The sequence below is a fragment of the Prevotella jejuni genome (assembly GCF_900187995.1).
In the GTDB taxonomy this organism is placed as follows: Bacteria; Bacteroidota; Bacteroidia; order Bacteroidales; family Bacteroidaceae; genus Prevotella; species Prevotella jejuni.
This window is the reverse complement of sequence record NZ_FZNZ01000002.1, coordinates 1-115,343: the sequence shown is the minus strand read 5'-3', so window position 1 is coordinate 115,343 and position 115,343 is coordinate 1. Positions and strand designations below refer to the sequence as shown.

The following is a 115,343-nucleotide window of genomic DNA, read 5'->3' as shown; positions in this document are numbered from 1 at the left end:
AGATCCTCAGAAGAATGCGTTCTATTATAATCAGGACTTTGTTATCCCACGTGGTAATAAAGATTATGACGCCCGTCAGAGCATCTACATCCCGGCTAATGCGCAACCAGGAGATTATCATTTTGTAATTAGAGCAACGAACTCGCAGGGTGGACAAGGGATACGTGCTATGGCGATAAAAATAAAGTAAAACTTGCACGATAAGAACAAATAAAGGTTAAAACATTCTTGTTTTTAATTGTAAATACAATATCTTTGCAGCTCGAGAGTTAAATTAGAGTTTACATATAAAACTAAAATGATTATGAAAAAGATTATGTTTATGGTAGCTGCATGCGCAGCTATGGTAGCTTGTAACAATGGCAAGACTACTGCAAACAATGGGGGTGCAGACTCATCAGCACAGGACTCAACTGCTGCTGCTGGCGACTCTGCTGTTTACGAAGGCCTGACACCTGCTGCTGATGTTGCTGGTATCAAGTATCGTGTGGCTTTGGCTAAGGATTCTTCAAACGGTTTCAGCGTATCTGAGGCTTATATGAAATCTGCTTCTGAGGCTGATACTGTTTATAACTATAACGGTAAGTATCAGGTTATTGAGAAGGATGTTAAGGGCAAGAAGAATACTTACTACCAGTTTGAATTGGGTAAGGGTAACAAGACAAACTTCCTTGTTGTGAACGATTCTACACTCCGTCTTGTTAATGACGAGTTCGAGGAGCCTGCAACAAATACCAAGGATATGAACTACGACTTGAAGTTGAAGTAAGGATCTGTAAGCAAAACATTAATATAAAGGGGCTTGCCAAGGGAGTTATACCTTGTGCAAGCCCTTTTTTAGTAGGGTGGAGTGGAGGTGTCTATATTATATGGTGGATTCTTACTGGGGGGTATATGCCTCTTCTCTAAGGTCATACTATATATATAATAAGGTGTGGGGGAAATAGAATTAATCCTCAATACAATGAGTGGTAAGGCTTAACAGGAAATATGTTCGGCGTTCAGACCGTTTGTGTGGGGCAATGGCATGATTGTAGGCGATGGTGAGGTAGGTTGGGTGGTGTCGTTATTGTCTACTGAGAAGACTTATATCTAATATGTAGGGGTTTGTGGTTTTTAACTTGATTCGTTAATTTTATTGACATAGCAAAGGCTGTTCTTAACTCCTGTTTTGAGTTAGTTGGTATTCGATTTACCAATGACACGACACAACGTCATCACCTCTTCCTCAAAAGTCTCTTTGTTTACAGCTTTCCCTTTAAGTACTGAACGGTAGTTATAGATGGTCTGTGGAGAATAGAAAAGGAGGTCGGCTATCTCAGAGCTCTCCTTTACGCCCAATCTGATTAAGGCCATAATGCGTTGCTCGGTGGTAAGTCCATCGTTGCTTTTGTTCTGAATTTTGCCATCAGGTAAGAGTAAGTTATTAAGTTCTTCAGTAAAGTCTGGATAGAGATCAAGGAACGCTTTGTCGAAACGAGACAGGAATGTAGCAGCGTCTTCTTCTGATAGTCGCTCAGAGGAGAGCTGACTAAGCAATTCTGTAGTTTGGTTGGCTTTTATCTTCCTCTTGACCAATGTCTGTTGTTTCTTTAGTCTTGCAATATATTTAGCACAAAGGTCAATATACAACTTCGCCAATCTTTCGCGCTTTCGATTGGTGTCTACAAGCAAAGCATTAAGGTCGTTTAGTTGTGTATTCAGCTGTTTTTGCTGTGTGTTGAGATTGGATAGTTGATTATTATTCAGTTGTAACTTTTGCTGTTGAAGACTAAGTCGTTTGGTTTGTTTTACGATATATACGACCGCAAAAAGTAGGAAGAGAAGTAATAGTGAAATAACAATGATGGCCGTCATCTGCACTTTATTCCGCTGGTTAAGCGTCTGTTGATAACTGCTAACAATGGCAGGTAACTTACTTGAAATCTCTATTATACGAAGTCTGTTATTATAGAAACGAGCATCCTCAAGGGCAGTCTGTATGTATTGTTGCGCTCGGTCGAGTTCGTCCTTATTATGTTCAAAGATATACATGGCAAGGTTTTGCAGTGCAAAGTTCTCCATTGTGCAGTTCTCCATATCCCCAATACTCGACAATAAGAGGTATTCCTCCTGTTTCTCAGTATCCCCTTCACTACCGTAGTTACCCGAGAGTGCAAAGCAAGCCATCGCATAGTAACGTGAAGACGACGGTAGTTGCTTTATTGCTTTAAGGTAATGAGCACGTGCCTCCATGTGATTGTTTAGGACAAAAACAGCGTATTCACCGCAGTAATACTCATAACTTTTAGCGGTTTCATCGCAGTAAGGCATGGCTTTCGTAAGGTAGTTCTTTGCCCTTTCTCGGTATGTTGGCGTATATGTCTTATCGTTGCAGAAGTCTGCCCAATAGGTGTAGATACGGAAGAGAGAGAAGTAGTATTCAAAGCGTTGAGGCCTATCAAGAAGCGTAGTATCTACTTGTTCAATTTCGTTAACAGCCTCACTATAAAGACCACCAATAGATAATAACTCAGCCTTTCGTATAACATTAGTATTATAGTAGTAGCTGTTTTTTATTTGTTGAGACAGTTGAATACCCTTATCAAGATAGGTCATTGCAGAGTCAAACTGGAACACATAATACTCTTCATAGAGTTGTTCGTAGGTTTGAAGATGGTTAATAGCATTACCATTAGTCGTGAGATACCTCTTTAAACGTTTGATGTCTTTGTTCTTAGCATTGATAAGTGAATTTCTATGGGCCAATAGCTTGTCTAATTTCTGGCGTAGTTGTTCAGTGTCACTACCTGCGAATGTTGTCGTAGGGAGCAACAGCAAGAGTACATATAATAATAGTTTTCTCATGACTAAAACGCTATTTAATGCAAAGATAATACTTTCATTGGAATTAAAAGCTATCTACTTAAATAAATTACAGCAACTTATTAAATAATTGATAATAAGTTCTTTATCTAGTATATGCCGTTTCTTAAATCTACTTAAACACTACTATTGCATTTTCTTTTAGGCTTTTTTGCTAACTTTGCATCTATCAGTAAGCTAAAAACTTACAATCCTTAATCAAAGAAATAATAACCAACATACTTAAACAAAACAATGAAGAAAACCAATATTGCCCTTATTGGGCTTTTAATGGGGTGGGCAAGCATTGCGAATGCGCAGACAGTTAAGTCTCCAAATGGTAATGTTGCTGTGACGTTCTCACTAACGGGAAATGGCGTGCCAACCTATGAGATGACTTATAAGGGTAAGGCTGTTGTTAAGCCTTCACACTTAGGTTTAGAATTGGCAAAGGACAAGCATGCCAGTAAAGGAATGGATGAAACCAGCTTAATGGACGGTTTTGAGAAGACAGGAACCAAGACTACTACCTTTGATGAGACTTGGAAACCTGTTTGGGGAGAAACTGCTACTATTCGCAACCATTATAATGAGTTGGAAGTAGACCTCAATCAGCCAAGCAGTAAACGTAACATAGTAATCCGTTTCCGGGTCTATGACGATGGAATGGGCCTTCGTTACGAGTTCCCACAACAGCCAGAACTGAACTACTTCGTTATCAAAGAGGAACATACACAGTTCGCTATGGCAGGCGACCATACGGCATGGTGGCTTCCAGGAGACTATGACACGCAGGAGCAGGAGACGCAGGAATCAAAGCTATCCGAAATCCGCAAGCGTTTCCATGACGCTGTTAACTGGAGCAACTCATCTGTTGCAGTCTTCTCAGAAACAGGTGTTCAGACCTCTTTACAGATGAAGTCTGCTGACGGACTCTACATTAACATTCATGAAGCAGCATGTGCTAACTACGCTACAATGCACCTGAATTTAGACGACAAAACCATGACCTTTGAGTCATGGCTTACTCCTGACGCTACAGGACGAAAGGGTTTCATGCAGACTCCATGCGAGACTCCATGGCGTACGGTGATGGTCAGCGATGATGCACGTGATATGCTTGCAAATAATCTCATCCTTAATCTTAACGAACCTTGTAAGATTGAAGACACGTCATGGATACATCCTACAAAGTACTGTGGCGTTTGGTGGGAGATGATAGCTGGTGGTAAGTCTTGGGCTTATACTGATGAATTTAGTTCAGTGAAGCTTGGTCAGACTGATTATGCCCATGCTAAGCCTAACGGACATCACCCTGCTAACACCGAGAACGTGAAGAAATACATCGACTTTGCAGCTGCTAACGGCTTAGACCAAGTATTGGTTGAGGGTTGGAATATCGGTTGGGAAGACTGGTTCGGCCACTGGAAGGACTATGTGTTCGACTTTGTTACTCCTTATCCAGACTTTGATATCAAGGGCTTGAATGAGTATGCTCACTCTAAGGGCGTAAAGTTGATGATGCATCACGAGACTTCTTCAAGTACTCAGAACTATGAGCGTCACATGGAGGAAGCCTTCAATTTGATGAATAAGTATGGCTACGATGCTGTGAAGACTGGCTATGTAGGCGATATTATCCCACGTGGCGACCATCACTATTCACAGTCAATGAACAACCACTACCTACATGTTATTAAGGAAGCAGCTAAGCATCATATTATGGTGAATGGGCATGAAGCAACACGTCCAACGGGTCTCTGCCGTACATGGCCAAACCTTGTCGGTAACGAGTCAGCACGTGGAACAGAATACGAAGCATTTGGAGGAAGCGATCCTAACCATACTGTCATTCTTCCATTCACCCGTCTTCAGGGTGGACCAATGGACTATACGCCTGGTATCCTTGAGACTCAACTCTCTACATGGTGCAATAATAAGAGCTATGTTCACACAACTCTCGTAGGTCAGCTTGCGCTTTATCTAACAATGTATAGTCCACTTCAGATGGCTGCCGACCTCCCAGAGAACTATCAGAAGTATAATGATGCCTTCCAGTTCATTAAGGATGTAGCCGTTGACTGGGATGACAGCCGTTATCTTGAGGCCGAGCCTGCACGCTACGTTACCGTTGCTCGTAAGGCGAAAGGTACTAACAACTGGTTCGTAGGAGGTAAGACTGGTATCGCACCCCACCTTAGTATCCTCAAACTCGACTTCCTTGATAAGGGCAGAAAGTACGAGGCTACCATCTATGCTGACGCTAAGGACGCTGATTACGAGAAGAATCCAAAGGCCTATACCATCACCAAACGCACTGTTAAGAAGGGTGATGTTCTCAAGCTTCAAGAGGTGCGTGGAGGCGGTTTCGCCATCAGCTTGAAAGCACTTTAGGACAAATTTAATTATCGGTTACTACCGATACAGATGGAACAATAAATGATAAAGCCACAGAGAAACGTAAGTATTCATGTCATCAGAGTGTTATCTACTCCGATAGATGCTTAACGTCTCTCTGTGGCTTATTATGCCTCTTATACTAAGCACCAACTTACTTGCACTATTACATACTAAAAGTCTTTATAAAGACGTTATTATATACAATGACATTATATCCCAAATGATAATGAAACGAATGAGAATAATCGTAAGCATCTGTATCATGTTATGTACGTCTTTACTGACGAAGGCACAGAACCAAATACTCACTCTTGACGATCTCGACCATGAGATAGCCATGTCCCCTCGCTATGATAAGAAGTTTGAAGACTATATCCGTAGCGTGAAGAAGCAACTTCATGATGCTCGAACCAATCAGGCTCGTTACGAACTCTCTGATAAGCTGTTCAATCTTTATACCTCTTATTCAGTCGACTCTGCCATTGTCTATGCGCTTAATAAGCAGAAAATCGCTAAGCAGATGGGGGATAAACATAAAATCAACGACGCCAAACTTAACCTTGCCTACCTCTTTATCCGAGGTGGTCAGCTCTTGGAAGCTAACGACATTGTTAACTCTATTCCTCGAAAAGAAATCGGTAATGAGTTGTCATTCTATTACTTTTCCACCCGCAAAACCCTCTACCGTACGCTTGCTGACGCTTCATTGACTTCATGGCAGAAGCGACAATATAAGAGAATGGAGAAGCTTTGCAACGACTCGGTCGTTGACAACAATGCTTCGCCCGATATCTGGTCACGTGCTGAGCAACTTGTCAATCGCCAACAGTACGAGCAAGCTAAGAAAATCCTCCTCGATGCCTATCGCCAACATTCTCTGAGCGATCGCCAGACGGCTTTTATTGCCATATCGCTTGCCGATATCTACGGTAAAGAAAAGAATCTTGAGGCTGAGAAGCAGTATCTTATCGCTGCGTCTATCTCTGATATTCGCAACTCGGTAAAGGAGTATCTTGCACTCCAGCAGTTGGCTGTCATCCTCTTTGAAGAGGGCGATACCAAACGTGCATACGCCTATATGGATAAGGCTATGAACGATGCTGTCTTCTGTAATGCACGCCAACGTACGATAGCAATGTCAGACATCTGGCCTGTTATTGTTAAGTCGCATGAACGTGAGGCAAAGAGCCGCACACTTCGTCTTACTGTCTCTCTTGTGTTGATTAGTCTGTTGTCTATCTTCCTTCTCATGATGATTATCTATATTCGTCGACGTATCATAGAGCTTCGTGCCATCCGTGCTCGACTCTCAAACACTAATGAGATGTTGAAGGAGTCAAATCATATTAAAGACGAATATATCACACGCTTCCTTACTCAATGTTCTGATTATATCGACAAGTTAGACAGTTATCGCAAACAGATCTACCGCCTTGTTACTGGAAACAAGCGTACCGAACTACTCAACACATTAAAGTCACAAGAGGTGATCGACCGTGAGTTGGATTCTTTCTACGCCAGTTTCGATGAGACCTTCCTTGGTCTTTTCCCTAACTTCGTGTCCGACTTCAACGCATTACTCAAGCCAGAGGAACAGATAGTCCCTAAACAGCCTGGTCATCTGTCTACTGATCTTCGCATCTTTGCGCTTATCCGACTTGGAGTAAACGAAAATGAGCTAATCTGTTCTTTCCTTCGTTGCTCGAAGGCAACGGTTTATGCTTATCGTTCACGTGTCCGTCTGAAGTCAATCAACCCCGATAGTTTCGATGAAATGGTACTAAAACTATAGTTGAAGAAGCTTTCCTCTTTTATTTATAAGATAAAATATGAGCCTCGTGCGACAGCCCAATGTTTTGTGCATTGGGCTGTCGCACGTTTCTTTTTGTCCCTTTTGTCGAGTTGCAAAGGGATAATTTATTCCTTTAATCCTACAGTTATTCCCGTACATGACAAGTTTCAATAGTTTGGGCAAAAGGCACTAATACATTGAGTAAACATGGTAAGAACGGTAGATTAATGGCATTGTAATTTATGTTGTCTGGCATTCAGTTCTCTCTACTTTATAAGCAAAACGATTTCTGAACACCACTAATCTCTATTTCTTTTCACGAACAAAATAATTTCTTTTCATGAAGAAAAATATTTTTTTACGTGAGTGGAAATATTTTTTTTCATGAAAATAATTCGGAGAAGAGTCTTTTCTTTTTCGGTTGTAAGGGTTAATACTACACTAAGAAATTCTTGTTTTGAGTCTTAACTGGTATCTTTTTGTTATAAAAATACTGATTTCATCGGTAAAAATAAGTCTTATTAAAAAGTGTGATAATTAGTAGATAGAAGTTTAATGTCTGGTTGACAATTTTTTACTAAAGTGTTATTATCGTTATACAATGTTTGTATTATAGGTTGTGATAGAACTTTATAACTGACTGTCATAATGCTCAATACGCTTTTTAATAACTTGTATTTGTTGTTCCAAAGGTTTTATTAATTGTTTATTTTCTTACCTTTGTGCCAGTCTTTCTGTTTGGTGTTTGAAACTAAAAATAACTTTTATTTCGTATAGAGAATGGAAGACGGCATTATATATAAGGATGTAGACGAGACGACATCAGAGAGGATAGCCACTTGTTTCAAAGTCTTCAGTCGTGTAGTTTACTATCAACAATACGGACCAAATTAATTATTAAATAAAAAAAATGAAACGAAAATTACTACTGTTATTGTTTGCATTCATCTCGTTAGGATGCTTTGCTGACTCTCAACCAACGGATGTTGAGCGAAGAGCCAAACTGTTTGTGTACAATGGTATGCTGTTTAGTATCCAGCATTTCGAGAGTCTCACGTCACAGAATAACGCTGTTGAGTTCTGTGGTTGGACAACTTTGACTGATTTGAGCACTGATGCGAAGAAGGACGAAGCTTTGGCTGATGCGCAGTATAATGCCATTCGTAAGGTAGGAGCAGTTACTATTCCTGAGACAGTAACAGCTGAGGTTACTTACGGAGGGGTACTTCAAGGTAATGCTACTTATAAGGTTACCATGCTTCGTGCTAATCTTTTCCGTGCTGCAGATACTAATGTAACAAGCCAGATTACTAAGATTACAATCCCAAAGACAGTTGAGCACATCGAATCACGTTGTTTTGATGAGTGTGTAAACATGACTGAGTTTGTAATTGAAGGTGCTACTGATGGTACTTCTCAGTTGAAGGAGATTGACTCACATGCATTCTTAAACTGTAAGAAGTTGGCGTCTATCACGCTTCCAAATTCGGTTACTTACTTAGGCGATGATGCTGCTAATTCTATAGAAGGTGGTGGTGTGTTTGAAGGTTGTGAATCATTTACCTCTTTTAAATTCCCAAGTAGTTATGCTTCAAACAACTTGCCAAGTTTTACCTTCAAGAACTGTAAGAACTTAGCAACTATCAATTGGAATGGTTATAATCCAAAGCGTTTAAACAGCTGCGCATTCCAGGATTGCGATAAAATCACATGGTCTCAAGTTCCTCAATCTGTAGAGGAGTTAGGCGATAACTGCTTCTATCTCTGTGATGCTTTGACGTCTGTTGACCTCTCAAAAATCAAGAAGATGGACACAGGTGTGTTCTGGGCGACACCTTTAACATCTGTTGAATGGCCTGCAGCTGTAACTGAAATTCCTGCAAATACATTCTGGGCTTGTGGCAAACTAACAACTATCAAGGGTATTCCTGGGCAGCCAGGTGCATGGGATAACATCACTAAGATTGGTGCAAATGCATTCAATATGTGTACTGCTTTGACTACTATTAAGTTGCCAGCAGAGCTTAAGACAATTGATGCGCAGGCTTTCCGAAGCTGTGATCATTTAGCTACAGTAGACTATGGTACTAAGGTTGAAACTATTGGTGACGGTGCTTTCTGGTCTACTGGTGCATTGAAGAAGTTCTTCTTCAAGGGTTCTGTTAAGACACTTGGTGCTGATGCTTTCCGAGAGAGTGGACTTACTTGTGTTCACCTCAAGGGGGATATGACTATCGGTAAAGAGGCTTTCATGGACTGTAAAAGCTTGAAGTACGTAGAGTTCCCTGCTACATCTTCAGCTACTCAGCCATTGACTTATGTGGCAGAAAGCATGTTTGCTGGTTGTACAAGTCTGCCTTTCATCACTCTTCCATCTACTGTAACAGAGATAAAGGCTAACGCTTTCAATGGTTGTTCACACTTGAATTATGTAAACATCTTGGCTGAAACGCCTGCAACATTGGCTACTAACGCATTCGATAACACACCAAAGAATGTCTATGTAAAGGCAAGTAAGTTGTCTGCTTATCAGTCAAATGCTGATTGGAACACACTCAACTTGAAGGATACTTACGAACAGACATTGAGTACAAAGTATGCTACTTTCACCCACGACTTCCCTGTAGACTTCGTTGCTGCTAATGGTCGTGATGCTATGGAGGCTTATGTAGGTAAGAGTACATATAAGGTTACGCAGCCTACAAAGGTTCAGAAGATATTGAAGATGACAAAGTCTACTTCAATCGCAGCCAATGAAGGTGTTATCCTTGCTGGTACACCTGGTACTACTTACACCTACCGTATCGCAGAGTCAGCTGTTGCTAAGCTCGCTGATAACAAGGTAATGCCAGTTCGCGAAGATACTCTTCTTTATCAGACAGAGACAGACGGTAAGAGTAACTGGACACTACAGGCTGATTATAAGTTGCACTTAACGCAGGACGCAAAGACCATCTATTGTGGTAGAGCTTATGTTCATGAAACCAACGAGACAGGTGTTCAAGGCGCAAAGCCAGTAGTCTTCGGCTTAAGTCTTGACGATGAAGATGGTAATACGTCTAATGATACAACGGGTATCGGCAGCGTTGAGAACAAGAAGGCAGATGAGGAGAATGTTTATTATACGCTTTCTGGTGTAAAGGTAATCAACCCTACGGAGAAAGGTGTATATATTAAGAACGGTAAAAAAGTTATTATACGATGAAATGTAACTATATAGCTCCTACAACAGAGCAAATCACAGTGAAGATAGAGCAGCATTTATTGGACTTATCTTTTGATGATACACCTGCTGATCCAGGGTCTGCATTGTCAAAGAAGAACACATTTGATTCTGATGAGGATGAGACTGATGATGCGTTGAGAGTTACCTCTAATGGTGATATCAGTATTGGTAAGCACTCTCTTTGGGATGAATAATTATTAATATCGTTTATAATGAAGGCATTGCCAAGGCTTGGCTTGAAAGTAGTCAGACTGTGGTGATGCCTTTCTACTTTACCATCAAGCATGAAAGGAGCCGTATAGGCCCATTTAGAAAACCAATAAGAATTAAAACCATGAGATTAAAACGATTGCTTATTCTGTGTGTCGCATTGTCGGCATCTGTGTTCTCTTTTGCAGACGACTTCGTGTATGACAATCTTAAATACACTACAAGCTCGGACAAATCAGTGACTTTAGTAGATGGAAAGAGAGCGAGTGGAGAGGTCATTATCCCTTCTGTAGTTCGCAATAACAAAAAGGTTTATTCCGTTACAGCCATTGCGCATAATGCTTTTGAGCGTAACAATGCTATTACAGCTGTGACAATACCAAGTTCGGTAAGCACTATTGGCTACAGTGCCTTTAATAGTTGTAAAGGTTTACAACGTGTGATGGATGCCTCACGTGTCGTCGAGATGCAAGGCTTTGAGTACACTGATTGTACGAGTCTGACTTCTGTAACATTATCGGGGACACTACAAAAGATTGGTCATCGCTCTTTTGCAGGTACTGCCTTGACACGTCTTGTATTACCTGAAAGCGTGAAGGAGATTGGTGGAGAGGCTTTTCAAGATTGCCACCAACTGACCAGTGTACAGTTTGACAAAGGTCTTCTGTATATAAAGGACCATGCTTTTAAGAATAGTGGATTGGCATCTTTAGAACTTCCTGAGGGCATAAAGGAGATTGGGGAATGGTCTTTTGAGGGTTGTAAGAGCCTAAAAACGATACAAATTCCTCAGTCTGTAACAACATTAGGGATGGGTGCTTTCTATACGTGTTCAGCCCTTGAGTCGGTTGTTCTACCATTCTCTCTTACGAACATCGGTGACAGAACCTTCAATGGATGCCGTCATTTGTCTGCTGTATATTACTTAGGTAGTAGTTGTCCAAGCCTTGGTCAGAACACTTTTGTCGATGTTTCCAATGATTTTGGGGTCTATGTAAAACCATCAGCATTGCCTGTCTTGCAAGGAATAGCCTATGTTTCAGACAAGGTAAAGGGTAGTTTCCCTTATCAGCAGAACAGTAAGTATGCTACCTTCTCACGCCCTTTTGATGTTGATTTCAGTGCAGCTACGGGGCTAAAAGCATATATTGCAAAGGGAAATAGTGGGCAGAGTTCGGTAGCTTTGATGCCTGTTACGACAGCAAGTGCTGGTACGGGACTTGTCATTGAGGCTACACCTAATACAGTCTATCAGCTTCGATTGGCTGATAATGCCCCTCAATATGTTGACAATGCACTACGTGTATCAACAGGGACTACCGTTGAGGCGATTGCTTCAAAGGTGAGAGAGGATATGACTTTGCGCTATAATCCAGTGGAACTAACTACTGACAAGGTGCGTTATGAGCCTGAAACTACAGTTATATTTACATCAAAGTATGTTCTTCCAGCTAATGCGAAGGTACGTTATCTACATGGTAATACTGTCGTAGAAACCGATGAAATCGGTGAAAAACAGCGTTGGATTTGGAAAGTGCCAGCACAGAATTTCACAGGATACATGGCTGAGATTTATGTTGATAATGGTACTTCAGAGCAGACACTTGCGACAATAGGAATAGATGTGTCTACCGAATGGGGACGTTTCCCACGTTATGGGTTCGTCTCTCACTATGGTTCTGATAAGACACCTGAGCAGGTTAAGAAGGAAGTAGATATGCTTAATCGCTATCACATGACGGGTATTCAGTTTTATGACTGGCAGTGGAAGCATCATATACCATTCCCTCAAGACTCTACAAAGTGGAGAGATATTGGTTTACGTAATGTCTATAAGTCGTCAATAGAGAACTACATTAATCAGTTGCATGGCGTAGGAAGTAAATGTATGTTCTATGACTTAGTATATGGTGTGACTGGTAGAATGATCGATGGAAAGCCTGAAACAGTAGATAACTTTGATGGTCATGATGGTATTAGTAGTGATTGGGGTTGGATAGACTTGCATGAAAAGAAAGGAGGCGGCTATGACCTTCGTCAAGTACAGTATCCTCTTGGCAATTGGCCCAGCATATATGTGATGAATCCAGGTAATCCGCAATGGGTAAACTATCTATCAGGTTCTATCAATAAGGTCTATCAGAACCTTCGCTTTGATGGGTATCATATCGATCAATTGGGCCACCAGCGTGAAGCCTACTATCTCAACTTGAAGAGTAAGAAAGTGAACGAAAAGAAGGTTTATACTGACGGTGACCGCCGTGACACACATGACTTTGAAGACTACTTCGCTAATTTCATCAATCGTATGAAGGCTGATAATCATAATAAGTATCTTGTGATGAATGCGGTCTCAACCTTCGGTGGCGCAAAGATTGTTGGTACTGGTAACGTTGAATTCGGCTATAATGAGATGTGGGGTGACGATGATTATCTGTGGAACTACCGTAAGATAATACAGGACAACCGCCATAATAATGGCAAGAACACCTTTAATACTGTTTTTGCTGCTTATCTGCACTGTCGCAATGGCAATGGTGGTCAGTTCCATACGAGCAGTGCTTTGTTTGGTAATGCTACTATCTTCGCACTCGGAGGTTCACGTATAGAGTTGAGTGGTGACCACATGTTGTTCACAGAATACTTCCCTGATAATGCCCGAAAAATGTCGGAAAAACTGCAGAAGTCTATCATTCACTATTATGACTTCCTTGTTGCTTACGAGAACTACTTACGAGATGGGAACGTTGAAACCTCTGTTAATATGACAATGGACGGCGTTAACGTGGCTGCATGGGACCTGTCTAATCCTAATCCAAGTGTTGCTGAAGCTGCTAATCAGACGATAGGACCAAAGTCGTACAGTGTGAATACGTACAGTACAACAAAGGGTGACGTGACGATGATACAGTTACTTAATTACAGTAACGTGTCAAGAGACAACTTTAATATACGTGATTTGAAAGAGACGATGCCTGAGCCTAATGTCTTGAAGAACAAGAAGATTGTTCTTGACGATGCTACTTCGGTGTCACGTATATGGGTGGCAAGTCCTGACTACTTAGGTGGTGCACCACAAGAGGTTGTCTTCTCTCAACGTGAGGGTAAGGTTTCTTTCATATTACCTTCACTTGCGTATTGGACAATGGTAGTTGTTGAGCATGGAAATAAGGCTGATAGTAGTGAGACAGAGGTAAAGAACTATGTTCTTCAAGGTGAGTCTTTCGTTGAGGCAAAGGATGAGGCTGTCCCAGTGGGTGAGGCTTACTTGTCTTTTCCTGCTACTGTTGCAAAGACTTTACAAGCATCGTTGCCATTAGTCCCTGTTACTGATGGGATTACTAATGTAACTGATAACGTACGTACAGGTTACTATACTGTGTCTGGTATCAAGGTAGATAAGCCCGTGAAAGGGGTTTATATCCATAACGGAAAGAAGATAATGGGTAAGTAGAAGAGTCTTGATGAAGAGCTTTCAAATGGGTGCTTTACTAACTAAAAATGCCGTTCTGTTATCGTATCGATGTCCTACACGATTGGTCTTTAGGCTTGATAGTATGTGTACAAGGCCTTCGCACGATATAAAACGAAGGTAAGACTCCTTGGTAATCTACCTAAATACGAAAAAAGAGGATTGTTTCAATCGTGTCGATTGAGGCAATCCTCTTCTGTTAGATGGATATGTCAGTAACTTTTGTTACCAAGTATGACTACTGAAACTTTGGCATATCTTTGTGGCAGTAAAGCGTCTACTTTTGTAAAACCCTTGGCTACTTGTGAATATTCTATTTGATTAGAACCTTCTTACCATCAATGATATAGATACCAGGACTCAGTTTGCTATTGTCGTTAGCATCCCTTACTTTGAAGCCATTGATAGTGTAGACAGCACCTTTGGGCCGTTGATTTATCGCTATCTTATCCACAGATGTGTTGATATTACTCGCACTCTTTCCAACGACATTGACGCTACGTAAGTAGTAGCCCTGTCCTGTTATGGCTAAACCATACTGCTTCAACTCTTTGATAGTACTTGGTTCAAGCTCAACGATATAAGTCTTCTCGTCCTTTCCCTCTGTCAGGTTTACAATATGTCCATATTGCTCTGAGAACGAGAGCTTAGGCCTGTTGGATTGACCTTCAACCTTTGTGTTCTGTCGTAAGTAAACCTTTGCGTTCGGTTTAACATCTCTCACCACAATTTCAAGCTTTTGCCCTTCTCCTATACCTGCAAATTGTTCGGCAGGAATGAGCGTCTCGCCCCATTGAATCTCCTTAAAACCATTCCATAACGTGGCGTCCTTAGAAGAACGACAAACGGTGTACAAGCGGATATTCTCACCTGTTAAGATACACCCTTCACCCTTTAGTTGCTTGCTAAGTGCCTCTGATACAACGAAAGTCATCTGTGCATCGTTCTTTGAGAGTTCAGGTTTTAGCGTAGTGATAGGTTCACCTCTTCTATTATAGAGGTCGAGACTCGCTTTCTGTGTAGGGTCACAAATCTCAAGGTCCATTACCAATTGGTCGCCTGTATTAAGTTTTTTGAACTTGTCCTTAGCAATGTCTACACTGATCTTCTGGTTCTCTCTATGTACCGGAACAGTACCAATCCAAAGCAGTTCATTAGCTCGCTTGAACACACGAAGCCAATCGATTTCTGTCACAAACGCCTTTGGTACCTTGTTAATATCACCTCCGTACTGAGGATTGAGTTCGGGGTAGAGCGTACCAGAAAAGCCTTTGTAAGGATACATGTTAGGTGTTATCGTAGTCCCAGCCTTATAGGCCTTTCCTCCGACTTGGCCTGTTATAGCAACATCCCAGACACGGTCTTCCCCATACTTAGATAGGTTCTGCGCTAAAAGGGCATTGTACTGGTAGGGATAGCGAGGGTCTTTTCTCTTGTATCTATCGTCCTTTGTGCGAAATACCGAGCGTACCCTGCCATCTAAGAGGAAGGTCACAGCTAAGTTCAGAGGGTCGCCTGGCTCTGGATCTATTTGTGCTCCATATACATGGAAATCCTCACCTGGGTCGAAATCAATCTCTCTTACACGGTCTCCATAGTCGTTGTGGTTATAAGTAGACTTAGGCATCCCATTGTTCCAACCAGCATTATAGTCCATGCCATGCGTTGTCTGATGCAGATAGAAGCCTTTCTCCTTCATTGCATCTTTTCGGTCTTCATTGACAAAGAACTCCTGTAAGTCTATTTCAAAGGTACTTGCACCATTACAATGACGAAGCCATAGCGCCATCCATGTGCCGAAGACGTATGGAATCTTAGCTTTTATCTCTATACGAGAGTACAGAGGATAATAGGTACCTTTGTCTAATCCGACCCCTGACTTTAGGTCTGCTCCGTTGGCATTACGGCTGGAGAGTGCTCCTGACCACCAACCATATTTCCCAAACTCATGCTTGGGTTTGAAGGGAGGTTGTGTCTTTACGCTATAATCGGTACCTGCTGGGTCGTGCTTATAGTCGCGACGTCGACCAGTGGTGATAGGTTCTCGTGAGGCTGTGATATATACGATACCGTCTTTCACCTTAACCATTTGGTCACGATAATACTGTACGCTTGCTTGTTCGTAAGTATTACCATAATCGTCAAACTTATAGTTATACTTCGAGTCACCGTATATTCCCCATCGAGACTCATCTATCTTATTACCATTAAACTCGTCTCCTCCGTAGTAATTCCAGCCTGCCAATGGTGGAATGGCATGCTGTGTCACTTGTGCAGAAAGCTTGGAAAGACTTAAGCACAGTCCGCAAAGTATTAATCCTGTTGTTTTCATGTTGTCTGAATTAGGAGTAGTTGTATCCTACTCAATGTTGAGAAAATAGTTTAGAGGTGGTCCTGTCGGATAGATACATCGGAACTTACGAATAAAAGTAAGGTGTCATGACATTTGTATCTATGGTAGACTAACCTCGTGTGCAAATTTACATCATTTTTTTTATAGGGACTTCTTATATAGTGTTTGAGCTGTGTAAAATATTTATAAGGTATTGTAAACCTACTCATTTTATGTTGAATAATATGAAATCAATACGTCTATTGTTTATTTATGTTTCGTCTAATGGCTTGAAAGACACTATTGTCTTTACGTAAGCAGCTTGTAGATTAAAAAGAGAATAACGAAGATTAGAGAGGGTAACTCTTGTTATCTTAAGCGGTAAAAACGATATATAATAAGGTGTTAGATATGCTTTTCCTCCTAAGGATATAAGATGCTTATATACGATAGACGATTTTTATAGATTAGGTTTACTACTAATCCTGCCCTTCACGATGACTGATTAACGGATTGATAATATGCTGTTTATGTAGAGGATATGTACTAACTGCAGCTACGATGATAAGTAGGCTTGTAATAAAGATAAAGTTCTTCCTCTAATTAGAGCACTGCTTGTCAGGCTAAAACAAGGAAGAACCTTATTTATTTATCGTCTTTATGTTTTGAAGCGGTGTTGAACTATTGCTTAGAAAATAATCATTTCTTTAGGTCGTCAATAGTCTTTACCTCAATGTAGTCGCTGAGAGAGCCTCGTAACATGTCTTTCTTTAGAAGGTCATCGAGTAGGGCTATAAGACTGTCCCAGAACCCCTCCACATTAATTAAGGTCACCTTCTTATGATGATAACCAATAGAAGCAGAGGCTGCAACGGTAAAAATCTCGTCAATAGTCCCTATTCCTCCTGGCAGTGCATAGAACTCATCTGAGCGTTCCATGATGAGTGCTTTGCGATCGGTGAGGTCTTCACAAGGAATTTCAACATCTACGTAATCGCTTACCCTGCGTCCTTCTTCCAAGATACGAGGGATAACACCGATAGTGCGACCGCCAGCTTCGTGCACAGCCTTTCCTATACACTCCATCAGTCCACTATTTGCACCTCCGTAAACGAGGGTATGTCCGTTCTCTCCAATCCATCGTCCCAACTCTTCCGCAGCACGGAAGTAGTTGGAATCAATGTTATTGTTTGCGGAACAAAATACTGCTATATTCATCTTATTCCTATTTTTATTTGTGTACAAAGATACAAAAAATAATTGAATACAGTATATCTTATAGTTCTTCGGTGCCTTTTCTCATTATTACGAGAGGAGCTTCTGTGATGTGCGAAGTACTTTTGAGTAGGTGTATGCAGCTTAGATACATTTGGTATGAAAGCTTCATATAATTGAAAGGAAAATGAGGTAAGGTTAAAGAAAGTAGTAAGGGAAGAATTAAATAAGTATTGGTCGTTGAAGAATAGGTTTTATTTTGCAATCATTACTGTTACGTTCTCCTTATATATAAATTCTTAGTAATCGATAAGTTAGCTTAAATATACAAAGTGACAGCAACTATAATTAAAACAAAATTAGGGCTTTTGAAAGATTTATTTATAACCTTTTCTGAGGTTTATTGTCGCCCTCCTGTTAAGAAGTAGAGTGAGATAGGAGATATACGTCTAAGTAATATGAAAGATAGCAGGCAAACAGTTGTGAGGATAACAGGGGAAAGGAAATAAACAATCAGTACACTTGTAGCTCCAGTGATAGGTAACCATTCCAATTTGAGAGACCACAAAATAATACCTTGAGGAAGTGTGTGTGCTGCATAGATAAAGAACGATGAATCCGTTAATATATTAGGAATTAATTTAGAAGTAAGCCCTTGTTGCTGTCTATGCTCAATGATGTATGTGGTCAGAGAGATTATAGTAACGATTAAGGCAGCATACATGAGGTTAGCGAGCTGTGCCCAATAGAAGAGACAGGCACCGATAATTCCATATATTCCGTAGGGCTTAAACAGCTTTGTTACATCCCATTTCAGAATGGTAAAGGTTGCTCCAAGACTAAAGAATAATAGACTCTGTCCCCATCCTTCCCATTGATCAGGTAAATAATGGATAGCATATAGAAATATTAGAAGCATATATAATGCTAATCTTTTGTGCCATCGAGAAAGGAGATGGATAGTTGTATAAATGAATGGGGAGGCAAGTGACAATACCATAAGGTTGCGAACGAACCATAAAGGAATGTCTATAGGGGTAGCAAGACCACCTTTCTGGCCAATTAGACTTGTGTCCCAGAAGATTAAAAGATAATCTTTAATGGTGAAATTAGATAGCGGCTTATCAATAATAGCAGTCCATCCTGGGCGTAAAGAACTACCAATGGCGATGATTAGGAGGAACAATAAGTTCCATAATATATAAGGTATGAGCAACGATTGCAGCCTATGACGGATCTTGTTGATATACACCTTACGTGTAAACTGTCTACAATGAAAAAACAACAGGCCACTAACGAAAAAGAAAAACGGGTTCGCTAATGGAGCAAGCGAACCCGATATAAAGTCGATGAATGTTCCTAATGACAGGTTGATATTACCTATTGGGAGCGAAAAAGATGCTTTTAAAGCATTGTCCCAAGCAAATGATACACCTTTGAAGTTAGAATGAACGAACAATACTAATACGATGAGTGGAAAGCGTAAAGCAGTAATAACCTGTGACAGTGTGCTATCTTTGTTCGTTCTAATCATCTTAGACCCTTTTATTCAGCTAATAATTTAGCTGCCATCTCACGGCCTAAGCGGTTGCACTCTTCCTTAATCTCTGGTGTGAGTGCTTGCTTCATCTCAACAGGTTCGCCTACTTTCTCAAAGTGGAGATGGTTCTCGTTCCATTCGCCAATGGCTGCAACAGCCTTTGAAGCCCATGAGTAAGAACCAAACCAACCGATAAGGTGGTTCTTGATGTCGCGATTGGCAACCTCTTGCAAGAGTACATCCATCTCATGATAGAGCCCTGCATTATAGGTAGGAGCACCAACAATCAAGCCACGGAAGCGGAAGATGTCCTGGAGGATATAGCTGTGATGTGTCTTAGAGACATTGTACAAGCGGATATTCTTCACACCAGCAAGAGACGCTGAGCGGGCTATCTGTTCTGCCATACGCTCTGTGTTACCATACATCGTACCGTAGCAAATAACCAAACCTGGGTCTGTCTCATATTTAGACATACGGTCATACAATGCGACAACCTTATCAACATATTGATGCCATACTGGTCCGTGAGTAGAACAAATATAGTCGAAATGGATACCAGCAAGTTTCTTCAATGCGTTCTGAACAGGTGTTCCGTACTTTCCAACGATGTTAGAATAGTAGCGAACCATCTCCAACCAGCACCAATCAGTGTCTATGTCCTTGTCGATGAGACCGCCATTTAATGCACCAAAACAGCCGAAAGCATCGCCAGTGAATAGGTAGCTGACCTCACCCTTACAATGAGTCATCATTGTTTCAGGCCAGTGTACCATTGGAGTCATGTAGAACTGAAGGGTATGATTACCTAAGTTAAGCTCCTCACCATTCTTTACTTCAATCGTATTGTCCTTGATTCCATAGAATCCAGACATCATATCGAAGGTCTTCTTATTACCGATAACCTGAATGTTAGGGTAATACTTACGCAGTAAGGCAAGTGATCCAGAGTGGTCAGGTTCCATGTGGTTGATGACTAAGTAGTCTATCTGTCGGTCGCCCAACACCTCACGAAGCCTCTCTATAAACTGTACAAAGAAATCAACCTCAACAGTGTCAATAAGGCAAACCTTCTCGTCATCGATAAGATAAGAATTGTAGCTAACACCATAAGGCAGTGGCCATAATCCCTCGAAGAGACTCTTGTTGCGGTCGTTAACTCCTACGTAATAAACTTTATTGGCAATTTCTATCATTATTTTTTTGATTTTATGTAGTTCCTTTTAGTTAGCTTATTGGGCTTTATTAGGCCAATTGGACTTATTAGGCCAATAAGGCTTATTAGGCTAATACGGCTTATTATAAAGCCTCCTCCTTCATCTTCTCACCAAATTCCTTGCTTACATAATTGAAAATGTCCTTGCAGCAGTCTGCTGAAAACATCAAGGCATAGTTGATAAGTTTGTCCCACTGCTCCTCCGTCAGTCCTTGTTCGAGGTCAGCACGGGTAATGTTATGCTTCAACATACCAAAGATGAAGCCTGCATTAAAGTTGTCACCAGCCCCAATAGTACTGATCACATTTGTGTCGAGGACAGGGTAAGACTTCTTTAATGTCCTACCGCTACGCACCTCTACAGGCTGGCTTCCTTGTGTGTAGATGAATTGTTTGCAATAGAAGGATATCTCGGCATTATAAACCTTATCGGCATCTTCCTTCTTATAAAGCGTTGCAAAGTCCTCATGACTACCACGAACAATATCGGCGTAGTCGAGGTTCTCGATGAGGTTAGGCGTAACCTTGATTACTTCATCCTTATGTGCTGGGCGGAAATTCACATCATAATAGATGATAGCTCCATGTGAGCGAGCATAGTCGAGTAGGCCAAGAACCTGCGGACGAATCATTGGATTGACAGCATAAAACGAACCAAAAATCACGATATCATCGGGTTTTATCTCCGGATAGGTGAAGTCTAACAAGTGATATGGATGTTCTTTATAAAAGATATAGTCAGCATCATTCTTATCATTGAGAAATGCCAATGATACAGGCGACTTAGAATCAGGGAAGGTAGTGACGTTATCAGCATTCACGCCATTGTCTTTCAAAAAGTCAACGATGTATTTCCCGACATGGTCATTGCCTGCTTCTGAAATAAACGAAGTATTGATGCCACAACGTCCTAACGATGTGATGGCATTAAAGATAGACCCTCCAGGAACTGCCTCAACTGGTTTGTTTTCCTTAAAGATGATGTCTAAGACGGTTTCACCTATACCTATAACTTTCCGCATTTTATTGTGAATTATGTTGTGTCTCGTTTTAGTTGTGCAAATATACTGAAATTTAGGCGTAACACAAAATGAATTAGGTTCTTTTTTCTTTGTCGATTAAAGTCTATTAGTTTTCATTCTTTTTTCTTAATTTTGCACCTTATGACAAGATATCAGACTGCGGTCTTGGATAACGGACTGCGTATCATAGCCCTTCCAACGGCTTCTCCGGTGGTTTATTGCGGTTATCAGCTCAATGTTGGGACTGCTAACGAGCTGCCTGGAGAGGAGGGGATAGCTCATTTCTGTGAGCATGTAACCTTCAAGGGTACTACCCGTCGTACGGCAATAGATGTTATCCAATGCCTCGAAGAAGTGGGGGGCGACCTCAATGCCTTTACGACCAAGACCGATACGGTTTATTATTCAGCTATTCTGAAGGACCATCTTTCTCGTGCGATAGACCTTCTGACAGATATTGTCTTCCATAGTGTTTATCCTCAAAAGGAGATTAATAAAGAGGTAGAGGTTATCTGTGATGAGATAGAGTCGTATAATGATAGTCCAGCTGAGTTGATTTATGACGAGTTTGAAAACCTTATCTTCCGTGGTCATCCATTAGGACATAGTATCCTTGGAACGTCTGAGCGTGTGCGAAGGTTTACTACTGATGATGCAATACGGTTCACTAAGCAGTATTACTTACCGATGAATTCGGTGTTTTTTGCGTATGGTGACGTTGATTTCGAGCATTTACTTCGTCTGTTAGAGAAGGAGAATGGAGCGAAGGTGAAGGTGATAGAGGAGGTAGAAAAGCCTGTAGAATCATCTCTTCCACCATTAAGCGAATATCAGCCACAGGTGGTGGAGATAGACAAACATACCCATCAAGCGCATGTAATGATAGGAAATAGAGCCTATAGCATACATGACAAACGGAGAATGGCACTCTATCTACTGAATAATATATTAGGAGGACCGGGCATGAGTGCTCGTTTGAACCTTGCACTCCGTGAGCGTCGAGGACTCGTTTATACGGTAGAAAGCACAATGGTAAGCTATTCCCAGACGGGTCTGTGGAGTGTTTACTTTGGTTGTGATGCTGATGATAGATCCGAGTGTATGCGCCTTGTTCGTGCAGAACTCGACCGTTTCATGTCGGTTCCATTGTCAGATGAGGAGTTGTCCATAGCTAAACAGCAGTTAAAAGGGCAGATTGGTATTGCTTGTGACAACCGAGAAAACCTTGCTTTAGACTTTGGTAAGGTTTTTCTACACTATGGGTGGAAGAAAGATATCACAGCACTTTATCGTGATATAGACGCTATTACGGCTGAGGATGTACAACAGGTTGCATGCGAATTGTTCCCTGAAGAACGACTAACAAAGTTGGTCTATATATAAGGAATAGATTTCATAAAGGATTAATGAAGCAATTTTGGCATAGTTATTTCTATAGAATTTAGGTAGATAAAAGATATAATAAAGGATAATGAACATAAGGATAGCAAAGTAATGAAAGCAAATATTGAACGCACAGACAAGAAGAGAGTCGTCATTGTTGGTGGTGGATTAGGAGGCTTAGACTTAGCTTTTAAGTTAGTAGACGGCGATTATCAGGTCGTACTGGTTGATAAAAACAATTATCATCAGTTCCCACCATTGATCTATCAAGTGGCATCTGGTGGTCTTGAACCAAGTAGTATCTCTTTTCCTTTCCGCCGTCTTTTCCAAGGACACAAGGACTTCTTCTTCCGAATGGCTGAGGTAGAATCGGTGGATACGGCAAAAAAGACTATTCTAACGACTGTCGGAGAGATTGAATATGACTATCTTGTCATAGCTGCTGGGGCTACTACAAACTTCTTTGGGAACAAGGACATCCAAGCAACTACACTCCCGATGAAATCGGTAAGTGAGGCTATGCGACTCCGTAATACCATACTCCGTAACCTTGAAAAGGCTTTGACTGAAGAAGACCCTACACGAAAACAAGCCTTGATGAATATTGTTGTCGTTGGTGGTGGTGCTTCTGGTGTAGAGATTGCAGGTGCGGTAGCCGAGATGAAGAAGAATATCATAGCTCGTGACTATCCCGACCTTGACTCGTCACAGATGCATATTTATCTTGTGAATGCAAGTGATCGACTTCTTTCTGCTATGGATCCAATGTCGTCAAAACGGGCTGAAGCCGACTTAAAAGAGCTGCATGTACATATTCGTCAACCACAGTTTGCTACAGAGTATAAGGATGGTATTCTTAAGACCAGTGCTGGTCTGGAGATACCTACACAGACTGTTATTTGGGTGAGTGGTATCTGTGCGAATAAGATAGAAGGTTTTCCTGCAGAGAGTATTGGCCATGCTGGACGACTTCTTACCGATCGTTTCTGTCGTGTGAAAGGGCTGAAAGATGTTTATGCGATAGGTGACATCTCTTTGATAGAGGGTGATGAGGAGTATCCTCTTGGTCATCCGCAGTTAGCACAAGTAGCGATGCAACAAGCAAAGACGGTTGCAAAGAACCTCAAAGCAATTGCTAAAGGAGAAGAACCAAAGCCTTTCAAATACAAGAACCTTGGTGTGATGGCAACAATCGGACGTAATCACGCTGTTGCTGAGATAGCTGGAAAGAAATTTGGTGGTTTCCCTGCTTGGGCATTATGGCTCATTGTCCACCTTCGTTCTATCCTTGGTGTAAAGAACAAGACGTTTATCTTGCTGAATTGGATTTGGAATTACATTAATTATAAGCAAAGTCTTCGTCTGATTTTGAAGGCGAAATAAGATGGTTGTTCCATACTTTTAGAAGATAGTATCAATCCTCTTCCCCTATTGGTGACTTGATTCTCTACCAATAGGGGAAGTCTTTTGTTATATGCAAAATAGTCTATTATTGCGTAGATTATAGCTTCTTATTGTCTTGTTAGCCCTTCTCTCCCTTTCAGTCTACTATCTAATTAGCCCAGTCTTAATGTGTCTCTATTTGATAATATTTGACGGTATTTGCTTTGCAGTCTTATCATTTTGCGTTACCTTTGCACGAAACATAAAGTAAAAACGTAATATCTATTAAAGGATGAAGCATAATATCGGAAACATTTTAGCGGCAGGCTTTGCTATTGTTGGACTTGCTGCGCTGGCAAGTTGTGCGGGAGAACAGTTCCATGTGACGGGCTCTATTGCAAATGCCAAGGACTCTTTGCTCTATTTCGAACACAACGGACTCGATGGATTCAGTACTGTTGACTCAGTAAAACTCGATGAAAAGGGGAGTTTCTCCTTCTCTGGTGACAAGGTGGATAACCCGGAGTTCTATCGTCTTCGTATAGCTGGACAGATTATCAACATAGGTATTGACTCTACAGAGACAGTCGATGTCAAGGCTACTTATCCGCAGATGGCTACCGACTACACGGTGAAAGGCTCGTCTGAAAACGAGAAGATAAAGGAGTTAGCATTGAAGCAGATTGACCTACAAGCACGTTGTCAGTCTATTCTTGCAGAGCGTCCTGATATTGCAGACTCCATCATTACTGTGTTAATGAACGACTATAAGCAAGATGTATCACGTAATTATATCTTTAAGGAGCCTATGCGTGCTTATAGTTACTTTGCTCTTTTCCAATATATAGTCATAGGTAATCAGGCTCATCTGATATTCGATCCGTCACGAGATGCAGCTGATAACAAGGTCTTTGGAGCTGTGGCTACAAGCTGGGATACCTATTATCCTGGGTCTAAACGTACGCAAAATCTCCACAATATCACCATTAAAGGCATGAAAGACGAGCGTATTGTTAAAGCGCAGAATAAGCCTGTGGAGATAGAAGCCAAGGAACTTGGTGTTGTCGACCTGCCGTTGCGTGATAATAAAGGTGTCGAACGTCATCTAACTGACTTGAAGGGTAAGGTGGTCTTACTCGACTTCCATGTGTTTGCAGCGAAGGGTTCTACAGAGTATATAATGCACTTGCGCGACCTATATAACAAGTATCATGACCGTGGATTGGAGATTTACATGGTCTCTCTGGATGATAATGCGCACTTCTGGAAAGAGCAGGTTGCTAACCTGCCATGGATTAATGTCTACGATGATACGGGTATTAGTCAGGCTTATACGGCTCCAGCACAGACGGTTCCAATCATCTATCTCATTGATAGAGGTAATAACATTGTGAAGAACCCATCACAGATTAAGAATCTTGATGAGGAGATAGAACGTTTGTTGTAAGCGTCTGTTCTTTACTCATTCTGAGCGTTAAGCGACGAAAAGAATATTCCTTAAAATAGAATAGGTTATTGATATAGAATCTCTATCTCAATAACCTATTTTAGTTTTAGTTTCGTTTGCTGTCATTTTTAACACTTCTCATAACTCGTTGTTGGCTAAGGGTATATGGAAGGTAAGGGTGTGACAGGAGTGACAGCAACTTTTATTTCATGTTTTTATACGTCACACACTAACCTCTAAAGATGTTAGTATCCCCAGTACGTTTGGTCAATGGTTGTCTCTACGGCCTGCTCTATATCGTCACTAAGGTTACAGAAGAAGTCTATACCAGTACGGTTCTGTAACTCCTGTATGGTGATATACTCGCTTTTGCTGTTGTTGTAATGAGGCGACCAGATACCGAGAGCACGATAGGTGTTGGTTTTCTTGTCGTAAGCAAGCAGTGCCATATAGAAGAACTTAGGTACGATACCATTGAAATGAAGTGACTTGTGGGGTTTTTCCTTCTGTGCCATCTCTTCCAAATCGGTTTGATTACAGATATACTCGTCCTTGTCTATAGTGGCAGCCTTCACGATATAGAGCGTATCACATCGTCCAGCCCAATCGCGTACCTTCTTTTCAAGATCTCCCCATACGCCACCATTGTGCCCTTGTATCTGTGGTTGCATGTTCGTTAGGTAGAAGGTTTGCTTGTTCTGAGCGGCAGAATAGAGCCTATCCCCAGATGGACAGAGGTGTCCACGGCTAAAGCCACTCCCTCTGTAATCGTCAGGCGACGTTTGTTCGTTTGCTGGTATCTCTGGGTCTTGTTGGAAGGCATCTTGTCTCTTTACGTTCTTCTTTAAGAGAACATCATACAGTTCATAGCAGGTCCAACGGTTTGCTTTGAGGTTAGCGTCCCATTCGATAGAGTAGTTACGCTGTTCTCCAAGGTTCGCCTCAGTAGTGTAATGCGTCACTTCATACGTCTTGTTGGTTCCTTGATAGAAGCGAGGGAACTCCAATCGCCAACCCTCACGGTTCTTTTGTAGGTCGTCGGCAGTGTTACGATTGGCATTGTTGCCTGTTGGCTCGGGGTTAGGTGTGACGGTTTCAGTGATGGTGTAGTCGATTTGAGAGAAGAGGAAATCCTCTGAAACAGTCTTTCCTTTAGGGTAGACCTTTATCCCCACGCCCTCAATCACACGTGTACTATCTATCGTCTCACCCACGACATAGGTATGCACCTCGCCTAATTTGGTAGTAATCGTGATGGTTTGTTTCTTATTTTGTGCTGTAGCCGTTATGCTAAGGAGCAACAATAGTGAAGTGATAATATTCTGTTTCATCTTTAATCCTCCTTATTTTTAGCGATAATGTTCATAATCATCAGTGTGTTATATGTTTTCTTCATAACGTTGAGTTCCTTCTTATTTGATAATCAGTTTATGTCCATTCACGATGTACACTCCCTTTGGTAGGTTAGTGAGCGTACTACCCACGTATTGTCCATTGAGGTTATACACCTTCATCGCCTTGTTTGTAAGCATATAAGGGTGCGTAATCGCATCTGGTGTGGATGAGAATGAAATCTTAACAGTTGCTGTTGCTGGTACACGATAGTAGGCATGTAAACCTTTCAGAAGGTTGGCCTTGTTGTCAGCACTTACTGGATAGTTGAGACTTTCATCTGTAGAGAGATAACGTTCGGTCTTATCCAAGGCGAGAGTTTTTGGACTATAAACAGCCACGAAACTGTATTGTCCATCGTTTGATGTCACTGTCTCTGGCTTTGTCGTCTTGAGTGTTATTCCTTCAAAGGTCGAGTTCTCTATGTTCCACTTGATGAGGTAGGGCTTACCTGCTTCTATTTGACTTTGCTTATCATCAAATATCAGAGTATTGTCTTTTACCTGCTTGGTGAATATTGCTATCTTCGCACCTGCTAAGTCTTTTGCTTCAATGTCGAAAGGAACGGCAAAAGTGTCCCAATGGTCTGCTGAGAACGTACGCTTAAGGCGGACAGCTGCATCCGTAATATCGCTTTGAGGCAATACAAAAGCCTTCTCTTCGTCGATAACAAAGGTGATAGGGCGATGGCTATTTAGGTAGATTGGGTTGATTTCCTTCCTTCCACTATTAGGAACAACGATTCCTGCAAGGTCAATGATAGCGCCTTGATATGGTGCAGTGTATTTCTCGTTACTACCAAAGCGGTTGTTGATGACAATACCGTCTTGCGTGGTGAGGGCATCATCGACAAGTGTCTGGTCCTTCAAGCATACCCAATCAGCAGTGTTATCAAGATAATTTTTTGCTTTAATTTCCTTTGGTTGGACAGCTTGTTCAGTAACAGGTGCTGCAATGACAAGTAGTGAGGTGTTAGTCACATTAGGAATAGCTTTAAAGCATGGGACACCATTTTCCACGACATACTCACCTGTAATCTGTCCTGCTAAGTGCTGATTGCTAACGAAAGGTACGTTTGGATTGATGCCATAGAAGCATACCGCACCAGTCGTGTCACGTACGTATGCCTCCTGTGTGTTGCCTGTTCCGAATACGTAAAGGACACGTGCCATACTGCCCTCATTGCCATCGGTAAGGGTGAGGGTAGCCTTAGTTCCACTTGCCAAGGTCTTCAGTTCTTTGATACAGTTCACCTTTGCAATAGGTTTCGTTGGTTGTGTCGCTGAATAATTGACTGTTATTGTATTGATATAATTCGTTGCAGATGCTTTAAAAGTCACTGAACTAATCACGGAATCATTGTTTATCCATGACAAACCATTTAGTGCTCCGCTGTTACATGTGCTTTTCAAGTTACCAGTAAAAATAATACTTGTAATCTGTTTCCCTGCTGGTACGCTAAGGGTAAGCTCACTATTTGCATAGAAACGTAACTCTATATTGCCTTTAGAGTTCCATATTCGTGTAGGCGTTGAGGCATTGTTTTTCTTTTGCGTTAAGGTTACATCTTGGAGTGTATAGCCCTTGTCAGACAGATTTGCAGCCTTTCCTTGTTTGGGTTTCTCTATGCCTAAAGCTTTGAGTCCTTCGTCAGTAGTGAAATCGAAGGTAACTGTGTCAGCACAAACTCGTAATGGCAAAGCCAATATAAGTGTTAGTACTAAGATGTGTAAAAAATGTTTCATGCTTTTTTATAAATAGTATGTTGGTTTTTAATTGTTATTACCTACGAGTTAAACGCTAAAGGATAAACTTCAAATGGTTATATTGCAAAGTTAATGTTTTTTATTGGAAAAAGCCGTTAAGAAGGTAGGTTTGTTCCTTGAAAGCTGTTCTCAGCGGAGTAGAAAGACGAGACGAGCTGCTAAGCAAATAGTCTTTACGGGTATTATGGAGCAACATACTACATTTTGGAGGTGTTATTGGGATGGTAAAAAAGTATTACGAATTGTTGTGTCAATAACCCTCAAGAAAGGAGTATGATTCTATCAAGAACTGAGTCTGTAACCTTCATATAATCAGATGATTATAGAAGGCGTTGAAGAAGACGCCTTTCTTGCTTCAAGAAGAGCGTCTTTTTGCCCCTTGAAGGGCATGTTCTTGGATGTAGAAAGGCCTCTTCTTGCACCTTGTGGAGCATGTGTTGGATGTGAAAGAGGCGAAAAAAGTTGACATTAAGAGCGAAGAAAGTGTTTTATCCTTGGCCCTTCCTCGAATGAAGAGGGAGCAATGACTGTTCTACCCTCACACGTCCTCTGTATATATTTGGCGTTCTATTTTCTATTATTTATAGTCCAATAGGGGTAACCTCACATTCTATTCTCCTCTCAGCGAGGGTGGGGCAGGGGGTAGATCTACCTTTTATAGGGTTATCTTGGTGGCTATGTCCCTCCTTGTGGAGGAGTAAAAAGGGAGCGGAACCACCAAACGTAAAAAAGGCTGAAACCCTCTTTTGGATTTCAGCCTTTGTTTTTTTATGATGATGATAAGATAGTACGGATATGTATTCGTAGATTATCTGTTGTCTATGCGGTGATTATTAGCCTTTCACAATAAGGCATACAGCGTAGGCAGCCATGCCCTCTTCGCGACCAACAAAGCCCATGCGCTCGGAAGTGGTGGCCTTGATAGATACGGCATCGACGTCGCAACCGATAATGTCAGCCAAGCACTTGCACATAGCAGGGATATGTGGGTTTATCTTTGGACGCTCGGCACACACCGTAGCATCGATGTTTCCTACACGATAACCCTTTGTTGACAAGAGGTCAATGGTCTTGCGAAGGATAATCTTAGAGTCCATATCGAGCGTATCAGCAGAAGTATCGGGGAAATGATAACCGATGTCGCGCATGTTAGCAGCACCGAGTAAGGCATCACAGATAGCGTGAATGAGTACGTCGGCATCACTGTGTCCGAGAAGACCGAGACTGTGCTTAATCTTAATACCACCTAAATAAAGGTCGCGTCCTTCCACAAGTTTGTGTACGTCATATCCCATTCCGACACGGAAAGATGGGATGGGTTGGGTAGAATTGGTCATATTCTTATATAAGGAGAACCTTCCTGTTACCCTGCAAAGGAGGGAGTGTCTATACAAATAGATAAACAGAAGGTTGGTTGAGAGTTAATGCTAAATAATTAATGAACGAGGTGATATGCAGATAGCCAAGTAATTTCTAATAACCTCCAGTTCGGTTCTCCCCTCCTTCGGAGGGGCTGGGGGAGGTCTCTACCTCCTCTTAAACAAGTCCTTAATACCATCCATATCAAAGGTGAGGGAGAAGCGGAGAGTCTGGTCGAGTGGGTTGTTCTTGGCCGTTGCAATGACATATCCCGCATCTAAAGCAAAGACATTCATCTTAAAGCCGGCGCCCACAGTGAAGTATTTTCGGTTACCTTTGTTCTCACTCTCATGGTGATAACCAGCACGAAGGGAGAACTTGTCATTATAAGTGTACTCTGCGCCTAAGCTCCACTGTATCTCTTGTAACTCTTCAGAAGCACCATTAGGTGCATCGCCAAAGCTCTTGAAGATACCAGAGATAGATGATACGTCATAGTAATCCTTCTGGAGTCGATTGTCATAGTCTACCTGTGTCTCATCAGCCTTACGCTTCGGATAGGTCGGCACCAATAACTTGTTGGCATCAGCAGCAATGGTAAAACGGTTGAACTCATCGATAGGAACCATCAAGGAAGCACCTAAACGGAGGTTGGTTGGGATGAACTCAGAACGGTTGTCACCACCGAAGGTAATCTTAGAGCCGATGTTTGAGATGTTCATACCTAACCCTAATTGGCACTCACGTTCGCCGATATTGATATAGTTCTGGTAGTAGCATGACAGGTCGGCAGCAAAGGCAGAACCAGGAGCGGTGTCGTCAGTATAGTTATAGGTAAGGTCGGAGTATATCCAACGTACCGCAGCACCTAATGAGAAATGCTCGCTTAGCATCAAGGAGTAGGCTACATCCAATGACATCTCGTAGGGGTTGATGGTCATATTAGAGCCATCAGTCATCTGCACCTCACCCAAAGAGAAGTAACGCAATGATGCTGAGACAGCACTATAGTCACCGATACGATAGTAGCCAGCAAGGTAGGCTAAGTCGATATCGCTCACTAACTGGCGGAGCCAAGGTGTATAGTTCAGTGAGACACCCGCACGAGAGATGTTAAAAGGATATTTAGCAGGATTCCAATACTGTGAGTTGACATCGGGGTCAGTGGCTGCACCGACATCACCCATACCAGCCGAACGTGCGTCTGGCGCGATGGTCTGTGAAGTAACTGATGTGTTGACAGGGTTAAAGATATCCTTCTTCTCTTGCGCAAAAGCGGTAGACGAGGCAAGTACCGTCAGTGAGAGGATGGCTATACGAAGCTTATTAATCATTCTGTTTTTATTGTGTTGCTTGTTTTATGTTGCTATATGGATAGAAACGTTCTATCTGTCTTATTTATTGTCTAAGATAATTAGTTTCTTAGCTTTCGATACCTTGGTGGCTCCATTACTGCTGAGACGTACTCGATAGAGGTAGACACCCGTCTTGAGTCTTGCCCCACTCTCAACGGTAAGGTCCCAGTTGGCGGTGATGGCATTGCCCGATGCAACTGCTGTCTCGCTGCGGTGCCATAGCAGTCGACCGCTCATATCGAATACTTCGATGTCTATATCCACATCTGAACCAATGTAGTTATGGGTGACGATGAAGGTTGTCTCTGTTGTAGCTGGGTTCTTTGAGGCATTGACACTATAGATTTCAGGGGCCAATCCCTTGACAACTTTGAACTGAAGGGTGACGGTTGAAGGGTTGTTCTGTATGTCCCATGCACGGAACTGTAGCGTGTGTGGACCCTCAGAGAGCTCTGGTAGGCTGAAACCTGTTGCTCCTGAGGTATAGCTACCGAAGTCGTATCGGAAGTTGTCGTTTAAGATGTAGGTCTGTGTCAACTTACCGTCGATAGTCAGCTGCATGTCATGTCCGATACCATTACCTGAGGCATTGATGCCATCTTTGTCTGTTATCTGTGCATAGAAGTATGGAGTGCTGTTTACCTCACCGCCATTAACGAACGAAGGCGAATTGAGATAAGCATAGATAGACGGTCCGATGGAATCGTTATAAACAACTTCAGAGCCATCAATCGTGAACCCTTCTTCGTGACCTTGGGCCATGAGGGTGTGGTTGTCATTAATGGCAAAGAGATTAATTAGGCCCGTACCTGCTGCGTAGTTGATGTCGCGTGGTACGGCAAAGGTAAAGGTGAACTCTCCGTTCTTGATACTGTCTGTACCATTGTAGAGCACCTTCTGGCGGTCATAATACTGGAAAGCACTTGTGGATGTCTCCTCTTGTTGCTTACAAGTGATGAGCTCTTTTGTGTCACGAACGGTTGCTGTGAGCAGTCCCTTGTAATCGGTCTGTTTGTTTCCGGCCTTTGCTATGTATCCTTTGACGGTCACAACCGAGCCACCCTTGAGTGTAACTGAGCCTGACGCATTGGGGGCTTGTCCGTTAATTGTCTCTACTTTAATCTCTAAGGTTGGGAGGTTAAGGGAGAGGGCAGGGTCGCCTAATAGGGCATACTGTAACTTGTTCGGTGTGAGGTCGCTGTTTGAGTTAATCAACTCACACTTAGCTAAACGCTGCGCCTCGCCCAACGTGGTTGGTCTTCCATCTGTAAAGCTTAGTACATGCTTAAGGAAAGCGGTGTTGATAGCCTTGTTATAGTAGGCATATACCGTGCGGGTAGTACCCCAGAAGGCTACTGAACCACCTTTCTTATTTAACATTGCCGCTTCACCGATGGTCGGGATGGTACCATCGTAAGGCATAATATCACAGCTGGCAGTAATCCAGAGAGGTAGATTAGTGTTAGTGAAATTGGCAAAGTCATTAAGGCGTAGCACTGCTTCATGGGATATCTGGTCTTCTTTTCCATGTCCCGCATAATCCATGATAAGTGCACCCTGTGATTGTTGTTGCTTGATGATAGCACTTACTTCAGGGTAGGTGTTACCGGTGGCAGACGATACACGAGGGTAAGCATCCCACATCACCTTCTTTACTTGATAGTCGGGATAGGTCGACATAATGGTCTCTGCGGTCTCATTGACATCATGCATGTGAAGGTTGTTGTTGCCATCATCGCCCATGAACATGATGACATTCTCCCAACTCCCACCATTCTTATTCTCTGCATAACTGATAGTCTTATCGACTAATATCTTTGCTTCAGAGGGATCAGTAACAGGGAAGCGACCTACTCCGAGGTCTTCTTTGTCACGTCTCAGTAAGTCTCCTCCCTCACCATCATCCATTAACGTAAACCAACCATCATTGACATAGCAGTCGGTCTCGCTGAATGAGTTCTCACTCTCGTATGCCAAGAGATAGTCATCGGGGTTGAGATTGCGGCAGGCGCTGGTGACCATACGATTATCCCATACGCAATCGCCAAAGAGAAGGAGCGACTGTGGGAGATTGGTGGTAGTAGCACGATCGTAAAGCATCTTCATATAACGGCGGTAAGCCATAGCATCAGGAGTCCCACTGGAGAACTCGTTATAGAGTTCGTCTGCTGGAACAATGCGTACGGTGATGTTATCGTGTGTGCGATGGAAGGCTGCTAAGCGTTCTGCTTGTGCTAATAACTTCTGACTTGTAGGGATGATAATCACCATGTTGACGGGTTCGTCAGCATGATGGTCTTGGTTGGTTATATTATAAACATATTCGGGTGTAGGGAAGGAAGCCTTTAACAAGGGAGCTGGTGCAGCCGTAGGGTAAGTCATGATGAGGTAGTCAAGACGTGCAGGACCGCCTGACAGAGTGGTTAATTTGATACTATCAACAGCATGGAGCGTGTTGAGTGTGTAGGTCCTGACTTCTTCGTAACCTTTGTCAAAGGAATCTTGTGGAGATACTCTTATATCGCCCAAATGTTGACCATTTGCTTCTACCTTTACAGTTGAGGTATAGGAACCTGTTGTTATGGCTACTGTGAGCTTTGCATTTGTTGCATGTGCTTTGTTAGATAAGGTGAAAATCTTACTTTCGTTGAGCTTTAATGGTGTCTCTTCAAAGAGGTTGCGCCCTCCATGATACCAACTGAAATTATCTATTTCATGTAGACTATGGTAGTCGTCAGCCGAAGGATAGAAACTATTAAGGAAGGTGGTGCTGTCTGAAATAGTCGTAGGTGCAGTGTTATTATCCTCAGTTAGGAAATAATAGCCATAGTCTGAATAGGGGTTGCGGACTCTCTTCACAGATGTGTTACTTTCCCAACTGATAGGGCCACGAGCGTAGAAAAGGCGTCTACCATTACTATTGTAGGTAGGAACCTCTCTTAAGTCATCATGCGAAATGATGTCATTTGCTGTTAGTACTTCCTTTTGTAAGTGTCCGCCATAACCATAGATTTTCACCTTATCTATATTAGAGAAGCCCGCACGGCGGATGAGGTCGTTGGTCAACTGATAGACACCATTGGCAGGAACACGTATCTTTGCCCATTTACCATTGGCGAGAACGGAATGTTCTGCATAGCGACTTGTAGTAGTGGATGAGGCTCCACTACCAGCACGAGTAGTAAGCCCTTTTGTCGTCCTTTTCTTTGGATGCGATGTAAGAGCTATCATGAAACTGACGAGGAACTGCTTTTTTCCGTTGCGCTGAACGATTGGCATTAGAGAAATCTCCAATACCCCACGCTTGCGTTCGACGGTCATCTGCTGGTGTATTTCTGGTAATGTGGGTGGTATAATACTTGTCAGTGCATTATATCGGGCAATGTCTGTCTGGCTCATATCTATGAACTCTGGGTAACGTATCTCTAAGTCGTAGATAGAATCAGCATATTGCTCACCTATGGGAATAGCATAGTGGAAATGTGGCAATACTGAGTCTATTGTCACATCTTGAACTGTTAGATTGAAAAACCTTTGCTGCTGGGCTGATAGCTTTATACAACTCAACAGGAGAATGAGGCAGAGTATTGCTGAACGTTTCATTATCAGCTTATTGTTTCCTTTCGTCATTTTATCTATGTATTCCTCCTTATGTCTTTTGGTCAGTTATTCCCTTTGTTTGGTTTGCTTATTTGTGCTTGTTTGTTGAACATGTATTACCTTCTATACCTTGTGCTGGTAAAATGAAGAGAGACGCAAGCTACTTGTTAGTTAGCAATGTATTGCTTTCTAAACCGTGTGTAGGTTAAATCAAGAGAGACGCAAGCTACTTGTTAGTTAACAATGTATAGTCTTCTAAACCATGGGTGATAGTCTCTTGATAGTCTATTTTTTCTTGTCTTCTTTACTTGCAATTGAAATCGAGAACCTTTCTCTCTTCTATGTATCCTTCCAGATGGTCATTGATATGTACAGGTCCACAACCTGATGGACAACCTGTGTAGAGAATGTCGCCCGTCTTGAGTGTGAAGTAGCGACTGATGTAACTTATGATTTCATCTACCTTGTATAACATATCACTTGTACATCCTTCCTGAATGGTTTGCCCATTGATATCAAGGTGAAAGCGGAGTCGTTGTATGTCAAGGAACTTCTCCTTTGGTATCCATTCGCCTAAGGCTGCCGAACCATCAAAGCCTTTGCAGAGGTCCCATGGTAGTCCTTGCGCTCTCAGCTTCTGCTGTAATTCACGGGCTGTAAAGTCAATACCAACAGTCACAGCATCGTAGTATCTATGCGCGAAACGCTCTGAGATGGTTTTCCCCAATCGACAGATACGCACCACGAGTTCCGTTTCATATTCAATCGTTCCCAAGTCATCGGGAATGAAGAAAGGCTTTTTATCTTTCAGTAGGGCAGAGTCTGCCTTTGTGAAGATAACTGGTCCTTCCTTTTTAGATAACGTTTCGTTTTGCGATTTATTATATTCGGCATAATTCATGCCGACTGCAAAGATTTTCATTATTGATGTTTTTGGGGATTATTGGCCTTATTAGCCTAATTGGCCTTATTAGGCCTATTAGCCTTATTAGCCTTATTAGCCTTATTAGCCAAAAAAAAGTTGCAGGAGCCTGATGGCTTTCCTGCAACTCCTATATCTTTCTTCTAAAGATTCTCTATGATTACTCAGCAGAGAGAGTGAAGCGCTTGTAAGCAACAATCTTAAGATCCTTGCTCTGGGCCTTAAGCCACTCATTAACGCTCTGCTTGTCACCATCACCAAACTGGAACTCCTGATCAACGAGACAGTTCTCCTTGAAGAACTTATTCAGACGACCCTTAGCGATATTCTGAATCATACCCTCATTGAGGTTTGCTGCCTTCTCAGCAGATACAGTCTTGCGGATTTCGATAGCCTTGTCAGCTTCCTCACGAGTCAACCAACCTTTCTTGATGTTAGACTCGATGTGGTCATCACTGTCAACGAGGTTAGCGTTGATGCCTGCCTTCTTGATAGCAGCAACAACAGCCTTCTCTACCTGCTCTTCCTTAGTCTTCTCAACAGCTACCTTAAACTCCTCGTCCTTAACAGACTGTGGAATAGATGCCTCGTCGAGAGCTACTGGCTTCATAGCTGCAACCTGCATAGCTACCTTGTGGCCAGCCTCTTCGTTGTTTTCGTTGAGCTGAACGATAGTAGCGAGAGTGTGCTTGTTCATGTGGTCATAAACAGACAAGTTCTCACCCTCAAGGAAGTTGTAGCCGTCGAGCTCCATCTTCTCACCTGTAACACCAGAACGCTGCTGAACAGCTGTTGCAGCATCCTCACCATTAGCGAGCTTCAATGCCTTAACCTCATCAAGGCTCTTGCACTTGTTAGCTACAGCAGCGTCCAGAATCTCCTGAACGAGGGCAATGAAGTCCTGACCATTAGCAACGAAGTCTGTCTCACACTTAATAGCAACCATAGCAGCAAAGCCATCTACCTGCTTAACGAGTACACAACCGTTTGATGTCTCACGGTCAGAACGCTTAGCAGCGATAGCCAAACCACGCTCACGAATCAATTCCTTTGCTTTGTCGAAGTCGCCTTCAGCTTCTGTGAGAGCCTTCTTTACGTCAGCCAGACCTGCGCCTGTCATAGCGCGGAGCTTCTTAATATCTTCAATAGATACAGCCATTTTTTGTTTTCCTTTCTAATATTATTAAATATTGTGGGCGTTGATGAGGGATAATAAACTTCACCTATTATAAATAATATAGAAGCTCATTAGCACTCACCAGCGCCCACTATGTTTCTTTTAATTACTCAGCAGCTGGTGCTTCGTTCTCAGTCTTTGGAGCCTCTTCTGCCTTACGAGCAGCACGCTTTGGCTTTGCCTCAGCAGCCTCTTCAGCCTGCTCTGCAGCAGCCTTCTCGTCAGCCTTCTCAGCCTTTCGCTCCTCAAGGCCCTCTGCGATAGCACCGCAGCAAGCAGCGAGGATAGCCTCTACAGAATCCTTAGCATCATCATTAGCTGGAATGATATAGTCGATGTTCTTTGGATCAGAATTGGTATCAACGATACCGAATACAGGAATGCCGAGACGGTTAGCCTCCTTAACAGCGATGTGCTCCTTCATTACGTCTACAACGAAGAGTGCAGATGGCAAACGAGTCAAGTCAGAGATAGAACCGAGGTTCTTCTCGAGCTTAGCACGCTGACGTGAAATCTGCAGAAGCTCACGCTTAGAGAGGTTAGAGAATGTACCGTCGTTCATCAACTTGTCGATGTTCGTCATTTTCTTCACAGCCTTACGGATGGTTGGGAAGTTGGTCAGCATACCGCCAGCCCAACGCTCGTTTACGTATGGCATGTTTACAGCTGCAGCCTTCTCTGCTACAACTTCCTTAGCTTGTTTTTTAGTAGCGACGAACAGAATCTTCTTACCACTCTTAGCAATACCCTTGAGTGCCTCTGCAGCCTCGTCAATCTTAGCTACAGTCTTGTGAAGATCGATGATGTGGATACCATTGCGCTCCATGAAGATGTAAGGAGCCATAGCTGGGTTCCACTTGCGACGGAGGTGGCCAAAGTGACATCCTGCCTCCAATAACTGGTCAAAATTTGTTCTTGACATTTTGTTTGTTTTTACTTGTTTACTTTCTTTTTAATTCTTTCTTGGCGAATGAGCTTCACCACGCTTTGTTAGAATCAACTGACGGGTAGTCCCCCGATAAGGAATCGCGTCAGTTTAGATACTAAACCATTTCCTTCTATTCCTTTGAACGTTGATATTTACACTTTGAACGTTTGTCTTTCTACTTATTGAATAGAGCAGACTGTATGGTTCAATGTCCTAAGTTCAATGTCCCAAAGAACATAAAGGAAATATTAACGCTTACTGAACTGGAAGTGAGCACGAGCCTTTGGCTGACCTGGCTTCTTACGCTCAACAGTACGACTGTCGCGTGTCAGGAATCCCTGGTGCTTAAGTGCTTTCTTGTCCTCAGCGTTAACCTTAACCAATGCACGAGCGATAGCAAGACGCAGTGCCTGGCTCTGACCAGTAAAGCCACCACCATCGAGGTTGGCCTTAATGTCATACTGACCTTCTACACCGAGCAACTGCAGTGGTTGCTTAACCACGTACTGCAGGATAGCTGATGGGAAGAATTCAGTTAAATCTTTCTTGTTGATAGTGATCTTACCGGTGCCCTCTGAGAGGTATACACGCGCTACAGCGCTCTTACGGCGACCAATTGCATTAATTACTTCCATCTTTCTCCTTATTATTTATACTGGTTAATATCAATTGCCTTTGGCTTCTGTGCCTCGAGACCGTTGAGCTCTGTACCTTCGATAACATAGAGGTTATCCAACAGATGACGACCTAAAGGACCCTTTGGTAACATACCCTTAACAGCATGACGAATCATCTTGTCGATACCGTTCTTACGTGTACGAAGCTGTGCTGGGGTGTTGAAACGCTGACCACCAGGGTAACCAGTATAACGTGTGTAAACCTTATCAGTCTCCTTCTTACCAGAGAATACAATTTTAGCTGCATTGATAATGATTACGTTGTCACCACAATCTACGTGTGGGGTGAAAGTTGGCTTGTACTTTCCGCGAAGGAGCTTAGCTACTTTAGAGCAAAGACGACCTACAATCTGATCGCTCGCGTCAATAACGACCCACTCTTTCTTAGCTGTTTCCTTATTTACGGAAATAGTCTTGTAACTTAAAGTGTTCATTCTAAAAAATTAATAATTTTACTACTAAAAAACGTTTTCTATTTCTACGACTGTGCTTGACCTAACCATGCTGTCCGGCCAAAGACAACACTATTAACACGTATCGTATGGGGTTCTAAGTGTATCCCCGTTAATAATCGGACTGCAAAGGTACTTATTTTCAACCTTATATAAAAGGTTTGAATAGGATAGATATGTATTGTTTATGATTATTTAACTAAATTAATATAAGTGTTACTATCTATCATGAAGCTTTTTGAAATGGGGAGTGAATACCTTGATATCTGTACATGACTGTATGTGTATTTAGTCTTATATCTTTCTTTTATATCCTTATCCTGTATAAAGGGTGTATCCGTAAAGCCTCTCCTTCTTAGAATTGATGAGTTATGTACAGTGATGAGAATGGCTTTATTAGTTCTGTGTATAACAAAAGGAATAACTACTCATCTTACTCTCTGTTATTCTGTCTTTTTGTATCCAGTTCTATTGCCTTCACTTTCCAAATAGTATGACCCCTAATTATATCATTCATATCTGTTGCCGTCAATCGGCGTTTGTGTGTTCTCCCTGTTCGCAGAAAGGCTTCTGTACATCTGTGAAAATCTGTGAGAGATAAAACTCCTAACGAATTCTCTTGTATTCTTTTATGTTTCTTATCAATGATTTCAAAAACTTAAAATTCAGTCTGTATAGCCAAAAATGATAAAAAAGAATGTGTCTTATAATTGTTTTCTTTATTTTTGCAACAACGTATTGTTGTGCTATGTCTTTTCTCAAAGAGGGCTGCGTAGGGCGGATGATACGATAGAGATCTAAATATTGAACATAAACATATAAACCAAGATGAAATTAAAATCTAAATTGTTAAGCATGGCTTTAGCCTTCGTTCCTGTAATCGGTTTTGCCGACAGTAATATTAAGATGGTTGTTGGTACTTATACCGATGCAGGTAGTCAGGGATTGTATTCCTTCTCTTTCGACCAGTCTACGGGTACGGCATCAGGCATTACTTCGTTGAAGGTAGACAATCCTTCTTATTTTACTTTCAGTAAGGATGGCCGTAACATCTATGCTGTTAGCGAGAAGAATAATGCAACGGCTGTTCTCAATAGTATTGGTTACGACCCTGTAAACGGTACTTTCGCATTTAAGAACTCTCAGCTGACACATGGTGCCGATCCTTGTTATGTTGCTACAGATGGCAAGATTGCGCTTACAGCTAACTACTCTGGTGGTACTATCTCTGTGTTCCCAATTCTTAAGAACGGTACACTTGGTAAGTCTTTGCTTCAGGTAGGTAGTAAGAAAGGAGGACCAGACCGTTCACGTCAGAACACGCCTCATGCACATTGTGCTATCTTTGCGCCTGATGGTTATATCCTTACAACCGACTTCAGTGGCGACCGTATTCTTTGCTTCTCTTATAATGAACGTAATAAGAAGTTAGAGGACCATGGTATTGCTGCTCATGTGAAACCAGGTTCTGGTCCACGTCATCTTGTTTTCTCTCCTAATGGTAAGTATGCTTACCTTATGAGTGAGTTGTCTGGTAAGGTGACTGTTTACAGTTATAGTGATGGTAAGTTAAAGGAACTCCAGTCTATTGCTGCCGATTACGCTAACGCACGTGGTGGTGCTGATATCCATGTTAGTCCTGATGGTTCGTTTGTTTATGCCAGTACACGTCTGAAGGGTGATGGTATCACAATCTTCCGTGTAAATAACAATGGTACATTGACTCGTGTCGGTGCACAGCGTACAGCTAAACACCCACGTAACTTTGCTATCACTCCAAATGGTAAGTTCCTTCTTGTTGCTTGCCGTGATGATAACTCAATACAGGTTTACTCACGTGATAAGAGTACGGGTATGCTTAAGAATACTAATCAAGATGTTATTCTTAGTCACCCTGTCTGCATCAAGTTCTATCCAGAGTAGTGCCCTTTGGAGTAAAGGGGTTTTAGGGAGTGAAAGGGAGTTAAGATATTAGTCTTTTCCCTTTCGCTCCTTTTTTTTGTGGAGTTAAGGAGTTAAGGAGTGAAAGGGAGTTAAGACATTAGTCTATTCCCTTTCGCTTTTTTGTGGAGTTAAGGGGTTAAGGAGTGAAAGGGAGTTAAGACATCAGTCTATTCTCTTATGCTCTTTTTTGTGGAGTTAAGGAGAGAAATGGAGTTAAGACATTAGTCTATTCCCTTATGCTCCTTCATTACTAAATTTCTTGTTATGCTATTGTCTTAACTCCCTTTCTCTCCTTCACTCCTTAATCCCTTATTATGCTATTGTTTTAACTCCCTTTCACTCCTTAACTCCTAAATATCACTATCCATTCTTTACTTTTTAACTGTTGTATCAGCTTCTTAACTCATTGATTTATAAGGTGTATGTGCCTTGTTAAATATCTAAAAAACGCATTTGTATATACCCGTATTTTGAATGATAATACGTAATTTTGTAGTGAATTAGAGGGACGTTTTCAATATTACTTGACAAAAAGAAAGTATTCAATAGGTATTCAAAAGGAGGCTCCCTGTCCGTAGGAATGGGTTAGAAAGAATTAACCAACGAACTTATTAAAAAAACTTTATATTACAATTTATGAAGAGGAAAGATTATGTAAAGCCTAATACAGACATATTGAGTCTTTACACTGAAGAGTTTATGGAGTACGGGTTCCATGCTCGTAGTGGTATCCATGGGAGTCTTGACCCTGGTAATGACGAGCCAGATCCAGAGGATAACACTGGTGGCATTGATGTTCAAGATCCTTAAATGATAGTAAATAATAGAAAAGAGTACATTCATATATGAAACATTTAATTTATTCATGCATTGCTGTCTGCGCATTGCTTTTTACAAGTTGTGTCGATCAAGATGTCACAGAGAATGTTAACAGCAATGATGGTAAGCCTGGTATTACTGTCTCTATGTCTATGGAAGGTAATATGCAGGGCAACCAAGCTGCGCCTACAAGTCGTGCGGGCGGTAACAACGCTATAGGTTATGAAACTGACGACAATACAGGTTTTCCAACTCCAATAGGTATATATAATAAGGGTACTAATGAGGGTACTGAGCTTGCAAATGGTGATAAAGTACCAGTACTCCTTGTCTTTAAGAGTACAGACACTACGCAACCTGTAACGAAGGTTATAACGAATTGGACTTATAAACAAGGTGGTGAACTTACGCTCGAGCCAAGCGAAACATTCGAGATGAAAGCAGGAACCGACCTTAGTAAGGGTAAGTGGTTCGTATGCGGAATACTGGGTGGAGAGCCACTCCCAGGTGCTAATCAAGTTAAATTCAATGGTTTTATTGAAGGACATGTGGCTCGCAATGTTGCTGGAAACAAAGTTAAGTGGGGAGCAAACATACCATACGTGTTCAGCTGGCGTGAGTTAGAAACCAATCAAGCCAATAAAACCATTAAAGCAAAAGACCCTGTTCGTTTTAAGCAGTTCGGAACAATTGTTCGCTTAAAGGTAACTAATAAGACCGGGTTTGGTTTTAAGTACAATGGTGTACGTATTATAACAAGTAATATCCTTTGTGGTCAGTTTGATTTAAAGGTATTTGATGAGGTTCCAACGACCGACTTGACAGATACAAAGGATGCTACTATTGCATCGGCTACATTGTCCTCTTTCCAAAATGCCTTCAAGGCTTTCAAGTTCTATCAACGTCCATTGACAGATAACGCAATGGTTGGCTCTGACGGACTTATAGCCAAAAAGCACTTCTCTATTAAGGGCGAATACATTGCAAACTATGCTGAAGAGAAGGCTAATGATGCTAAGGCTGACAACGATATAAGCAAGAAATTCAATACAGCTCTTACTTATATCGATCATACATTCCTAAAAGATGCAACGGGGAACAACTTCGATAATGTTCCAGATAATAGCGAAGCACCAAGTTATATATATGTTTGGATGGCCCCACAGACACAAGCTGTGAAGCTATATAATGATAATATGGAATCTGCAACAAGCACTAATTACACCGTAAACCGTGTTGCTAAGACGCAGTTCCTACTGATGGCTGTACCAACGGAGACCAGTTCGGCTACTAAAGTTGTGCCTTCTTCCATTAGTATGATACCTGCTTACGGTTCGTTAAAACCTTATACATCGGGTGCTAACTATCCTGCAAGGGGCAGTGTGGTATACAAGTTCCCACCATTAAGCTACATTGCAAAGCACGACAACTTTGGTACTGAAGCCGAATTGTCGGTTGATAACGATTATAATGTGGCTAATACAAAACGCTATACTTGGGAAAAAGAGGTTGCAAACACAGAGACGATAACCGATAAACGTGGGTCTATTCCATCTGGATATGAGTTTGCTGGTAACGAATACTGGCGTAGTATCATTGCACAATACTATGGTTTTGCAGGCTTCCGTAATGCTGGTGCAACCTATAAGTATTCTGTCGGCATTGTTTCTCCTGCTAAATTACCGGGTTGGAGCACCACTAAACTCGTGTTCCATTCCTATTCTAAGGGTGTGAAAGATAGCAACGGCAAACTTATTGCCTATATGATTGGTATGTCGAAAAAGCCCGATTATATTACCAATAGCGGAGAAGGACAGCTTTATATGGGGCATGTAACAGCTTCTCCAACACGAGTTAGCGCAGGACTTGACGGCAATACAACATGGATAGACAATAATAACTATCGCTATACCATACGTTATGAAGATGTGAATGGGGCAGCTGTACTCACCCAACGTTACCTTGGTCCACGCTTTGTATTAGATATGGATGATATCGATACGGAAGACTTTTGGGCTGACCCAAGCAATGGCACCACCTATCCTGCCGATACTAAGCGTATATTCCCATACGCTGGAGTGAACAGTGCAGCCTCTGCTGGTAACCAAACGTTCTGGTATTACGACACATCAACCTTAGGAAAGTGTACACAATATTGGACTCCTGACAATACAACAACCACAGGAAGATATACTCCACAGAACTCTAATGGCACGGGAGCAATGCTCGGATTGGGTGGTGTTCTACCTAAACAGGCGGTTGCTTTCATGGGTTCGCAGGCCGGAAACGAGACTTGTGGCTTCTTCCAACACTATCTTTATGTAAACGTTCCTGTGAATGGTGATAGAACAGATGGTGGTGCTATGGGTGATTCAAGGTATAAGGTGAATTTCATCATGAGCGCTCCTGTTCGCTTATGGAAGACAACTCCATACGCTGATTAATACGCTGACTAATAAGAAAAACCATTAGATTCATCTATATTATCAAGTATCTGTGGTATCCGAAAGGGTATCACAGATATTTTTTTATGTGGGTTTTATGCTATGTTGTGGAGGCTTTTCGTGCAGCAAGAAGTTATCTTTCATGGGGATTGATGAGCGTACTATAAAAGAACACAGAGGCTATTGTTATCGAATTATTTTCATGAAAAAAAATATTTTTTATCATGAAAAGAAATATTTATCTTCATGAAAAAAAATAATTCTTTACGTGAAAAGAAATGGTTCTCCGCTGTTTTCTACAATGCGATGAGAAGTGTTAGTCTAAGGAAAAGATGAAGATAAAGATGTTTCATGACCGTCTATAGTCATCTTTTATACGCATAATAACTTGTTTATTCCTTGCAGATACAAAAGAAAGAATGTATCTTTGCTGCAGTAACTCCAACCCTTTGAGGGTTATGCAGATGCGGCATTGCTTACATGTCATTCTCCCTCATTGTTGCTCACGGGCAGCAGTGATAACGAAGGAGAGAGCGATGTCTGTTCGTCTTTCACCTAATTAGATACGTCAGGCGTAGCCCATAGTGCAATAGCCTAATGGGAACACCATAACTAAAAATAGCAATGAACAAAAGAAATCTTTTCCTTTATGCAGCCTTGACAGGTCTTTCCGTATCGGCTACGGCACAGACAATGAACATCACACGTGATGGTGACACAACGATTGTGAAGATAGAAAAGTCGCCAAAGTATCTTCTCCTTCCGATTGAAGAAGGGAAAGATGAGGCGCAGGTGATACTTGATTATGGCAAGAAGACCGATACGTGGATGGATGTAAGACTGGCACAAGGTAAAACTGACTATTATGTACCATTCAAACTCAATAAGGGTAAGACCTCAATAGTCAAGATCTTAAATCTAAAAGAGGATGCGCTAACCCTCAAACAAGGACAGTTAAGGCTCTCAAACGTGTGGGATGTGACCAATACCGATTTCTATCGTCCCTCTTATCATCACACTCCTTCTTACGGATGGATGAACGATCCGGTCGGTATGTTCTATAAAGATGGGGTCTATCATCTATGTTATCAATACAACCCCTACGGCTCCATGTGGGGAAACATGCACTGGGGGCATGCTATCAGTCGTGACCTTATTCGCTGGAAGGAGGTTGAGCCGACGCTCATTCGCGACCATGAGGGACATATCTTCTCTGGTAGTACGGTCATAGATAGGGATGGTACGGCTGGTTATGGTAGGAATGCTATCATCTCTCTGTACACTTCTGACAGCAAGGAGAATGCCCAGACGCAGTGTATGGCTTATAGCACCGATGGCGGTTACACCTTCCATAAGTATGAGAAGAACCCTGTCTTGAAACCTTTCGATGGTGTGAAAGACTTTCGCGACCCAAAGGTCTTCTGGTATGAACCGCTGAAGAGATGGTATATGATAGTCTCTGCCGACAAAGAAATGCGTTTCTACTCATCGCCAAACCTCAAGGATTGGACCTACGTCAGTGCTTTCGGCAAAGGATATGGTGCACAGCCAAACCAGTTTGAATGCCCTGATTTCTTCCAACTCGCCGTTGATGGCAATCCTAATAAGACCAAATGGGTGATGATAGTGAACATTAATCCGGGCTGTCTCTTTGGTGGTAGTGCTACGGAGTACTTCGTTGGTGACTTCGATGGGACGAACTTCATCTGCGATAGCGACCTTTCTGTAGCTAAGTTCCTTGACTATGGTAAGGACCATTATGCCACAGTTACCTTCTCAGGCGTTAAAGACCGTGTGTTAGGAATAGCGTGGATGAGCAACTGGCAGTATGCTAACGTTACGCCTATCCGCCAGTATCGTGGTGCAAATACGCTCCCTCGTGAATTCAAGCTCTTCACAGGTAAGGACGGACAAGTCTATATGTCTGCAAACGTTGCACCAGAGGTTGCTGTTCTGAGAAGGAACTATAAGCGTCTGCCCGACCTATTGGTTGCTAACGAGCGGGAGGCAAAGAACGTGTCAACAAGTAAGGAGAACGCCTTTGAAATAGAGATGGATGTAACGCTAAACAAGGCGATGAAGGCAGGAATAGTCCTTTACAACGATAGAGGAGAGCGGGTAGATCTCTACTTAGATAGGAAGTCTGGCCGACTTGTCATGGACCGTACGGAGAGTGGAAAGGTTCAATTTGGTGAGAAGTCAGAACCTCATAAGATTGAAACCGACTATGACGACCGTCAGGAACAGAAGGCTTCTGGACCATTGCGCAAGCTGAACTCCATTAATTATCAGAACGACTTTGCACTCGGTACATGGGCACCATTAAGCCTCTGCGACTCCGACACCTATCATTTAGACATCTTTGTTGACAAGTGTTCTATCGAAATCTTCGTCGATGGCGGTCGTATCTCCATGACCAACCTTGTCTTCCCAACTACACCTTACACCTCTATTAAGTTCTATTCTGATGGCAATAGATCCTCTTTCAAAGACATAAAAGTGAGCGAGTTAGGAATATTGAAGCGTTAATAGATAGTCTTTTAACTCTAATCGGTAGTTAGAATCAAAGCATATTTTGCTCTAATTATCGATTTGAGATTAAAGTAAAGGCTGTGGATATATGTTTTTTGGTTCTTCCGAAATATGGAGTGATAAACTAAAACTCTCATATAATAAGGCACACAGAGCTACGGAGAGGATGGAGATAAAGGCAATGTCACGGAGGTGCCGATGGCACAAAGAGCGACGGAGGTGCAGCGTACAGATTTCTGATAACCCTTTTGGTATGAACGCTTTGTATATAAATTGCTAACAGAATTGGCAAACTATCTCCGTCGCTCCACGCACCGACGGTGCCTCCGTGACTACCGGTGCTTGCTTTGATATTCCTCCGTACTCTCCGTTCCTCTGTGTGACATCTCGCCAAAGACCTAAGCTTAGGCGGATTATTATCACTCCAAAATTCTGAAGACCCTATTTTTTATTAAGAACGGACAGGAACGGACAGGTTGAAAAGATAGGTTCTTCCGTTAAATGTGTGGACGCTTTTCGTAGTGCTTTAACGTAAGAGCCAAAGTTACTCATTAAACAAAAATATAGCTGAGACAGTCAACTATCTATCCTATTTTCATCCTCTTTCATTGAAAATCTTTTCGTTTTAAGACATCGAAAACCTGCAGACAAGGGGTTAAAAAATCATTACATGATTTCAAAGAAAACACCTATAACTAGCGGCAAAAATACACATTAGGTGCAGGTTTGAAATCAACAGAGTATCAGTTAGTTATCAAGTATAAAGTAAAAGGTGCTTAATTGGACTTCAAAAGGGCGTTAGCAAGGGTCTTAAAGAGCATCTTTTGCAAGCCAGAAGGGCGTCTTTTAGAAGCCAAAAGAGCATGTATTGGGTTTGAGCTGTACGAAAACAATTTACAAACATGATTTAATAAGGGAATAAGCAGGTTATAGACGACAGATAGACATCACACCTAATTACATTTATTATATAGTTTACCCCCCCCTTATAAAGCAATCTTATTGGAGGTAAGCTTACCATGTATGTGGATTAATCTCATTCTATTAACAATCTACACATTTAACGGAAGAACCAAAAGATAGTCAGTACTTGCTTAGTAGATACAGAATTACTCACTTCGATACTTGCAAATACAGAAGAAAGAATGTAACTTTGTTGCGGTAAACCTGTATTAAATATAATCTACTTGATAATTATGCAGATGAAACAATGGCTATATGTCGTTTTTTTTACATTGGTATTTTCAGCTTGTTCGGATAACAACGTAAAAAAATATGTTATAGGAGTATCTCAGTGTTCTGAAGATATTTGGCGCGATAAGCTCAACAACGAACTTGTGATGAGTACCTATCAGCATGATAATGTAACACTGAAATTTGCTTCAGCTAATGATAATGACAGGTTACAGAAACAACAGATTGAACAGTTTATAAAGGAAGGGGTCAACCTTCTTATTGTTTCTCCCAATCAAATTCATACGATTTCATCGGTCATCGATAAAGCATACGATGCAGGAATCCCTGTTATCCTCTTCGACCGTAAGACCGATTCAAGAAAGTATACAGCCTTTATAGGGGCTGATAACTATGAGGCTGGACACGAAATAGGCGATTTCATCGGTCAGCAGTTAGAGGGTAAAGGGAATATAGCAGAGATTTGTGGATTACAAGCATCGTCTCCTGCAATCGAACGAAACCGTGGCTTTATGGATGCTTTGAAGAATTATCCTGATATAAAGGTAGTGGCTCGTGGGTATGGAGACTGGATAAAAGAAAGTGGTGTCACGGCTATGGATAGTATACTTGTGCAGTCTAAGGAGTCTTTCCAATATGTCTTTGCACAAAATGACCGCATGGCTTTAGGTGCTTTGCAATCTATAAAGAAGCATAAGGTTAAGGGAATAAAAATAGTTGGAATAGATGCTCTTCCTGTACCAGGAGGAGGTATGGAGAATGTTCGTGATGGTAATTTAGAAGCTTCTTATATCTATCCTACCCGAGGCGATTCGGTTATGCAACTCGCGTTGAATATCCTTGAGAAGAAGCCTTATAAGCGTGACAACTATCTAAAAGGTGCATTGGTAACAAAGGCAAACGCTAATGTTTTACTTATGCAAAATGAAGAGATGAACAAGCAGACCGCCCGTCTCAATGCACTTCATGGGAAGGTGGATACTTATTTGGTGCAATATAATCATCAAAAGATGTATATTGTACTTTTTAGCATAATCCTTCTCTTGCTGATAGGTATTATGGTTTATATCTATCGAACCATCCTTATGAAGCGAAGAATAGAGGAAGAAGCCAACAAAGCAAAACTTCAGTTTTTTACAAATATAAGTCATGAATTGCGTACACCACTTACGTTGATAGCTGATCCTGTGAACTATATCATCCATGATGATAACCTTAATTCACAACAACGAAGTATGCTACAGATAGTACAACGTAATGTGCTTGTCCTGACACAATTGGTCAGTGAGATCCTTGACTTCCGTAAGGTGCAGAATGGTAAGATGGAACTACGCCTCTCCGACTTTAATCTTACGGAAAGTATGAAACAATGGATTATGCTTTTCAGTGTCTCTGCACAAAAGAAGCATATTGCCATTAGTATGGATGCCCCTGATACAATCATGCTCAGAGCAGATCAAGATAAGATAGAGCGAATCTGTTATAATCTTCTTAGTAATGCCCTAAAATATACGTTTGAAGGTGGAGAAATCACTCTGATGGCTAAAGAGGAGGGTGGACGTGTTATGATTAGTGTGGCAGATAATGGTTGTGGCATTTCAAGTGATGAGCTTCCTTATATTTTCGATCGTTTCTATCAAGCAAAGAATGCTGGACGTGGTACGGGTATTGGGTTGGCTATTGTAAAAGCTTTCACAGAACTGCATCACGGAGAAGTAAGTGCTACAAGTATAGAGGGAAAAGGAAGTACCTTTACTATTCATATTCCTGTTAGACAGAAAGGAGAGGTAACAAACCAGCCTACAGAGAAAATAGAACAATTGGTTGAGCCATCATCCGCAGAAGAAGTTCCGAATCAAGCTCGTCATATAGATGAACTTATACAGCCTTATCAAACAGATAAACCAGAGGTGTTAATCATTGATGATAATATCGATATTCGCACTTATTTAAGGTCGGTATTATCCGAAAAGTATAATGTGAGTGAAGCCGCTGATGGAAAAGTCGGTTTGGAACTTGCACGGAAAATAGTTCCAGATATAGTGTTGTCGGACATTATGATGCCTGTGATGGACGGATTAGCGTTTTGTCAACAGCTGAAAACGGATAAAGCTATCAGTCATATACCTGTCATTTTACTAACAGCACGTAGTCTTGATGAGCAACGCGCTGAGGGGTATGAGCATGGCGCAGATGCTTATTTGTCCAAACCATTCTCACTTCGTCTACTCCTTTCACGTATTGACAATCTCATAGAAAGTAGGAAAAAGTTGAATCAAACATGGTCAAAAGGTGTTGAGGACGATGAAATCGGTAATATTTCGAATGAAATTGATAAATCTTTCCTCAAGCAATTGCGAAAGATAATACAAGAAAACCTTGCAAATAGTGACTTAAGTGTAGAGCAGATTGGCGATGAAATCGGACTTTCTCGTGTACAACTTTATCGGAAAGTAAAGGCTCTTACGGGATATTCTCCTGTAGAAATTGTACGTAAAGCTCGTCTCACTCGTGCTCGTCATCTCCTTCAAACGACTGAGCGTACGGTGTCAGAAGTGGCTTATGCTGTTGGCTTCTCTACGCCCAGTTATTTCTCAAAGTGCTATAAAGACGAGTTTGGGGAGAATCCCAAGAAGTGATAATAGGATTATGAAAACTGTTTAAAATAAGTGATATAGGCACTTGTGGGTGTGTAAATCTCCTGTAAGGTGAGGTGTTGAACACTTAAGAAAATGAACGATTTGTCAGATTCGTGAGAATAGACAAATCGTTCATTTATTATTAATATCTTTGTTATGTAACATTTATTACATTCGGAGAACGATTATTATTGAAAAAGGATATTACCATTTCTTATCTTTGCGCCATAAAACCAAAAGAATATTATTTAGTATTACTAACTATCAGAAAGTCATGAAACAAGTATTGCGAGTAATCATGAGTCTGTTACTTCTGATGTATTGTGCTGGGGTTATGGCACAAACTGCAGATGTTAGCGGTAAAGTGATTGACGAACAGGGGGAACCTGTTATTGGTGCATCGGTGGTACAGAAAGGTACATCAAATGGTACTGTCACCGATATTGATGGTAATTTCACCTTTAAGGCTCCACAAAGTGCTACACTTGTAGTCTCCTATGTAGGCTATAAAAGTGTAGAAGTAAAGGCTGGTGTCGGAATAAAGGTACAGCTACAGACAAATGCGAGTGAACTAAACGAAGTCGTTGTTACGGGTTATACAACCCAACGCAAAGCAGATCTTACAGGAGCTGTTTCGGTTGTAAGCGTAGATGAATTAGCAAAGCAGAATGAGAACAATCCAATGAAGGCGCTACAAGGTAGGGTTCCTGGTATGAATATCTCTGCAGATGGTTCACCTTCAGGATCTGCTACGGTACGTATTCGTGGTATTGGAACTCTGAATAATAACGATCCTCTTTATATTATAGATGGTGTACCGACTAAGGCTGGTATGCATGAGTTAAATGGTAGTGATATAGAAAGTATCCAAGTTTTGAAAGATGCTTCTTCTGCTTCTATCTATGGTAGCCGTGCAGCTAATGGTGTTATCATTATTACTACAAAGAAAGGTAAGGAGGGAAGAGTAAACGTAGATATTGATGCTTCTATTGCGGCGTCAATGTATGCCCATAAGATGAAAGTTCTTAATGCGAAGCAGTATGGACAGGTAATGTGGCAAGCTTATGTTAACGATGGTATGGATCCAAATACTAATGGTTTAGGGTATCGTTACGACTGGAGTTACGACGTACAAGGAAATCCTGTGTTGAATGGCATTAGCATGCGTAAGTATCTTGATGGTGCAGGAACAACACCTGCTGCTGATACAGACTGGTTTGATAAAACGACACGTACAGGTGTTGTTCAGAACTATAATGTAGCGGTAAGTAGCGGTTCAGATCGTCATTCGTCTTATTTCTCATTAGGTTATTATAAGAACTTAGGTATCATTAAGACATCTGACTTTGATCGTTATTCAGCTCGTATGAATACTGAATATAAGTTGATAAAAGATGTTTTAACCGTTGGAGAGCATTTTACGTTAAGTCGTACGTCAGAGGTTCAAGCACCTGGCGGCTTCCTTGAAAATGTTCTTCAGTTTAATCCTTCACTCCCTGTTTACACAGAGAACGGAACTTATGCGGGTCCAGTCGGTGGTTATCCTGATCGTGAGAACCCTGTTGCACGTCTGTATCGTAACAGTGATAATCGTTATGTTTATTGGCGTACTTTTGGTGATGCATACATAAATCTTCACCTTTTTAAGGGATTTAATTTGCGCTCAACCTTTGGATTGGATTATGCTCAGAAGCAGCAGAGATTCTTTACTTACCCTATAACAGAAGGAACGGTTGCCAATTCTAAGAATGCAGTTGAGGCAAAACAAGAACATTGGACAAAGTGGATGTGGAATGCTGTTGCAACTTATAATTTGCAAGCTGGTTTACATCGTGTAGACGCAATGGCAGGTATTGAGTTGAACCGTGAAGATGACAACTACTTCTCAGGTTATAAAGAAGACTTCCTGATTCTTAATCCTACCTACATGTGGCCTAATGCTGGTACTGGTACTGCACAAGCCTATGGTGGAGGAAGTGGATACTCTTTGGTTTCTTATTTCGGAAAATTGAATTATAATTATGCTGACAAGTATTTAGCTTCATTCACCCTTCGTTATGATGGCTCATCACGATTTGGTAAGAATAATCGTTATGCCACATTCCCTTCTGTTTCTTTGGGATGGCGCATTAATCAAGAGAAGTTCTTAAAGAGTGCACAATGGTTGAATGATTTAAAACTTAGAGCATCGTGGGGAGCAACTGGTAATCAAGAGATTTCTAACATCGCGCGTTACACCATATATGTTAGTAACTATGGAGTAAATGAAAATGGTGGTCAGAGTTATGGTACATCATATGATATAGCAGGTACTAATGGTGGTCGTCAATTGCCAAGTGGATTTAAACGTGACCAACTCGGTAATAATGACATCAAATGGGAAACGACCTATCAGACTAATCTTGGTCTGGACTTCTCTATGCTCAAATCTTCACTCTATGGAAGTTTTGACTGGTATTATAAAAAGACTAAGGATATTCTCGTACAGATGGCTGGTATCGCAGCTATGGGAGAAGGAAGTACACAGTGGATCAATGCTGGTGCTATGGAGAATCGTGGCGTAGAACTCAACTTGGGTTATCGCAAGTCAACCAATGGTGGTTTTCATTATGACATAGCAGGTAACTTTAGTACTTATCGTAATAAGATAACAGCTTTGCCAGCAACAGTTGCTGCCAATGGAACCTTTGGTGGTAATGGTGTGAAGAGTGTTATTGGTCATCCTATGGGTGCACAAGTTGGCTATGTTGCTGATGGCATCTTTAAGAGCCAAGATGAAATAGATAATCATGCGAGACAGGATGGTGCAAAACTTGGACGTATGCGTTGGAAAGACTTGGATGGCAATAATGTCATTACAGAAGCAGACCAAGACTGGATTTATAATCCAACACCAGACTTTTCTTATGGTCTTAATGTGTATCTTGAATACAAAAACTTTGATTTCACAATGTTCTGGCAAGGTGTACAAGGTGTAGATATTATCTCTGATTTAAAGAAGCAGACAGATATTTGGGCTGGTTTGAATATTGGTTTCCTAAATAAGGGTCAACGCTTGTTAGATGCATGGAGTTGTACCAACCCAAATAGTAATATTCCTGCGCTCTCACTCTCTGATAATAATAATGAGAAGCGTGTTTCTACTTATTGGGTAGAGAATGGCTCATACTTAAAACTACGTACTATTCAGTTAGGATATAATCTGCCAAAGAGTATGACGAACCGGCTTGCAATGCAGCGTTTACGTTTCTACCTCAGTGCGCAGAATTTATTAACTATACATAGTAAGAGTTTTACTGGTGTTGATCCAGAGAATCCAAACTATGGTTACCCAATTCCACTCAATATCACATTCGGTATAAACGTTACATTCTAACAATTATCATCTGACTATATAATATGAAAAAAATAATATATTCAGCACTTGTGCTCGCTACCCTTAGTATGACAAGTTGTTCAGACTTCTTGGATGAACATACTCCACAGGCAACACTAAGTGATGAGCAAGTAAAGGAGGCTAATCATGTTGATGAACTCGTAACATCAGCTTATGCCATATTTATTTCAGCAGAAGATATCAATTCTTCGTTTTCAATGTGGAATTATGATGTCCGCAGTGATGATGCCTATAAAGGCGGTAACGGAACAAGTGATGGAGATGTGTTCCATCAACTTGAAATAGAACAAGGAGTCTTGACCACAAACTGGAATATTAGCGATATGTGGCAAAGATTATACAATTGTATATCACGTGCCAACACGGCAATAGCTCTTCTTGAACAAGTCAATAGTACTGTCTACCCTCGAAAGGAAGAACGTTTGGCTGAGATGAAGTTCTTGCGTGCATATGGACACTTTTTGTTAAAGCGTTTGTATAAGAATATACCTTTTGTTGTAGACCCTAATCTTAAGTCAGAGCAATATAACATGCTTTCTAATCGTGAATATACGAATGATCAAGGTTGGCAAGTTATTATTGATGACTTGATGGAATCTTACAATAACCTTCCTGTTCATCAAGCAGACAAGGGACGACCAACAAAAGCATCAGCTGCAGCTTTCCTTACGAAGGTATATATGTATAAGGCTTATCATCAAGATAATGAGAACACGAATGAAGTTACAAGTATATCAAAAGACGATCTTTTGAAAGCTGTTCAGTTTAGTGATCCATCTATTTATGCTGCTGGAGGCTATGGCTTAGAGAGTGATTTCCATAATAACTTTAGGCCAGAACCACAGTTCGAGAATGGAAAGGAAAGTCTTTGGGCAATGCAATATTCTATCAATGATGGAACTAAGAATGGTAATCTCAATTGGAGTTATGGACTAATTGTTCCAAATATTCCTGGTGTGACTGACGGAGGATGTGATTTTTATAAGCCAAGTCAAAACCTTGTTAATGCTTATCGTACAGATGCTAATGGACATCCATATATCGGTACATTTAACAATCAAGACTATAATAAAGCAACAGATTATGCAGACCCACGTCTATTCCTTACCATTGGTATTTCTGGTTTACCTTATGAATTTAACTCTAAGTTCATGATGGATAGGACTGCTACATGGAGTAGAAGTAATGGATTGTATGGCTATTATGTAACTTTAAAGCAGAATGTAGACCCAGAAAGTCCTTATCTGAAGAAAGGTGCATGGTGGGGTACATCAGAGAATCGTATTGTCTTCCGTTATGCTGATGTCCTACTTGAACGTGCTGAGGCTTTGGTACAGTTAAATGATGGACGTATTAACGAGGCAATCAATATCATCAATCAAATCCGTAATCGTGCCAAACAAAGCACAGGTGCTATCAGCAATTATCAGAGTGATTATGGTGTGAGAATGAATGTTATGCCATATACAGGAACCTACAGTCTGGTAGAGGCACTTGATATTGTTAAAATGGAGCGTCGTATAGAGATGGGTATGGAATCTGAAAGATTCTTTGACCTTGTAAGATGGGGAGAGGCAGAACGCGTACTCAACAAATATTATGCAGAAGAAGCTAATGACTGTTCTATCTATAGTAGTGCTCACTTCACTAAAAATAAGAATGAGTACTTGCCTATTCCATATGCACAAATAGCTGCTTCAAACGGACATTATAAACAAAATATTGGTCAGTGGTAAAGTATGAAAACAAATATAACAACACTATTCATAGCGCTTATTGCTTTCTTTGCATTAGGTAGCTGCAGCGACGAGAATAATATTTCTGATCTGCAATTAAACGGATTATGTTCAGTCGATTCTATCGTATTGGATAATTATAAAGGTGTCGTAGATCAGGCTTCACGTACAATCACTGTGCGTGTCCCTGAGACTTACGATGTCACAAACATGACTGTTAGTACACTTAAGGTAAGTGCTGGCGCAATCTGTAATTTCAAAGAGGGTGACAAACTTAATATGCTTACGGCTCAGGTGCTCAGTGTTAAGAATGGTGACGTCTTCCTTGATTGGACTATCAATGTATTGAGAGATGAGGCAAAGATTATTTCTTTTAAGATTAATGGAACATATAATGGTGTTATTGATGAAGCGAATAAGACTATTTCTGTCTATGTGCCAAATACGCTTGACCTCCATTCTCTAATCCCTACAATAGGTTTGAGTACAAATGCGACGGTTAGTCCATCTAATGGTATTGCAACAGACTTTTCTAATCCAGTTACATTCACTGTCACTAATAATACTGCTTCTGCAATCTATACAGTAAAAGTAACAGCTATTGGTAAGCCTACTGCAATCTTTGTTAGCTTGCCTGCTTCGATGAATGAACTCAATTCAGAGGAATTAACTGCTTGTAAGTGGATGCTTCAGAATATTCCAAATTCATTATATGCATCATTTACTGATATTAAGAATGGCACAGTAGATCTTAGCGAATGTAAAGTGATATGGTGGCATTATCATAAGGATGGAGGAGTAGATGGAAAAGAAGCTTTCGAACGAAGTGCGCCTGAGGCTGTCAATGCAGCAGTTGCCTTAAGAGACTATTATAATAATGGTGGTTCTTTCCTCTTCACTCGATATGCAACAAATATGCCAGCTGAGATTGGCGCAGTAGCAAACAATGCTGCTCCAAATAATTGTTGGGGGCAGAACGAAGCTGATGCTGAGAAAGTAAGTGGTCCTTGGAACTTCTTTATTCAAGGGCATACGAGTCATCCTCTTTTCCAAAATCTTATAATGAAGAGTGGTGAGCCTAACTCTATTTATACTTGTGATGCAAATTACCGTATCACCAATTCAACTGCTCAATGGCATATTGGTACCGATTGGGGTGGATATGATAACTTAAATAAATGGCGTACAGAGACTGGAGCACAAGATTTGGCTTATGGTGGTGATGGTGCTGTCGTTGCATGGGAATTCCCTGCAACTGGAACAAAGGGCAAGATTCTCTGTATTGGTTCTGGATGTTATGACTGGTACAGTGTAGATGATGTCCCAGCCTTTTACCACAATAACATTGCCAAGATGACACAGAACGCATTCAACTATCTAATGAATCATTAAATAAAGTATAATTGATATGAGAACTATGATATATTCTCTCGCTCTCATCGCATCTTTATCAGCCTCACTAATGAGCTGTAGCGATGATAAGACCATGATAGAGGAAAAAGATTGGAATACAACAACTTATTTCAAGTCTACAGATGAAATGGGGCAAGCTACCTTTTATAAGCCAACTGTTGGATTTGTTGGAGACCCAATGCCTTTCTTTGATCCTAAAACAAAGAATTTTAAAGTTATGTATTTACAGGACTTTCGTCCTAATCAGGCGGGTACTTATCATCCTATCTGGGCTGTAGAAACATCAGATGGAGCCAACTACCAATCACTTGGAGAGTTGATTCATTGTGGTGGTATCAATGAGCAGGATGCGGCACTGGGTACAGGTTCTACTGTTTATAATGATGCTGATGGGTTGTATTATACCTTCTATACAGGTCATAGATATCAAACATCTTCTACCAATAATGGTGAGATGGTGATGATGGCAACATCATCCGACTTCAAAACATGGACTAAGAATCGTGTTTTCCGCTTGAAAGGTGATGATTACGGATATAGTAAAGATGATTTCCGTGATCCCTTTGTCTTCAAAGGTGACGATAATAAATGGCACATGCTTGTTTCTACTCTGAAGGGAAGTAAAGGTCATTTGGCTGAGTTTACATCAGATGATCTTAAGACGTGGACCCATGCTGGAACGTTTATGACCATGATGTGGGACCGATTCTATGAATGTCCTGATGTGTTTAAGATGGGTGATTGGTGGTATCTTGTTTATAGTGAAAAGCATTCAGCTATCCGTCGTGTGCAGTATTTCAAAGGTAAGACTCTTAATGAACTCAAGGCTTGTACACAGAATGATGCTGGTTTATGGCCTGATGGACATGAGGGATTCTTAGATAGTCGTGGCTTCTATGCAGGTAAAACTGCGAGTGATGGTCAGAATCGCTATATTTGGGGATGGTGTCCAACACGTCCAGGTAAGGATAATGCTGCTGTTGGTGCTGCTCCTAATGAACCTGAGTGGGCTGGCAACCTTGTTGTCCACCGTCTCATACAACACGCTGATGGTAGTCTTACCTTAGGAGAAGTAAAAGGGATTAGCGATAAATACGGCAAAAAACAAGAAGTAAAGGTTATGGCAAAGAGTGATAATGGTGTTGAGAATGTAACTGATGGCTATAAGCTTTCTGGTGATTCTTACCTACTTTTCAACCGTCTTGGCTATCACAATAAAATTACCTTCACGATAACAACTTCTAATAACTGGGATAAGTTTGGTGTCTCATTCGTACGTGGTACAGATTCTGAGAAGTATTATTCTTTGGTGGTAAATCCTGAAAATGAACAGACACGTAAGATAAACTTTGAGGAAGAAGGTTCTGCGGGTCGTGGTTTCATAAATGGTATTGATGGCTACAACTTCGCTCGTCCAACAGACAACGTCTATCATGTGACCATCTATACAGACAATAGTATAGCGGTAATGTATATTAATGACGTATGTTGCTATACTAACCGTATTTACGAAATACAGAAGAACTGTTGGAGTATTAATAACTATGGAGGTAACATTACCATTAGTAATCTCGCTGTAAGTCAGTATTAAGATTATAGTTCCTTTCTTCACTGAAGATAGAATAAATATATAGTTGAAATTTAGTCGTTCATTCCGTGAGAAATTGCCTATCATTGCAAATAATATCATTGAATGAGCGACTTTTCTTTCTAACTTATCAATAAAATGTCTATCTTTGTCTATCTGAAACTAAAAATACATATAAACAACCTACGATGAATAGAAAGATTAATTTATTGGCTTTTTGCCTTTTCATAACTACTACGCTTATGCATGCGCAATCATTCTTAAGTTCAAATCACGCAATAAAACGTGTGAAGACAACAGATAAGTATGTTCTTCTTCCAGTAGAGGAGGAAGAAGGTTATGCACATATTCGCGTTATCAAAGATAATCAAGTTGTAAAAGAATTCAATTGTAAGCTCGCCATCAATAAAACTGATTATAGCGTTCCACTCGATATCAGTGAGTATGGTGGTGATGTGTTGCTTGATATCCAGTTCTCAGGAGATAAGCGTAGTATCGGTTTAATCAATAATTTCGTTTGCTGGAAAGATATAAAAGCAACAAATATGTTTGATTCCAAGAATCGTGAAAAGTTCCGTTCTATCTATCACCATACTCCAGTCTATGGCTGGATGAACGATCCTAATGGTATGTTCTACAAAGATGGTGTATGGCATTTATACTATCAGTATAACCCTTATGGTTCGCAGTGGGAGAATATGACGTGGGCGCATAGTACCTCTACAGACCTCATACACTGGAAAAATCATGGAGAAGTGATACAACCAGATGCACTTGGAACTATTTTCAGTGGTAGTAGTGTCGTTGATAAAGAAAATACCGCAGGGTTTGGAAAGGATGCTGTTGTTGCTTTTTACACTTCTGCAGGAGCTGCGCAAACACAAAGTATTGCATATAGTACGGATAATGGTGAGACTTTTAAGAAGTATGTAAACAACCCAATTCTTACAAGTGATGTACCTGACTTCCGTGATCCTAATGTCTTTTGGAATGAAGAAGTGAAGCAATGGAATCTTATTCTTGCAGCAGGACAGCAGATGAATATATATAGCTCAAAGAACTTGAAAGACTGGAAGTTTGAGAGTTCTTTTGGAGAGGGGTATGGTAATCATGGAGGTGTTTGGGAATGTCCTGACCTCTTGAAGATGGGTGATAAGTGGGTGCTTATCTGTAATATTAACCCTGGAGGTCCCTTTGGTGGTAGTGCAACTCAATACTTTGTAGGCTCATTTGATGGTCATAAATTCACTTGCGAATCAAAACCTGAGGTAACAAAGTGGATGGATTATGGAAAAGATCACTATGCAACCGTATCGTTCAGCAATGCTCCTGATGGTAGAATTGTCGTTCTTCCATGGATGAGTAACTGGCAGTATGCTAATCAAGTACCTACACAGCAGTTCCGTTCAGCCAATGGTTTGCCAAGAGACTTGGGGCTTTATAGTTACAATGGGGAAGATTATGTTAGCGTAAAGCCATCACCTGAAGTCTTTGCTGCCTTTGAGAAGAAACCGTCTGGACGCCTCCAACCTGCTGCTTATATAGAAGTGACCAATATTAAGAGTAATGCTTCTATAGTGTTAAGTAATGACAAGGGAGAACGAGTTACTATGGTTTATGATGGAAAGAATGCTACTTTCAGTATGGATCGTACAGAGAGTGGTGTTACTGATTTCCATAGTGACTTTAAGGCTAAGACGGTAGCTCCAACTAATGGTGTTATTAAATCAATGCAAATATTTATAGACCGTTGTAGTATTGAAGCTTTTGATACTGAAGGTAAAGTCGCAATGACTAACCTCGTTTTTCCGTCAAAGCCTTATGATAAGATAATAGTAAAGGGATGCAAAGTAAAGATTTATGAATTGAAGGATCAAAAGTAATAAAAGAAAAAATATTAATTCTGTCTATTAATTATATGTAATCTTGTTAGAGATATATTTGTTGATATTAATGAACGGAATTTCAAGGTTTCTTTCTTCGTAAAAAAGTAACTTTGCAAGTATAATTAAAATAATAGAACTACACAAACTAAAAATTTAAAGATTATGTCAAAGACCAATAAACTCGCACTACTGCCCGTAATGCTATGCTTCTTTGCGATGGGCTTTGTCGACTTGGTGGGTATTGCCTCCAATTATGTGAAGAACGACTTACAACTGTCTGACTCCACAGCCAATGTCTTTCCGTCTCTTGTCTTCTTCTGGTTCCTCATCTTCTCAGTGCCGACGGGGATGTTGATGAACAAGATTGGGCGCAAGAAGACAGTTCTGCTCAGTCTCATCGTCACCTTGTTCTCATTGCTACTCCCCATCTTTGGCGAGTCATACGGGCTTATGCTCGTGTCGTTCTCACTCCTTGGAATAGGCAATGCACTGATGCAAACCTCGTTGAATCCGCTTGTTTCTACCGTTATGAAGGGTGGAAACCTCGCTTCAACCCTCACCTTCGGACAGTTTGTAAAGGCTATCGCCTCCTTCATGGCACCCTATCTTGCCATGTGGGGAGCGCAAGCCAGCATCCCAGCCTTTGGTCTTGGATGGCGTGTCCTATTCCCTATTTATCTTGTAATAGGCGTTCTTACCACTCTCTTGCTCTTCTCAACTCCTATCAAGGAAGAGCCTATTGAAGGTAAGGCAAGTTCTTTCATACAATGTTTAAGCCTATTGGGTAAACCAATCGTATTGCTTAGCTTCCTTGGAATCATGTGCCATGTAGGAATCGATGTAGGTACTAATACCACTGCACCAAAGATACTTATGGAGCGATTCAACATGACTCTGAATGATGCAGCATTTGCTACTTCACTCTACTTCATCTTTCGCACGCTTGGATGTCTTACTGGTTCATTCTTCTTGCGAGTAATGAATAATAAGCTGTTCTTCGCCATTTCGGTATTGATGATGGCTGCGGCTATGGTCTGGTTGGGCGTTGGAACACGTGTTGGAGCAGTATATGTAGCCATCGCACTTGTCGGTTATGGCAATAGCAATATATTCTCTATGGTATTCGCCAGAGCCCTTCAGAGTGTGCCTGACAAGCAGAACGAAGTAAGCGGACTGATGATAATGGGACTCTTTGGAGGTACGATCTTCCCGCTCTTCATGGGCTTTGCAAGCGATGCAATGGCGCAACAGCTCGGTGCTGTAATCGTCATGGCAGTGGGCGTACTCTACCTCTTTACTTATATACCAAGAATGAACAATAAATAATACGGATATGAAACAGTTAATCGTTGGCCTCGGAGAGGCATTGTGGGATTGTCTTCCTGAAGGAAGAAAGCTCGGTGGTGCACCAGCAAACTTTGCTTATCACACAGGACAGTTTGGCCATGAATCATTGGCCATTAGTGCTGTTGGTAATGACGCCTTAGGTAAGGAAACACTCGATGAGTTCGATAAAAAGGGTGTAAACTACCTTATGCCCGAGGTGGATTATCAGACAGGAACGGTACAGGTAGAACTCGATAGCGAAGGAATACCTACCTACGATATCAAAGAGGGGGTAGCTTGGGACAACATTCCCTTTACGCCTGAGATAGAAGAAGCTGCCAAGAACTGTCGTGCAGTATGCTTTGGTTCACTCGCACAGCGTAGTAGTGTAAGTCGTCAGACAATACAGAAATTCCTTGAGACAACACCCAAAGACTGTCTAAAGATATTCGATATCAACCTTCGACAGAACTTCTATTCAAAGGAGGTCATCACGTCCTCGCTTCAACATGCTAATATTCTTAAGATTAATGATGAGGAACTTGTGACCATCGGTCGCCTCTTTGGCTATCCAGGTCTTGATATAGAGAACAAGTGTTGGCTCATCTTAGGGAAGTACAACCTCGATATGCTTGTGCTAACCTGCGGTGTTAATGGCTCTTATGTGTTTGCTCCAAGACACAAGTCGTTCTATGAGACGCCACAAGTAGAGGTTGCCGATACTGTTGGCGCTGGTGATTCCTTCACAGGGGCATTTACTTCTGCCCTCCTTGCAGGCATGCCTATCACCGAAGCTCACAAGTTAGCGGTGGAAGTTAGTGCGTATGTCTGCACGCAGAATGGTGCTATGCCAAAGCTACCAAAGGAACTGTTGGATAGAATTAAGTAGGCTTATCCTTGTCTCTAAACCCAACACTATTTCCGAGTGAGGTAATGACTCTTTCTTGTGCTTACCTCATGAGCTAAAGTAATAAGGATCTTTCTATAAAATAGTAAGTCCGAATTGATTGAGTAAAGTATAACTTTTCTCGATTAATTCGGGCTTTTTTGTATGTTTATCTTCCTACTTTTAGCGAGCAAATTATCCTATTCTCTTCTATGCACTCCTCTTCTCTCTGAATTATTTTCATGAAGAAAAATATTTCCGCTCACGTAAATAAATCTTTTTCTTCATGAAAATAATTCGGAGAGGGGCGTGAGTTGGTGGTGATAATCAACTTAAATAGAGTATAAAAGAGTTGCTACAATTGTTTTGAAAATGGCAGAGACAGGTGTTAAAGATAACGCAATAGAAAGTAAAAGATGTTTTTGTAGGCGCTTGTAGTTACTTTGTTTGATTTACCAAGTTAGTGTTTGTCAATTCGTTTTTTTTATGTAAGTTTGTATGCTCATTAGAGTTTTACAGAACCTAAGGCTAAGTATAAGGAAAAGAAAATACCTAAGTATAATATTAATTATGAGTCTGAATCTAACAAAAACATTTCTGCCTATAGCAATATTGGCTTGTGGACAAGCAGAAGCAGTGGCACAGAGAAAACAACAAAAGCCTAACATTATATATATTATGTGTGATGACATGGGCTATGGCGACCTTGGTTGCTATGGACAGAAGTATATCCTTACGCCGAATATCGACCGTATGGCAAAGGAGGGGATGCGCTTCACACAAGCTTATGCAGGTGCACCAGTGAGTGCTCCATCGCGTGCCTGCTTTATGACAGGACAACATTCTGGACATACGGAGGTGCGTGGAAATAAAGAGTATTGGGCTCCGAGCAAACCTATCTACTATGGGAAAAACCGCGATTTCAGCGTTGTTGGGCAACATCCTTACGACCCAGAACATGTCATCCTACCTGAAATCATGAAAGACAATGGCTATCGGACGGGTATGTTCGGTAAGTGGGCTGGTGGCTACGAGGGGTCGGTCTCTACGCCTGACAAGCGTGGGGTAGATGATTTCTATGGTTACATCTGTCAGTTCCAAGCCCATCTTTATTATCCTAACTTCCTCAATGAGTATAGTAGGGAGCGTGGTGATAGTGCGGTAAGACGTGTGGTGATGCAGAACAACATAGCCTATCCGATGTTTGGCGAGCAGTATGCACAGCGCAAAGACTACTCGGCCGACCTCATCCACCAGCACGCCTTGAACTGGCTGAAGCACCAACAAAAGGGTAAACCCTTCTTTGGTGTGTTCACTTATACGCTTCCTCATGCCGAGTTGACACAACCCAACGACTCGCTTGTGGCCTTTTATAAGAAGAAGTTCTTTGAGGATAAGACGTGGGGAGGGCAAGAAGGCTCACGTTATAACGCCGTCGAGCATACCCATGCGCAGTTTGCTGCGATGATAAGTCGCCTCGATGCGTATGTAGGAGAAATTCTTCGTACATTGGACGAACAGGGACTTGCCGACAACACACTCGTCATCTTCACCAGTGATAATGGTCCTCATGAGGAGGGTGGGGCTGACCCAGCCTTCTTCAATCGTGATGGGAAACTACGAGGACTTAAACGACAGTGTTACGAAGGAGGTATCCGTATTCCATTCATTGCCCGTTGGAAAGGACATATTAAGGAAGGAGTGACCAACGACTTGCCGTTTGCGTTCTACGACCTCATGCCTACCTTCTGTGATGTGGCCGGTGTACGCAATTTTCAAAAACGCTATACAAATAAGAAGAAGACTGTCGATTATTTCGATGGAATCTCTATTTATCCTACCTTGATGAGCGATGAAAAGGCACAAAAACAGCATACGCACCTCTATTGGGAGTTTGCTGAGACCAATCAGATAGGTGTCCGTATGGGAGATTGGAAGCTCATTGTTATCCGTGGTGTACCACATCTTTACAACCTTGCGACCGACCTTCACGAAGATAAAGACGTGGCACAAGCATATCCAGAGATAGTCGACGAGATGGTGAAGATTATCTATCAGGAGCATGTTGACAATCCGCTATTCCCAATAACAATGCCGATGAAAAGGCAGAAATAAGACAGATACAACTAAAAACCATTCTATATGAATCAGAACATCGCAAAGGTAATCTTGCCATTGGCGGCACTGTCGTGTGCCCAAGGTAGGATGCTTGCACAGGATACGGCACGTCCTAACATCCTTTACATTATGTGTGACGACCATGCTATGCAGGCTATCAGTGCATACGGTAGTCCTATTTCGAAGTTAGCACCTACCCCGAACATAGACCGTTTGGCCAAGCGAGGTATGCTTTTCCGCAACTGCTTTGTTGAAAACTCACTCTCAACGCCAAGTAGAGCTTGCTTGATGACAGGACTCTACAGCCATCAAAACGGACAAAGACAGTTGGCTGAGGGTATCGACACGACCAAGACTTTCTTCCCAGAACTGCTGCAGAAAGCTGGTTACGAGACGGGTATCGTAGGCAAATGGCACATGATGTGTAGGCCGAAGGGCTTTGACTACTATCATATCCTTGATGGTCAGGGCAAATACTATAACCCAACTTTTTGCAAGACGGGTAACTATGGTAAGTATGAACAGGAGATGGGGTATGCCACTTCGCTGACGACAAAGCATGCGATAGAGTTCCTTGACAATCGTGAGAAGGACAAACCGTTCTGCTTGTTGGTACATCATAAGGCTCCACATCGCAGCTGGTTTGCTGAACCAAAGCATATCGGGATGTATGATGGGGTAGACTTCCCACTGCCTAAAACCTTCTGGGACAATTATGATGACCGTGGGTCGGCAGCAAGAACACAGAAGATGAATATAGAGAAGGATATGGAGTTAATCTTAGACTTTAAGATACCAGAACTCCTCGATACGTCGGATGTGGAGAGTATGGCGTCATACGCTGGTCTGATGGGCGAACTTGGACGTATGACAGCAGCGCAGAGAATGGCCTGGGATAAGTACTATATGCCAAGAAACCGCCGTTTCATCGAGGCAAAACTGTCGGGAAAAGAACTCGCTGTATGGAAGTATCAGAATTATATTCGTGACTATATGGCTGTCATAGCTTCGGTAGATGAGAGCGTTGGTCAGCTGTTAGATTACCTTAAGGCACATGATTTGGATAAGAATACAGTGGTTATCTATACCTCTGATCAGGGCTTTTATATGGGCGAACATGGATGGTTTGATAAGCGTTTCATGTATGAGGAGTCTTTACACACACCACTTATTATTAGTTATCCAGGTCATGTAAAAGAGGGAGTGGAGAACGCTGACATGGTACAGAACATCGACTTTGCTCCTACTTTCCTTGCTTTTGCAGGGGTGAAACAGCCTAAGGAGATGACTGGTAGACCACTGCAGCCGTTGCTTGCAGGCCAGAAATCAAAGGACTGGCGCAAGGACTTGTATTATCACTACTATGATTATCCTACTTATCATCTTGTTCGTAAACACGATGGTGTACGTAATGAGCGTTATAAACTTATCTATTTCTATGGTAAGGGTGGTATGCGTGCCGTGGAGGAGAATAAGTATCAGAAGATACCGGGTACGAGTGAGTATAATTGCTTGAAGTATTTGAATGCTACAAACTACTTCAATGACGATCCTGACGTGAGTTATTATGAACTTTACGACCTGCAGAGTGACCCTGATGAATTGCATAATATCTATGGTAAGAAAGGTACGGAGAAGGTCACAAAGCAGTTGATGAAACGGTTGAACGACTATCGTAAGGAGTTGAAAGTCGATGAATACTAAACTTCTGTATTGTAGACTATTTGGGACGTAAGGGACTTCACAAAAGGAGTCTGCCAACGATAACCATCGTGTTGGGGTTTTATAATATGCGTGACAGATATTAGTATATCGAGCATCTATCCTATTCTGTAGGAAAAGATAGGGAAAGAAAAAGGGATACACAGACTGTGTATCCCTTTGTTATAGCGTAGGTAATCTGTTCAGATACCACAAAATCAAATAAAGTTTAACCCACTGAAGGGTAAGATTAGAACTTGCTTAGAAGCTCTTTAACCATGCCTTCAAGTCCATCATCATCTCCTCATGATAGCGGAAGCCTATCTTGCTGCCCCAACCATGACCACCACCAGGATAAACATGGAGTGAACCACGAACGTCGTTGCGGTATAACTCGGTGTAATAGTTTACTCCATTAGCTGGTGGAACAGTGTCATCGTCATCGCTGAGGGCAATGAAAGCGCGTGGAGTAACACGACTTACGTTCAAGTCAGCACTGTATTTCTTCTCGTCACGCTTGCTTGGGTTCTTACCAAGAAAGTTCATACGACTTCTGTCATGTCCGTAACCTTCCATCATAGTGATGACTGGATAGAAGAGAATCTGAAAGTTTGGCTTAGCCTCACCTTGACTTCTTGTAGCAATGGTTGCCGCAAGGTGGCCTCCTGCAGAGAAACCCATGATACCAACGTCGTTACGGTTAATCTTCCAACTTGTTGCATTCAAGCGTACAAGCTTCATAGCTTGTTCGGCATCAGAAACCGGTACCTCTGGCTGACCATGGGGCATACGATACTTCAATACGACGGCTGCAATACCCTGGTTCTGGAAGAACTCGCCCCAATCGTAGCCTTCTTTCTCCATGGAAAGGGTCTCGTAAGCACCACCAGGACAGATGACAATGGCACGGCCAGTAGCCTGTTTCTCAGCTGGAAGGAACACACGTACCTTTGCAGAGTCGCTTTCGTCACCGTTATTGTAGGGTGGCCTACCATTATAGAGTTTAATGTCAAAGACGCTCTGAGCAGACATTGTCATCGTAGCAGTAGTCAACCCAATTACGAGAAAAAGTTTTCTTAAATTCATTACTATACTCTGTTTATTTGTTTTGTTCGTTTATTCTCTCCCTTTCTATGCTGTTCTGCACGGTAGATGAGTTACAGCAAACAGCACGTTACAGTGAGTTGGAAGAGGAATAAAGCGTGTGATTTTGAACGTATAGATGCAAAGTTAACAAAAAGATACGATTTCAATAGTAGATGTTTAGAGTTTTTAGTATATTTGCAAGCAGAAATGATAAAAGGTGATAGGCGTAAACGAATTTTAAAGATTTCGTATTACTGTTAACAAATCCTTTTTGGCTCGTTGTTGAAAGAGTAACCTCAGTACATAAGAATAATATACAATCTCAATATGCACGTATTAGATAAGTTTCGATATTGCCCTGTTTGTGGAAGTAAACACTTTGTGGTACAGAATGAAAAAAGCAAACGTTGCGAGAGTTGTGGCTTTGAGTATTTCTTAAATCCAAGCTCTGCTGTTGCTGCGTTTATCCTCAATAAGGAAGGTGAACTGCTTGTAACACGTAGGAAATATGAGCCGGGTCGTGGCACGTTAGACCTTCCTGGTGGTTTCTGCGATATTGGTGAAACTATTGGCGAAGCATTGATACGTGAGGTGAAGGAGGAGACCAACCTCGATATTAAGGAAAAACACTACTTCTGTTCACTACCGAATAAGTATCGATACAGCGACTTTGATATCCCAACACTCGATGCCTTCTTTGTCTGTAAGGTGGTGGACGAGACGGCTCTTAAGGCTGCTGATGATGTGGAAGAGGCTATCTGGACGCCTTTGTCAGAGGTTCATACTGAGCAGTTTGGGCTCCGTTCTATCCGACAAGCACTCCATGATTTCCTGCAAAGAGAGCTCGAAAACTTAAAAAAGTAGAAATTTTGCCTATTATATAAGGTGTAAGCAAAAAGTTTAAGTACTTTTGCGTCCTTGAAAAAATGTACAAGATTGATTATGCAAGAAAACTTGGTAATAGTAGAGAGTCCGGCCAAAGCTAAGACAATTGAGAAGTTTCTCGGTAAAGACTATAAGGTGATGTCGTCTTATGGACATATCCGTGACTTAAAGAAAAAGGAACTTAGCATTGATCTCGACACGTTAACTCCTGACTACGAAATCCCTGATGAGAAGAAGAAAGTGGTCAGTGAACTGAAGAAGAGTGCTAAAGCTGCTGAGAAGATTTGGCTGGCTTCCGATGAAGACCGCGAGGGAGAAGCTATCAGTTGGCACCTTTGCGAAGTATTGGGATTGGATGAGGATAAGACAAATCGTATTGTTTTTCATGAGATTACCAAGCCTGCTATATTAAAGGCTATCGAGACTCCGCGTCGTTTGGATATGAATCTTGTGAACGCACAACAGGCTCGCCGTGTGCTTGATCGCCTTGTTGGCTTCCGCCTTTCGCCTGTGTTATGGCGCAAGGTTAAGCCTGCCTTGAGTGCAGGACGTGTTCAGAGTGTTGCTGTAAGACTGATAGTTGAACGCGAGCGTGAGATACAGAACTTTAATTCAGAGCCTTACTACCGTTTGAATGCAGTCTTTGCTGTTGAGGGCGAGGACGGCTCAAAGCATGAAGTGAAGGCCGAATTGAATAAAAGATTCAAGTCTCATGATGAGGCTTTAGCGTTCCTTGAGTTGTGTAAGACATCGACTTTTAAGGTATCATCGATTGCGAAGAAGCCTTTGAAACGTACTCCTGCTCCTCCTTTTACTACCTCTACACTACAACAGGAAGCCGCAAGAAAGCTCGGTTTCACCGTTAGTCAGACGATGATGGTAGCCCAACGACTCTATGAGGCAGGTCGTATCACTTATATGCGTACCGATAGTGTGAATCTCTCAGCACTGGCTATTAACACCTGTAAAGAAGAGATTGAACGTCTCTATGGCGCAGACTATGGTAAAGTAAGGAAATATCAGACACATAGCAAAGGTGCTCAAGAAGCGCACGAGGCTATTCGTCCTACTTATATCGATAATATTTCGATTGATGGAACCAGTCAGGAAAAGCGCTTGTATGACCTTATCTGGAAGCGTACCATTGCCTCTCAGATGGCTGATGCACAGATAGAGAAGACTACTGTAAATATCTCGCTTGAATCAGAAGAAGGTCAAAGTACCACTGATTTACAGTTCGTTGCCAATGGAGAGGTTGTTGCTTTTGAGGGTTTCTTAAAGGTATATCATGAGTCAACTGACGATGAAGAGAATAGCGAGGACTACTCTCATGCGCTCCCAGTGATGCATGAAGGCGAAGCATTAGAGCGTCGTGAGATAACCTCAACAGAGCGTTACTCTCAAGGACCTAACCGTTATACTGAAGCAAGCCTTGTACGTAAACTGGAAGAGCTCGGTATCGGGCGCCCATCTACATACGCTCCAACCATCTCGACCATACAGCAACGTGAATACGTGCAGAAGGGCGATCGCAAGGGTGAAGAGCGTAAGTATGCTGTTGACTCATTGTTGGGCTTGAAGATAACATCCAAGACTAAGAAGGAGATGGCTGGTGCTGATAAAGGTAAGTTAATCCCTACCGACATCGGTATTGTGGTCAATGACTTCCTTATGGAGAACTTCCCTGAGATTATGGACTATAACTTTACGGCTAAAGTAGAGCAGGAGTTCGATAAGATAGCAGAGGGGAAAGCAGAGTGGAATAAGGAGATGAAGACCTTCTATCAAGGGTTTGAGCCAGAGGTGGAGAAGGTGATGAATGCCCGCTCTGAGCATAAGGCTGGTGAAAGAGAACTGGGTGTTGACCCTAAGTCAGGCAAGCCAGTGTTTGTAAAGATTGGTCGTTTCGGTCCTGTGGTACAGATAGGTAGTGCCGATGATGAGGACAAACCACGCTTCTCTCAACTCCCTTCTGATAAGAGTATGGAGACGATTACACTTGATGAGGCTTTGGAACTCTTTAAGTTACCACGTAACCTTGGACAGTTTGAAGGGACAGATGTCGTGATTGGCGCTGGTCGTTTTGGACCATACGTACTGCATGATAAGAAGTACACCTCGCTTCCTAAGGAGGAAGACCCACTCACGATTAGCCTCGATGCTGCCATCAATCTTATCCAGAAGAAACGTCTGCAGGATGCACAACGTCACTTAAAGACCTTTGAGGAAGACGCCAAGATGGAGGTGATGAATGGTCGTTACGGTCCTTATATTGCGTATGATGGTAAGAACTACCGCATGCCTAAGGCGCTTCATGACAAGGCTGCAGAACTTACATACGACCAGTGTATGGACATCGTAAGGAATGCGCCGGAGCCTAAACGTAAGAAGTAAAGGACTTTATGCTCACCAATTAGAGGAAGGAGTGTGTTCACCTTGTGGCTTAATCATCGTTAACTATAAGGTGGATAATAGATAAAACGTGAGTATGACAGCACATACAATGGATTACAAACCACTCCGCATTATCCTAATAGGATATATGGGAGCTGGGAAGACGACCGTTGGTAGGGCTTTATCAAAGGAATTGAATATGCCTTTCTATGACTTAGACTGGTATATCTCTAACCGTATGCGCAAGACGCTAAAGCAGCTCTTTGATGAGAAGGGCGAGGATGGCTTTCGTCTTATTGAGCGGGCTATGCTCCACGAAGTGGCCGAGTTTGAGAATGTTATCATCTCTTGTGGCGGTGGAACTCCTTGTTTCTTTGATAATATGGAATATATGAACGAACAGGGCGAAACCGTCTATTTGAGGGCGGAGACAGATGTCCTTCATAAGCACCTACTGATGGGAAAGTCTGTCCGACCGCTTCTACTCAATAAAACAGAGGATGAAGTCAACCAGTTTATAGCTGAGCATCTGGCCGAGCGGGAGGTTTTCTACACAAAAGCAAAGCATATCCTTGACGTGAGTCTGATGGATAGTTACGATAAGATACACGTCTCGGTTAGTCAGCTTTGTAAGCTTCTAAAGTTGGAAAAGGCTGATAATCAGTAGTAGGATGGCTGATACTCATTAATAAAACGTAAGTTTTTCAAGACAAGCAATTGATTAAATCAAGATTACATATAGGGACAGAAGAATAGAAATGAAAAAGTGGACGATTGAAGATTCTCAAGAGTTGTACAACATCTCAGGGTGGGGTACATCTTACTTTGGTATTAACGACGCAGGTGATGTGTACGTAACGCCTTGTAAGGACAATACACAAATTGACTTACGTGACGTTATGGACGAGCTTGCCCTGCGTGATGTGACACCTCCAGTGTTGCTTCGTTTCCCCGACATCCTCGATAATCGTATCGAGAAAACATCCTCTTGTTTTGAGAAGGCAAGGAAGGAATACGATTTCAAAGGCGAGAACTTCATCATCTATCCTATCAAGGTCAACCAGATGCAACCTGTGGTTGAGGAGATTATCTCCCACGGACGTAAGTTTAACTTGGGTTTGGAAGCTGGTTCTAAGCCTGAGTTACATGCGGTGATAGCCGTACAGTGCCAGAGTGACTCGCTCATTGTCTGCAATGGATATAAGGACCAGAGCTATATCGAATTAGCCTTGTTGGCCCAAAAGATGGGTAAGCGTATCTTTATTGTAGTGGAGAAACTGAACGAGATAGAGCTTATCGCACGTGCAGCAAAGAAGCTGAACGTTAAGCCAAACCTTGGTATTCGTATCAAACTGGCGTCCAGTGGCTCTGGTAAATGGGCTGATAGTGGTGGCGACGCATCTAAGTTCGGCCTTACTTCCTCTGAACTTCTGCAGGCGTTAGAGACGCTTGATAGTAAGGGGTTGCACGATTGTTTGCACCTTATCCACTTCCATATCGGTTCGCAAATAACGAAGATTCGTCGTATTCAGACGGCCCTCAATGAGGCAGCACAGTATTATGTGAATCTTAGAAAGATGGGGTATAACGTTGACTTCGTTGACTGTGGCGGTGGTTTAGGCGTCGACTACGATGGTACTCGTTCTGCAAGTAGTGAGAGCTCTGTCAACTATAGTATTCAAGAGTACGTCAACGACTGTGTCTACACCTTTGTGGATGCAGCCAATAAGAACAATATTCCACATCCAAATATTATCACTGAGAGTGGTAGAAGTCTTTCTGCTCATCACTCTGTCCTCGTGATTGACGTCCTTGAGACGGCTTCTCTACCAGAGATGTCAGAGGATTTTGAGGCCAAGGATACCGACCATCAGTTGGTGAAAGACCTCTATGATATATGGGATAACCTCGATTCTCGTAATATGTTGGAGGATTGGCACGATGCCGAACAGATACGTGAGGAGGCGTTAGAGCTGTTCTCTCACGGCTTGGTCGACCTCAAGACGCGTGCAGAGATAGAAGCGATGTATTGGAGCGTATGCCATGAAATCAACAATCTGGCAAAGAATATGAAGCATGTACCAGACGAGTTGCGTAATATGGATAAGCTTCTTGCCGACAAATACTTCTGTAACTTCTCGCTCTTCCAGTCTCTTCCAGATAGCTGGGCGATTGACCAGCTCTTCCCTGTAATGCCTATCCAACGACTGAATGAGCGTCCTTCGCGCAATGCAACATTACAGGATATCACCTGCGATAGCGATGGTAAGATTTCAAACTTCGTCGCTATGGGCCGTAGCAGTCATGTTCTTCCTATCCACCCCTTAAAGAAGAACGAGCCTTATTACCTCGGTGTCTTCCTCGTTGGAGCCTATCAAGAGATATTGGGCGACATGCATAATCTCTTTGGAGATACCAATGCAGTGCATGTTTCAGTAAAGGATGGCATCTATCATATCGATCAGATCTTCGATGGAGAGACGGTTGAAGAGGTATTGGAGTATGTTCAGTACAATCCTAAGAAGCTTGTTCGTCAACTTGAAATATGGGTGACAAAGAGCGTAAAGCAAGGTAAGATATCACTTGAAGAGGGAAAAGAGTTCTTGAGTAACTATCGCAGTGGACTCTACGGCTACACCTATTTGGAGTAGAAACTTATTCCCCTTCTGTGTCAATAGTAAACTGTTGATAGAGAAGGGGAATTTCTTTGACGGGGTGTAAGATGTGTGCTGCGGACTAAGGTCACATGAGAAGCGGTTGAGAATACGCCTAATACATCCCCAAGTCACGGATAGAGAGATTATAAAAGAGGTTGTTTTTATTAATCATTAAGTAGTTCTATTATATAGTAAAACTTCTTCTATTGATATAGAAAGCCTCCCCTTGCGAATTTCTTTTCATGAAAAAAAATATTTATTGTCATGAAGAAAAATATTTTTTATCATGAAAAAAAATATTTCTCCTCGTGAAGATAATTCAGAGTTGAGGAACTTCTTACAGAGTAAAAATCAAGTTCAATAGCTGTATAAAGCAGCGTAATGATAATAGTTAGCATCTTAATGAAAGTTAAATAACGGCATTTTTGCCCCCAAGCATGTAACTTTCCCCCATAGTTAAACGTCATTTAAGCAGAGAGAAGATGAAGAAAGTCAGTTTCCGTAACGATGTGTTGCCGTTGAAGAACGAGCTTTTTCGACTTGCACTCCGTATCACGCTCAACAGAGCTGAGGCTGAGGACATCGTTCAGGACACACTGATAAAGGTTTGGAACCGCCGATTTGAGTGGGAGAACATCGAGTCCATCGAAGCATTCAGCCTCACTGTATGTCGGAATCTGTCGCTCGACCGCATCAAGAAGAAGGAGAATACGAATGATTCCTTAGAAGATGTGAAGGTAGCGGAGCCTCTTTCCTCATCTAATCCACAAGACCGTATGATCGCAGAGGACAAGATTAATCTTGTAAAGCAGATTGTTGACGGCCTTCCAGAGAAGCAACGAAGCTGCATACAGCTAAGAGATTTTGAAGGAAAGACGTACAAAGAGATTGCTGAAATACTCGAGATTACTGAAGAACAAGTAAAGATTAACATCTTCAGAGCACGCCAGACGGTCAAACAAAGGTATTTGAAATTAGATAATTATGGATTATAAGTACATCGAACAACTATTAGAACGCTACTGGAAATGTGAGACTTCGCTCCAAGAGGAGGAAATCTTGCGTATGTTCTTCTCACAGGAGGACATCCCAGCGACGCTGCTACCTTATCGTGACCTGTTCGTTTATGAGCAGAGCGAGAAGGAGATAGAGGTCTTGGGCGATGACTTTGACCAAAGAGTCCTTAGACAAATACAGGAGGACGAACCAGTAAGAGCACGCGTGATAACCATGCGTCATCGGCTTATGCCACTCTTCAAGGCTGCTGCTGTGGTAGCTATCTTCCTCACGTTAGGCAATGCGATGCAGGTTGCTGTGTCTGATGAGGATGCTCATCAGGTAAAGACAAGTGGTGCGTCTATCGATAAACCGCAGGAAGGACCATCAGTTGCTAAGGCCGACTCAGTGCTGAGTGACACCCTTCAACACAAGATACAGCCCCCTGTGTCAACGATTACAAAGTAGACAATTTCTATGCTTTCTCTATATAAATAATCATTTTAAGTAAAACAACTCGAGGCTGAGAAGTCTCAATTCTCTCAAATTTTTCATAACATACTAACGTAGAAGAGCCGATACTCATTGCGAGTGTCGGCTCTTCTCTCTTTTGTTCTTGGTGCTTAAAGGGGTAGAGCTTAGACCTTTGAATACTTATCTTTTAAAGTCTTTAAGGCATAAGCTCTGTACTGACAGACGCAAGCTAAGTTGGTAAAGTTCAGTGCCTAACGGCCTTATAACAATGGTCAAGGGTGAAAGGTAGCTTCTCAAAGTAGCATAATAAGGTGTAACTATACAAAAAAACGCCGAGACTCTCAACGAGCTTCGGCGCTATCAGTATGTTTAACTAAGAAATCTTTTCTCAATGAAAGGGAACCTCACGGTTGCCTTTGTCATCCAGATTAATCGTTAAACTTTTACCTTAATAAAATAACTAAAAACCTAAATCTATTACTACTAACCTAAACAATCTATTAACCTTTTGACGATGCAAAGGTAGAAGGTTTTCGTCTCTTGTGCAACTGTTCGATGGTCTTTTATATTAAAAACGACCTTTTCTTGATTCATGTCAACTCTTTGTGTGCGCAAACAATCAATATTTAGCTACTTTTCTTGGCTTTTTCTTGGTTTTCTTGTAACTTTGCTGCAAAGGAAAAGTTAATGAGAATTCTGATTGTAAATACCAGTGAGAAAACGGGTGGGGCTGCTGTTGCAGCCAACCGACTCAAAGATGCTCTGAATAACAACGGAGTTAAGGCAAAGATGTTAGTACGAGATAAACTGACAGATGACATCACTGTGGTCAGTCTTGGGCATGAATGGCATAACCAATGGAACTTGTTATGGGAGCGTTTCTGCGTATATTGGAACCTTAACTTCTCTCGGAACCAACTCTTTGAGATAGACTTAGCAAACACCGGAACGGACATTACGAAGCTGCGTGAGTTCAAGGAGGCTGACATCATACACTTGTCTTGGATTAATCAGGGCATGCTCTCGCTGAAAGGTATCCGTAAGATTCTTGATAGTGGGAAGCCTGTCGTGTGGACAATGCATGATATTTGGCCCGCCACAGGCATTTGTCATATTACATTAAACTGTCTTCGTTATCAGTCAGCATGTGGTAATTGTCGCTTGTTACCCAATGGTGGCTCTACAAACGACCTATCTCATCGGGTCTTAGAACGTAAGAAGAAGATGCTTGAAGGACGTAACGTCATGTTTGTTACATGTAGCAAGTGGCTTGAGAAAGAGGCACGCAAGAGTGCTATCCTCGCTGGTCAACAGGTGCGTTCTATCCCTAATCCCATTGATACACACGTTTTCCATCCTGCCGATAGCAAGCAGGCTCGTATCAAGACAGGGCTCCCTTTGAATAAAAAGATTATCCTTTTCGCTTCACAACGAGTAACGAATGTGAATAAGGGTATCTCTTATCTTGTCGAAGCATGCCATCAATTGGCTACGAAATACCCAGAGATGGTGGACAACACTGCCGTGGCTATACTCGGAGGACATGCAGAGGATTTAAGAGAAGAGTTCGACTTCGAGGTCTGTGAGTTGGGTTATGTCAATGACACCCAACAGATAGTTGATGTCTATAATGCCTGTGATGTGTTTGTCTTACCATCCTTGTCAGAGAACCTTCCTAATACTATTATGGAGGCAATGGCATGTGGTGTACCTTCGATAGGGTTTAAGGTTGGAGGCATACCAGAGATGATAGACCATCGTGTAAATGGTTATGTCGCTGCAGAACGCAGTGCAGACGACCTCGCAAGGGGTATCCGTTGGATACTTGATGAAGCCGATTATGCAGCTCTTTCAGAGGCTTCAGTGGGGAAAGTTCTGCGTTGTTATTCGCAGAGAAGTGTAGCTATGCGATATCTTGAAGTATATAATGAGGCGCTTGCCTATAAGAATTTCCGATTATGATCACATTTTCTATAGTCACAATAACCTATAATGCGGCCTCTGTTCTGGCACCGACACTTGACAGCGTGCTCATGCAGAACTATCCACATGTGGAACATATCATCATTGATGGGGCGTCAACAGACGACACTGTTGCCATTGCTAAGGCTTATCAGCAGCGTTCTGATGAGGCTGAGAATGAGCATATAGTACGCATACAAAGCGAACCTGACGATGGACTCTACGACGCTATGAACAAGGGACTACAGCAGGCAACAGGCGATTATATTGTCTTTCTCAATGCTGGCGACCGTTTCCCAAAGGCTGACACATTAGACAAAGTGGTCCTTGCTGCGGTTGTTGGTGATGGAGAGGAGCATCCCGCTGTCCTTTATGGTGATACTGACATCATTGATGAGAAGGGTAATTTCCTTTGTCATCGTAGGCTTAGTCCGTCCGAGAGGCTTACGTGGCGTTCGTTCCGTTATGGTATGTTGGTTTGCCATCAGGCGTTTTATGCTCGTTTGGATATAGCTCGCTCGTTGCTCTTCGATACCAGTTATCGTTATTCAGCAGACGTTGATTGGTGCATCCGGGTCATGAAGGAGGGCGAACGTCAGCATCTCCTCTTGCGCAATATACATGCTGTAGTGGCCGATTATGTGCAGGAAGGGCAGACAACTCTTCATCATAAAGAGTCGCTTCGAGAGCGTTTTCATGTGATGTGTAAGCACTATGGCTTGATACAGACGCTTTTCCTACATGCTTGGTTTGTAGTGCGAAGTGTCATAAAATAGGATAAACAGGGTGGCTTAAAGGCCCTTAATACGTCCTATTGATTGTTAAGGGCTACAATTTCCATGCTGTTCCTTCGTTTTATACACAGATTGTATTTATTGAGAGGATAAGCCAAAGAAGGACTTTGAGCGTCCCTCTCAACGACTAAAACTTACGATTATGAAAAGAATTAGGATTAAGATGTTAGTTGCTCTGTTGTTTTTATGCCTCTCGGCAACGGCCCAGACAGAGTATAGTGGTATTGCTGGAGCCTCTCCAAGGTTGGTGAGAGCAGCGAAGCAGGCTGCTAATAAGCAGGCTAATCATAGTAGTAAGCCAAGTACTACGGCTACTGCTTCGAAGCCCAAGACGGCAAATGAGGGTAAAGTGAATAGTAAGAACGATAACTATGCACCGCAGTCTAATAATAATGAGGGCGGTGAAACAGAGGTGAAAGAGGGCTTTAAGACGCTCTCACGTGGCGTGGGTAAGGTCTTTAAACGGGAAGCTAAGTCAGTAGGAGAAGTAACTCGTAGGATTGGCAATGGCGGTAAGAAGTTCTTTAAGAAGCTTGGTAAAGACATCTCAGACTCCTTTAAGCCAGACTCAACAACGACCAAGTAGTTGTCGTTTCATACTTTATAAAACGTGTTCCAAGGCTAAAACCATATATTATGGATAGTCTTGTAACACGTTTTTTTATGTCTATACGGTATGATTAACAGCCCTTTGCGCATGCTAATCATGATGTTCTCGACTTATAATAGCGTCCTTCACAACTCTTCTTTACCCTCCTTAGCAGTTGGTCGGAGGCTTTGGACACCTTGTCCGGAGGCCTCGGACACTTTGTCCGGACGCTCCGGACAGGTAGAGTAGAGCCTTCTATCGACTGTAATCTATGGTAGGATAGGGTTGAGATCACTTGTTGTTAGAAAGGAGTTTAGGCTCGAATAGACTGAAAAGAACCTCATCTGTCATCTGTAATGTTTTGTCATTAGTAAATAATTAGCTACCTTTGTTGCCCGAAACAAGATTATTATGAATACCATAGTTCCCTTTAGTCATCCCATGTATATCATGCTTAAGCCTGCTGGTTCGCTTTGTAACCTGCGGTGTAAGTACTGTTATTACTTGGAGAAGAGTAAGCTATATGACGATAATAAGAACCATGTGATAACTGATGCATTGCTTGAGAAATTCATTAAAGAATACATCGAGGCACAGACAACACCGCAAGTTCTCTTCACATGGCATGGTGGTGAGACTCTTATGCGGCCTATCTCTTTCTATCGTCGAGCCTTAGAACTGCAGCGATATTACGCTCGTGGGCGTCAGATAGACAATAGTATTCAGACGAATGGCATACTCTTAAACGACGAGTGGTGCCGCTTCTTCAAGGAAAACAACTTCCTTGTCGGGGTGTCAATAGATGGTCCACAGGAGTTCCATGACGAGTATAGGCGTACAGCAACGGGCAAACCGTCCTTTAGACAAGTGATGAAAGGTATCGACTTATTAAATAAGTACGGTGTAGAATGGAATGCGCTTGCTGTTGTCAATGACTTTAATGCAGACTATCCGTTGGACTTCTATCACTTCTTCAAGGATATTGGCTGTCGTTATATACAGTTTACACCTATCGTAGAGCGTATTGTTAAGCGTACAGACGGGCTGACCTTAGCCCCTGGAATGCAGGAAGGAGGCGAGCTAACAGACTTCTCTGTAACGGCCGAACAATGGGGTTCTTTCCTCTGTACCATCTTCGATGAGTGGGTACATCACGATGTTGGCGAGTATTACATACAGCTCTTCGATGCCACTCTGGCTAATTGGGTTGGGGTCGCACCAGGTATCTGTACGATGGCAAAAGAGTGTGGTCATGCTGGTGTAATGGAGTATAATGGTGACGTCTACTCGTGTGATCACTTCGTTTACCCAGAACATAAACTTGGGAACTTGGCGTCTAAAACCATCTATGAGATGATGAACAGCGACCGACAAAAGGAGTTCTCAAAGATGAAGTATAGGTTACTTCCGCAACAGTGTAGGGAGTGTAAGTATCAGTTTGCATGTCATGGAGAGTGCCCTAAGAACCGTTTTATACGTGATAAGTACGGCAACACGGGCCTTAACTACCTCTGTAAAGGGTATTATCAGTTCTTCGAACATGTTGCGCCTTACATGGACTTTATGAAAAACGAGCTTGAGAACCAACGTCCACCAGCTAATGTAATGAACCAAGTGTTCGGTAAGTAGCTTCTTACTGAGCTTATAAGAGATGAATGTTTTCTTACTTCTGTTTTTGCGTTAACGGTAAGTAAGATATATAAACAGCAACAGCTCCGATAGACAATGTCCATCGGAGCTGTTTGTATAAGGTGTGGAGTGTTTACTTCGTAATCGATAGTAGTTGTCCTTCCGAGACTCTTGTAAATCTGCCTAAGCGGTTCTGACGACACAACTGTTCGATACTGATGCCATGTTGTTTGGCTATTGTCTCTAACGTTTCACCGTTGAGTACCTTGTGATAGAATATCTTTCCGTTATCAGATGTAGGCTCTGTACGTGGTGTATGATTAGAGAAATCAGTGTTGTAAGTCCTCTCTTGACGTGAACTATAGCTCTGACCGCCTTTGCCTTGAATGTTCTCACGAGAATAGCCAAGGCTTGATGATGTACCACGAGCAGCCGTTGCACGTTCTGACTCTTGTGCCACTGTATTGCGATGGAATACGTAGTAGTCGCCTGTTACGTCCTGATTAGCAAAGTCAAAGAAGAGTGCTGGATTTAAGGCAACACCAGCCAAGCGTGTCTCAAAGTGTAGGTGAGAACCTGTTGAGCGACCCGTATTACCACCTAAGCCGATAGGTTGGCCTGCACGAACAGTCTGGTTAGGAGATACGATTTGCTTAGAGAGGTGACCATAGATGGTTTCAAGACCATTATTATGGCGTATAACAACATACTTACCATATCCGTTAGCATCGTATTTCACTACACGAACCTTACCAGAAAAGGCTGCGCGAATAGTATCACCGATATATACCTTGATATCTAATCCTTGGTGGCGACGACCCCAGCGGCGGCCGAAGTTACTTGTGATAACACGACTTGGAGTAGGCATGTGGAAGCCACGTAAGTCTATCTTATAGACATCAGGGAGGTTACCTCCACGATGTGCATAGTTGTTATTCCAATCGTTGTAGAGTTCTGATGATGGTTCTTCAATCTCTTCAGCTTCGCGAAGACGGTTGATGACCATTGTGTCTAATGCTTTTGCACGGCGGTCGATAGGTGCCTGACGGGCAAGTAGGTCTTGGGCGTTTGCTGAGTTTGCTGTCAAAGTTAAGAGTGTTGTTAGTGCGAAAGTCCTAACTATTTTCTTAAAAGTCATAATCAAGTTATTTTATTTCTATACTCGGATGCCTTGCGGCACGGGACAGATTTTCATATCCCTTTCTATCGGTAAAGTCATTGAAGGACCTTAACAAGAAGGTAGCTTTTTACCGAAAGACTTCGCAAAGATAACGAAAAAATATAGAATAAATTGCAGTTTGCCCATTTTTTTAGCCTGTTTAACAAAGGAATACTACGTATTTTTGCCTGTACATGATTTATGTCAAGTCGCTAAAACAGGGCATTTGAGGCCTATTCGGGGGTGTTATTTTTTATGAAATAGCGGCCCAGTTAATATTAGACTTTCTTAACGCTTTGAGCCTCTCCCATAGTAGGTTATACTCTATCTTTTGGCAGGTTGGGTCGTCATCAATAATCTTCTGTGCTTCTTCTCTTGCCATTTGTACAATCTGACCATCACGAGCTATGTCGGCAATCTTGAGGTCGAAGGCGATACCACTTTGTTGTGTACCCTCCAAATCACCTGGTCCACGTAGCTTGAGGTCGGCCTCTGCTATCTCAAAACCATCATTTGTATCACACATAATATCAATGCGTTTTCGTGTCTCCTTTGTGAGCTTGTGGTTTGTGACAAGTATGCAATAGCTTTGGTCGGCCCCACGACCAACGCGGCCACGCAACTGATGGAGCTGAGACAGGCCGAAACGCTGAGCATCAAGGATAACCATAACACTTGCATTGGGCACGTTTACACCTACTTCTATCACTGTTGTAGCAACGAGAATCTGCGTTTGTCCACTGACAAACTTCTGCATCTCCACCTCTTTCTCCTTGTCTTTCATCTTTCCATGAATCTTACTTAGCTCGAACTCAGGGAAGACGTTGCGCATAAACTCAAACCCATCTTCAAGGTTCTTGAGGTCCATTCGCTCGCTTTCTTTGATGAGTGGATAGACAATATAGACTTGTCGGCCTAACTGTATCTGCTGTCTTATACCGCTATAAAGGCTTGCCATCTGGTCATCATACTTGTGGATCGTTTGTATAGGTTTACGTCCTGGTGGCAACTCGTCGATGATAGAGACGTCAAGGTCGCCATAGATGGTCATTGCAAGGGTACGGGGTATAGGCGTGGCAGTCATGACCAACACGTGAGGAGGGTTCTCGCTCTTGCTCCATAGCTTAGCTCGTTGCTCCACTCCAAAGCGGTGCTGTTCGTCAACGACAGCCATTCCAAGGTGGTGGAATTGCACTTTATCCTCAATGATAGCGTGTGTTCCTACGATAATATTTATTGATCCGTCCAAGAGACCATCCAATACTTCTTTCCGCTTCTTACCCTTCACGATACCTGTCAGCAGTTCTATGCGGAGGTTCATACCTTTAAGAAACTCCTTGATAGTCTGTAGGTGTTGCTCTGCCAGTATCTCCGTAGGGGCCATCATACATGCCTGATAACCGTTGTCAATGGCTATCAGCATAGACATCAGGGCAACGAGCGTCTTTCCAGAGCCTACATCACCTTGCAACAGACGGTTCATCTGTCGCCCACTTGCCATATCTGCGCGTATCTCACGCATCACTCTCTTCTGTGCACCAGTAAGTTCAAAGGGCAGGTTATGGGTGTAGAACCAATTAAACTGTGCTCCAATGCGATTGAAGATATAGCCTCGGTACTTGCGTCGATGGTCGCTGGCATAGCGTAGGATATTTAGTTGTACGTAGAAAAGCTCTTCGAACTTCAAGCGAACACGGGCACGCTGGGTGTCATCAACCGACTTTGGGTAATGAATCTTGCGCATGGCAGCATCCCGAGAGATAAGATGTAGATGCGAAGTGATGAAGGGTGGGAGTGTCTCTTCTAATGGTTCTGTGAGCTTACTGATAAGCATCTTCGTCATTCTCTCTACTGCACGTGAGGTGATACCGGCCTTCTTCATCCTCTCTGTTGTGATGTAGAAAGGCTGTAAACCCATGTCGTTGAGTTGCAGCTGACCCGCATCATCGATGTCAGGGTGCGTGAATTGGAACCTACCATTGAAGTAGTTAGGCTTCCCAAAGATGATGTACTCTTTGTTTATTTGATAGTTTTGATAGATATATTTTGTACCGTTAAACCACACAATATCAACTACTCCATGGCCATCGGTGACGTGTGCAACGATTCGTTTCTTGCGTTTCCCCATCTCAACCTCTTCGTAACTAAGGATCTTCCCTTTGATTTGTACGAATGGCATATCCTGTGAAAGCTCTGATATAAGATAAAGTTTTGTACGGTCAACATATTTGTATGGGAAGTATTCTAACAAATCTCTATAGGTATGAATACCAAGTTCTTTGCCCAGAATCTCCTTTCGGTGCGGTCCTACACCGGGTAAATACATTATGTCTTGCGATAGTATATCCATTCGTTTTACTCTGAATTGGGGTATTAGAATCCGTGTTTAGGATTCTTGATGTTTGTTTTTTCTATAGCAACCAACAATGGGTAAACTTATTAATCGGCCTCTCTGCGGGGGGATAAAGTCTTCTCTTTGGGTAGCGAGATGAGTGAATAAAACCGTTGTTCAGTCCTGGTTTTTATATAGTCCTTTGCTTGCTGCGAATTATTTTCATGACAAGAAATATTTTTTTTCACGACAAGAAATATTTTTTTTCATGATAATAATTTCTTTTTTTCATGAAGATAATTCGATGATAGGACCTTTCACACTTCTTACTCCCATATCCCTTGTCCTTTTATAATACTGTCTATTAGTATAAAACATCCTTCTTACGCCTCCACCCACTTGTCTTTTTCGTCCGTTAGTAGCCACTCTTCAATTTCTATCCGAGGTTATGAACATAGTATAACGCCTACAGCTCTAAAAGAACCTCAGCCACTTTCAAGTCGAACGGAGTAGTTATTTTAATGTTCTCACGATTGCCTTCCACCATTGTCACCACTTGTCCGAGTCGTTCGACAACGCTCGCATCATCGGTAAAATCGGCACTTTCTTCTTGTTCGTATGCTTTTTTGATAAGTTGGATATCAAAGACCTGTGGCGTTTGTACCGTCTTATAATCGCTACGCTGTACATTTCTTCCGCTTTGAGAGTCACCGATAAAACGCAAGGTGTCCGTAACGGGCAGCACTGGGATAACCGCTTTGGCTGTTTCTGCAGTATCGAAGCAGCGTGAGATGGTATCACAGGAGACGAAAGGACGCACTCCATCATGGATGGCAACAAGGCCAACAGCATCGGTAGGAATCATTGATATGCCGTTCTTACACGACTGAAAGCGACTTGCACCACCATCGGCCAACTGATAGTCCTCGTCGAAATGATACTGTTCGCACAACTCCTGCCAGTAAGCTTGTTGTGTTTTCGGTAGGACGAGGATAACCTTTAGGTCCTTGTCGTAGGCATGGAAGCGGCTAATGGTGTGCATGAGGACAGGCTTTCCACCCACAGGAAGAAACTGTTTAGGGATGTCTGCCCCCATTCGCAAACCCTTTCCGCCAGCGACGATGATGGCATATTTTGACGTAATATGAGCCACTGTTCTACGCTATAAAATATGGTTTATGAATTAAGAAGACGGTCGTAAATCATACCCTTCTTTATCTCTTCCACCTTCTCAGCAGGTAGGAAATAGCTTAGAAGTTTATATCCGTAAGGGAAAGAAGCGGCAGGACCTGCGCCAGTTGTTACGTTTCCGTCCTCCTGAACAAGTGCTCCTGTGTACTCAGCGTCCTCACCTAAGTAGCTTTCCATACCTGGATAAATGGTTGCCTTCTTACCTTTTAACAAGCCAACAGACGCCAACACCAATGGAGCAGCACAAATAGCAGCAACGCGCTTACCCTTCTCAAACTGCTCTTTGAGGGCATTGCGTACGCCTTCGTGCTCGTTCAAGTTCTTTGAACCAGGCATACCGCCAGGCAACATCAGCAAGTCTGCATCCGAGAAGTCGGTTATGTTCTCAAAAAGGAGGTCGGCTTTAACCACTACACCATGTGAAGATTCAACGAGATTACTGCCTGTCACGCTAACCATCTTAACCTCTATGCCTCCACGACGTAGGATGTCAACAGGCGCTAAAGCCTCTACTTCTTCGAAACCATTAGCCAGAAACTCATATACCTTAGCCATAATTATTTTGTTTTTAAGTAATAAATCCAATTAAAATCTTTACTTTTGCAAATGAATAGTGTCTGCAAATATACTAAATAATCATGGTATTGTGTGGCTTGTAAGACTAAAAGAATTAAAAAAGATACCGTTTTATGGCAGAAAGGAAACTTAGTTTTGCTGTCTTCGGCAATGCTTCCAAGGCTTTTGACTCGCATCAGATAACTGAAATCTTAGGTTATCTGGGGGCGCATGAGGTTGATGTATATATTGAACAGAACTTTTATAATAGCCTACAAAAGGAGCTTAAGAAATCGATTTCTATAGCGGGAGTATTCGAGGGGGTGAACTTCGATGTCGATTATGTTATCTCCTTGGGTGGCGATGGTACGTTTCTAAAGGCTGCAAGTAAGGTTGGCCCCAAGCAAATACCTATCATTGGCGTGAACATGGGACGGCTGGGTTTCCTCGCAAATGTTGCCCCAGAGGAAATTAAAGATGTACTGGATAATGTCTTCGAAGGGCAGTTTGAGATTGAGGAGCGTGCTGTTATCCAACTTGAAGCAGACGGGAAGGCTCTTGAGAATTGTCCTTTTGCCTTGAACGATATTGCGATTTTGAAACGTGATAATGCTGCGATGATATCGATAAAGGCAAGTGTAAATGGCGAATTTTTGGTAACTTATTTGGCTGACGGACTCGTTATCAGTACACCGACAGGCTCAACTGCTTACTCATTGTCGGTTGGTGGTCCGATTATCGTACCTCAATCGGGTATTTTAAGTATGACTCCTGTAGCCCCACATAGTCTGAATATTCGTCCGATAGTTATCAGTGATGAGGCTGAGATAAAGTTAGAAGTAAAGAGCCGAAGCCATAATTTCCTTGCAGCTGTGGACGGTCGGTCAGAGAAACTTAGCGAGGGTGTGACGCTGAAGATAAGGAAAGCGCCCCATAAGGTGCGTATCGTGAAGGTCTATGGGCAGCGTTTCTTCTCAACACTACGCGAGAAGTTGATGTGGGGAGCAGATACTCGTCAGCTTTAGGAAGGCTGGTTGTTAGTGAGAAAAGGCGGTGATAGGCTTTTTAGTTAGGCTGGTTTTCATAGCTGTCCTAGCTTTACTAGCAATCCTAGAGTGGCTAGTAAAGCTATTTATTCAAGGCTATCAAAAAAAATAAAGATAAGAAACAATAATGCTAAACAAGATAAAGAAACTCTTTCAAATCCCTGAAACGCATTACACAAGTAAGCAGATATTCCGCTGGTTGTGGAATGCCTGGCGTGGTAATCGTAAGCAGGCTGTATTGAATGCAGTGATAGGTATTCTCAGCGTAGGCGTCTCCTTGGCTACTGTATGGGCTGTTCAGCATGCCATTGACGTGGCTTCTCATGCCAGAGAAGGCAGCATCTATGTGGCAGTGAGCATTATGGGGGCTTTAATACTATGTGATTTCGCATTGAATATAGCCTCTGTATGGGTGAGAAACCTATTAGGTATCAAGGCACAGAACCGTATGCAACAACGCATGCTCGACCGTATTCTACGCTCTGAGTGGCACGGAAAGGAGCGTCATCACAGTGGTGACGTGCTCAACCGACTGGAGATTGACGTTGCTAACGTGGTGAGCTTCCTCACAGAGACTATCCCTAATTCAATCTCAACATTGGCGATGTTCCTCGGAGCCTTCTTCTATCTGATGTCAATGGATTGGCGTCTTGCCATCATCATCGTTGTTATGATACCGCTGTTTGTCCTTATCAGTAAGGTCTATGTACGCCAGATGCGACGGTTGACACGCGAGGTTCGCGACTCAGACTCCAAAGTTCAGAGTGTCTTACAAGAAACTATTCAACATCGAATGCTCATCAAGACACTTGAAAGTGACGATATTATCGTTGGTAAGTTAGAGGGAACTCAACACGAGTTGCGTCGTAAGGTAGTGCGAAGAACAAAGTTTTCTGTCTTCTCAAACCTCGTCTTGAACTTTGGTTTTGCCTTTGGTTACCTTGTTGCTTTTACGTGGGCAGCCCTCCGAATGTCGGCTCATTCGTTGACATTTGGCGGTATGACGGCCTTCTTACAATTAGTAAATAAAATCCAAAGTCCTGCTCGTCAGCTCACGAAGCTGGTTCCTGCTTTCGTCTCAGTGTTCACCGCCTCAGAGCGACTCATGGAACTTGAAGAGAACCCATTAGAGCAACAAGGAGACCCGATAGAGGTTGTTGGCCCTTGTGGCATCCGTCTTCGTGAGGTCAGTTATCGGTATGATGATGGCGAGCGGGAGATATTAAAGAATCTTGACTTCGACTTCTATCCAGGGTCTTGTACGGCTATTCTTGGCGAGACGGGGGCTGGTAAGACGACTCTTGTACGTATGCTTCTTGCTTTGTTGAAGCCTAATACAGGCTCAGTGGAGATTTACAATGACAAAGAGAGCAAGGAGTTGACACCATTAATGCGTACTAATTTCGTCTATGTCCCACAGGGTAACACGCTTCTTAGCGGTACTATCCGTGAGAATCTACTCCTCGGTAAGGTCGATGCAACAGAGGAAGAGATGATTGAAGTACTAAAGAAGAGTTGTGCTGACTTTGTCTTTCACCTCCCCTTGGGCCTCGACACCCTCTGTTCGGAGCAGGGAGGAGGACTCAGCGAAGGTCAGGCACAACGCATAGCCATAGCCCGCTCGTTGTTACGCGACCGTAGTATCATGATATTCGATGAGGCAACATCAGCCTTAGACCCGCATACTGAGCGTGAACTCTTGGGTAATATCCTCTCTAATCATGATAAGACAGTGATATTCATCACCCACCGTCCGGCTGTAGTAGACTATTGTGACCAGACATTAACCATAGAAAAAATACAATAATGTACTTGCGTTATTCAAAATAAGGTCGTATATTTGCAACACTACTGAAAGCTGAGAGGAGTACTAAAAACTGTAAAGTCCATTGTTATTATTGGTAGATAGAAAAAGAAAACAGAATCAGATTAGATATGAAAAGAATTCTTTTAGCCATTGTTAGTGCGTTTCTTATGTCAGCACCAATGGCTTTTGCGCAGACAACAAACGTCGAACAGACTAAGGATTTAGATGCTAAGTATGCCACGAATATGCTCAAGCCGGGCACACGTGCGCCTGAGTTTAACTTGAAGACATACGATGCTAAGGACATAAAGTTGAGCCAGTATCGTGGTAGCTACGTGGTATTAGATTTCTGGGCAAGCTGGTGTCCAGACTGTCGACGTGATATTCCGGCTATGAAGGCCCTTTACGAGCAGTTCCGTGATTATGGAGTGCAGTTTATTGGTATCTCTTTTGACACCGACCGTGAGGTCTGGGCGCAGACTTACTGGGGTAAGTATCAGATGCACTGGACACAGGTGAGCGAGCTGAAGAAGTTTAGGAAGAACACAGTTATCGACAAGTTGTATAAGATAGATTGGATTCCTTCAATGTATCTCATCGACCCAGAGGGTAAAATAGTTATGGGTACGGTTGAGATAAGTAAGCTGAAAGCGAAGTTGGAGTCCCTTTCTCTGACTCCACAGGTGAGTAAGACTGAGGTGCTCCCAACCTTTGAAGGTGGTCAGGAAGCTATTAATAACTATTTTGCACAGAGTCAGCGGCGTAGCATTCAGTCGCTCCGTTCAAAGGTGCATGCCGAGATGACTGTCGTCTTCAACGTCGAGATGGATGGCACAGTCACTGGTGCTCGCGTCGTAGAGGTGAAGAACGTGAAGGGAACAAGCAAGCATTTCATGAAGATGGAGGCTGAGAAACAGAAGCGAGTATTGGACAACTGCGTTGAATACTACAAAGAACAGGCTGTTCGTCTTACTAACAATATGCCTAAGTGGAACCCTGCTATGCAGAATGGTAGGCCTGTTAAGAGCAAGACAACAGTTGATATTGTCTTTCAATCATAGGCTAATTAGACTGTAAGCAAGTCTTAAATAAGATACAGAAGAGGGTGTGTCAAAATGCAAATATCATTTTGATAATCTTACAGTTTGAAACAATCCAATAAAAAATGACCATTTCTATACTCGATTTTGAGTAAAGAAATGGTCTTTTCTTTGCCTTTAGAAGAATCCTACTTATAGATTGAAAGTTGTCAAGTTATTAATTTGCATTTTGACACACCCTCTTCTGTTTTTTACCTCTTTAAAAACGCTCTTTTTGAATCCACCTCAGCATCATCACCCATCGTGTTAGTACTCCGCACCATTGGTGCTTACCCTCCGCACGCTATGTGCTAAGCACTAACACGTATAGAAAAGATGGGTAAGACGAACTTTTGTTGACCAATGTTTGGAAACAAGAATATTAATGCTTACTTTTGTGAATAGTACATAAAGGAAAGGTTATAGTTGATAGTTGCACCGTTTTATAGTGTCTTACGTTCCGATATAGTTAGTAGGTTAGATTGATAGCGGTTGACTTTTTAATCTTTGGAAGAATGAATAAGTTATTATGGTTATGTGGAATAATTGCCTTCGCAGTCGTCAGTTGTACAGAAGGTAATCGAGGTAGTATCAAGAAAAAGGATACACTCAGCACGTATGACTCCGTTCTTATTGGACGTGATCCTGGCTTTAGTAGACATCTTACGGAGGATTATTGGATGTTATATAAGGATGGTATTGTAACAAAATGTACGCGATCTGTATTTGCATCTGACGATGGTAAAGACACTGTCAGAACTGTTCGTTTTAGTGACGCCAATGGTCGTCGAGTGCAATATCTTATTGACGATATATACGTCAAGGGTACTGCAAAGGACATTGTGGCTGTAGAAGATAACAACTATTGCAGTGATTTGGGTGGACTCTACATTTATTTCTATTATCCGGGAAAGACTGTTCAATATCAATATGACTGGGGACAGACCGGAGTAAAATACTCCTCCGAGTTCAATAAACTCATGAAACTGTTAAAGGTGTATGATGCTGAATAGGGAGAAAGACGTATAAAAGCAGCGAGAAGAACGTTTGTACTGTCTCTCTGTTGTGTCAATAGATGAGTTATCCGATTTCTGATTTGGCATGGTCATCATTCTTTAGTACTTGTGTCTTTCGTGTATCCCTAAATAGTTTGAAGTGTCCATGAAAATAGAGAACTCTGCCCATGCGCTGAGTCCGTATTCGATAAGACCCCTTTTTACCTAAAACAAAAGTTGCTGTCACTGCTGTCATTCAAAGTCATCATCCAACTGTTTAGTTTACAGTAGGCTTACACGAAATGTTAAATGTGACAGCAAACAAAAATAAAACTTATTCTTGTATACTTTGAATAAGTATCTATTATTAGAGAGCCTTTATCATTACATGGCTCTGGAAAACCTTGTATATCTATTAAAAAACTTTTTTAAGGAGTGAATAAGTTGTATGCAATAATCTTTCAAAACCTCTTTATGGTCAATAGATTAGGTTAATTTGGATGAAAATAATAGGAGGCAGTGAAAGTTTCTTTGATTTATTTGTAACTATCCAATAAAAAATGTACTTTTGTGTTCAGTAAGTTAAAACTCTAAAAGGAGGAAGACGAGTGCTAAAATTATATAGTGTAACGAACTTTTAGATAGCTTTTTAAAATATAAAGACAATCTTAATCATTAACTATTAACGATAAAGTAATTATGAGAACTCTGCTATTATGTGTTATTGCGTTGTGCTCTCAGGTGATGAGTATGACTGCTCAGGTGACAGGAAGAATAGAGTATCCTCACCGTGCTGACTATGAAGATCAGGTCGTGTTGCCTGTGGATGACAAAGGACTGGTCATTCAGTCGTTTGCCAAGGACAGCAAAGAGGGTAAGCGTTACTTCAAGACTGAGTTTTATTCAACCGTCATGAAGCTGATAAGTACCGATTCAATATTGATTGATAAGGGTATGTATTTCTATTCAGATGTGGTTGAGAGTGGTGTGCTTTATACTGTTTTGCGCCAGAAGGATGGTTCGTTTATGATCGTTGCTTTCAATCCTACAACACATAAAATAACCACAACGGATGGTGAATACACCCGTAAAGGGTCGATGAGAAATCTCGTTATTGCGAATGGATCAGTCGTTTTCAGTTCAACACAGAAAAAATTAGACCGCATTGGCATCATTGATTTGAAGACGGGTAACTGTCGATTTACTGATATTCACTTCCCAAAAGTGAAGGATAAGAATATCTTTGTGCTTGAAAATACCGTGATAGACAATACTATCTATGCGTTGGTAGGAGTAGAGACCGACGTCTATCTGGTTCGTATGGATATGCAGGGCAATCAGTTAGGAGCAAACAATCTCACTGCTGATATTGCCGAACGAATCATCTCGGCATCAGTCTCAAAGGCTGGAAGTAGGTTCTTTGTCACAGGAACTTACTCTAAGTCGAAGAAAGGTGGGGCTGAAGGTATTTTCTTCTCAGAGCTGAAAGACGATAGGTTTAATAATATCAAGTTCTATAACTTCTTAAAGTTGAAGAACTTTACGGAGTATATGAGCGACCGTAAGCAAGCCAAGATTGAACGCAGAAAGGAAAAGGCAGAGAAGGCTGGTAAGGAGTATTCGCTGAAGTATCTGATGGCTTCTCACCGCATTATGACGGATGGTAAGGATTACTTCTATCTTGGTGAGGCTTACTATCCAGTTTATCGTACAACCTGGATTGGTAATACAATGATTACAACCTTCGCAGGTTACAACTATACACACGCTGTTCTTGCAAAGTTTGATGTTGCAGGTAATCTGCTTTGGGACGAATGCTTCCCTATGGAGCCACGCCTCATGCCGATGTATGTGAAGCATTTTGTTTCTGCAAGTATGAAGGGTAACAATGTTAATCTTCTCTTTACAGATAAGAACAGACTGGTATCTAAACTCTTTAGAAATGCGGATGGAAATGTGATTCAAGACCGTACGTCGGAGATTATAGAAACGGATAATGAAGACGAAGATGTTAAGAAGATGCGTTATTCTAACTCTCAGCACTGGTATGGAGATAACTTCCTCGTCTATGGAACGCAGGTGGTGAAGAATACTAAGACTGGTGAACGCCGTAAAGTGTTTGCTGTTACAAAGTACACTATAAAATAATTGAGCTATGAAGATGATGAGAAATGTAGATAAATTTCGCCTCTTTCAATGGCTTTTATTGCTTGGTTGTCTGCTTTGTGTTCCGCATAGTGCACAGGCACAGGCGTGGGACGGAGAAGGAGATATTAAAGTTTATGCAGGTTATGCCAATGTTGGAGGACGGTCTGGTATAGAGTTGGGCAGCGATTATGCGCTTAGCGACTTTGTTTCAGTAGGCGGACAGCTAACTTATGTCAACGTGAAGGACTATGACGAAGGACGTGATAGAGCCTTTATGGGGTATGATTTCAGCTTGACGGGTAACTATCATTGGGCTGAAGTACTGAAACTACCATCCGTACTGGATATTTATAGTGGTGTTTCCGTCGGCTTGCGAACAGCTGGTTTGCAGGCAGGTGTACGCTATAACTTCAGTGAGACATTCGGACTTTATGGGCAGGTGCGGCAGAATCTCTTCAAGACTTTTGGCGATGATGTGGAACATGGACGCGTCTATCAAGGCAAAACCGCTCTCTCTGTGGGTCTGACTGTTACGTTCTGATTTAGTGAATAGAAACAACAAAGACTATCGGGAACTCCGATAGTCTTTGTTGTTTAGTGTGAAGTTTATATTCGTTTTGGCTTTTATTCGACGTTTTAAAGTTAGAAGCTGAGCACCATTGCTTGTCGTTGTACCAAAGGAATGTTCTTTGTGAGGTCTACAGTAGCACCTGTAAGGACATCGGTTGCAGTGGTATGTGAACCAATTACTTCGGCATAGCGGGCTACATCGACTTGGTTGTCAGCTTTCTTACCATTGAGGATGGTGAGGACTGTTTTGCCATTATATTGTCGGGCGAGTACGTAAACACCATGGTGAGGGATGAATTGTGTTTGTGTTCCCTTGTTGATAACATCGTTGTTCTGTCGCCAATGGAGTAGGCGGCTGGTCCAATCAAACATAGCATTCTCGGCTTTGGTACGGCCTTCACGTGTGAACTTGTTGATCTTATCGCCAGGGAAACCACCAGGGAAGTCTTGTCGTACATTGCCGTCTGTTTCCGTTTTCGTACCATTCATCAGAATCTCCGTTCCATAATAGAGCTGTGGAATACGCTTCATTGTCAGCAAGAGAGCGTACGCCTGCTTTAAAGCCGTTGAGTCCTTACCGTTGCCAAGGTAGCGGTCAGTATCGTGATTCTCAATGAATGCCATCACAGAAGATGGGTCAGTATAAAGGTAATCATAGCAGAGAGAGTTGTAAATGCGGTTCCATCCCTTCCACCAATCATCTGTTTCCTCGTTCTTTGCCTGCGAAAGACGATCGAAGAAGGCGAAGTCCATCACCGTTTTTAGATTGCTGTTAATGTCAGAGAGTTTGCTGTCTTTCTGCCAAGCTGCCGTATAAGCAGGTTCTGTTACCCATGTTTCGCCAACGGTGTTGAAGTTAGGATATTCCTTGTTGAGGACCTTCATCCAATCAGCCATGGCTTGTCGGTCTGCGTAGGGATAAGTATCCATACGGATTCCATCGATACCTACGGTTTCAATCCACCAAATAGAATTCTGAATCAGATACTTAATAACGTGTGGATTGCGCTGGTTGAGGTCAGGCATAGAGGGTACAAACCATCCGTCAACAGTCTCTGCCATATCTACTTTACTGGCGTATGGGTCGAGGACAGGAGTAAGCTTGTAGCTTGTTTGCAGCCCATAGTTAGGACTGTTAAACCAGTCCTTTGATGGATAGTCTTTGATTGTCTTGCCGTTTTCATCACTGCGTGTACCCTTAGCCCATGGGTGATAGTCTCCACAATGGTTGAAGATCATATCCATGACTACCTTTAGTCCCTTCTTATGACATTCGTTAACGAGGGCTTTATACTCCTCATTCGTACCGAAGCGAGGGTCAACACGATAGTAGTCGGTCGTAGCGTAGCCATGGTAAGTACTGTTTTTACCATTATCGGCAGGGCGATCATTCTCCAATACTGGGGTGAGCCAGAGGGCAGTAACACCAAGGTCAGTGAAGTAATCGAGGTGTTGACGGAGTCCTTCAAGGTCGCCTCCGTGTCGAAGACTTGGCTCATTGCGGTTGCAGAGCTGGTCTTCCATCCCTTTGATTACGTCATTCTTTGGGTTACCATTCGCAAAGCGATCAGGCATCAACATATACAGAACATCCGATATATCGAAGCCCTTACGATCCGTCCCAGCCATCTCTCGTGCCTTTAATTGGTACTTCCTAATTGTCTTCTTACCATTCTTATTAGAGAAGGTAAGGTTTATCTCACCCGGTTTCGCCCCTTTTAAGTTGAGATAAACAAGGAGGTAATTAGGTGAGTCGAGGCGTACGAGCGAGTCAATTTTTACGTTAGGATAGTCTGTTGTGACGTCTGCAAACTTAATGTCCTTGCCATACACCATCAGCTGCAGCGTCGGGTCCTGCATATCAGCAAACCAGTTAGTAGGGTCAATGCGTGTTACGTCGGGTGAAGCTGTGCGGTTGTTGGCTTTCTTAGGAGCTGCCGTACTATTCTGAGCGGTCATAGATGTTGATAAAAGAAGTAAGAATAAAAGCGTCTTCCAAATCTTTTGAAAGTGTGAAAGAGTAGGATAGTTCGTCATTTGTTAGAGGTTTATAATAGGTGATTTGTTCTGCTGTTGGATTGAGCTTATTGGCCTTATTAGTCTAATAGAGCCAATAAGGCCAATATTCCTAACAGCTATTAATAATCTGCTGAATGCTCAGCGCTCCTCCTTTTGTGGGAGGAGTGGGGGAGAGGTCAGCTTCTTAGTTGTGGAGGATAAGGGCAGACTGGCCATCAACCATTACCTCACCACCTTCCATCTGACCTAAGCCAGCTTCATTCACCTCGCCATTAGCGCACACGATAGTGTACTGTCCCTTAGGTATATTGACGGTGCGAAGCTCCTTATTGGCATTGAGGATGACGTATATATCCTTCCATTTATCCCCACCAGCATGGTCTTTTAGACGGAAGGCAACCAAGCAGTCCTGTACGGGAAGAAACTCAAGATGTTTGCGAACGAGGTCGGCTTTGCCCAATCGGAAGGCTGGATGTGCCTTGCGAAGGTTGATGAGTCCACTATAATAGTTGAATACCTGCGGATAAGTCTTGAGGTTATTCCAATCGAGATGATTGATACTGTCAGGTGAATTAAATGAGTTATGCACCCCTTTCTTGTCGCGTAGCATCTCCTCACCAGAGAGCATGAAAGGTACACCCTGCGATGTGAAGATAGCCGTTTGGGCAAGTTCATTCAGACGAATCAGCTCATTCTCGTCATATTCAGCCTCTGGAATAGACGCTTTCAGGCGGTCGACAAGACACATGTCGTCGTGGCAGCTGACATAAGAAATCATCTGGGTTGGCTCAAGAGCGTATGGTTTCTTAGAATAGTTCACCTTCGAGTAGTCTACCTGTGGGTGATCTATCATACCAGCAATACCTGCCTTCAAGCTCTCTTCTAAGCCTGTAATACCACCAAGGAAACCGGGCTTGTGGTCGTCAGAGAACGGTCCACGCAAGGCATCACGGATGTCATCAGAGAAAGCTGCAATACCAGGCATCTGTGGAATAGCAGCTTTTACAGCCAACTTATCGTGAGGGTAAGCACACGTACCAGCGCTCCATCCCTCTCCATAGACAAATATCTCTGGGTCGATAGCATTAAGTTCACGACGTATATCATTCATTGTCTCAATGTCATGCACACCCATAAGGTCAACGCGGAAACCATCGATATGATACTCATTCACCCAATATTTCATTGATTCCAACATATACTCACGCATCAAAGGGCGCTCACTTGCCGTCTCATTGCCGCATCCCGTGCCATCAGAAGGAGTGCCATCAGCTTTGTATCGATAGTAGGCTTTAGGATAGGTACGCTCGAAGTTGCTGTTAGTAAGGTCGAAGGTATGATTATAAACAACGTCGAGGATTACCCTGATACCCGCCTTGTGCAATGCTTGTACCATCTGTTTAAACTCCAATATACGGCGTGTTGGCAGATTGGCATCGTATGAGTAGCTACCTTCTGGTACGTTATAGTTCAATGGGTCATACCCCCAATTATACTGTGGGACGTCAGGCTTGGATTCATCTATCGAAGCAAAGTCGAACGAAGGGAGGATATGTACAGCGTTGATACCCAATTTCTTCAAATAGTCAATAGCCTTTTTCTCAGTCAGAGCAAGGTATTTACCCTTGTGCATCAAGCCCGATGAGGGGTCAATAGAGAAGTCACGATGATGCAACTCATAGATGATAAGGTCTGCCGGACTCTTAGTTGGCACACGACGGTCGGTCTCCCAGCCTGTAGGGTTCGTCTCCTTCATATCTACAACGGCACCACGTCCACCATTACAGCCTACGGCCTTGGCAAAGACACCAGGTGTTTCGCCATGTCCGATATCAAAGGTATAGAACTTACCTTTGAGGTCTCCCTTCACAGTAGTAGTCCATGTGTTATCGCCATTCTGTGTAAGTTTAATCTTCTTGTAGGCTTTTCCACCTCTTCCTGACTCATAAAGGCGAAGCGTTGGTTTGTTGGGAGCGTTAAGGCGGAAGGTCGTTTCGTTAGGAGAATACGTCATCTCGTTAAAGCGTTGTTGTGCAGCAACGCTCTGTGAGAGTATAAAAGCGGCCACAGAAGCCGCTATGTTATATTTGAGTTTCATTGGATGTTGAGTGTTGGGTGTTTAGTGTTGGGTGTTTAGTGATAAGTGATGATGGAGCGTTATAAGGAATTATAACGGCCATCATCACCTATTCTTATTAGCGAGCAGCCTGATAGATCAGGTCTGTTATCTGCTCATTGAATGTCTTATTCTTCATCAAGTCTTCAATACTAACGTGCATACGATAACGCCAGTAATGCTTTGGATTAGACGGAACATTGATACGCTCGGCATTAGGGTCAGCCAGACGCAATTCCTCATCAATGCTCATCCAGTCTTGAATACCGAGGATGCAGAGTAGACTTGGGGATGTCAGGTGACGGCTAACGATATCTCTTGCCAACCAACCTGGTAATGGGTGAGGAGCAGGACCACCACGATGTAGCATGCTGTTGAAGTAGTCTTGCGTACGTTCCCAGTCTTCATCCCACCACTGACGTAGGGTAGCCATGTCGTGAGTAGATATGGTGCTAACGCTGCGGTAAGGGTTCTCACTGAGATAGCCAAAGCGCACCTTCGGGTTCTTAGGCATACTTTGAATCTCAAGACTGAGGATACGAAGCTCGTTCATCACCCATGCCACGCAATCAGGAACCATTCCTAAGTCTTCTGCACAGACAAGCATACGAGTTGCATTGACCAACTTAGGTAGTTTCTTCATTGCCTCTTGATACCAGAACTGGTTGTTACGACGATAGTAGTAGTCGTTGTAGAGCTTATTAAAGATAGCCTTATCACTATCGTAGAGTGTCTCGTAAATGAAATCGAACTGTACGCTGATGCGTGGATGGAAGCGGTTTGGATCCTTGTGATCACGAACGAAGAGAACGTCACTAATCAAAGCGTAGAGTCCATCACGCAACCAGATATCTACATCAGAGGTCTTACCAGCAAATGCTTTCTCCACCTTTCGCTGTGTATCAAAGGCTGGACGCATCTTATATCTGTCGCCCCATACGTGTTCAACATACTTTTGTTTCACCTCCTCAGCATGCTCACGGAAAATACGGTCGAGCACCCAGTCTGTTATAAATGGTTCTGTGAATAGTTCCTCCTGCCAATGTAGACCGTAGCCTTCCACCTCCTCACGGCTCATACCGAGTGCTGGAGAGAACTGACCAAGTAGGCCGTGTACCGAATGGATAGGTATTTCCCAAATGCGGAAGAAGCCGAGAACGTGGTCGATGCGGTAAGCATCAAAGTATTTCGCCATATTCTGGAAGCGTCTTACCCACCATTGACATCCGTCTTTAATCATCTCATCCCAGTTGTAAGTAGGGAACCCCCAGTTCTGACCATTTACTGAGAAATCATCAGGTGGAGCACCAGCTTGACCGTTAAGGTTGAAGTAGCGTGGTTCTGTCCATACGTCACAGCCATAGCGATTGACGCCAATAGGGATGTCACCCTTAAGGATAATCTTGTGAGCCTGTGCGTATTCGTGTACTGCTTTGAGCTGACTACTCAGTACGAACTGTACGTAATAGAAGAAAGCCACCTCTTTATATGCCTTGTCCTTAGGGTTAGACAGAGCCTTACGGTCGGCCTCGTCCCATTGTTTATGGTCTGGCCAGTGAGAGAAATCGGCTGTGCCAAACTTGTCTCTCATGTATGAATACTGTGCGTAAGGTACGAGCCAGCTCTCTGTCTCAGCAAAGAAAGTCTTGAAAGCACTGCTTTCGAGCACCTTTTCTCCTTCCTGTTCAAAGAGCAGACGGAGGTATTCTGTCTTCGCATCGTTCACTCGCTCGTAGTCAATCTGTGGTAGAGCGTTAAGCTCCTTACGCAGTTTCTCAAACTTCTCACGCTGTTCCTTATCCTTCAACTCAGGTAGTGAGGTAAGGTCAGCATACTGAGGATGGAGGGCAAAGATAGAGATACAGCTATAAGGATAGGAGTCAGTCCAAGTATGTGTGATAGTTGTATCGTTGATAGGAAGAATTTGCAAAGCCCGCTGATGGGTCATACTCACCCAGTCAATCATCTTCTTCAAGTCGCCAAAGTCGCCAATACCGAAGCTTGTCTGCGAACGGAGAGAGAAGAGAGGGACCAATGTTCCTGCAACGCGAACGGCTGGGAGTGGGAAAGCAGCTTCTGCCAACTCATATACAACAACGTCGCCTTCCTCCATTGTAGGCAATGTCAAGGTGCGATTGTCGCTGTATTCCCATACAATATTCTCATTATTATCATTGTTCTTAATGAGGAACTTCACCTCAATCTGGTCTCCAACGAGTTTTGAAGCATCTAAGGTATAACTCCACTCGTTGATGTTATGCTGTACCATCTTGAGTGCTTTCTTCACATTCCAAGCACCCAATGCAGGTTCAGCACCAACGAGATAGAGCTCATCGGTAGCTCCTAACTGTGGTGCACGCACCTTCAGTGTGACAGCTTTGTTATAGTTATTAAGCTTACATTTAGCTACCTTCTTACCAACAACACAATCGGTGATGGCAGAGGTGTAGAGGTAAGCGTTGTCAGGAATGTCACTCCAGTGGTCGTAAACACGATAGGTCAGGCTGCGTTCTGTATCGAAATCTAATTTATGATGGAGTACGCCCCATTCCTTCCGCTGCTCGTTATCGCCACAGAGAATACTGTAGTAATATTCAATATGCGTTCCAGGCTTAGCGTCCTTCTTCACTTCTACCTCCCAGTGGTAGCCGTCTGACGTGCGCATTCTGTACTGTGAGGCCTCAACAGCCCCGTTATGATGACCTGTAATGATGTTTAAGACAAGGTCTTGACCGTAATAGGTCTGGTAGTCTATGTGAAATTGTATGTTCATAGAGTTGGGTAGTTATTTTGCTTCAAAGATAATAATATTAATTAGAAAAAGCAACACCCATACACATGATTTATATCAATTTATATGCAATCGTTTGCATAGTGACAGATTGGTGATAATTCATGGCTAATGAACTGTCGCTCTATGAGGATGGATAAAACTTGGTTTTCACGGTCTTCTAACAATCTTTTCCTTGCGTGTCGGTAGTCTTTATCGTTGTTGTTTAGCCCAAACACAACTCGAGTTGGATTGTGGCATCTTGGTTGAATAACGAGGAATAAACTTTGTGATAAGGACTATAATACTTGTAAACGATGGTTGGCGAACGTATAGGAAGATGTTTATTCGATGGTTATACATGGTGATTTACAACATTCATAACGTCTATTTCCTACCGAACCCATTGTCTTTTATGATTTCTTTTCATGAAGAGAAATATTTATTTACGTGAAAAGAAATATTTTTTTTCATGAAGAAAAATATTTTTTTTCATGAAAATAATTCGAAGAAAAGAGGTGGATTGGGATGAAGAAAACCAAAGGTAATGTTTTTCTCGTTGATTGATAAGGCGATAGAAAACTAACTGTAAGCGTGTCTTACACGCTATCCTAAGTTTCTGTTTAGTGTCGGTAAGATGATAGAAAACTAAATGTAGGCAGCGCTTAGACGCTACTTTAGATTTCTGTTTAGGATTGATAAGCTGAAAGAAAACCGATGGCAAGCAAAAGGAAAGGTGTGCTGAAACACTTTTCAGCACACCCTTAAATTCAGAGAGATTATAAAAAAGTTATTGTTACCCTTGTTATGCAGGCCGCTTCACCTTGATAATTCCAACGGAGAGTGCACCGAGGAAGAGGGAAACACCTGCTACAATCATCATATTACTTTGTACGGAACCAACCATCTGAAGTATCACTCCGCCAATAGCAGCAGCAATAATCTGTGGTATACAGATAGTTCCGTTGAACAGTCCGAGATAAGCTCCCATGTGCCCATAACCCTCAAGTGCGTTGGTGACGAAGGTGAATGGCATTGCCAAGATAGCTGCCCATGCACATCCGATGAGGAGGAATGGAATGAACATCATGTACTGATCATGTACGAAAGCTGCGAGAACAAAACCTGCAGCACCTAAGATAAGCGAGAAGGAGTATGCGAGTTTGGTGTTCTTGAACTGTGGAAGAATCATTGCCCAGACTACTGATCCTATAGCTTGAATGGCAAAGAGAATACCTACCCAGTTGCCTGCTTCTTGATAACCCTTTGTCATTGTAGCATCATGAGCAAGCATGTCTACACCCCAACAGTTGGCTGCTACGGTTCCATTCGTGTATGTCCACATATACATAAAGGCAAACCAGCTAAAGAACTGTACCAAACCTACCTTCCAGAAGGTCGATGGTGCAAACTTTAATAAGGTGAAGACATTAGACTTTGAAGTCTCTTCTTTCTTCTCAACGGTATGGTATTCGGCATAAACCTTTGGTGGCATCTCCTTTACCTTGGCTGTGGTATAGATAACACAGAGGATGAGGATGGCTGCACCGATATAGAAAGAATAGACCACAGAGTCAGGTACTACACCCGATGGAGCCTGGTTGGAGATACCTAAGAAAGTGAAGAAGAATGGGAAAACATAGCCTGCTATAGAGCCAGCATTGCAGAGGAAGCTCTGAATAGAGTAGGCGAGCGTTTTTTGTTTCTCATTGACCATGTCGCCTACTAACATCTTAAATGGCTGCATAGCCATGTTGATACTTGTGTCAAGGAACATCAATGAGATGAGACCAAATATCATAGCTGTAGAGACAGCCATACCTAAAGAACCCGCATTCGGCAAAAGGCACATCACAAGAACAGCAACGGCTGCACCTACGAAGAGGTAAGGGATGCGGCGTCCGAAGCGTGTCCACGTCATGTCAGAGAGTGTTCCAACAATCGGTTGCACGACGATACCCATTAGAGGCGGGAGTATCCAGAAGTAGCTAAGATTATGAGGGTCAGCACCTAAAGTTGCAAAGATACGAGAGATGTTGGCGCTCTGTAGTGCGTAGGCAATTTGCACTCCAAAGAATCCAAAGCTGAGATTCCAAAGTTGCCAGAAGCTTAAGTTAGGTTTTTGTTTCATTGTTATGTTAGTTTTTGTGCCTCTTTGACTCCCTCTGAAGAGGGTGTACGAAGCTTGTGTTGTTTGTTTTCTTTTGAAGAGAGGACTATTAGGCTTATAAGGCCTATAGGGCTAATATGCCCAATAAAGTCCTCTGAACTCCCCTCTTTCGGAGGGGTTGGGGGAGATTCCCTCACCTTGTTGTCCCTCTAAGGATGAGTCTTGTCCTCACCACTCGTCTCTCCACACGATTCTTAGGAAGTCTTCCCTCCACTTGATCGATGAGAATACTTGCAGCTTCTTCACCCACGCGTACTCCCCGTTGTTCGACAGTTGTCAGCATAGGATCGCAGGCAATGGCACGTTGACCATTAGTAAAACCACAGATAGAGACGTCTTCAGGCACACGAAACCCTAATCGTTTACATGAATAGAGAATACCGATAGCTGTGTCGTCGTTGACTGCAAAGAACGCATCTGGTGGTTGAGGAAGTTGCATAACGTCTGGAGTAATAAGCTCGGCATCTGCTCTATTGTCGCAGTTCCTTATCAGTTGCTCATCAGGATGCATCCCATTCTTCAGTAGGGCATCGCGGTATCCGTTATAGCGGTTCTTTGCTATTTCCATTGTTAACGAAGTACCATAATAAGCAATACGCTTGCAGCCTATATTAATAAGGTGTGTGACAGCCGTGAAGGCACCCATATAATCATCAACAACCACTCGGCTGGCATTGACTCCCGTACTGATACGATCGTAGAAGACCAGTGGTACACCTTTTTCTAAGAGTGTTTGGAAATGGTCATACTTAGTAGTATTCTTCGCTTGAGAGACGATGATGCCACATACCTTACTCTCTGAGAAAGCCCGACAAATCTTAACTTCGTTCTCATAGTTCTCTTTGCTCTGTGCAACCATAAGTCGATAGCCATGTGAAGAAGCCTCTTCTTCTATGCCAGAGAGGATAGATGAGAAATAGAAATGGGCGAGTTGAGGGACGATAACACCGATAATTTTCATCGGCTGTACCTTACTCTTGCGCAGACTCTCTGCAAGGATGTTAGGATAGAAGTTATGTTCTTGTGCATACTTCTTTATTTCCTCTCTCTTTTCAGCAGATATTCGAGGGCTGTCTTTGAGCGCACGAGAGACTGTAGCAACGGAGACTCCGAGGTCGCGTGCTATATCTTTCATTGTTATGTTGGTTGAGTCACTCATGCGATTTAGCCTTGTTTTTAGTCTATCACATTGTTTTATAACGCAAATATACACATTTTTTACAAATCTGTTGACCTATATCAATTTATTTATTTTATATTTGTTTGTGCAATCGTTTGCGCTTACTATTTTGCAAATTCAACGCAAAAATAGTATAAAGTAGCTTAATCTCAACTAACTTTGCAGCAGAGTAAGCCCATAAAACGGCTATTAACCTAACTTTGATAGAGCTAAACGAATATATTACTTTAATCAATTTATAAATTACTTTAACAATAACAAAGATGAAGCAGGTAAAATGCAAATTTCCTGTTAGGATGGTGACACTATTATTGAGTCTATTCCTTTCAGTTAGTGCCTTTGCGCAGTCTACGATAAAGGGACAGGTGAAGGATGCTACTGGTGAGCCAATCATTGGTGCTTCTGTCCTTATCAATGGGACAAGTAATGGTACAGTGACCGACCTTGATGGTAACTTCTCTGTCAATGTACAGCCGGGTGCAACTTTGACAATCTCCTACATTGGGTTCCAGAAGCAGCAGGTGGCTGCAGCCAATGGTATGGTAATTACACTTCAGGAAGACCAAGCACAGCAGATGAATGAGGTTGTTGTTATTGGTTATGGTGCTGTTAAGAAGAGTGACCTTACGGGTTCTGTAACAGCGTTAAAGCCAGACAGCAAGAATAAGGGTCTTGTCGTTAATGCGCAGGATATGCTCGCTGGTAAAGTTGCCGGTGTGAGTGTGACAAGCGATGGTGGTACTCCTGGTGGCGGTTCTAATATCCGCATTCGTGGAGGTTCATCTCTTAACGCATCTAACAATCCATTGATTGTGATTGATGGTGTGGCTATGGACCAGACAGGTATTAAGGGTGTTAGCAATCCTCTGTCACTCGTAAACCCACAGGATATTGAGTCTTTCAACGTTTTGAAGGATGCTTCAGCAACAGCAATCTATGGTTCTCGTGGTTCAAATGGTGTTATCATCATTACAACCAAGAAAGGACGTCGTGGCTTGCAGGTGTCTTATAATGGTAGCTTTACGGTGAGTAGAAATTCAAAGAATCTTGATGTGTTGTCTGCTGACGAGTATCGTAGTCTCATAGCAAATAAGTTTGGTACTGATCTCTACACCCTCGATGCTAATGGTAATCAAGTTCCAACAGCTTATGCACGTCTTGGTAAGGCTAATACTAACTGGCAGAATGAAATCTTCCGTACAGCCATTGGACATGACCATAACGTAGCTATCTCTGGACAGGCAGCTAATTGGTTGCCTTATCGTGTAAGTGCTGGATACACAAACCAGCAGGGTATCATCAAAACTTCTAACTTTGAACGTTTTACAGGAGCCTTGACTTTGAACCCTTCACTTTTGAACGACCACTTGAAGGTGACGTTGAACGCAAAGGGAATGTGGACTAAGAACCGCTATGCTGATGGTGAGGCAATTAAGGCTGCACGCCAGTTTGACCCAACACAGCCTGTTCGTGCTAATGGCTTTGATAATTTCGGAGGTTATTACCAATGGTTAGATATTGGTACAGCACTCAATGACCCTACATGGCCACAAACCTATTATTCATTGGCAACAAAGAACCCTGTGTCTATTCTTAACCTAAAGAACGATCGTGCTATCAGCCGTGATTTCTTGGGAAGTGCCGATGTTGACTATAAAGTACATGGCTTTGAAGATCTCCGTTTACATGTTACTGCTGGTATAGATATCGCTAAGGGTCGTCAGGATACAGATGTAGACCCAGCTTCTCCACAGGCAACCTATTATGGTTCATACGGATGGGAAACACAGTTGAAGCGCAATATGCAACTTTCTGCATACGCTCAATACTATCATGACTTCAATGATAAAGCGAAGAACCACTTCGATATTATGGCAGGTTATGAATGGGCTCATTTCTGGCATAACACGCATAACTCTTATTGGAGCTACTACCCAAAGACAAACAATGATGCGACACTTGCAGGTACTGAACGCAACCGCACCAAGTATGACTATGCGACAGAGAACTACCTCGTATCCTTCTTCGGTCGTGCCAACTGGTCTTTGATGGATGGTCGTTACATGGTAACAGCAACCGTACGTGAGGATGGCTCATCACGTTTCAAGGAGCATTGGGCATTGTTCCCATCATTTGCTTTCGCTTGGCGTATGAACGAAGAGAACCTAATGAAGCAGATTGATTGGTTGTCTGACCTCAAGTTACGTCTTAGCTGGGGTATGACTGGTCAGCAAGAAGGTATTGGTGATTACAACTACTTCGCTGTTTATGAGATGAATACAGGTATCGAATCTTACTATCCTGTCTATGGCGATGGTACGTTAGCACGTCCAAAGGCATACGACCCAAGTCTGAAGTGGGAGACAACCACCTCTTATAATGTAGGATTGGATTGGGGTATTCTTAAGCAGCGCCTTACAGGTAGCGTTGATTGGTACTATCGTAAGACAAGCGACCTGCTTAATAGTGCAACAGTGTCAGCTGGTTCAAACTTCCGTAACCAGGTAATGAGTAACATCGGTTCGATGTATAACACGGGTGTTGAAGCAAGTATCCATTGGTTGGCAGTGAACGCTAAGGATTTCAACTGGACAATGGATTACAACTTCACCTATAACTATAATAAGATTACTAACCTAAATGGTGGTAATGATGCAGACTACTTTGTTCCAACAGGTGGTATCTCTGCTGGTACAGGTGGTAACATTCAGGCACAGCATGTAGGCAATGCTGTCAACTCATTCCACGTCTTCCAGCAGGTATATGATAAGAATGGTAAGCCAATAGAAGGTGTGGTTGTTGACCGCAACGGTGATGGTAAGATTACAGATGCAGATAAGTATTATTACAAGGCACCTGCTGCTCCAGTAACCATGGGCTTTGCTTCTCGCTTTGAGTATCGTAACTGGGACCTTGGTTTTGCTCTCCGTGCAAGTCTTGGTAACTATGTTTACAATGATGCTTTCGCAAGTGTTGCCAATATGTCAAACTCTGAGTTGTTCTCAAAGAGTAAGTTTCTTGTTAACCGTCCAACGGACGTCTTGGCTGACAACTGGCAGACAACAGAGACAAAGTCTATACAGACTGATTACTGGGTACGGAATGCTTCATTCTTAAAGATGGATAATGTTACACTTGGTTATAGCTTTAGTAACCTCCTAAAGCAGGGTACATGGAATGGTATCTCTGGTCGAGTTTATGGTACAGTGAACAATGTGTTCTGTCTTACTAAGTATAAGGGACTTGATCCAGAGGTATTCAATGGTATTGACAATAACCTCTATCCACGTCCAATATCATTCATCTTGGGTCTGAACTTGAATTTCTAATCCATATAAAAGAGTAGTTACAATGAATAACATTAAATATATATTCTCTGCAGCAGCCTTTATGCTGTCTGTAGGACTAACCTCTTGTACAAGTGATTTGGATGTTAATCCAATTGATCCAAACCTAAAGACAAAGGTTAATACAAAGGCTGAAAGCGCCTTAAACAAGTGCTATGCCACCATCGCAATGGCAGGTAATGGAGGAGCTAATGGTGATAGTGATGTCGATGGTATAGATGGTGGTACGAGTGGTTATATCCGTCAGTTGTTCAATACACAAGAGCTTACAACCGACGAAGCCATCTGTGCTTGGGGTGGTGATGAAGGTATTCTTAACTTTAACTTCAATACTTACGATGCCTCACATCCTATGTTGAAGGGCTTTTATAGCCGTCTTTACGCAGGTATTACTTACTGTAATCAGTATCTTGCTGACTATGGTGACTATAACGAAAAGATGTCTGCTGAGGCTCGTTTCCTCCGTGCTTTGAATTATTATTACCTCTTAGATGAGTTCGGTAACGTACCATTTACGACTGCAATATCGTCTAGTAATCCTGCTCGTATTGAACGTGCTGATCTTTACAAGTGGCTTGTTGATGAACTAAAGACCAATGTTGAGCCTAAGTTAGGCGAACCACAACCAAAGACATCAGCAACTGCTGGCTATGGTAGTGTTGATAAGGCTGCTGCATGGATGCTCTTAGCTCGTCTTTATCTGAATGCTGAGGTTTATACAGGTACAGCTGACTGGGCTAATGCTAAGCTATATGCAAAGAAGGTCATCGACTCTCCTTATAAGCTCTACACAACTAAGAAAGGACAGTGGAGTGCTTATCAACAGCTCTTCATGGGCGATAATGGCGAGAGTGGAGCATCTGTTGAGGCTATCTTCCCAATCCTCCAAGATGGTAAGACAACTACCTCATACGGTACAACTCTTTACCTCATGGCAGGCTCAAATGACAACAGCGAGCATATAAAGGATGCTACTACAAAGGGTAACAACACAACTGCAGGATGGGCTGGTAACCGTATGCGCCCAGACTTAGTACAGAAGTTCTTCCCTAACAACGATGCGCCTAATATTGGTGCATACGCTATGCCAGCTGCTGCCGATGATGATCGTGCGCTCTTCGATGGTGATGGTAGAAACGTAGATAATGGTAATAATGAAACTGATGTGAAAGTGTTTACCAACGGATTTGCCGTTTGTAAGTTCACTAACTTTAAGACGGACGGTTCTGCTGGCCATAACTCAAGTTTCCCAGATACCGATTTCTTCCTCATGCGTGCTGCTGAAGCTTATCTGATATATGCAGAGGCTGATGCTCGTATGAATGGTGGAACGACAACAACTGATGGTGCACAGTATATCAACGACGTACGTCGTCGTGCGCACGCTACCACTCATACCGCTTATTCTCTGCGTCAGATCTGTGACGAATGGAGCCGTGAGTTCTACTTCGAGGGTCTCCGTCGCACAACACTCATACGTTTCGGTTACTTTGGAGGTAATGTTAACTATAACTGGAGTTGGAAGGGTGGCGTCAAGAGCGGCCGTAACTTTGATACTCACCTCAATCTCTTCCCTATTCCTTCATCTGACTTGACTGCCAACGAAAATCTTGTTCAGAACCAAGGATATAATTAAGGTATATGCCAATACTTAGCTGATGGCGCACACCAGAGGCTAAGTATTGGATAGAAAGAAGATTGAACAATCGAATAGAACATAAATGATTAAATGATAATTAATATGAAATCAATAATAAAGTCATCATTGTTATTGTGTGCAGGTGTAGCGTTGTTCTCTGCTTGTGACAAGGACTTGGACCATAATCCAACCCTTCAAACACCAAAGACATTCAAGCTGAATACTCCTACCTACGCTGCACAGACAGTTGACCTAAAGGTTGCTGATAAGTTGAACTTCACTTGGTCACAGCCAGAATATGGTGCTCCGATAGCTGCCGAGTATGGTATGCAATTCTCAACTACCAATAAGTGGACTAAATCAGTCGACAAGGTAGTTGATATGGATGCTGAACGTGGCGACTACGCGCCTGTTGGTACACCAACAGGAACATGTAGTACGTCGGTTAGTGCAGCCGAACTTGCGACCGCAATAGAGAAGATGGAGCGTTATGAGGAAGGTCATGTGCCAGCCAGCCAAGACCTCTATGCACGTGTTTACTCACTCGTTAATGGCGATACCATCTATTCAAATGCCGTTAAAGTGAACGTTGCTCCTTATTATGTTGAGCTATCTGATGCTCCTGTTGAGACCTGGTACCTCGTTGGTGGTAGCTTCGGTGATGGCTCATGGGGCAATACTCAGGTCGTACCTTTGCTTCCACAGGAAGGTCAGGAATATGACAAGAAAACGGGTAAGGGCGTTATCTCTTGGACTGGTTACCTGTCAACAGCAGGCTTCAAGTTGAAGAAGAACCCTGCAAGTTGGGATGATGGTCAGGTTGGTCAGGGCGCAAGCTTTGGTGATTTCAAATATAACGATGGCGGCTCATCAGATATTAAAGTGCCAACAGCAGGCTACTATACGATTACATTCGATACAAAGAATCCTAAGTTAAAGATTGTACCTTACACTGGTGCTGCACCTACTGTCTATACTTCAATGGCATTGCCAGGCAAGCACGATGGATGGACTGTTGCTGGTGGTACACCAATGACTGCAGAAACATCTGTTGTTGAGAACCACGATTGGAAGGCTACAGTGACATTCACAGAGAAGTCAACCGGTGCTGATGGCGAAGGCTGCAAGTTTGCTGCCAATGGCACATGGGACGTAAATTGGGGTGCTGAAAACTTCCCATACGGTGTTGCAACTAAGGGTGGCAAGAACGTTCGTAACTTGAAGGGAACGTACACAGTTTACTTCAACGACATCACTGGTCAGTATTCTTTCGTAAAACAATAACAAATAAAAGATACTTTTTAGAGGGTGTGTGTCTTTGGGCATAACCTTAGGGCACACCTTCTTCTTAATAACAAGAATTGATATGAAGAAGATATTAGTCTTAGCAAGTACTGCACTGCTCCTTGCTTCTTGTGGTAGCAATGAATATGAAGAGTGGGCTAAGCCACAGTCTAATGCTGAGGAGACGGCTAACTCTGTGAAGTTCACTGTAGCTGAAGCACCCGCAATCGACTTCAATACCGTGACAGCCGACTCTGTCCTGCTCTTTACTCCATCAGTGGTTTCAACTGATGCTGTTGCTGAACAGACCTTGACTGCCGTACTTTCTAATAACAATAAGACGGCAACCTTGAATGTTAGCGATGCGGGAAAGGTAAAGAGTACAGAACTGGTTTCAGCCATAGAGAACCTTTATGGTAAGAATGGCGACCAGCATGAAGTTGCCATGGCGGTGACCAATAAGATTAAATTACAGCGTGGCGAGGGCTATAGTCTGTCGCAGAATGTAAAGGCAAAGGTCACTTGTGTTGCTCCTGCCTTCACCCAGTATCTCTATATGTCGGGCGACGCTAATGGTTGGTCATTCAGCAATCCGCTCTATAGTCCAGCTGCCGATGGCAAGTACACAGGCTTTATGTATCTCAATCAGAACGGCTTTAAGTTTGCTACCCAACAGGATTGGAATGGTACTGACTATGGTCAGGATCTTGTAGAAAAGGGTGCTAACATCGTAATGACTGAGCCTGCTGGTTTCTACAAGGTAGACCTTGATCTGACCACGCAAAGCATTACTTACACCGCAATTAATAGTGTTGGTATCATTGGTTCTGCCACTCCTAATGGTTGGAGTTCAGATGCAGCAATGACCTACAATGCGGCTCAAAAGTGCTGGGAACTTGATAACGTAACCCTGACAACAGGTGAGATGAAGTTCCGTGCGAATAGTGATTGGGTGTTAGACTGGGGCGGTTCATTGGATAACATCACCTTTAAGGGCGGTAATATCAACGTAACAGCTGGCAAGTACAACATCAAGTTGTATCTCTCTTGTGACAGCAAGTCACACTGCACAATGGAGCTTGTTCCATAGACTCTGAATTTCTATTGATATATTTAAGGTGCGTTGGTTCGTTGTTAGCCAGCGCACTTTTTTTCATGCTTCTTGTGCATATCTGTCCCCGTGTCAGATATGTTTCATTCCCGTCTCAATCAATGAACCCCATCGTTTCAATACATGGAACGCAGGGTTTCAGTATATGGAACGCAGGGTTTCATCCTATGAAACGCATCGTCTCAAGCTTTGAAACGCACAGTCTCAAGCCTATGAAACACAGAGTTTCAAGTATTTGAGACACAGAGAATCAAAGCTTGAAACTCTCATTACCATGCGCTGGTAATGTCGTTATATGAGTTCTGCTTGGTTACAGTCTGGACTTCTCTGCATTGCCAGCACCCGTACCTTTGTATTTACTTCGCTTAGCATTAAAGTTGTAAGTTACGGTCAGTGAGACGGCGCGGGTGTAGTTGTAGCAATCTTTGTCTAATGTTGTTCCATAGCCACGGAGTGTCCATTGTTCACGTTCGGACTTGAAGATATCGTCCGCAGAGAGTATGAATATTAGACGATTATTGTAGAATGTTTTGCGAAAGGCGAGATTCATCCTTGCCCAACCATTGGATGTTTGGAAACCATCATATATCTTTGTGCGTGCTCTGAAGTCAACTCTTGCTATGAAAGTATTAGAGAAAGCAAACTGATTACGTAGTGAGATAGCAAAGCAGGGGTTGTTTTTTACTAATGTACCATTATCTAATGGTGCATGGAAACGCTGTTGGATATAATTGATTTCTGCTGTTGGCTGGTAGATTCCGAACTTAGGAGAAGCCGAGATACTTGCATAAAGGTTCTCAGAATGGTCGTAGTTGTAGGTTGAAGAGAATGAGATAGCCTGATTATTGTATAGTTTATGGGTCCAGAACATCACGTCTTTGTAGTACTTATAGCCTATAGAGATACTCAACCAACGATAGATTCCGTTTATTTCTACGTTGTGTATCTGTTCAGGATGCAGTTCCGGATTACCCCCTTCATAGGCATAACGATTGTTATACTGTATGAAGTTGCGCAGAGTACGGTAGCTTGGACGATGGATTTTGTTGCTATAATTGAGTTGAAAGCTCCATTTCTCATGATTCCATGATAGGGAAAAGGAGGGGAAGAGATTGCTGTAATGCTTACTGGCATCGTCTTGTTTCACTCCAAAAGAGTAATAGTCGGATGTCACATGCTCATATCTTAGTCCTGTGTTAAGTGTGAAATTGCCGAAAGAATGGGTATATTCAGTGAATAGCGCATGATACCTCTCCTTGATATTGGTCTCTGATGCCGCTACAATCTGCTCTTTGTTATTGAAATCTCCACGTGAGTTTGTGCTGGAAAGTTCCGTTCCCCAGTATATATTTCCGCCCCATAACGGGTGACTAAGAACCAGTTTCCCTGCCCAGAGGTTGCTGTGTTGATTACCCGTGGAGTGTACTTCACGGTTAGGGAACTCGTTGGAGTGTTCCGATTGGGCATGTCTTTCTTTTGTGCCTATACTCATGTAAGAAGCATTGAAGTCTATGCTAAGTTTTTCAAGCCGTCCCACATAATACAAGTCTGCTTGATGTCGAGCAGGAACACGCACTTCCACGTCTCCTTTCTGTGCTATTGTTCCTTCTAAAGTACCATTCTTATAGATGTTTTGGTTGTTATCTATAGACCCATCCATGTGATAGTCGGTGTAATAACGATAAGTTCCACCGATGGTATTGCTATCATTTATCAAGTAAGAAGCACCAATATTTTCGGAAAGGAGATTATGGTTAGCCTTGTATCTGATATGTTGTTGCGCCTCAATATCCTCTCTACTGGTATGTATTTGAGAGCAGAGATAATTCTTCTCTTGGTCTTTATAGTTCATCCAAGTGAGGTTATTGAAAAGCTCCCAGTGCTTAGTTCGATAGGTAAACTTGGTTGCCTCCGAACCTGTCCACTTTCCATTGTATTCTATCCGAGTATCATTGCGAAAGCTAAGACCGTCAGCTTGCCTGCGAATAGTTTTGATTCGGATGACAGACTGTACTTGTGCATCGTATTGCGCGCCGGGACTTGTAATGACTTCTACGCTCTTTATGTTGTCAGACTTTAGTTCCGTAAGTTCTTTCATATCGCTTATTCTGCGATTATTGACGTATATTAGCGGCGTACCCTTGGCAAACACCTGCACATTATCACCATTGGTTGTGACACGAGGGAGCTGTCCTAAGACATCCATAGCTGTTCCTAATTTCGATAAAAGGGAATTTTCAACGTTGATACTCATCCCTCCACTGGTCTGTTTGTATAGTGGACGGGACGTTTTAATGGTCACTTCCTTCAGTTTTAAGGCATCGGGTTGAAGCTGAATGATACCTGCTTGTTCTGTTGAAAAGGTACGATAAACTGGTTTATAACCCACGTAACTAATGCGGGCGATGACCTTTGATGGCTCAAATGGTACTACGAAGATACCACTCTCATTACTAACTCCACCTGATATAGCACTGGAGTCGACAACAGACAATAGTAGAACATTAGCGTAAGGCACTGGCTGTCCGGTCTCATCAATGACCTTTCCTGTCAGATGTCGCCTTGTCTTGTGTGTACATTCCACCATGATAACGTCTCCGCGACGTGTCATTCGGATGGGATAGAAGCCTATGAGTTGTTCAATAGCATCTGGAACACTCTTGTTCTTGATGTTAGTGGTGATGCGGAAATCCTCTAAGTCGTTGTAAATGAAGTTCACGGTGTATCGGTTTTGCAGTTGGTTTAACTCCTTCAATGCCTGTGCCATGGATACATTATTATATTGTCGACTGATACGTTGGGCTGATACTCCATGCGAGCCGATGAGGAGTAGCAGAATAATAAGAAACTTTTCCATAGCTTTACTCTATTGTTAATGTGTTATCAGAATAGCTAACTTTTACGCGGTCAAAGGCATTCAGCAGTTCTATATTCTGTTGAAGATTACACTGTCTATCCCATTTGAAGTAGAGACGGATGTGTGTTGATACTGGATTTAGCACTTTCACGTCGACATGATAATATGCTGCTATAGCATCAACGATGGTCTTCAAGGATGTATCCTCAAACACAATAGGTTGCGGAGGAATACTATCTGTCTTGTGAAGGAGTACTCGGTTAAGGCTGTCTGAAACTGCTTTGCGTTCTGCCTGCGCCTTCTTTATAGAGTCTGTAGCCGTTATATGAGGAGTTTTTGGGTGTGTTTCAACCTCCTCTTTACTACCAAAGAAAGGCAGAATACCCAACTGAACTGTAGCAGCAAACGCCAAGCCTGATATAAAGATGATACCGATAGTAGATGCCGCAATCCGCTTCCAGTTACGTCTTTGTGGTATAGAATGTTCTATCGCAAAATGTTCCCACTCGGCATTAACGTCTATGTCCTCATCCTCATGACGTTTCATTGCACGTTTAGTCATAGCCAGATAGGATGCAAACGCGCTTATCTCCTCATCCGCAAGCAGTGCTTCTATCTCTTTCGTCGTGTATTTCTCAGGATGATCCAGCATGTTGAGGAATATCCTTTGTTTCTCTTCTGATTGCTTGTTGTTCATTGTCTTGCTTGGTTAAGTTGCCTTTTAATGATGTTAATAGCCTCTGAAAGATGGTGATACACAGTTACTCTGCTCACTCCTAAGTCATCAGCAATGCGCTGGAAGGGTAGTCCTTGCACATGACGTAGGCGCAGAATCTGACGACGAATAGGCGGCTCTAAATGTTCAATGAGTAGCATTAGGTGGTCAAGTAGGGTTTCGTCATGTTCGGAGAGAATAGTCTCTGCATCATTCAAAAGTAGTTTTGAGGTCCTTTCTCGTATGTCTTTATGTGCAATAATATTCAGACAATGATTGCGAACAGCCCTTATTAAATAGCCTTCTTCCGTCTCTGGAAGCAGTATTATACCCTCTTCAAAAACCTTGGCAAACACATCACTCACCACGTCTTTACTTTCATCTTGATCGTAGAGAATCCCTTTTGCCACCCGATACATCGGTTGGTAATAACGCTTGAAAAGCCTTTCTATGTCAGTATTTTCATGTATCATACACTATTCTTACAGTTCAAAAGGTGGAAATGTAAAGCTTAACAATGATTTTTATTGTATTAGATTACAAAGGTAACGATTATACTTTAATAAGCTGTTTACTATCAAGAAAAACGTTAAAGTGCGCTGTTTGTATATCATTATGACTTATCTTCTCTCTTCAATGGTAGTCTTTTTCGTTATTGGTATACATTGTTTGTTTAAGGCATAGCCGTTGTTATCTATATTATAAGCCTTCGGTAAGGGTGTTACAAGCCTTTTGTAATGAATTGGAATGTTATTTTTTGGTTCTTCCGTTAAATGCGTAGATCGTTAATAGAATGAGATTAATATACATACATGGTAAGCTTACCGCCAATAAGATTGTTTTATAAGGGGGGTAAACTATATGATAAATGTAATTAGGTGTGATGCCAATCTGTCATCTATAACCTGCTTATTCCCTTATTAAATCATGTTTGTAAACTATTTTTGTACAGATCAAATCCAACACATGCTCTTTTGGCTTCTAAAAGACGCCCTTTTGGCTTGCAAAAGATACTCTTTAAGACCCTTACTAACGCCCTTTTGAACACCAATTA

The 115,343-nt window shown here is 42.3% G+C and carries 73 protein-coding genes (1 of these 73 running past the window's edge); 44 read left to right on the top strand and 29 right to left on the bottom strand.

Annotated elements, in window-relative coordinates:
* Positions 1 to 190 carry the final stretch of a DUF4625 domain-containing protein gene (locus CHB62_RS01035; protein ID WP_089365327.1) on the top strand. It extends 275 nt beyond the left edge of the window, so only the last 190 of its 465 coding nucleotides appear in the window; its start codon lies beyond the left edge, outside the window; the stop codon is at positions 188 to 190.
* 114 nt (positions 191 to 304) lie between these two features.
* Complete coding sequence (locus CHB62_RS01030) at positions 305 to 769, top strand: copper resistance protein NlpE N-terminal domain-containing protein (protein ID WP_009011014.1); 465 nt, start codon at positions 305 to 307, stop codon at positions 767 to 769.
* A 407-nt stretch (positions 770 to 1,176) separates the two neighbouring features.
* Here the strand turns inward: CHB62_RS01030 and CHB62_RS01025 are convergent, their stop codons facing one another.
* Entirely contained in the window at positions 1,177 to 2,847 is a 1,671-nt protein-coding gene (locus CHB62_RS01025; protein ID WP_089365326.1) for a SusR-related protein, read from the bottom strand.
* A 252-nt stretch (positions 2,848 to 3,099) separates the two neighbouring features.
* On the opposite strand from CHB62_RS01025, the gene CHB62_RS01020 reads away from it, so the two are divergent.
* The 5 genes from CHB62_RS01020 to CHB62_RS01000 all read left to right on the top strand — a co-directional run bounded on the left by CHB62_RS01020 (position 3,100) and on the right by CHB62_RS01000 (position 13,926).
* Entirely contained in the window at positions 3,100 to 5,238 is a 2,139-nt protein-coding gene (locus CHB62_RS01020) for a glycoside hydrolase family 97 protein (RefSeq protein WP_089365325.1), read from the top strand.
* Positions 5,239 to 5,479: 241 nt separating this feature from the next.
* The gene (gene susR, locus CHB62_RS01015) at positions 5,480 to 7,036 is read left to right on the top strand and encodes a SusR family glycan utilization regulator (RefSeq protein ID WP_240616220.1); all 1,557 of its coding nucleotides are present in this window, start codon (positions 5,480 to 5,482) and stop codon (positions 7,034 to 7,036) included.
* 910 nt (positions 7,037 to 7,946) lie between these two features.
* Positions 7,947 to 10,241: a leucine-rich repeat domain-containing protein gene (locus tag CHB62_RS01010; RefSeq protein ID WP_089365323.1), complete on the top strand. Its 2,295-nt coding sequence runs from the start codon at positions 7,947 to 7,949 to the stop codon at positions 10,239 to 10,241.
* Positions 10,238 to 10,456 carry a hypothetical protein gene (locus CHB62_RS01005; RefSeq protein WP_089365322.1) on the top strand — a complete coding sequence of 73 codons (219 nt, stop codon included), beginning with the start codon at positions 10,238 to 10,240 and terminating at the stop codon, positions 10,454 to 10,456. Before CHB62_RS01010 ends, CHB62_RS01005 begins: the two co-directional genes overlap by 4 nt.
* 140 nt (positions 10,457 to 10,596) lie before the next feature.
* Positions 10,597 to 13,926: a glycoside hydrolase family 66 protein gene (locus CHB62_RS01000; protein WP_089365321.1), complete on the top strand. Its 3,330-nt coding sequence runs from the start codon at positions 10,597 to 10,599 to the stop codon at positions 13,924 to 13,926.
* 331 nt (positions 13,927 to 14,257) lie between these two features.
* Here CHB62_RS01000 and CHB62_RS00995 read toward each other — a convergent pair whose 3' ends face one another.
* The 5 genes from CHB62_RS00995 to CHB62_RS00975 form a co-directional block, all read right to left on the bottom strand.
* Positions 14,258 to 16,276, bottom strand: coding sequence for a glycoside hydrolase family 16 protein (locus tag CHB62_RS00995; RefSeq protein WP_089365320.1), 2,019 nt, complete (start codon positions 16,274 to 16,276; stop codon positions 14,258 to 14,260).
* A gap of 699 nt (positions 16,277 to 16,975) precedes the next feature.
* Complete coding sequence (locus tag CHB62_RS00990) at positions 16,976 to 17,494, bottom strand: LOG family protein (protein WP_089365319.1); 519 nt, start codon at positions 17,492 to 17,494, stop codon at positions 16,976 to 16,978.
* A 397-nt stretch (positions 17,495 to 17,891) separates the two neighbouring features.
* Positions 17,892 to 19,025, bottom strand: coding sequence for an acyltransferase family protein (locus tag CHB62_RS00985; protein WP_089365318.1), 1,134 nt, complete (start codon positions 19,023 to 19,025; stop codon positions 17,892 to 17,894).
* 11 nt (positions 19,026 to 19,036) lie between these two features.
* Positions 19,037 to 20,227 (bottom strand): FprA family A-type flavoprotein, encoded by a 1,191-nt coding sequence (locus tag CHB62_RS00980; protein WP_089365317.1) that lies wholly within the window; start codon positions 20,225 to 20,227, stop codon positions 19,037 to 19,039.
* Between the two features lie 103 nt (positions 20,228 to 20,330).
* Positions 20,331 to 21,269, bottom strand: a complete 939-nt coding sequence (locus CHB62_RS00975; RefSeq protein WP_089365316.1) for a carbohydrate kinase family protein — start codon at positions 21,267 to 21,269, stop codon at positions 20,331 to 20,333.
* Positions 21,270 to 21,410: 141 nt separating this feature from the next.
* Between CHB62_RS00975 and CHB62_RS00970 the strand changes: the two genes are divergently transcribed.
* The 3 genes from CHB62_RS00970 (at position 21,411) to CHB62_RS00960 (ending at position 25,482) form a co-directional block, all read left to right on the top strand.
* Positions 21,411 to 22,652, top strand: a complete 1,242-nt coding sequence (locus CHB62_RS00970; RefSeq protein ID WP_089365375.1) for a M16 family metallopeptidase — start codon at positions 21,411 to 21,413, stop codon at positions 22,650 to 22,652.
* A 111-nt stretch (positions 22,653 to 22,763) separates the two neighbouring features.
* A complete protein-coding gene (locus CHB62_RS00965) occupies positions 22,764 to 24,035 on the top strand; it encodes an NAD(P)/FAD-dependent oxidoreductase (RefSeq protein ID WP_089365315.1) in 1,272 nt (423 codons plus the stop codon).
* A 292-nt stretch (positions 24,036 to 24,327) separates the two neighbouring features.
* Entirely contained in the window at positions 24,328 to 25,482 is a 1,155-nt protein-coding gene (locus CHB62_RS00960) for a TlpA disulfide reductase family protein (RefSeq protein ID WP_089365314.1), read from the top strand.
* Positions 25,483 to 25,727: 245 nt separating this feature from the next.
* Here CHB62_RS00960 and CHB62_RS00955 read toward each other — a convergent pair whose 3' ends face one another.
* The 10 genes from CHB62_RS00955 to rplM all read right to left on the bottom strand — a co-directional run bounded on the left by CHB62_RS00955 (position 25,728) and on the right by rplM (position 39,092).
* Complete coding sequence (locus tag CHB62_RS00955) at positions 25,728 to 26,813, bottom strand: DNA/RNA non-specific endonuclease (RefSeq protein WP_089365313.1); 1,086 nt, start codon at positions 26,811 to 26,813, stop codon at positions 25,728 to 25,730.
* Between the two features lie 81 nt (positions 26,814 to 26,894).
* Positions 26,895 to 28,619: a hypothetical protein gene (locus CHB62_RS00950; protein ID WP_089365312.1), complete on the bottom strand. Its 1,725-nt coding sequence runs from the start codon at positions 28,617 to 28,619 to the stop codon at positions 26,895 to 26,897.
* 854 nt (positions 28,620 to 29,473) lie between these two features.
* On the bottom strand, positions 29,474 to 29,977 hold the full coding sequence (gene ispF, locus CHB62_RS00945) for a 2-C-methyl-D-erythritol 2,4-cyclodiphosphate synthase (protein ID WP_089365311.1): 504 nt from the start codon (positions 29,975 to 29,977) through the stop codon (positions 29,474 to 29,476).
* A 189-nt stretch (positions 29,978 to 30,166) separates the two neighbouring features.
* Positions 30,167 to 31,333, bottom strand: a complete 1,167-nt coding sequence (gene porV / locus CHB62_RS00940) for a type IX secretion system outer membrane channel protein PorV (protein WP_089365310.1) — start codon at positions 31,331 to 31,333, stop codon at positions 30,167 to 30,169.
* Between the two features lie 60 nt (positions 31,334 to 31,393).
* Positions 31,394 to 34,984, bottom strand: a complete 3,591-nt coding sequence (porU, locus tag CHB62_RS00935) for a type IX secretion system sortase PorU (protein WP_089365309.1) — start codon at positions 34,982 to 34,984, stop codon at positions 31,394 to 31,396.
* 274 nt (positions 34,985 to 35,258) lie between these two features.
* Entirely contained in the window at positions 35,259 to 35,876 is a 618-nt protein-coding gene (locus CHB62_RS00930; RefSeq protein ID WP_009010993.1) for a fumarylacetoacetate hydrolase family protein, read from the bottom strand.
* 160 nt (positions 35,877 to 36,036) lie between these two features.
* The gene (gene tsf, locus CHB62_RS00925; protein ID WP_009010992.1) at positions 36,037 to 37,035 is read right to left on the bottom strand and encodes a translation elongation factor Ts; all 999 of its coding nucleotides are present in this window, start codon (positions 37,033 to 37,035) and stop codon (positions 36,037 to 36,039) included.
* 124 nt (positions 37,036 to 37,159) lie between these two features.
* Positions 37,160 to 37,975 carry a 30S ribosomal protein S2 gene (gene rpsB, locus CHB62_RS00920; protein ID WP_089365308.1) on the bottom strand — a complete coding sequence of 272 codons (816 nt, stop codon included), beginning with the start codon at positions 37,973 to 37,975 and terminating at the stop codon, positions 37,160 to 37,162.
* Positions 37,976 to 38,229: 254 nt separating this feature from the next.
* The gene (gene rpsI, locus CHB62_RS00915) at positions 38,230 to 38,616 is read right to left on the bottom strand and encodes a 30S ribosomal protein S9 (protein WP_089365307.1); all 387 of its coding nucleotides are present in this window, start codon (positions 38,614 to 38,616) and stop codon (positions 38,230 to 38,232) included.
* Between the two features lie 11 nt (positions 38,617 to 38,627).
* Complete coding sequence (rplM, locus tag CHB62_RS00910) at positions 38,628 to 39,092, bottom strand: 50S ribosomal protein L13 (protein WP_089365306.1); 465 nt, start codon at positions 39,090 to 39,092, stop codon at positions 38,628 to 38,630.
* A gap of 846 nt (positions 39,093 to 39,938) precedes the next feature.
* Between rplM and CHB62_RS00905 the strand changes: the two genes are divergently transcribed.
* From CHB62_RS00905 to CHB62_RS00845, 14 genes are all read left to right on the top strand, one after another.
* Positions 39,939 to 41,033 (top strand): lactonase family protein, encoded by a 1,095-nt coding sequence (locus tag CHB62_RS00905; RefSeq protein ID WP_089365305.1) that lies wholly within the window; start codon positions 39,939 to 39,941, stop codon positions 41,031 to 41,033.
* 657 nt (positions 41,034 to 41,690) lie between these two features.
* Positions 41,691 to 41,864 carry a hypothetical protein gene (locus tag CHB62_RS14780; RefSeq protein WP_167386051.1) on the top strand — a complete coding sequence of 58 codons (174 nt, stop codon included), beginning with the start codon at positions 41,691 to 41,693 and terminating at the stop codon, positions 41,862 to 41,864.
* A gap of 35 nt (positions 41,865 to 41,899) precedes the next feature.
* Positions 41,900 to 44,317, top strand: coding sequence for a hypothetical protein (locus CHB62_RS00900; protein WP_089365304.1), 2,418 nt, complete (start codon positions 41,900 to 41,902; stop codon positions 44,315 to 44,317).
* A 624-nt stretch (positions 44,318 to 44,941) separates the two neighbouring features.
* A complete protein-coding gene (locus tag CHB62_RS00895; RefSeq protein WP_089365303.1) occupies positions 44,942 to 46,846 on the top strand; it encodes a glycoside hydrolase family 32 protein in 1,905 nt (634 codons plus the stop codon).
* A gap of 1,199 nt (positions 46,847 to 48,045) precedes the next feature.
* Positions 48,046 to 50,682 (top strand): substrate-binding domain-containing protein, encoded by a 2,637-nt coding sequence (locus CHB62_RS00890; RefSeq protein ID WP_089365302.1) that lies wholly within the window; start codon positions 48,046 to 48,048, stop codon positions 50,680 to 50,682.
* A 274-nt stretch (positions 50,683 to 50,956) separates the two neighbouring features.
* Entirely contained in the window at positions 50,957 to 54,058 is a 3,102-nt protein-coding gene (locus tag CHB62_RS00885) for a SusC/RagA family TonB-linked outer membrane protein (protein WP_089365301.1), read from the top strand.
* Positions 54,059 to 54,081: 23 nt separating this feature from the next.
* Complete coding sequence (locus CHB62_RS00880; protein ID WP_089365300.1) at positions 54,082 to 55,815, top strand: RagB/SusD family nutrient uptake outer membrane protein; 1,734 nt, start codon at positions 54,082 to 54,084, stop codon at positions 55,813 to 55,815.
* Between the two features lie 3 nt (positions 55,816 to 55,818).
* Positions 55,819 to 57,207 carry a DUF4960 domain-containing protein gene (locus tag CHB62_RS00875; RefSeq protein ID WP_089365299.1) on the top strand — a complete coding sequence of 463 codons (1,389 nt, stop codon included), beginning with the start codon at positions 55,819 to 55,821 and terminating at the stop codon, positions 57,205 to 57,207.
* A gap of 16 nt (positions 57,208 to 57,223) precedes the next feature.
* Positions 57,224 to 58,819 carry a glycoside hydrolase family 32 protein gene (locus CHB62_RS00870; RefSeq protein ID WP_009010980.1) on the top strand — a complete coding sequence of 532 codons (1,596 nt, stop codon included), beginning with the start codon at positions 57,224 to 57,226 and terminating at the stop codon, positions 58,817 to 58,819.
* A gap of 185 nt (positions 58,820 to 59,004) precedes the next feature.
* Positions 59,005 to 60,699: a glycoside hydrolase family 32 protein gene (locus CHB62_RS00865; RefSeq protein ID WP_089365298.1), complete on the top strand. Its 1,695-nt coding sequence runs from the start codon at positions 59,005 to 59,007 to the stop codon at positions 60,697 to 60,699.
* Positions 60,700 to 60,864: 165 nt separating this feature from the next.
* Positions 60,865 to 62,028: an MFS transporter gene (locus CHB62_RS00860; RefSeq protein WP_009010978.1), complete on the top strand. Its 1,164-nt coding sequence runs from the start codon at positions 60,865 to 60,867 to the stop codon at positions 62,026 to 62,028.
* Positions 62,029 to 62,035: 7 nt separating this feature from the next.
* Positions 62,036 to 62,917: a carbohydrate kinase family protein gene (locus tag CHB62_RS00855; RefSeq protein WP_089365297.1), complete on the top strand. Its 882-nt coding sequence runs from the start codon at positions 62,036 to 62,038 to the stop codon at positions 62,915 to 62,917.
* Positions 62,918 to 63,484: 567 nt separating this feature from the next.
* Positions 63,485 to 65,029: an arylsulfatase gene (locus CHB62_RS00850; protein WP_089365296.1), complete on the top strand. Its 1,545-nt coding sequence runs from the start codon at positions 63,485 to 63,487 to the stop codon at positions 65,027 to 65,029.
* Between the two features lie 27 nt (positions 65,030 to 65,056).
* Positions 65,057 to 66,736, top strand: a complete 1,680-nt coding sequence (locus tag CHB62_RS00845; protein WP_176414827.1) for a sulfatase family protein — start codon at positions 65,057 to 65,059, stop codon at positions 66,734 to 66,736.
* 258 nt (positions 66,737 to 66,994) lie between these two features.
* On the opposite strand, the gene CHB62_RS00840 is transcribed toward CHB62_RS00845, so the two are convergent.
* On the bottom strand, positions 66,995 to 67,819 hold the full coding sequence (locus CHB62_RS00840; protein ID WP_089365295.1) for an alpha/beta hydrolase: 825 nt from the start codon (positions 67,817 to 67,819) through the stop codon (positions 66,995 to 66,997).
* A gap of 327 nt (positions 67,820 to 68,146) precedes the next feature.
* Here CHB62_RS00840 and CHB62_RS00835 point away from each other — a divergent pair, with 327 nt between their 5' ends.
* The 10 genes from CHB62_RS00835 to CHB62_RS00790 all read left to right on the top strand — a co-directional run bounded on the left by CHB62_RS00835 (position 68,147) and on the right by CHB62_RS00790 (position 80,199).
* The gene (locus CHB62_RS00835; RefSeq protein ID WP_009010973.1) at positions 68,147 to 68,683 is read left to right on the top strand and encodes an NUDIX domain-containing protein; all 537 of its coding nucleotides are present in this window, start codon (positions 68,147 to 68,149) and stop codon (positions 68,681 to 68,683) included.
* Between the two features lie 78 nt (positions 68,684 to 68,761).
* Positions 68,762 to 71,098, top strand: coding sequence for a type I DNA topoisomerase (gene topA, locus CHB62_RS00830; protein ID WP_089365294.1), 2,337 nt, complete (start codon positions 68,762 to 68,764; stop codon positions 71,096 to 71,098).
* Positions 71,099 to 71,192: 94 nt separating this feature from the next.
* On the top strand, positions 71,193 to 71,765 hold the full coding sequence (locus CHB62_RS00825; RefSeq protein ID WP_089365293.1) for a shikimate kinase: 573 nt from the start codon (positions 71,193 to 71,195) through the stop codon (positions 71,763 to 71,765).
* Positions 71,766 to 71,856: 91 nt separating this feature from the next.
* Positions 71,857 to 73,749 carry a biosynthetic arginine decarboxylase gene (speA, locus tag CHB62_RS00820; RefSeq protein ID WP_089365292.1) on the top strand — a complete coding sequence of 631 codons (1,893 nt, stop codon included), beginning with the start codon at positions 71,857 to 71,859 and terminating at the stop codon, positions 73,747 to 73,749.
* 488 nt (positions 73,750 to 74,237) lie between these two features.
* The gene (locus CHB62_RS00815; RefSeq protein WP_089365291.1) at positions 74,238 to 74,750 is read left to right on the top strand and encodes a GFO_1088 family ECF-type sigma factor; all 513 of its coding nucleotides are present in this window, start codon (positions 74,238 to 74,240) and stop codon (positions 74,748 to 74,750) included.
* On the top strand, positions 74,740 to 75,219 hold the full coding sequence (locus tag CHB62_RS00810) for a PG0215 family putative anti-sigma factor (RefSeq protein ID WP_089365290.1): 480 nt from the start codon (positions 74,740 to 74,742) through the stop codon (positions 75,217 to 75,219). Before CHB62_RS00815 ends, CHB62_RS00810 begins: the two co-directional genes overlap by 11 nt.
* 693 nt (positions 75,220 to 75,912) lie before the next feature.
* Entirely contained in the window at positions 75,913 to 77,187 is a 1,275-nt protein-coding gene (locus tag CHB62_RS00805; RefSeq protein WP_089365373.1) for a glycosyltransferase family 4 protein, read from the top strand.
* The gene (locus CHB62_RS00800) at positions 77,184 to 77,963 is read left to right on the top strand and encodes a glycosyltransferase family 2 protein (protein ID WP_089365289.1); all 780 of its coding nucleotides are present in this window, start codon (positions 77,184 to 77,186) and stop codon (positions 77,961 to 77,963) included. The genes CHB62_RS00805 and CHB62_RS00800 overlap by 4 nt, the downstream gene beginning before the upstream one ends.
* 160 nt (positions 77,964 to 78,123) lie before the next feature.
* The gene (locus CHB62_RS00795; RefSeq protein WP_167386052.1) at positions 78,124 to 78,567 is read left to right on the top strand and encodes a hypothetical protein; all 444 of its coding nucleotides are present in this window, start codon (positions 78,124 to 78,126) and stop codon (positions 78,565 to 78,567) included.
* A gap of 414 nt (positions 78,568 to 78,981) precedes the next feature.
* The gene (locus CHB62_RS00790; RefSeq protein WP_089365287.1) at positions 78,982 to 80,199 is read left to right on the top strand and encodes an anaerobic sulfatase-maturation protein; all 1,218 of its coding nucleotides are present in this window, start codon (positions 78,982 to 78,984) and stop codon (positions 80,197 to 80,199) included.
* Between the two features lie 133 nt (positions 80,200 to 80,332).
* Here the strand turns inward: CHB62_RS00790 and CHB62_RS00785 are convergent, their stop codons facing one another.
* The 4 genes from CHB62_RS00785 to CHB62_RS00770 form a co-directional block, all read right to left on the bottom strand.
* Positions 80,333 to 81,337 carry a peptidoglycan DD-metalloendopeptidase family protein gene (locus CHB62_RS00785; RefSeq protein ID WP_089365286.1) on the bottom strand — a complete coding sequence of 335 codons (1,005 nt, stop codon included), beginning with the start codon at positions 81,335 to 81,337 and terminating at the stop codon, positions 80,333 to 80,335.
* 274 nt (positions 81,338 to 81,611) lie between these two features.
* The gene (gene recG, locus CHB62_RS00780) at positions 81,612 to 83,708 is read right to left on the bottom strand and encodes an ATP-dependent DNA helicase RecG (RefSeq protein WP_089365285.1); all 2,097 of its coding nucleotides are present in this window, start codon (positions 83,706 to 83,708) and stop codon (positions 81,612 to 81,614) included.
* A gap of 448 nt (positions 83,709 to 84,156) precedes the next feature.
* Positions 84,157 to 84,843, bottom strand: a complete 687-nt coding sequence (locus CHB62_RS00775; RefSeq protein WP_089365284.1) for a 2-C-methyl-D-erythritol 4-phosphate cytidylyltransferase — start codon at positions 84,841 to 84,843, stop codon at positions 84,157 to 84,159.
* A gap of 23 nt (positions 84,844 to 84,866) precedes the next feature.
* A complete protein-coding gene (locus tag CHB62_RS00770; protein WP_009010959.1) occupies positions 84,867 to 85,436 on the bottom strand; it encodes a DJ-1 family glyoxalase III in 570 nt (189 codons plus the stop codon).
* Between the two features lie 134 nt (positions 85,437 to 85,570).
* Here CHB62_RS00770 and CHB62_RS00765 point away from each other — a divergent pair, with 134 nt between their 5' ends.
* The 6 genes from CHB62_RS00765 to CHB62_RS00740 all read left to right on the top strand — a co-directional run bounded on the left by CHB62_RS00765 (position 85,571) and on the right by CHB62_RS00740 (position 93,052).
* Entirely contained in the window at positions 85,571 to 86,461 is an 891-nt protein-coding gene (locus CHB62_RS00765; protein ID WP_089365283.1) for an NAD kinase, read from the top strand.
* Between the two features lie 148 nt (positions 86,462 to 86,609).
* Complete coding sequence (locus CHB62_RS00760) at positions 86,610 to 88,289, top strand: ABC transporter ATP-binding protein (RefSeq protein WP_089365282.1); 1,680 nt, start codon at positions 86,610 to 86,612, stop codon at positions 88,287 to 88,289.
* A 128-nt stretch (positions 88,290 to 88,417) separates the two neighbouring features.
* Positions 88,418 to 89,350, top strand: a complete 933-nt coding sequence (locus CHB62_RS00755; RefSeq protein ID WP_089365281.1) for a redoxin domain-containing protein — start codon at positions 88,418 to 88,420, stop codon at positions 89,348 to 89,350.
* A 533-nt stretch (positions 89,351 to 89,883) separates the two neighbouring features.
* Positions 89,884 to 90,381: a hypothetical protein gene (locus CHB62_RS00750; RefSeq protein WP_089365280.1), complete on the top strand. Its 498-nt coding sequence runs from the start codon at positions 89,884 to 89,886 to the stop codon at positions 90,379 to 90,381.
* A 681-nt stretch (positions 90,382 to 91,062) separates the two neighbouring features.
* Positions 91,063 to 92,511, top strand: coding sequence for a hypothetical protein (locus tag CHB62_RS00745; protein ID WP_089365279.1), 1,449 nt, complete (start codon positions 91,063 to 91,065; stop codon positions 92,509 to 92,511).
* 7 nt (positions 92,512 to 92,518) lie between these two features.
* Positions 92,519 to 93,052, top strand: a complete 534-nt coding sequence (locus CHB62_RS00740) for a DUF6646 family protein (protein ID WP_176414826.1) — start codon at positions 92,519 to 92,521, stop codon at positions 93,050 to 93,052.
* A gap of 101 nt (positions 93,053 to 93,153) precedes the next feature.
* On the opposite strand, the gene CHB62_RS00735 is transcribed toward CHB62_RS00740, so the two are convergent.
* The 5 genes from CHB62_RS00735 to CHB62_RS00715 all read right to left on the bottom strand — a co-directional run bounded on the left by CHB62_RS00735 (position 93,154) and on the right by CHB62_RS00715 (position 103,315).
* Complete coding sequence (locus CHB62_RS00735; protein WP_240616222.1) at positions 93,154 to 95,040, bottom strand: glycoside hydrolase family 13 protein; 1,887 nt, start codon at positions 95,038 to 95,040, stop codon at positions 93,154 to 93,156.
* Between the two features lie 244 nt (positions 95,041 to 95,284).
* A complete protein-coding gene (gene pulA, locus CHB62_RS00730; protein ID WP_089365277.1) occupies positions 95,285 to 97,198 on the bottom strand; it encodes a type I pullulanase in 1,914 nt (637 codons plus the stop codon).
* Between the two features lie 97 nt (positions 97,199 to 97,295).
* A complete protein-coding gene (locus CHB62_RS00725; RefSeq protein ID WP_089365276.1) occupies positions 97,296 to 99,989 on the bottom strand; it encodes a 4-alpha-glucanotransferase in 2,694 nt (897 codons plus the stop codon).
* A gap of 802 nt (positions 99,990 to 100,791) precedes the next feature.
* Entirely contained in the window at positions 100,792 to 102,117 is a 1,326-nt protein-coding gene (locus CHB62_RS00720; protein WP_089365275.1) for an MFS transporter, read from the bottom strand.
* A 172-nt stretch (positions 102,118 to 102,289) separates the two neighbouring features.
* Entirely contained in the window at positions 102,290 to 103,315 is a 1,026-nt protein-coding gene (locus CHB62_RS00715) for a LacI family DNA-binding transcriptional regulator (RefSeq protein WP_089365274.1), read from the bottom strand.
* 284 nt (positions 103,316 to 103,599) lie between these two features.
* Between CHB62_RS00715 and CHB62_RS00710 the strand changes: the two genes are divergently transcribed.
* From CHB62_RS00710 to CHB62_RS00695, 4 genes are all read left to right on the top strand, one after another.
* On the top strand, positions 103,600 to 106,665 hold the full coding sequence (locus CHB62_RS00710; RefSeq protein ID WP_089365273.1) for a SusC/RagA family TonB-linked outer membrane protein: 3,066 nt from the start codon (positions 103,600 to 103,602) through the stop codon (positions 106,663 to 106,665).
* Positions 106,666 to 106,687: 22 nt separating this feature from the next.
* Positions 106,688 to 108,319 (top strand): RagB/SusD family nutrient uptake outer membrane protein, encoded by a 1,632-nt coding sequence (locus tag CHB62_RS00705; RefSeq protein WP_089365272.1) that lies wholly within the window; start codon positions 106,688 to 106,690, stop codon positions 108,317 to 108,319.
* A gap of 105 nt (positions 108,320 to 108,424) precedes the next feature.
* A complete protein-coding gene (locus CHB62_RS00700; protein WP_089365371.1) occupies positions 108,425 to 109,606 on the top strand; it encodes a SusE domain-containing protein in 1,182 nt (393 codons plus the stop codon).
* An 82-nt stretch (positions 109,607 to 109,688) separates the two neighbouring features.
* Positions 109,689 to 110,696, top strand: coding sequence for an Outer membrane protein SusF domain-containing protein (locus tag CHB62_RS00695; protein ID WP_089365271.1), 1,008 nt, complete (start codon positions 109,689 to 109,691; stop codon positions 110,694 to 110,696).
* A gap of 331 nt (positions 110,697 to 111,027) precedes the next feature.
* On the opposite strand, the gene CHB62_RS00690 is transcribed toward CHB62_RS00695, so the two are convergent.
* Genes CHB62_RS00690 through CHB62_RS00680 form a run of 3 tightly spaced genes read right to left on the bottom strand, consistent with a single transcriptional unit; the run spans position 111,028 to position 114,762 of the window.
* A complete protein-coding gene (locus tag CHB62_RS00690; protein WP_089365270.1) occupies positions 111,028 to 113,574 on the bottom strand; it encodes an outer membrane beta-barrel family protein in 2,547 nt (848 codons plus the stop codon).
* Between the two features lie 4 nt (positions 113,575 to 113,578).
* Positions 113,579 to 114,271: a DUF4974 domain-containing protein gene (locus CHB62_RS00685; RefSeq protein WP_089365269.1), complete on the bottom strand. Its 693-nt coding sequence runs from the start codon at positions 114,269 to 114,271 to the stop codon at positions 113,579 to 113,581.
* Positions 114,268 to 114,762 (bottom strand): sigma-70 family RNA polymerase sigma factor, encoded by a 495-nt coding sequence (locus CHB62_RS00680; RefSeq protein ID WP_089365268.1) that lies wholly within the window; start codon positions 114,760 to 114,762, stop codon positions 114,268 to 114,270. The genes CHB62_RS00685 and CHB62_RS00680 overlap by 4 nt, the downstream gene beginning before the upstream one ends.
* Positions 114,763 to 115,343: the final 581 nt, after the last annotated feature.

Excerpts from the sequence above, each read along its gene's own strand:
- CHB62_RS00750 (WP_089365280.1), top strand. The coding sequence starts at position 89,884 with ATGAATAAGTTATTATGGTTATGTGGAATAATTGCCTTCGCAGTCGTC.
- CHB62_RS00785 (WP_089365286.1), bottom strand. The coding sequence starts at position 81,337 with ATGACTTTTAAGAAAATAGTTAGGACTTTCGCACTAACAACACTCTTA.
- CHB62_RS01000 (WP_089365321.1), top strand. The coding sequence starts at position 10,597 with ATGAGATTAAAACGATTGCTTATTCTGTGTGTCGCATTGTCGGCATCT.
- CHB62_RS00765 (WP_089365283.1), top strand. The coding sequence starts at position 85,571 with ATGGCAGAAAGGAAACTTAGTTTTGCTGTCTTCGGCAATGCTTCCAAG.
- CHB62_RS00980 (WP_089365317.1), bottom strand. The coding sequence starts at position 20,227 with ATGATAGAAATTGCCAATAAAGTTTATTACGTAGGAGTTAACGACCGC.
- CHB62_RS14780 (WP_167386051.1), top strand. The coding sequence starts at position 41,691 with ATGAAGAGGAAAGATTATGTAAAGCCTAATACAGACATATTGAGTCTT.
- CHB62_RS00905 (WP_089365305.1), top strand. The coding sequence starts at position 39,939 with ATGAAATTAAAATCTAAATTGTTAAGCATGGCTTTAGCCTTCGTTCCT.
- CHB62_RS00720 (WP_089365275.1), bottom strand. The coding sequence starts at position 102,117 with ATGAAACAAAAACCTAACTTAAGCTTCTGGCAACTTTGGAATCTCAGC.
- pulA (WP_089365277.1), bottom strand. The coding sequence starts at position 97,198 with ATGAAACTCAAATATAACATAGCGGCTTCTGTGGCCGCTTTTATACTC.
- CHB62_RS00985 (WP_089365318.1), bottom strand. The coding sequence starts at position 19,025 with ATGATTAGAACGAACAAAGATAGCACACTGTCACAGGTTATTACTGCT.
- CHB62_RS00835 (WP_009010973.1), top strand. The coding sequence starts at position 68,147 with ATGCACGTATTAGATAAGTTTCGATATTGCCCTGTTTGTGGAAGTAAA.
- CHB62_RS00735 (WP_240616222.1), bottom strand. The coding sequence starts at position 95,040 with ATGACCGCTCAGAATAGTACGGCAGCTCCTAAGAAAGCCAACAACCGC.
- CHB62_RS00870 (WP_009010980.1), top strand. The coding sequence starts at position 57,224 with ATGAGAACTATGATATATTCTCTCGCTCTCATCGCATCTTTATCAGCC.
- CHB62_RS01005 (WP_089365322.1), top strand. The coding sequence starts at position 10,238 with ATGAAATGTAACTATATAGCTCCTACAACAGAGCAAATCACAGTGAAG.
- CHB62_RS00800 (WP_089365289.1), top strand. The coding sequence starts at position 77,184 with ATGATCACATTTTCTATAGTCACAATAACCTATAATGCGGCCTCTGTT.
- CHB62_RS00805 (WP_089365373.1), top strand. The coding sequence starts at position 75,913 with ATGAGAATTCTGATTGTAAATACCAGTGAGAAAACGGGTGGGGCTGCT.
- topA (WP_089365294.1), top strand. The coding sequence starts at position 68,762 with ATGCAAGAAAACTTGGTAATAGTAGAGAGTCCGGCCAAAGCTAAGACA.
- CHB62_RS00860 (WP_009010978.1), top strand. The coding sequence starts at position 60,865 with ATGTCAAAGACCAATAAACTCGCACTACTGCCCGTAATGCTATGCTTC.
- CHB62_RS00995 (WP_089365320.1), bottom strand. The coding sequence starts at position 16,276 with ATGAAAACAACAGGATTAATACTTTGCGGACTGTGCTTAAGTCTTTCC.
- CHB62_RS00970 (WP_089365375.1), top strand. The coding sequence starts at position 21,411 with ATGACAAGATATCAGACTGCGGTCTTGGATAACGGACTGCGTATCATA.
- recG (WP_089365285.1), bottom strand. The coding sequence starts at position 83,708 with ATGGATATACTATCGCAAGACATAATGTATTTACCCGGTGTAGGACCG.
- CHB62_RS00760 (WP_089365282.1), top strand. The coding sequence starts at position 86,610 with ATGCTAAACAAGATAAAGAAACTCTTTCAAATCCCTGAAACGCATTAC.
- CHB62_RS00840 (WP_089365295.1), bottom strand. The coding sequence starts at position 67,819 with ATGAATTTAAGAAAACTTTTTCTCGTAATTGGGTTGACTACTGCTACG.
- CHB62_RS00745 (WP_089365279.1), top strand. The coding sequence starts at position 91,063 with ATGAGAACTCTGCTATTATGTGTTATTGCGTTGTGCTCTCAGGTGATG.
- CHB62_RS00740 (WP_176414826.1), top strand. The coding sequence starts at position 92,519 with ATGAAGATGATGAGAAATGTAGATAAATTTCGCCTCTTTCAATGGCTT.
- CHB62_RS00680 (WP_089365268.1), bottom strand. The coding sequence starts at position 114,762 with ATGATACATGAAAATACTGACATAGAAAGGCTTTTCAAGCGTTATTAC.
- CHB62_RS00815 (WP_089365291.1), top strand. The coding sequence starts at position 74,238 with ATGAAGAAAGTCAGTTTCCGTAACGATGTGTTGCCGTTGAAGAACGAG.
- CHB62_RS00795 (WP_167386052.1), top strand. The coding sequence starts at position 78,124 with ATGAAAAGAATTAGGATTAAGATGTTAGTTGCTCTGTTGTTTTTATGC.
- CHB62_RS00895 (WP_089365303.1), top strand. The coding sequence starts at position 44,942 with ATGAACAAAAGAAATCTTTTCCTTTATGCAGCCTTGACAGGTCTTTCC.
- rplM (WP_089365306.1), bottom strand. The coding sequence starts at position 39,092 with ATGAACACTTTAAGTTACAAGACTATTTCCGTAAATAAGGAAACAGCT.
- CHB62_RS00955 (WP_089365313.1), bottom strand. The coding sequence starts at position 26,813 with ATGAAACAGAATATTATCACTTCACTATTGTTGCTCCTTAGCATAACG.
- CHB62_RS00685 (WP_089365269.1), bottom strand. The coding sequence starts at position 114,271 with ATGAACAACAAGCAATCAGAAGAGAAACAAAGGATATTCCTCAACATG.
- porU (WP_089365309.1), bottom strand. The coding sequence starts at position 34,984 with ATGACGAAAGGAAACAATAAGCTGATAATGAAACGTTCAGCAATACTC.
- rpsI (WP_089365307.1), bottom strand. The coding sequence starts at position 38,616 with ATGGAAGTAATTAATGCAATTGGTCGCCGTAAGAGCGCTGTAGCGCGT.
- CHB62_RS00875 (WP_089365299.1), top strand. The coding sequence starts at position 55,819 with ATGAAAACAAATATAACAACACTATTCATAGCGCTTATTGCTTTCTTT.
- CHB62_RS00725 (WP_089365276.1), bottom strand. The coding sequence starts at position 99,989 with ATGAACATACAATTTCACATAGACTACCAGACCTATTACGGTCAAGAC.
- CHB62_RS00885 (WP_089365301.1), top strand. The coding sequence starts at position 50,957 with ATGAAACAAGTATTGCGAGTAATCATGAGTCTGTTACTTCTGATGTAT.
- CHB62_RS00965 (WP_089365315.1), top strand. The coding sequence starts at position 22,764 with ATGAAAGCAAATATTGAACGCACAGACAAGAAGAGAGTCGTCATTGTT.
- CHB62_RS00880 (WP_089365300.1), top strand. The coding sequence starts at position 54,082 with ATGAAAAAAATAATATATTCAGCACTTGTGCTCGCTACCCTTAGTATG.
- CHB62_RS00790 (WP_089365287.1), top strand. The coding sequence starts at position 78,982 with ATGAATACCATAGTTCCCTTTAGTCATCCCATGTATATCATGCTTAAG.
- CHB62_RS00810 (WP_089365290.1), top strand. The coding sequence starts at position 74,740 with ATGGATTATAAGTACATCGAACAACTATTAGAACGCTACTGGAAATGT.
- CHB62_RS00930 (WP_009010993.1), bottom strand. The coding sequence starts at position 35,876 with ATGAAAATCTTTGCAGTCGGCATGAATTATGCCGAATATAATAAATCG.
- CHB62_RS00855 (WP_089365297.1), top strand. The coding sequence starts at position 62,036 with ATGAAACAGTTAATCGTTGGCCTCGGAGAGGCATTGTGGGATTGTCTT.
- CHB62_RS01010 (WP_089365323.1), top strand. The coding sequence starts at position 7,947 with ATGAAACGAAAATTACTACTGTTATTGTTTGCATTCATCTCGTTAGGA.
- CHB62_RS00755 (WP_089365281.1), top strand. The coding sequence starts at position 88,418 with ATGAAAAGAATTCTTTTAGCCATTGTTAGTGCGTTTCTTATGTCAGCA.
- speA (WP_089365292.1), top strand. The coding sequence starts at position 71,857 with ATGAAAAAGTGGACGATTGAAGATTCTCAAGAGTTGTACAACATCTCA.
- susR (WP_240616220.1), top strand. The coding sequence starts at position 5,480 with ATGAGAATAATCGTAAGCATCTGTATCATGTTATGTACGTCTTTACTG.
- CHB62_RS01025 (WP_089365326.1), bottom strand. The coding sequence starts at position 2,847 with ATGAGAAAACTATTATTATATGTACTCTTGCTGTTGCTCCCTACGACA.
- CHB62_RS00850 (WP_089365296.1), top strand. The coding sequence starts at position 63,485 with ATGAGTCTGAATCTAACAAAAACATTTCTGCCTATAGCAATATTGGCT.
- CHB62_RS00990 (WP_089365319.1), bottom strand. The coding sequence starts at position 17,494 with ATGAATATAGCAGTATTTTGTTCCGCAAACAATAACATTGATTCCAAC.
- CHB62_RS00960 (WP_089365314.1), top strand. The coding sequence starts at position 24,328 with ATGAAGCATAATATCGGAAACATTTTAGCGGCAGGCTTTGCTATTGTT.
- CHB62_RS00950 (WP_089365312.1), bottom strand. The coding sequence starts at position 28,619 with ATGAAACATTTTTTACACATCTTAGTACTAACACTTATATTGGCTTTG.
- tsf (WP_009010992.1), bottom strand. The coding sequence starts at position 37,035 with ATGGCTGTATCTATTGAAGATATTAAGAAGCTCCGCGCTATGACAGGC.
- CHB62_RS01020 (WP_089365325.1), top strand. The coding sequence starts at position 3,100 with ATGAAGAAAACCAATATTGCCCTTATTGGGCTTTTAATGGGGTGGGCA.
- CHB62_RS00825 (WP_089365293.1), top strand. The coding sequence starts at position 71,193 with ATGACAGCACATACAATGGATTACAAACCACTCCGCATTATCCTAATA.
- CHB62_RS00715 (WP_089365274.1), bottom strand. The coding sequence starts at position 103,315 with ATGAGTGACTCAACCAACATAACAATGAAAGATATAGCACGCGACCTC.
- porV (WP_089365310.1), bottom strand. The coding sequence starts at position 31,333 with ATGATTAATAAGCTTCGTATAGCCATCCTCTCACTGACGGTACTTGCC.
- CHB62_RS00770 (WP_009010959.1), bottom strand. The coding sequence starts at position 85,436 with ATGGCTAAGGTATATGAGTTTCTGGCTAATGGTTTCGAAGAAGTAGAG.
- rpsB (WP_089365308.1), bottom strand. The coding sequence starts at position 37,975 with ATGTCAAGAACAAATTTTGACCAGTTATTGGAGGCAGGATGTCACTTT.
- CHB62_RS00700 (WP_089365371.1), top strand. The coding sequence starts at position 108,425 with ATGAAATCAATAATAAAGTCATCATTGTTATTGTGTGCAGGTGTAGCG.
- CHB62_RS00975 (WP_089365316.1), bottom strand. The coding sequence starts at position 21,269 with ATGCGGAAAGTTATAGGTATAGGTGAAACCGTCTTAGACATCATCTTT.
- CHB62_RS00705 (WP_089365272.1), top strand. The coding sequence starts at position 106,688 with ATGAATAACATTAAATATATATTCTCTGCAGCAGCCTTTATGCTGTCT.
- CHB62_RS00890 (WP_089365302.1), top strand. The coding sequence starts at position 48,046 with ATGCAGATGAAACAATGGCTATATGTCGTTTTTTTTACATTGGTATTT.
- CHB62_RS00690 (WP_089365270.1), bottom strand. The coding sequence starts at position 113,574 with ATGGAAAAGTTTCTTATTATTCTGCTACTCCTCATCGGCTCGCATGGA.
- ispF (WP_089365311.1), bottom strand. The coding sequence starts at position 29,977 with ATGACCAATTCTACCCAACCCATCCCATCTTTCCGTGTCGGAATGGGA.
- CHB62_RS01030 (WP_009011014.1), top strand. The coding sequence starts at position 305 with ATGAAAAAGATTATGTTTATGGTAGCTGCATGCGCAGCTATGGTAGCT.
- CHB62_RS00865 (WP_089365298.1), top strand. The coding sequence starts at position 59,005 with ATGAATAGAAAGATTAATTTATTGGCTTTTTGCCTTTTCATAACTACT.
- CHB62_RS00710 (WP_089365273.1), top strand. The coding sequence starts at position 103,600 with ATGAAGCAGGTAAAATGCAAATTTCCTGTTAGGATGGTGACACTATTA.
- CHB62_RS00900 (WP_089365304.1), top strand. The coding sequence starts at position 41,900 with ATGAAACATTTAATTTATTCATGCATTGCTGTCTGCGCATTGCTTTTT.
- CHB62_RS00695 (WP_089365271.1), top strand. The coding sequence starts at position 109,689 with ATGAAGAAGATATTAGTCTTAGCAAGTACTGCACTGCTCCTTGCTTCT.
- CHB62_RS00845 (WP_176414827.1), top strand. The coding sequence starts at position 65,057 with ATGAATCAGAACATCGCAAAGGTAATCTTGCCATTGGCGGCACTGTCG.